The 88,097-nt window shown below is 71.5% G+C and carries 92 protein-coding genes and 1 tRNA gene; 36 read left to right on the forward strand and 57 right to left on the reverse strand.

Annotated features, from left to right (window positions below; genetic code table 11):
- Together dnaN and dnaA are read right to left on the reverse strand one after the other, a co-directional pair.
- On the reverse strand, positions 1–939 hold a 939-nt coding region (gene dnaN, locus ACY35P_RS03025), incomplete at its 3' end, for a DNA polymerase III subunit beta (protein ID WP_462114351.1).
- Positions 940–1,184: 245 nt separating this feature from the next.
- Positions 1,185–2,516 (reverse strand): chromosomal replication initiator protein DnaA, encoded by a 1,332-nt coding sequence (dnaA, locus tag ACY35P_RS03030; RefSeq protein WP_462114435.1) that lies wholly within the window; start codon positions 2,514–2,516, stop codon positions 1,185–1,187.
- A 242-nt stretch (positions 2,517–2,758) separates the two neighbouring features.
- Between dnaA and rpmH the strand changes: the two genes are divergently transcribed.
- The 5 genes from rpmH to ACY35P_RS03055 all read left to right on the forward strand — a co-directional run bounded on the left by rpmH (position 2,759) and on the right by ACY35P_RS03055 (position 7,721).
- A complete protein-coding gene (gene rpmH / locus ACY35P_RS03035) occupies positions 2,759–2,899 on the forward strand; it encodes a 50S ribosomal protein L34 (protein ID WP_027083663.1) in 141 nt (46 codons plus the stop codon).
- A gap of 79 nt (positions 2,900–2,978) precedes the next feature.
- Positions 2,979–3,401: a ribonuclease P protein component gene (gene rnpA / locus ACY35P_RS03040; protein WP_462114352.1), complete on the forward strand. Its 423-nt coding sequence runs from the start codon at positions 2,979–2,981 to the stop codon at positions 3,399–3,401.
- Between the two features lie 12 nt (positions 3,402–3,413).
- A complete protein-coding gene (gene yidC / locus ACY35P_RS03045) occupies positions 3,414–5,087 on the forward strand; it encodes a membrane protein insertase YidC (protein WP_462114353.1) in 1,674 nt (557 codons plus the stop codon).
- A gap of 57 nt (positions 5,088–5,144) precedes the next feature.
- Positions 5,145–6,476: a tRNA uridine-5-carboxymethylaminomethyl(34) synthesis GTPase MnmE gene (gene mnmE / locus ACY35P_RS03050; RefSeq protein WP_462114354.1), complete on the forward strand. Its 1,332-nt coding sequence runs from the start codon at positions 5,145–5,147 to the stop codon at positions 6,474–6,476.
- Positions 6,477–6,653: 177 nt separating this feature from the next.
- Positions 6,654–7,721, forward strand: coding sequence for an energy transducer TonB (locus ACY35P_RS03055; protein ID WP_462114355.1), 1,068 nt, complete (start codon positions 6,654–6,656; stop codon positions 7,719–7,721).
- 67 nt (positions 7,722–7,788) lie between these two features.
- On the opposite strand, the gene ACY35P_RS03060 is transcribed toward ACY35P_RS03055, so the two are convergent.
- The 8 genes from ACY35P_RS03060 to ACY35P_RS03095 form a co-directional block, all read right to left on the reverse strand.
- Complete coding sequence (locus ACY35P_RS03060) at positions 7,789–8,313, reverse strand: hemerythrin domain-containing protein (RefSeq protein WP_462114356.1); 525 nt, start codon at positions 8,311–8,313, stop codon at positions 7,789–7,791.
- A 124-nt stretch (positions 8,314–8,437) separates the two neighbouring features.
- Positions 8,438–9,622: an ABC transporter permease gene (locus ACY35P_RS03065; protein ID WP_462114357.1), complete on the reverse strand. Its 1,185-nt coding sequence runs from the start codon at positions 9,620–9,622 to the stop codon at positions 8,438–8,440.
- Positions 9,619–10,365 carry an ABC transporter ATP-binding protein gene (locus tag ACY35P_RS03070; RefSeq protein ID WP_462114358.1) on the reverse strand — a complete coding sequence of 249 codons (747 nt, stop codon included), beginning with the start codon at positions 10,363–10,365 and terminating at the stop codon, positions 9,619–9,621. The genes ACY35P_RS03065 and ACY35P_RS03070 overlap by 4 nt, the downstream gene beginning before the upstream one ends.
- Before the next feature lie 7 nt (positions 10,366–10,372).
- Complete coding sequence (locus ACY35P_RS03075) at positions 10,373–11,878, reverse strand: alpha/beta hydrolase (RefSeq protein WP_462114359.1); 1,506 nt, start codon at positions 11,876–11,878, stop codon at positions 10,373–10,375.
- 37 nt (positions 11,879–11,915) lie between these two features.
- Positions 11,916–12,095 carry a hypothetical protein gene (locus ACY35P_RS03080; protein ID WP_462114360.1) on the reverse strand — a complete coding sequence of 60 codons (180 nt, stop codon included), beginning with the start codon at positions 12,093–12,095 and terminating at the stop codon, positions 11,916–11,918.
- Positions 12,092–12,292 carry a helix-turn-helix transcriptional regulator gene (locus ACY35P_RS03085; RefSeq protein ID WP_462114361.1) on the reverse strand — a complete coding sequence of 67 codons (201 nt, stop codon included), beginning with the start codon at positions 12,290–12,292 and terminating at the stop codon, positions 12,092–12,094. The genes ACY35P_RS03080 and ACY35P_RS03085 overlap by 4 nt, the downstream gene beginning before the upstream one ends.
- 1 nt (position 12,293) lies before the next feature.
- Positions 12,294–12,878 carry a hypothetical protein gene (locus tag ACY35P_RS03090; RefSeq protein ID WP_462114362.1) on the reverse strand — a complete coding sequence of 195 codons (585 nt, stop codon included), beginning with the start codon at positions 12,876–12,878 and terminating at the stop codon, positions 12,294–12,296.
- 105 nt (positions 12,879–12,983) lie between these two features.
- Positions 12,984–13,709: a ferredoxin--NADP reductase gene (locus ACY35P_RS03095; RefSeq protein WP_462114436.1), complete on the reverse strand. Its 726-nt coding sequence runs from the start codon at positions 13,707–13,709 to the stop codon at positions 12,984–12,986.
- Between the two features lie 159 nt (positions 13,710–13,868).
- Between ACY35P_RS03095 and ACY35P_RS03100 the strand changes: the two genes are divergently transcribed.
- The 7 genes from ACY35P_RS03100 to ACY35P_RS03130 all read left to right on the forward strand — a co-directional run bounded on the left by ACY35P_RS03100 (position 13,869) and on the right by ACY35P_RS03130 (position 19,977).
- Positions 13,869–14,816 (forward strand): ABC transporter ATP-binding protein, encoded by a 948-nt coding sequence (locus ACY35P_RS03100; protein ID WP_462114363.1) that lies wholly within the window; start codon positions 13,869–13,871, stop codon positions 14,814–14,816.
- The gene (locus tag ACY35P_RS03105) at positions 14,813–15,643 is read left to right on the forward strand and encodes an ABC transporter permease (protein ID WP_462114437.1); all 831 of its coding nucleotides are present in this window, start codon (positions 14,813–14,815) and stop codon (positions 15,641–15,643) included. The genes ACY35P_RS03100 and ACY35P_RS03105 overlap by 4 nt, the downstream gene beginning before the upstream one ends.
- A 74-nt stretch (positions 15,644–15,717) precedes the next feature.
- Positions 15,718–16,395, forward strand: a complete 678-nt coding sequence (locus ACY35P_RS03110) for a YIP1 family protein (protein ID WP_462114364.1) — start codon at positions 15,718–15,720, stop codon at positions 16,393–16,395.
- 10 nt (positions 16,396–16,405) lie between these two features.
- Complete coding sequence (locus ACY35P_RS03115; RefSeq protein ID WP_462114365.1) at positions 16,406–17,656, forward strand: efflux RND transporter periplasmic adaptor subunit; 1,251 nt, start codon at positions 16,406–16,408, stop codon at positions 17,654–17,656.
- On the forward strand, positions 17,653–18,351 hold the full coding sequence (locus tag ACY35P_RS03120) for an ABC transporter ATP-binding protein (protein WP_462114366.1): 699 nt from the start codon (positions 17,653–17,655) through the stop codon (positions 18,349–18,351). The genes ACY35P_RS03115 and ACY35P_RS03120 overlap by 4 nt, the downstream gene beginning before the upstream one ends.
- On the forward strand, positions 18,351–19,571 hold the full coding sequence (locus tag ACY35P_RS03125) for an ABC transporter permease (protein ID WP_462114367.1): 1,221 nt from the start codon (positions 18,351–18,353) through the stop codon (positions 19,569–19,571). The genes ACY35P_RS03120 and ACY35P_RS03125 overlap by 1 nt, the downstream gene beginning before the upstream one ends.
- A 55-nt stretch (positions 19,572–19,626) precedes the next feature.
- The gene (locus tag ACY35P_RS03130; protein WP_462114368.1) at positions 19,627–19,977 is read left to right on the forward strand and encodes a hypothetical protein; all 351 of its coding nucleotides are present in this window, start codon (positions 19,627–19,629) and stop codon (positions 19,975–19,977) included.
- A gap of 16 nt (positions 19,978–19,993) precedes the next feature.
- On the opposite strand, the gene ACY35P_RS03135 is transcribed toward ACY35P_RS03130, so the two are convergent.
- From ACY35P_RS03135 to ACY35P_RS03150, 4 genes are all read right to left on the reverse strand, one after another.
- Positions 19,994–23,074, reverse strand: coding sequence for an efflux RND transporter permease subunit (locus ACY35P_RS03135; RefSeq protein WP_462114369.1), 3,081 nt, complete (start codon positions 23,072–23,074; stop codon positions 19,994–19,996).
- Positions 23,071–24,186, reverse strand: a complete 1,116-nt coding sequence (locus tag ACY35P_RS03140) for an efflux RND transporter periplasmic adaptor subunit (RefSeq protein ID WP_462114370.1) — start codon at positions 24,184–24,186, stop codon at positions 23,071–23,073. Before ACY35P_RS03140 ends, ACY35P_RS03135 begins: the two co-directional genes overlap by 4 nt.
- A gap of 82 nt (positions 24,187–24,268) precedes the next feature.
- The gene (locus tag ACY35P_RS03145; protein WP_462114371.1) at positions 24,269–24,673 is read right to left on the reverse strand and encodes a VOC family protein; all 405 of its coding nucleotides are present in this window, start codon (positions 24,671–24,673) and stop codon (positions 24,269–24,271) included.
- 3 nt (positions 24,674–24,676) lie between these two features.
- Positions 24,677–25,474 carry a TatD family hydrolase gene (locus ACY35P_RS03150; RefSeq protein ID WP_462114372.1) on the reverse strand — a complete coding sequence of 266 codons (798 nt, stop codon included), beginning with the start codon at positions 25,472–25,474 and terminating at the stop codon, positions 24,677–24,679.
- A 47-nt stretch (positions 25,475–25,521) separates the two neighbouring features.
- On the opposite strand from ACY35P_RS03150, the gene hrpB reads away from it, so the two are divergent.
- A complete protein-coding gene (hrpB, locus tag ACY35P_RS03155) occupies positions 25,522–28,026 on the forward strand; it encodes an ATP-dependent helicase HrpB (protein ID WP_462114373.1) in 2,505 nt (834 codons plus the stop codon).
- Positions 28,027–28,213: 187 nt separating this feature from the next.
- On the opposite strand, the gene ACY35P_RS03160 is transcribed toward hrpB, so the two are convergent.
- Entirely contained in the window at positions 28,214–28,885 is a 672-nt protein-coding gene (locus ACY35P_RS03160; protein ID WP_462114374.1) for a Fe2+-dependent dioxygenase, read from the reverse strand.
- A 120-nt stretch (positions 28,886–29,005) separates the two neighbouring features.
- Between ACY35P_RS03160 and ACY35P_RS03165 the strand changes: the two genes are divergently transcribed.
- On the forward strand, positions 29,006–29,422 hold the full coding sequence (locus ACY35P_RS03165; protein WP_462114375.1) for a hypothetical protein: 417 nt from the start codon (positions 29,006–29,008) through the stop codon (positions 29,420–29,422).
- Between the two features lie 85 nt (positions 29,423–29,507).
- On the opposite strand, the gene ACY35P_RS03170 is transcribed toward ACY35P_RS03165, so the two are convergent.
- From ACY35P_RS03170 to ACY35P_RS03185, 4 genes are all read right to left on the reverse strand, one after another.
- Complete coding sequence (locus ACY35P_RS03170) at positions 29,508–30,593, reverse strand: hybrid sensor histidine kinase/response regulator (RefSeq protein ID WP_462114376.1); 1,086 nt, start codon at positions 30,591–30,593, stop codon at positions 29,508–29,510.
- 105 nt (positions 30,594–30,698) lie between these two features.
- The gene (locus ACY35P_RS03175; protein WP_462114438.1) at positions 30,699–31,259 is read right to left on the reverse strand and encodes a pseudouridine synthase; all 561 of its coding nucleotides are present in this window, start codon (positions 31,257–31,259) and stop codon (positions 30,699–30,701) included.
- Entirely contained in the window at positions 31,253–31,834 is a 582-nt protein-coding gene (locus ACY35P_RS03180; protein ID WP_462114377.1) for a DUF7010 family protein, read from the reverse strand. The genes ACY35P_RS03175 and ACY35P_RS03180 overlap by 7 nt, the downstream gene beginning before the upstream one ends.
- A complete protein-coding gene (locus ACY35P_RS03185; protein ID WP_462114439.1) occupies positions 31,827–32,594 on the reverse strand; it encodes a class I SAM-dependent methyltransferase in 768 nt (255 codons plus the stop codon). The genes ACY35P_RS03180 and ACY35P_RS03185 overlap by 8 nt, the downstream gene beginning before the upstream one ends.
- 217 nt (positions 32,595–32,811) lie before the next feature.
- On the opposite strand from ACY35P_RS03185, the gene ACY35P_RS03190 reads away from it, so the two are divergent.
- Positions 32,812–32,991 (forward strand): hypothetical protein, encoded by a 180-nt coding sequence (locus tag ACY35P_RS03190; protein ID WP_462114378.1) that lies wholly within the window; start codon positions 32,812–32,814, stop codon positions 32,989–32,991.
- Positions 32,992–33,035: 44 nt separating this feature from the next.
- Here the strand turns inward: ACY35P_RS03190 and ACY35P_RS03195 are convergent, their stop codons facing one another.
- On the reverse strand, positions 33,036–35,264 hold the full coding sequence (locus tag ACY35P_RS03195) for an NADP-dependent isocitrate dehydrogenase (RefSeq protein WP_462114379.1): 2,229 nt from the start codon (positions 35,262–35,264) through the stop codon (positions 33,036–33,038).
- Positions 35,265–35,428: 164 nt separating this feature from the next.
- Positions 35,429–35,803, reverse strand: a complete 375-nt coding sequence (locus ACY35P_RS03200) for a YkgJ family cysteine cluster protein (protein ID WP_462114380.1) — start codon at positions 35,801–35,803, stop codon at positions 35,429–35,431.
- 130 nt (positions 35,804–35,933) lie between these two features.
- Between ACY35P_RS03200 and ACY35P_RS03205 the strand changes: the two genes are divergently transcribed.
- The 3 genes from ACY35P_RS03205 (at position 35,934) to ACY35P_RS03215 (ending at position 39,474) form a co-directional block, all read left to right on the forward strand.
- Entirely contained in the window at positions 35,934–36,992 is a 1,059-nt protein-coding gene (locus tag ACY35P_RS03205; protein ID WP_462114381.1) for an SPFH domain-containing protein, read from the forward strand.
- A 3-nt stretch (positions 36,993–36,995) separates the two neighbouring features.
- Complete coding sequence (locus tag ACY35P_RS03210) at positions 36,996–38,114, forward strand: hypothetical protein (protein ID WP_462114382.1); 1,119 nt, start codon at positions 36,996–36,998, stop codon at positions 38,112–38,114.
- Positions 38,115–38,241: 127 nt separating this feature from the next.
- Positions 38,242–39,474 (forward strand): NHL repeat-containing protein, encoded by a 1,233-nt coding sequence (locus ACY35P_RS03215; protein ID WP_462114383.1) that lies wholly within the window; start codon positions 38,242–38,244, stop codon positions 39,472–39,474.
- A 75-nt stretch (positions 39,475–39,549) separates the two neighbouring features.
- On the opposite strand, the gene ACY35P_RS03220 is transcribed toward ACY35P_RS03215, so the two are convergent.
- From ACY35P_RS03220 to ACY35P_RS03240, 5 genes are all read right to left on the reverse strand, one after another.
- The gene (locus ACY35P_RS03220; protein WP_462114384.1) at positions 39,550–39,816 is read right to left on the reverse strand and encodes a DUF5985 family protein; all 267 of its coding nucleotides are present in this window, start codon (positions 39,814–39,816) and stop codon (positions 39,550–39,552) included.
- Position 39,817: 1 nt separating this feature from the next.
- Positions 39,818–40,075 carry a DUF5985 family protein gene (locus ACY35P_RS03225; protein ID WP_462114385.1) on the reverse strand — a complete coding sequence of 86 codons (258 nt, stop codon included), beginning with the start codon at positions 40,073–40,075 and terminating at the stop codon, positions 39,818–39,820.
- Positions 40,072–40,449 (reverse strand): hypothetical protein, encoded by a 378-nt coding sequence (locus ACY35P_RS03230; RefSeq protein WP_462114386.1) that lies wholly within the window; start codon positions 40,447–40,449, stop codon positions 40,072–40,074. Before ACY35P_RS03230 ends, ACY35P_RS03225 begins: the two co-directional genes overlap by 4 nt.
- A 69-nt stretch (positions 40,450–40,518) precedes the next feature.
- Positions 40,519–40,941, reverse strand: a complete 423-nt coding sequence (locus ACY35P_RS03235) for a protein tyrosine phosphatase family protein (protein ID WP_462114387.1) — start codon at positions 40,939–40,941, stop codon at positions 40,519–40,521.
- Between the two features lie 11 nt (positions 40,942–40,952).
- Positions 40,953–41,255 (reverse strand): ArsR/SmtB family transcription factor, encoded by a 303-nt coding sequence (locus tag ACY35P_RS03240; RefSeq protein ID WP_462114388.1) that lies wholly within the window; start codon positions 41,253–41,255, stop codon positions 40,953–40,955.
- A gap of 88 nt (positions 41,256–41,343) precedes the next feature.
- On the opposite strand from ACY35P_RS03240, the gene ACY35P_RS03245 reads away from it, so the two are divergent.
- Genes ACY35P_RS03245 through ACY35P_RS03260 form a run of 4 tightly spaced genes read left to right on the forward strand, consistent with a single transcriptional unit; the run spans position 41,344 to position 43,566 of the window.
- Positions 41,344–42,213, forward strand: coding sequence for an MBL fold metallo-hydrolase (locus ACY35P_RS03245; protein WP_462114389.1), 870 nt, complete (start codon positions 41,344–41,346; stop codon positions 42,211–42,213).
- Positions 42,210–42,635: a YeeE/YedE family protein gene (locus tag ACY35P_RS03250; protein WP_462114390.1), complete on the forward strand. Its 426-nt coding sequence runs from the start codon at positions 42,210–42,212 to the stop codon at positions 42,633–42,635. The genes ACY35P_RS03245 and ACY35P_RS03250 overlap by 4 nt, the downstream gene beginning before the upstream one ends.
- Positions 42,632–43,078 (forward strand): DUF6691 family protein, encoded by a 447-nt coding sequence (locus ACY35P_RS03255; protein ID WP_462114391.1) that lies wholly within the window; start codon positions 42,632–42,634, stop codon positions 43,076–43,078. The genes ACY35P_RS03250 and ACY35P_RS03255 overlap by 4 nt, the downstream gene beginning before the upstream one ends.
- Positions 43,057–43,566 carry a protein tyrosine phosphatase family protein gene (locus ACY35P_RS03260; protein ID WP_462114392.1) on the forward strand — a complete coding sequence of 170 codons (510 nt, stop codon included), beginning with the start codon at positions 43,057–43,059 and terminating at the stop codon, positions 43,564–43,566. Before ACY35P_RS03255 ends, ACY35P_RS03260 begins: the two co-directional genes overlap by 22 nt.
- A 40-nt stretch (positions 43,567–43,606) precedes the next feature.
- On the opposite strand, the gene ACY35P_RS03265 is transcribed toward ACY35P_RS03260, so the two are convergent.
- Positions 43,607–45,406 (reverse strand): DUF885 domain-containing protein, encoded by a 1,800-nt coding sequence (locus tag ACY35P_RS03265; protein ID WP_462114393.1) that lies wholly within the window; start codon positions 45,404–45,406, stop codon positions 43,607–43,609.
- Between the two features lie 118 nt (positions 45,407–45,524).
- Here ACY35P_RS03265 and ACY35P_RS03270 point away from each other — a divergent pair, with 118 nt between their 5' ends.
- The 5 genes from ACY35P_RS03270 to ACY35P_RS03290 all read left to right on the forward strand — a co-directional run bounded on the left by ACY35P_RS03270 (position 45,525) and on the right by ACY35P_RS03290 (position 52,092).
- A complete protein-coding gene (locus ACY35P_RS03270; RefSeq protein WP_462114394.1) occupies positions 45,525–45,923 on the forward strand; it encodes a CopL family metal-binding regulatory protein in 399 nt (132 codons plus the stop codon).
- A 65-nt stretch (positions 45,924–45,988) separates the two neighbouring features.
- Positions 45,989–47,875, forward strand: coding sequence for a copper resistance system multicopper oxidase (locus ACY35P_RS03275; RefSeq protein WP_462114395.1), 1,887 nt, complete (start codon positions 45,989–45,991; stop codon positions 47,873–47,875).
- On the forward strand, positions 47,872–49,104 hold the full coding sequence (locus ACY35P_RS03280; RefSeq protein WP_462114396.1) for a copper resistance protein B: 1,233 nt from the start codon (positions 47,872–47,874) through the stop codon (positions 49,102–49,104). Before ACY35P_RS03275 ends, ACY35P_RS03280 begins: the two co-directional genes overlap by 4 nt.
- 79 nt (positions 49,105–49,183) lie before the next feature.
- Positions 49,184–49,591, forward strand: coding sequence for a heavy metal-responsive transcriptional regulator (locus ACY35P_RS03285; protein ID WP_462114397.1), 408 nt, complete (start codon positions 49,184–49,186; stop codon positions 49,589–49,591).
- On the forward strand, positions 49,588–52,092 hold the full coding sequence (locus ACY35P_RS03290) for a heavy metal translocating P-type ATPase (protein WP_462114398.1): 2,505 nt from the start codon (positions 49,588–49,590) through the stop codon (positions 52,090–52,092). The genes ACY35P_RS03285 and ACY35P_RS03290 overlap by 4 nt, the downstream gene beginning before the upstream one ends.
- 70 nt (positions 52,093–52,162) lie before the next feature.
- Here ACY35P_RS03290 and ACY35P_RS03295 read toward each other — a convergent pair whose 3' ends face one another.
- The 6 genes from ACY35P_RS03295 to ACY35P_RS03320 all read right to left on the reverse strand — a co-directional run bounded on the left by ACY35P_RS03295 (position 52,163) and on the right by ACY35P_RS03320 (position 57,077).
- Positions 52,163–52,948 carry a zinc metalloprotease gene (locus tag ACY35P_RS03295; protein WP_462114399.1) on the reverse strand — a complete coding sequence of 262 codons (786 nt, stop codon included), beginning with the start codon at positions 52,946–52,948 and terminating at the stop codon, positions 52,163–52,165.
- A 276-nt stretch (positions 52,949–53,224) separates the two neighbouring features.
- A complete protein-coding gene (locus ACY35P_RS03300) occupies positions 53,225–53,938 on the reverse strand; it encodes a UPF0149 family protein (protein ID WP_462114400.1) in 714 nt (237 codons plus the stop codon).
- A gap of 101 nt (positions 53,939–54,039) precedes the next feature.
- Positions 54,040–54,549, reverse strand: a complete 510-nt coding sequence (locus tag ACY35P_RS03305; RefSeq protein WP_462114401.1) for a hypothetical protein — start codon at positions 54,547–54,549, stop codon at positions 54,040–54,042.
- Positions 54,550–54,562: 13 nt separating this feature from the next.
- Positions 54,563–54,871, reverse strand: coding sequence for a LysM peptidoglycan-binding domain-containing protein (locus ACY35P_RS03310; protein ID WP_462114402.1), 309 nt, complete (start codon positions 54,869–54,871; stop codon positions 54,563–54,565).
- Between the two features lie 83 nt (positions 54,872–54,954).
- Positions 54,955–55,767, reverse strand: a complete 813-nt coding sequence (queF, locus tag ACY35P_RS03315; protein WP_462114403.1) for an NADPH-dependent 7-cyano-7-deazaguanine reductase QueF — start codon at positions 55,765–55,767, stop codon at positions 54,955–54,957.
- Positions 55,764–57,077: an amidohydrolase gene (locus tag ACY35P_RS03320; RefSeq protein WP_462114404.1), complete on the reverse strand. Its 1,314-nt coding sequence runs from the start codon at positions 57,075–57,077 to the stop codon at positions 55,764–55,766. The genes queF and ACY35P_RS03320 overlap by 4 nt, the downstream gene beginning before the upstream one ends.
- Positions 57,078–57,153: 76 nt before the next feature.
- Here ACY35P_RS03320 and ACY35P_RS03325 point away from each other — a divergent pair, with 76 nt between their 5' ends.
- Complete coding sequence (locus ACY35P_RS03325; protein ID WP_462114405.1) at positions 57,154–58,533, forward strand: APC family permease; 1,380 nt, start codon at positions 57,154–57,156, stop codon at positions 58,531–58,533.
- 46 nt (positions 58,534–58,579) lie between these two features.
- Here ACY35P_RS03325 and fghA read toward each other — a convergent pair whose 3' ends face one another.
- The 3 genes from fghA to ACY35P_RS03340 form a co-directional block, all read right to left on the reverse strand.
- Positions 58,580–59,410, reverse strand: coding sequence for an S-formylglutathione hydrolase (gene fghA / locus ACY35P_RS03330; protein ID WP_462114406.1), 831 nt, complete (start codon positions 59,408–59,410; stop codon positions 58,580–58,582).
- Positions 59,410–60,519: an S-(hydroxymethyl)glutathione dehydrogenase/class III alcohol dehydrogenase gene (locus ACY35P_RS03335; RefSeq protein ID WP_462114407.1), complete on the reverse strand. Its 1,110-nt coding sequence runs from the start codon at positions 60,517–60,519 to the stop codon at positions 59,410–59,412. Before ACY35P_RS03335 ends, fghA begins: the two co-directional genes overlap by 1 nt.
- A gap of 73 nt (positions 60,520–60,592) precedes the next feature.
- Entirely contained in the window at positions 60,593–62,692 is a 2,100-nt protein-coding gene (locus ACY35P_RS03340; RefSeq protein ID WP_462114408.1) for a TonB-dependent receptor family protein, read from the reverse strand.
- 171 nt (positions 62,693–62,863) lie between these two features.
- Here ACY35P_RS03340 and ACY35P_RS03345 point away from each other — a divergent pair, with 171 nt between their 5' ends.
- Positions 62,864–63,052: a hypothetical protein gene (locus tag ACY35P_RS03345; RefSeq protein WP_462114409.1), complete on the forward strand. Its 189-nt coding sequence runs from the start codon at positions 62,864–62,866 to the stop codon at positions 63,050–63,052.
- A gap of 34 nt (positions 63,053–63,086) precedes the next feature.
- On the opposite strand, the gene zapE is transcribed toward ACY35P_RS03345, so the two are convergent.
- The 4 genes from zapE to ACY35P_RS03365 form a co-directional block, all read right to left on the reverse strand.
- A complete protein-coding gene (zapE, locus tag ACY35P_RS03350; RefSeq protein ID WP_462114410.1) occupies positions 63,087–64,178 on the reverse strand; it encodes a cell division protein ZapE in 1,092 nt (363 codons plus the stop codon).
- Complete coding sequence (locus ACY35P_RS03355) at positions 64,175–64,879, reverse strand: alpha/beta hydrolase (RefSeq protein WP_462114411.1); 705 nt, start codon at positions 64,877–64,879, stop codon at positions 64,175–64,177. The genes zapE and ACY35P_RS03355 overlap by 4 nt, the downstream gene beginning before the upstream one ends.
- A 77-nt stretch (positions 64,880–64,956) precedes the next feature.
- Positions 64,957–65,472, reverse strand: a complete 516-nt coding sequence (locus ACY35P_RS03360; protein ID WP_462114412.1) for a c-type cytochrome — start codon at positions 65,470–65,472, stop codon at positions 64,957–64,959.
- Between the two features lie 136 nt (positions 65,473–65,608).
- Positions 65,609–66,502, reverse strand: a complete 894-nt coding sequence (locus ACY35P_RS03365; RefSeq protein ID WP_462114413.1) for a pirin family protein — start codon at positions 66,500–66,502, stop codon at positions 65,609–65,611.
- Between the two features lie 125 nt (positions 66,503–66,627).
- Between ACY35P_RS03365 and ACY35P_RS03370 the strand changes: the two genes are divergently transcribed.
- Positions 66,628–67,365: an ABC transporter ATP-binding protein gene (locus tag ACY35P_RS03370; RefSeq protein WP_462114414.1), complete on the forward strand. Its 738-nt coding sequence runs from the start codon at positions 66,628–66,630 to the stop codon at positions 67,363–67,365.
- Positions 67,362–69,104 (forward strand): putative ABC exporter domain-containing protein, encoded by a 1,743-nt coding sequence (locus ACY35P_RS03375; RefSeq protein ID WP_462114415.1) that lies wholly within the window; start codon positions 67,362–67,364, stop codon positions 69,102–69,104. Before ACY35P_RS03370 ends, ACY35P_RS03375 begins: the two co-directional genes overlap by 4 nt.
- A gap of 2 nt (positions 69,105–69,106) precedes the next feature.
- Here the strand turns inward: ACY35P_RS03375 and ACY35P_RS03380 are convergent, their stop codons facing one another.
- Genes ACY35P_RS03380 through ACY35P_RS03390 form a run of 3 tightly spaced genes read right to left on the reverse strand, consistent with a single transcriptional unit; the run spans position 69,107 to position 70,991 of the window.
- On the reverse strand, positions 69,107–69,988 hold the full coding sequence (locus tag ACY35P_RS03380; protein WP_462114416.1) for a carbon-nitrogen hydrolase family protein: 882 nt from the start codon (positions 69,986–69,988) through the stop codon (positions 69,107–69,109).
- Entirely contained in the window at positions 69,985–70,590 is a 606-nt protein-coding gene (locus tag ACY35P_RS03385) for a GNAT family N-acetyltransferase (protein ID WP_462114417.1), read from the reverse strand. Before ACY35P_RS03385 ends, ACY35P_RS03380 begins: the two co-directional genes overlap by 4 nt.
- Complete coding sequence (locus tag ACY35P_RS03390) at positions 70,587–70,991, reverse strand: ketosteroid isomerase-related protein (RefSeq protein ID WP_462114418.1); 405 nt, start codon at positions 70,989–70,991, stop codon at positions 70,587–70,589. Before ACY35P_RS03390 ends, ACY35P_RS03385 begins: the two co-directional genes overlap by 4 nt.
- Before the next feature lie 124 nt (positions 70,992–71,115).
- On the opposite strand from ACY35P_RS03390, the gene ACY35P_RS03395 reads away from it, so the two are divergent.
- Entirely contained in the window at positions 71,116–71,682 is a 567-nt protein-coding gene (locus tag ACY35P_RS03395; protein ID WP_462114419.1) for a DUF1003 domain-containing protein, read from the forward strand.
- Between the two features lie 3 nt (positions 71,683–71,685).
- On the opposite strand, the gene ACY35P_RS03400 is transcribed toward ACY35P_RS03395, so the two are convergent.
- The 4 genes from ACY35P_RS03400 to ACY35P_RS03415 all read right to left on the reverse strand — a co-directional run bounded on the left by ACY35P_RS03400 (position 71,686) and on the right by ACY35P_RS03415 (position 74,770).
- Positions 71,686–72,735 (reverse strand): PLP-dependent cysteine synthase family protein, encoded by a 1,050-nt coding sequence (locus ACY35P_RS03400; RefSeq protein ID WP_462114420.1) that lies wholly within the window; start codon positions 72,733–72,735, stop codon positions 71,686–71,688.
- Entirely contained in the window at positions 72,732–73,139 is a 408-nt protein-coding gene (locus ACY35P_RS03405; protein ID WP_462114421.1) for a group III truncated hemoglobin, read from the reverse strand. Before ACY35P_RS03405 ends, ACY35P_RS03400 begins: the two co-directional genes overlap by 4 nt.
- Before the next feature lie 79 nt (positions 73,140–73,218).
- Entirely contained in the window at positions 73,219–74,625 is a 1,407-nt protein-coding gene (cls, locus tag ACY35P_RS03410; protein WP_462114422.1) for a cardiolipin synthase, read from the reverse strand.
- Between the two features lie 68 nt (positions 74,626–74,693).
- Positions 74,694–74,770, reverse strand: a tRNA-Arg gene (locus tag ACY35P_RS03415).
- A 149-nt stretch (positions 74,771–74,919) separates the two neighbouring features.
- Between ACY35P_RS03415 and ubiA the strand changes: the two genes are divergently transcribed.
- Positions 74,920–75,801, forward strand: coding sequence for a 4-hydroxybenzoate octaprenyltransferase (gene ubiA / locus ACY35P_RS03420; RefSeq protein WP_462114423.1), 882 nt, complete (start codon positions 74,920–74,922; stop codon positions 75,799–75,801).
- Here the strand turns inward: ubiA and ACY35P_RS03425 are convergent, their stop codons facing one another.
- Both ACY35P_RS03425 and ACY35P_RS03430 read right to left on the reverse strand, forming a co-directional pair.
- Positions 75,802–76,521: a rhomboid family intramembrane serine protease gene (locus ACY35P_RS03425; RefSeq protein WP_462114424.1), complete on the reverse strand. Its 720-nt coding sequence runs from the start codon at positions 76,519–76,521 to the stop codon at positions 75,802–75,804. It lies immediately after the preceding gene.
- A gap of 53 nt (positions 76,522–76,574) precedes the next feature.
- Positions 76,575–77,534: a TerC family protein gene (locus ACY35P_RS03430; RefSeq protein WP_462114425.1), complete on the reverse strand. Its 960-nt coding sequence runs from the start codon at positions 77,532–77,534 to the stop codon at positions 76,575–76,577.
- A gap of 221 nt (positions 77,535–77,755) precedes the next feature.
- On the opposite strand from ACY35P_RS03430, the gene ACY35P_RS03435 reads away from it, so the two are divergent.
- Complete coding sequence (locus ACY35P_RS03435) at positions 77,756–78,922, forward strand: class I SAM-dependent rRNA methyltransferase (protein WP_462114426.1); 1,167 nt, start codon at positions 77,756–77,758, stop codon at positions 78,920–78,922.
- 10 nt (positions 78,923–78,932) lie between these two features.
- Here ACY35P_RS03435 and ACY35P_RS03440 read toward each other — a convergent pair whose 3' ends face one another.
- Together ACY35P_RS03440 and ACY35P_RS03445 are read right to left on the reverse strand one after the other, a co-directional pair.
- Positions 78,933–79,505 carry a BLUF domain-containing protein gene (locus ACY35P_RS03440; RefSeq protein WP_462114427.1) on the reverse strand — a complete coding sequence of 191 codons (573 nt, stop codon included), beginning with the start codon at positions 79,503–79,505 and terminating at the stop codon, positions 78,933–78,935.
- 94 nt (positions 79,506–79,599) lie between these two features.
- Positions 79,600–80,301: a glycosyltransferase gene (locus tag ACY35P_RS03445; protein ID WP_462114428.1), complete on the reverse strand. Its 702-nt coding sequence runs from the start codon at positions 80,299–80,301 to the stop codon at positions 79,600–79,602.
- Positions 80,302–80,447: 146 nt separating this feature from the next.
- Here ACY35P_RS03445 and ACY35P_RS03450 point away from each other — a divergent pair, with 146 nt between their 5' ends.
- Positions 80,448–82,016 (forward strand): DNA recombination protein RmuC, encoded by a 1,569-nt coding sequence (locus ACY35P_RS03450; protein ID WP_462114429.1) that lies wholly within the window; start codon positions 80,448–80,450, stop codon positions 82,014–82,016.
- A gap of 12 nt (positions 82,017–82,028) precedes the next feature.
- On the opposite strand, the gene ACY35P_RS03455 is transcribed toward ACY35P_RS03450, so the two are convergent.
- The 6 genes from ACY35P_RS03455 to ACY35P_RS03480 form a co-directional block, all read right to left on the reverse strand.
- Positions 82,029–83,033 (reverse strand): MlaA family lipoprotein, encoded by a 1,005-nt coding sequence (locus ACY35P_RS03455; RefSeq protein WP_462114430.1) that lies wholly within the window; start codon positions 83,031–83,033, stop codon positions 82,029–82,031.
- A gap of 38 nt (positions 83,034–83,071) precedes the next feature.
- Positions 83,072–83,347 (reverse strand): STAS domain-containing protein, encoded by a 276-nt coding sequence (locus tag ACY35P_RS03460; RefSeq protein WP_462114431.1) that lies wholly within the window; start codon positions 83,345–83,347, stop codon positions 83,072–83,074.
- Complete coding sequence (locus tag ACY35P_RS03465) at positions 83,344–83,991, reverse strand: MlaC/ttg2D family ABC transporter substrate-binding protein (RefSeq protein WP_462114432.1); 648 nt, start codon at positions 83,989–83,991, stop codon at positions 83,344–83,346. Before ACY35P_RS03465 ends, ACY35P_RS03460 begins: the two co-directional genes overlap by 4 nt.
- A gap of 5 nt (positions 83,992–83,996) precedes the next feature.
- Positions 83,997–84,506 carry an outer membrane lipid asymmetry maintenance protein MlaD gene (gene mlaD / locus ACY35P_RS03470; RefSeq protein ID WP_462114433.1) on the reverse strand — a complete coding sequence of 170 codons (510 nt, stop codon included), beginning with the start codon at positions 84,504–84,506 and terminating at the stop codon, positions 83,997–83,999.
- A gap of 105 nt (positions 84,507–84,611) precedes the next feature.
- A complete protein-coding gene (locus ACY35P_RS03475) occupies positions 84,612–85,361 on the reverse strand; it encodes an MlaE family lipid ABC transporter permease subunit (RefSeq protein ID WP_462114440.1) in 750 nt (249 codons plus the stop codon).
- Positions 85,358–86,149 (reverse strand): ABC transporter ATP-binding protein, encoded by a 792-nt coding sequence (locus ACY35P_RS03480; RefSeq protein WP_462114434.1) that lies wholly within the window; start codon positions 86,147–86,149, stop codon positions 85,358–85,360. Before ACY35P_RS03480 ends, ACY35P_RS03475 begins: the two co-directional genes overlap by 4 nt.
- 294 nt (positions 86,150–86,443) lie before the next feature.
- On the opposite strand from ACY35P_RS03480, the gene ACY35P_RS03485 reads away from it, so the two are divergent.
- Positions 86,444–88,097, forward strand: a 1,654-nt coding sequence (locus ACY35P_RS03485) for an exodeoxyribonuclease V subunit gamma (RefSeq protein ID WP_462114441.1), incomplete at its 3' end; no start/stop codon positions are given.

Here is an 88,097-nt window from a genome sequence, read left to right on the forward strand (position 1 = left end):
CACGCGCGTGTCGGCCTCGACCTCTTCCTGCGCTTCCTCCTGCTCGGGGTTGTGCGCCGAGATCTTCAGCTGGCCCGGCGAGACTTCCATGCGGACGCCGCGGTACTTCTCGTTCGACAGGATCGCCGCGCGCTGCAGGGCCGCACGCAGGACGTCGCGGTCGATGCGGACTTCCTTGTCGGCGCCGATCGGCACGACGGCCTCGTAGTCGGGGAAGCGACCGTCGATGAGCTTGCTGGTGAACGTGACGTCGTCGCGCTTCACGCGCAGGTGGCCGCGCCCCATCTCCAGCTCGAGGATGCGATCGCCGCCTTCCAGCAGGCGCTGCAGTTCGGTCACGCCCTTGCGGGGCACGATCAGCTGGCGCTTGGTCGCCGCGCCTGTGCCTTCCAGGCCCGACTCGCAGAGCGCGAGGCGGTGGCCGTCGGTGGCGACGCAGCGCAGCGAGCTCTCGCGCAGGTCGAACAGCAGGCCGTTGAGGTAATAGCGGACGTCCTGCTGGGCCATCGCGAAGGCGGTGCGCTCGATCAGCTCCTTCAGCGCCGCTTCCGGCACCTGCACCCGCTCGGTGGCGTCGACGTCGTCCAGCGACGGGAAGTCGGTCGACGGCAGGCTCGACAGGGTGAAGCGCGACCGCCCCGCCTGGACCGAGATCCGCTCGCCGCTCTGGCTGATCGTGATGCGGCTGCCGTCGGGCAGGGCACGGACGATCTCGAAGAGCTTGCGGGCCGGGATCGTGGTCTCGCCATCCTCGGCATCGTCGACCGCGACGCGGCTGACCATCTCGACTTCGAGGTCGGTGCCGGTGAGCGAGAGCAGTCCGCCCTGCACCTGCACGAGGAGATTCGCCAGGACCGGCAGCGTCTGGCGTCGCTCAACGACGTTGACGACCTGCGCGAGCGGCTTGAGGAAGACTTCGCGTTGGAGGCTAAAGCGCATCTGGACCCCGTTCCCCATACCGTTTCTAAGAAGTGGATTAAATCAAAAGCATGGTGGTGGTGGAGGGCGCCGAAATTCGGGAAAACTCCACCAACCCCTTGAAATCATTGGCATTTCAGGAATGCCAACCCCTGTTGGAAACCCCGCCGCGGCGGGTGGCCAACCTGTGGACAAGATCGACGCACCGAGCGCCGCCCCGAATTGTCCACAGCTTGCCCCCGGGCTGCACAGCCGCCATGCACACCTTACTCGCTCAGCTTGCGGATGAGCTTGTCCCAGTCCTCGCGCAGCTTGCCGTCCGTCTCCATGAGCGTGCGGATCTGGCGACAGGCATGGAGCACGGTGGTGTGGTCGCGGCCGGCGAACGCGTCACCGATCTCCGGCAGCGAGTGCTCGGTGAGCTCCTTCGTCAGCGCCATCGCCACCTGCCGGGGCCGCGCGAGCGAGCGCGTGCGGCGCTTGCTCAGCAGGTCCTTCATCTGCAGGCCGTAGTAGTCGGCAACGACCTTCTGGATGTTGGGGATGCCGACCGACTGCTGCTGGGCGCGCAGCAGGTCGCGCAGCGTCTCCTGCGCAAATTCGGTGGTGATCGCGCGGCCGGTGAAGTTGGCGCGCGCCGACAGCGTGTTGAGCGCGCCCTCGAGGTCGCGCACGTTGCTGCGCATCTTCTTCGCGAGCAGGAAGGCCACGTCCTCGGGGATCTCGACGCCGCGCTCGCGGGCCTTGCTCAGCACGATCTGCGCGCGTGTCTCGAAGTCGGGCGGCTCGATCGCCACCGACAGGCCCCAGGCCAGGCGCGACTTCAGCCGTGGCTCCAGGCCCTCGACCTCGCGCGGATAGCGGTCGCAGGTGAGGATGATCTGCTGGCGGCCGTCGAAGAGCTGGTTGAACGTGTGGAAGAACTCTTCCTGCGTGCGGTCCTTGCCGGCGAAGAACTGGATGTCGTCGATGAGCAGGGCATCGACCTGCTGGAACTGCCGCTTGAAGGCGTCCATGGTCTTGTCCTGCAGCGACTTCATCATCGCGCTGAAGAACTGCTCGCTGCGCAGGTACAGCACCCGGTAGCCGGGGTTGTTGGTGCGCATCATGTTGCCGGCGGCGAACATCAGGTGCGTCTTGCCGAGGCCGGTGCCGCCGTAGAGCAGCAGCGGGTTGTGCGCGCGGTCGCCGGGCTTGAGCGCGGCCTGCATTGCGGCGGCGCGGCCCAGCTGGTTGCTCCGGCCCTCGACGAAGTTCTCGAACGTGTAGTGGTTGTCCAGGTGGCCCTGGAAGGGGGCGGCCTGGGGCGCGGCCGGGGTGCTGGCGGCCGGCATCGCGGCGGCCGGCACCGGACCGCGCGCGCGGGGCAGCGCGCCGACCTCCAGGCTCACGTCCTCGGTGCCCGCGAAGTAGCTCAGCAGCTCGCGGATGCGGCCGAGGTACCGCTCGCGCACCTGGTCGACCACGAAGGCGTTCGGCGCGTAGAGGACGGTGCGGTCGTCCTGGACGTGGGCCTGCAGGGGGCGCAGCCAGGTGTGGACGTCCTCCGCCGGCAGTTCGGCTTCGAGGCGTTCGAGGCAGCGCGGCCAGGCATCCATCGAGAAGGTCAAGTCGGGTCCGGAAAAGCGGGGCGACGCGCGGCCCGCGCAGCGCCCCGGAAGGGCCGCGACGGTTCGCATCGGGGTCGCGCAGGCTACCATTTATCCACAGGCCCGGACCACGTCTATCCACAGGTGGCGGGCGCTCGTCCGGGTCGCCGCCGTCACGCCGGCTTGACCCGCGGGAGCCCGGACCGCTAGACTTCCGGGTTCACTATCGTTGTCATTACGCGAGCCGCCTCATGGCCACCAAGCGCACCTACCAGCCCAGCAACCTCAAGCGCAAGCGCGACCACGGCTTCCGTGCCCGCATGGCCACGGCCGACGGCCGCAAGATCCTCGCGCGTCGCCGCGCGAAGGGCCGCAAGCGCCTCACCGCCTGATCGCGGTCGCCCGGCTTTCGCGCCGGGCCGCTTCCGCGATGCACGCGATGTCCGTGGAAGCCTGCGTCCTCGACGCATCATGAACCAGCTACGCCATCCCCGGTCGGCGCGCGTGCGAACGCGCGCCGATTTCGATCGCGTGTTCAAGGACGGCCGCCGTACCGGCCTGCCGTTCCTCGCCCTGCACTGGCATGCCGATCCCGCAGGCCACGTCCGCCTGGGGCTCGCCGTCTCGCGCAAGGTCGACAAGACGGCCGTCGGCCGCAACCGCATCAAGCGCCAGCTCCGCGAGGCCTTCCGCCACGTGCGCGGACAGCTCCCGCCCGGTGACTACGTCCTCGTGGCCCGGCCCGGCGCCGCGCAGCGCGACGGCCTTGAATTGCGGGCCGGCTTCCTCGATCTCCTCCGGCGTGCACGCGCGTTGCCGCCCCCGGCCCCCGCCGGCACAATGCCGCCGCCGCCTTCCTCCCCATCCGCCGACGCCGATGCGCGCCCGGCCTGAGTCCGCCTGCCCATGAACCAGACCCGCGTCTTCCTCCTGTTCGCCTGGCTGATGGTGGCGACGCTGCTGTGGATGGAATGGACCAAGGAGCGCGCGGCGCCTCAGCTGCCGGCCGCCGTCGAGGCGGCGTCCGCCAGCGGTGCGGTGCCGAGTGCCGGTCGACCCGGTGCGGTGCCCGCGGTCGCCGGCCCCGCGATGGTGGCCGCCACGCCCGGCGCGCCCGCCGCGGTGACCGTGCGCACCGACGTGCTGCAGGCGACGCTCGACGGCGGCCAGATGCTGCAGGCCGACCTGCCCGGCATCGGCGAGCTGACCGACCCGACCCGACCGGTTCGCCTGCTGTCGAGCGATCCCCAGCATTACTTCGCCGCGCAGAGCGGCTGGGTGGCGGTCGGCGGTGCACCCGCGCCGAACCACCTCGGCGGCTTCCTCCCCGCCACCGCGCAGCGCAGCTTCGTGCTGCCCGCCGGCCAGGCCACGCTCGACGTGCCCTTCGTCTGGCAGGGCACGAACGGCGTCACCATCCGTCGCACCTACACCTTCACCCGCGGCAGCTATGCCGTCCGCGTGCGCGACGACGTCGCCAACACCGGCACCGCGCCGTGGACCGGCACGGTCTACCGCCAGCTCAGCCGCACCATGCCGCCGCCGCGCAAGGGCGGCTTCACCTCGGGGCAGGTCTTCGCCTTCGAGGGCGCGGCCTGGTACAGCCCGCAGGACAAGTATCAGAAGCGCGCCTTCACCGACTTCACCGACGACGGCCCGCTGTCGAAGAAGGTGCAGGGCGGCTGGATCTCGCTGCTGCAGCACCATTTCTTCACCGCGTGGATCCCGCAGCCCGGCGACGTCAGCACGTTCGAGACCGCGACGCCCGAAGGCGTCGGCGGCACCAACTACGTCGTGCGCGAACTGGGCCCGACGCTGCAGCTCGCACCGGGCCGGCAGGCCACGACGCAGGCGCGGCTGTGGGTGGGCCCGAAGAGCGTGGAGCACATCGCCGCGCAGAACGTGCCGGGCCTGGAGCGCGCGGTCGACTTCAGCAAGTTCGACACGATGGCGACGCTCGCCGGCTGGCTGTACGCCGTGCTCGCCTGGCTGCATTCGATCATCGGCAACTGGGGCTGGTCGATCATCGGCCTCGTCGTGCTGATCAAGCTCGTGCTGCTGCCGCTCGCGAACGCGCAGTACCGCTCGATGGCGAAGATGCGCCGCCTGCAGCCCAAGCTCGCGCAGCTCAAGGAACGCCACGGCGAGGATCGCCAGCAGTTCCAGATGGCGATGATGGAGCTGTACCGCAAGGAGAAGGTCAACCCGGTCGGCGGCTGCCTGCCGCTGCTGGTGCAGATGCCGATCTTCCTCGCGCTGTACTGGATGCTCTCGGAGTCCGTCGAGCTGCGCCACGCGCCGTGGATCGGCTGGATCCACGACCTCACCGCACGCGATCCGTTCTTCGTGCTGCCGCTGATCAACGTCGCGGTGATGTTCGTCACCCAGAAGCTGACGCCGACCGCGGGCATGGATCCGGCGCAGGCGAAGATGATGCAGTTCATGCCGCTCGTGTTCGGCGTGATGTTCGCCTTCTTCCCGTCCGGCCTGGTGCTGTACTGGGTCACCAACGGCCTGCTCACGCTCGCGCAGCAGTGGTACTTCCTGCGCAAGTACGGCGAGCCCGCCAAGAAGGCCTGACGCCCCGAGAAGCCCGCCGCGATGGCGGGCTTCTTCGTTGCGGGCCACACTGCGCGCATGCACGACCGCGACACCATCGCCGCCATCGCGACCGCCGCCGGCAGCGGCGGCGTCGGCATCGTGCGCCTGTCCGGTCCGCATGCGCGCGCCATCGGCGAGGCGCTCGCGCAACGACGCCTCCGCCCGCGCCATGCGCACCACGTGCGGCTCGTGCACGGCGGCGCGACGATCGACGACGGCGTGGCGCTCTACTTCGCCGCACCGGCGAGCTACACCGGGGAGGACGTCGTCGAACTGCAGGCGCACGGCAGCCCGGCGGTGCTCGCGCAGTTGGTCGACGCCTGCCACGCGCTCGGCGCGCGGCCCGCGCGGCCGGGCGAATTCACCGAACGCGCCTTCCTCGAAGGCCGCCTCGACCTCGCGCAGGCCGAGGCTGTCGCCGACCTGATCGCCGCGGCCGACGCGACCGCCGCACGCGCGGCGCGGCGCGCGCTCGACGGCGAGTTCTCGCAGCGGGTCGACGCGATCGCCGCGGCGCTGCTGCACGTGCGCGTGCACTGCGAGGCCGCGATCGACTTCGCCGACGAACCGCTGGAGACGCTCGGCGGCGCCGACCTGCATCGAAGGCTCGATGCGATCGACGTCGACCTCGATGCGCTGCTGGCTGCCGCCGAGCGCGGACGCCGCCTGCGCGACGGCCTGCACGCGGTGATCGTCGGGCCGCCGAACGCCGGCAAGAGTTCACTGCTCAATGCGCTCGCCGGCATCGACCGCGCGATCGTCACCGACGTCGCCGGCACCACCCGCGACGTGCTGCACGAGACGGTGCGCGTCGACGGCGTCGAACTCACGCTCGCCGACACCGCGGGCCTGCGCGAGAGCACCGATGCGATCGAACGCGAGGGCATGCGGCGCGCGCACGCCGAACTCGCGCAGGCCGACCTCGCGATCGTCGTGCTCGACGCGCGCGAGCCGGAGGCCGGGCGCGCGGCCGTCGCCGAGGCGATCGCCGGCGTGCCCCGCGTGCTGTGGCTCGCCAACAAGGCCGACCTCGTCGACGCCCCGCTCTCGGGATTCGACGGCGTGCCGGTCTCGGCGCGCTCCGGGCTCGGGCTCGACGACCTGCGCCACCGCCTGCGCGAGCTCGCGGTCGGTCCGGGCGGCGAGGCGCCGCCCGGAGCGTTCACCGCCCGCGCGCGCCACGTCCACGCGCTCGTCGAGGCACGCGACGAACTGCATCGCGCGCGCGCCGAGCTCGCGCACGGCCACCTCGACCTCGCCGCCGAGCAGTTGCGCCGCGCGCACGACGCGCTGGGCGCGATCACCGGGCGGGTCCGGGCGGACGACCTGCTGGGCCACGTCTTCGCCAGCTTCTGCATCGGCAAGTGACCGCCGACCCGGTGCCGATCCGCGTCGGTGTCTGACCCGTCGCGGCGGGGCTGGCCCGGGTCGGTCCGCCGCACCGTCCTGCGTCGCAAAAACGGGGCGTGGGTGCTTGACAAAGCCGCCCGTGCCGAGCGATCTAGGCGCGTGCGCGCGCCGCGTGCACCTCAGGGGAGTGAGACCATGATTTCCGATACCCGCGTCCGGCTGCAGCCGCGCGCCTCCGTCCTGCCGCGCGTCGCCCTGGTGCTCGCGTTCGGCGGGTTGCTCGCCGCCTGCGGCAAGGACGAGACCGCCGCCCCGGCGGCCGGTACCGCCGCGACCGCCACGCCGGCCGCGACGCCCGCGACCGTGATCGACAGCAAGGTCGCCGCCATGGCGCCGAACCAGCTGCGCGAAGCCGCGAGCAAGGCCTACAACGAGAACCGCCTGTACGCGCCGGCCGGCGACAACGCGATCGAGTACTACCTCGCGCTGCGCGACAAGGCACCGAACGACGTCGCCGCCTCGAGCGCGCTGACCGACCTGCTGCCGATGGCGGTCATCGCGACCGAACAGAGCGTCAGCCGCAACGACTTCGCCGAGGCGCAGCGCCTGACCGCGCTGCTCGAGAAGGCCGATCCCAAGCATCCCGCGCTGGCCCGCCTGAAGAGCTCGATCACCGAGCAGCAGCAGGTCGCGCAGCAGCAGGCCGTGCAGCAGCAGCTGAGCGCCGAGGAACAGGCGAAGAAGCAGGCCGACCTCGAGAAGCAGCGCCTGGAGGACCAGAAGAAGCAGCAGGAAGTGGCCGCCAAGCAGCTCGCCGACAAGCAGTCGTCCGACCGCGTGGCCAACGATCGCGCCGCCGCCGACAAGGCCGCCGCCGATCGCGCCGCCGCGGAAAAGGCCGCGGCCGACCGCGCCGCCGCCGAACGCGAGGCCGCCCAGCGGGCCGCCGCGGCGCAGACCGCCGCCGCCGCCCCGAGCCGCCCTGCGCCGGCCGCGTCCAGTGGCAACAGCGAGCTGCGTCCGCTGTCGACGCCGATGCCGGCGTTCCCGACCGAGGCCTTGCGCTCGGCGCAGTCCGGCGAGGTGCAGGTCGAGTTCACCGTCGCCCCGGACGGCTCGGTGTCGGCGGCCCGCGTGGTGCGCGCGACCCCGGCCCGGGTCTTCGACCGCGCCGCGGTCAACGCGGTGAAGCGCTGGCGCTTCCAGCCGGTCGACGCGCCCGTCACGATCCGCCGCACGATCTCGTTCAACGCCGGCACCTGAGCGGCGCAACGCGTAACGAAAAAGCCCGGCTCCGGCCGGGCTTTTTCTTTGTGGCGCCGCGCGCCGATCAGCCCGGGGAGCCCGGCACCCGGAAGATCGAGGCGAGCCCGGTCTTGAGCTTGGCGTGCAGCGTCACGCCTTCGGCCATGCCCGACGTCTTCCACTCCTCGTACTGCACGTCGAGGTCGGCGAGTTCCTGCGCGGTGAACAGCTCGCGCATCAGCGCGAACATCTCCTTCTCCTCCTCGCGCGCGTGGTGGTCGATCAGCTCGCCCATCACCTTCGCGCTGCCGGCGAATTCGCGGCTGGTCGGATCGCAGGCCTTGAGGTCGGGCAGCACGCTCTGCTCCACCGCGCGGTGCTCCTGCATCGCGGCCGCCCACAGCAGTTTCTGCTCATGGCTCGCGCGCGAGTGGAAGGCCGGATAGAACACCAGCTCCTCGAACTTCGCGTGGGGCACCAGCGCCGCCTCGATCTTCTCGAGCAGGTCCAGGCGCGTCTTCTCGGCGCGGTCGGTGGTGGCGTTGACCTGCTCGAACAGGGCGCGCAGCTGCGCGTGTTCGGACTTCAGCGTGGCGAGGATGCTGCGCATGACGGCTCTCCCGGGACAGGCGTCCATGGTCGAACCGCCACTGGCGCCGAGACGTGAAAGCGGCCGTGGGCGCAAAAAAAGACGGCAGCCGAAGCTGCCGTCTCCGTACCGACGCGCGCCCGGATCATCCCGCGATCGCGAGACGCTCCTGGTGGTAGCGACGCACCGCCGCGAACCACAGCAGCCCGGCGAGGCCGAAGCCGCCGGCGAGGTAGATCGCCCAGGCCTGCGGGTCGATCGGCTCGCCGCGCACGATCTTGAGCAGCAGCTGGTTCTGCGCGAGGAACGGCACCGCGAACTGCCAGAGCTGCGTCTTGATCGGATTCACCATGAGCATGATCGAGGGCAGCATCGGCAGCAGCATCAGCCACGTCATGTGGCTCTGCGCCTCCTTCATGCTCTTCGCGCCGGCCGCCAGGAACGTGAGCAGCGACGTGCCGATCAGCAGCATCGGCAGCAGCACGAACAGCATCTTGGCCATCGCGAGGAAGCTGACGTCGAGCATGCGCGCGGTGGTCGCGAGCTGCGCGCTGGTCTTGAACGAGAGCAGCGTGAGCAGCAGCGAGAGCAGGCCGAGCGTGCAGGCCGCCGCGATCTTGCCGGTGACCACCGCGCCGCGGCGTGCGGGCGTCGCCAGCAGCGGCTCCAGCGACTGGCGTTCGCGTTCGCCGGCGGTCGCATCGAGGATCAGGTAGGCGCCGCCGAGGAACGAGCTGAGGATCAGCAGGTAGGGCAGCATGATCGACAGCACGACGCCCTTCTTGGCCTGTTCGCTCGCCACGTCGCGGTTGCCGACGTTGATCGCACGCGTCACCGACGGATCGATGCCGCGCGCCAGCAGGCGCAGCGCTCCCATCTGGTCGCGATAGCCTTCCAGCGCGGTGCGCACCCGGGCCAGCGGGATCTCCGCATTGCGACGCGTGCTGTCGGCGACGATCTCGACCACCGCGGGCCTGCCGTCGCGCCAGTCCTGGCCGTACTCGGGCGCGACGCGCAGGCCGACGTCCTCGTCCTGGCGCGCGACCGCCGCATCGAGATCCTTCGGCGCTGCCTTGGCGACGATGCCCTGCGTGGCGAGGAACGCGACGAGGTTGGGCGCACGCTCCATGCCGTCCACCGGGATGGTGAGCGTGCGGTCGAGCTCCGTCTTCGCGCGCTTCTCCGCCATCGAGCCGGTGCCGATGATGATCAGCGGATAGAGCAGCGGGCCGAGCAGCAGCGCGATTGCCAGCGTGCGCCGGTCGCGGGAGATGTCGCGCAGTTCCTTGCGCATCACCGACCACACCGTGGCCATGAGTCCGGTCTTCATGCGTGCAGTCCTTCTTCCGAGCCGATCGCCTTGACGAAGGCGTCCTCGAGGTTGGTTTCACCGAAGCGTTCGCGCAGCTCGTCGGCGGTGCCGCTCGCGACGACCTGGCCCTTCGCGATGATCACGATGCGATCGCAGAGCGCGGCGACCTCCTGCATGATGTGGCTCGAGAAGATCACGCAGCGGCCTTCGGCCTTGAGTTGCTGCAGGAAGCCGCGCATCGCGCGCGTGGTCATCACGTCGAGCCCGTTGGTGGGCTCGTCGAGGATCACGTTCTTCGGGTCGTGCACCAGCGCGCGGGCGATGGCGGTCTTGGTGCGCTGGCCCTGGCTGAAGCCTTCGGTCTGGCGGTCGAGGATGTCGTCCATCTGCAGCGCCCGGGCGAGCACCTGGGTGCGCGCGGCGATGTCGGCCTGCGACATGCCGTGCAGCTCGCCGAAGTAGGCGATGTTCTCGCGTGCGGTCAGGCGCTTGTAGACGCCACGCGCGTCCGGCAGCACGCCGAGCGCGCGACGCACGGCGATCGGATTCTTCGCCGCGTCGATGCCGTCCACCATGACTTCGCCGGTGTCGGGCGTCATCAGCGTGTAGAGCATGCGTAGGGTGGTGGTCTTGCCGGCGCCGTTCGGGCCGAGCAGGCCGGTGATCTCGCCGTCGCGGGCTTCGAATTCGACGCCGTCGACCGCCTTCACCGTGCCGGTCTTGGTCTTGAAGGCTTTGTGCAGGTTGCGTGCGTTGATCATGGCCGGCTCACGGCTCCCATCCGTTGAAGCTGGTGAACGGGGGCACGGGGGCCACCGTCTCCAGGCATTTGGTGTCGAGCGCCTTGGCGTTCGCGGTTTCGATGAACTTGCCGATCAGCTTCGGCATGCAGCCGGTGCCCATCACGTTGTGGCCCTGGCCGCGCAGCACCACCGACTTCGCCTTCGGCAGCGACTTCGCGACGCGCTCGGCGTATTCGGGCGGCGTCACCGGGTCGAGCTCGCCGGACATCAGGAACACCGGCACGTCGCCCATCAGCGGCGTCGTGAAGTACGAGGGGCGCGTGCCCTTCGGCCAGGTGCGGCACGCCGCGAAGAACATGTCGGCCATGTCGGTGCCGAGCGCGGTGGTCGCATCCTTCGGGTCGACGACGTAACGGTCGGCGTCCTCGGCGCAGATCACCGACCACTGCATGCCGCGGTTCATGCTGCCGGCCATCGATTCGCCGCCCAGCGACGCGAGGGCCATCAGCGGGCCGTAGCGCTCGTGCACGGCCTCGTCGACGACCACCGGCAGCAGCGCGGCCGCCTGCGGCAGGTACGAGAACATCTGGGTGATGCCGACCACCGTCTGCGCCGTGAGCTTCTCGCGCTTGGCCTCGCCGGTGGCGGGATCGCGGTATTCGACGTCGACCGGCGCCGCGGCGAGGCGCTGCTTCAGCGTCGCGAGCTGCGCGCGCAGGTCCTGCGGATAGCGCTTCGCGCAGCTCGGATCCTTCGCGCAGGCCTGGCCGCGCAGGGTGAGCGTGCGCTCGAACATGCGGGCGAACTCGCCGCCGGCGACGACGTCGTTCGGCAGCACGCCGTCGAGCACGACGCTGCGCGTGGACTGCGGATGGCGCTTGGCGTACTGCTGCGCGACGCGCGTGCCGTAGGAGACGCCGACGAGGTTGATCTTCTGGACGCCGAGCGCCGTGCGCACCGCGTCGAGGTCCTCGACGGCGACGGTCGTCGTGAACAGGCGCGGGTCGTTCTTCTGCGCCGTGGCGCACTTGCCGGCGTACTCGCCGATCGAGGCGATGTCGTTGCGGTCCTTGTATTCGTCGCGCAGCGCGGTCGGACAGTCGAGCGGCGCCGACTTGCCGGTGCCGCGCTGGTCGATCAGGAACACGCTGCGGCTCTTGAGCACCTCGCGCAGCGCGGCCGCGACGGGCGCCGCGTATTCGCTCGCCGCCTGGCCGGGGCCGCCCGCGAGGAAGAACACCGGATCGGCCGCGGGCTCACCGCGGTCGCCGGGCTCCAGCCAGGCGATCCGCAGGTCGATCTTGCGACCGTTCGGCTTCGCCGGGTCTTCGGGCACTGCGAGCGTCCCGCACATGCCGTCGCGCGTCTGCGCGGCGAGCGCGCTCGAGAGCGCACAGGGTTCGAAGACGATGCGGCCGACCGTCCGTTTCGCGGACTCGGCCTCCGGCTGGGCGGCGGGGCCGGTCGTGCCGCCGGAACAACCGGCGAGCGCGAGGGCCAGGGCCGTCACGAGGAAACGCGTGCGAGGCATAGGGACATCCATGAGTGTGGAGCGGAAGGGAAACGGATCAGGCGGTGGCGGACGGCGCGGGGCAGCGCGACAGGCCGCCGAAGGCGATCCACAGCGCCGGGTACAGCGTCGTGGCGAAGACGGTGAGGTCGAAGACGATCGACAGCAGCAGGGTGGCGACGGTGGCGACCGCGAGCCAGGCCGTGCGGCGGGTGGGGCGGAAGGACTCGAGGTTCATGCGTCGGCTCCGGGCAGGAAGATCGCTTCGATCGGCTCGTGGAACAGCCGCGCGATGCGGAAGGCGAGCGGCAGGCTCGGGTCGTACTTGCCGGTCTCGATGGCGTTGATCGTCTGGCGCGAGACGGCGAGCCGGTCGGCGAGTTCGCCCTGCGACCAGCCCTGCGCTTCGCGGAGTTCGCGGACGCGGCTTTCCATGTCAGGCGTAGCGTCGCGAAATGAAGACCTTGGCGATGCCGTAGGCGAGGCAGACGAGCGGGAAGACCCAGATCATCGCGGCGCTCGACGGGATGTCGATCACCTTCGCCGCCTGCAGCAGCCCCGCGGCGAAGTAGGCGAGCGACACCAGCGCGGTGGCCAGGCTCACGGACTCGACCTCGATGCGTCGCTGCATCTCGTCGGTGTCGCGGATGTGGCGGATCATCGCGCGCATCGCGAGCGCCACGAACGGCACCGGTGCGAGCGCGACGAGCGCCCGGAGCGCCGGATCCTCGACCTGCTGCTTGAGCAGCCAGACCGAGCCGAGGATGGCGATCACGTAGCCGGCCATCGCCGGCACGAACTCCCGCATGTAGCGCCGGCGGAGTGCCGGGGTGCTCGCATCGGCGACGTCCGGCAGGTGGCGCCCGATGATCCCGGTCAGGACGAGCGCGACGCCCACGCCCGACAGCAGGCCGCTCCCGAAGTCCGGCAGCCGGCCCGGCGCGAGCACGCGCGCGGCGCCGACGGCGGCGATCTGGACGATGCCGAGGACGAGGCAGGCATTGGCTTTCGATCGGTTCACGGCAGTCGGTCAAGGAAACTTGACAGGCATGCTGGGCGCGACCGCGGCCGCTGTCAAGCGAGCTTTACACGCCCCGACGAACGGTCGGCATTGCCGGGCGGCGACTCACTTCGAGCTGACGTATTTCTCGCGGCGGATCTGCGGCACCGGCAGGCCATGGCCCTTCAGCGCCTCGAAGCAGGCGTCGACCATGTTCGGATTGCCGCAGAGGTAGGCGACGTCGCCGGCCGCGTCGGGCGCGAACTCGGGCAGGAACTGCTGCACGTAGCCGTGGCGCACGTCGGCATGCGCATGCGCGGAGCCCGCCTCGGGCAACTCGCGCGAGAAGCACGGCACGAAGCGGAAGTTGGACGGATGCCGATCCGCGAACGTGCGGAACTCGTCGCCGTACAGCAGCTCGGCTGGCGTGCGCGCGCCGAACAGCAGCACGACCTCGACGCCCCGCTCGCCGATCAGGCGCTGCAGCTCGGGCAGCATCGCGCGGTACGGCGTGACGCCCGTGCCCGTCGCGATGAGCAGGTAGCGACGGTTGGTGTCCTGCGGCATCAGGCAGAAGCGTCCGAACGGCCCGCTCGCCATCACCGTGCCGCCGATCTCCAAGCCTTCGAACAGCGCGGTGGCCGCGCCGCCGGGCACGTAGCTCACCGCGATCTCCACCGCCTCGCCCGCGCCCATCGCGTGGTCGTGAATGGTCGCAAGCGAATAGCTGCGCTTGGTCGGCACGCCGTCCGCGTACTCGAAATGCACCTGGATGAACTGGCCCGGGATGAAGTCGAGCGGCAGGCCGTCCTCGCGCACGAAGGCGTAGTGGCCGATGGCCGGCGCCAGCATGCGGCGCGAGACGAGCTTGAGCGGGAACTGGACGATGGCCACGATGCGATCCTGACGGGCAGCGCGCGCTTCATGCGGCGCGGCCGCTGGAACGCTGCAGCGCGCGGGCATGCGCGCGGGGCTGCCTATACTACCGGCAACGTCGTTCGAAGCCCTGTCATGCCCGCATCCGTGACGCCCGCGCTGTCCGTGCGCGACCTGCGCAAGACCTACGACAACCGCGTCGAGGCGCTCAAGGGCGTGTCGCTCGACGTGATGCCCGGGGATTTCTTCGCGCTGCTCGGCCCCAACGGCGCCGGCAAGTCGACCCTGATCGGCATCGTGAGCTCGCTGGTGAACCTCACCGACGGCCACGTCGAGGTGCACGGCATCGACCTCGTGCGCGACCGCGCCGCGGCGATGCGGCAAATCGGCCTGGTGCCCCAGGAGATCAACTTCAACATGTTCGAGAAGCCCGTCGACATCCTGGTGAACTACGCCGGGTTCTACGGGGTGCCGCGCGCCGAGGCGCTCGAGCGCGCGGAAGTCGAGTTGCGCCGTGCGCAACTGTGGGAGAAGGCGAACGTGATGAGCCGCACGCTGTCGGGCGGCATGAAGCGCCGCCTGATGATCGCCCGCGCCATGATGACGCGCCCGCGCCTGCTGATCCTCGACGAGCCCACTGCGGGCGTGGACATCGAGATCCGACGTGGCATGTGGAAGACGCTGAAGGAGATCAACGCGTCCGGTACCACGATCATCCTCACCACGCACTACCTCGAGGAAGCCGAGAGCCTCTGCCGCAACGTCGCGATCATCGACCGCGGCCGCATCGTCGAGCAGGGTCCCATGCGCGCGCTGCTCGCCAAGCTCGACGTCGAGGGCTTCCTGCTCGACATCGACGGCGGCATCCCGGCCTCGCTGCCGCAGATCGAGAACACCACGATCATCGTCGCCGACGACCACACGCTCGACGTCGAGATGCCGCGTGCGATGGACCTCAACCGCGTCTTCGCCGCGCTCGACACGCACGGCATTCGCGTGCGCTCGATGCGCACCAAGTCCAACCGCCTCGAAGAGCTCTTCGTGCGCCTGACCGGCGAGAACGCCGGTACCGCCGCGGTCTGAGCCCGTCCCACCGAACCGAGAAGCCGATGTCCAGCCTGCCCGACACCGTCCAGACCCCGCCTTCGGGCCACCTCGTCGCGCTCGGCACCATCGTGCGACGCGAGGTGCACCGCATCCTCCGCATCTGGGGTCAGACGCTGGTGCCGCCGGCGATCACGATGACGCTCTACTTCCTGATCTTCGGCGGCCTGATCGGCTCGCGCGTCGGGCAGATGGACGGCATCCGCTACATGGACTTCATCGTGCCGGGCCTGGTCATGATGAGCGTGATCCAGAACAGCTACGGCAACATCTCGTCGAGCTTCTTCGGTGCGAAGTTCGGCCGGCACGTGGAAGAGCTGCTGGTGTCGCCGATGCCCAACTGGGTGATCCTCACCGGCTACGTCGCAGGCGCGGTGCTGCGCGGGCTCATGGTGGGCGCGATCGTGCTGCTCATCGCGATGCTGTTCACCGACGTGCGCGTGCCGCATCCGTTCGTGACGTTCACCACCGTGCTGCTGGGCGCCACGATCTTCGCGCTCGCCGGCTTCGTCAACGCGGTGTACGCGAAGAAGTTCGACGACATCGCGATCGTGCCGACCTTCATCCTGACCCCGCTGACGTACCTGGGCGGTGTCTTCTATTCGGTCAAGCTGCTGCCGGCGTGGGCCGAGGCGGCGACGCACCTCAATCCGATCTTCTACATGGTCAATGCGTTCCGCTACGGCCTGCTCGGCCGCAGCGACGTGCCGCTCGCCGTCGCCTACGGACTGATGCTCGCGTTCGTGGCGGCGCTCGGCGGACTCGGCCTGTGGCTGCTGCGGCGGGGCGTGGGCCTGCGCAGCTAGGGTGACCTCCGGCCCATGCGGCGGCGACGGCGCAGGTCCAGAGTCGCCGCCACTACGTCCGGGGAGGGACAGGGATGACCAAGCTCGTCGATATTTTCCTGCAGCCGTCGAAGGTGTTCGCCGCCGAGCGCGAGCGCCCGACCTACCTGCTTCCGTGGATGGTGCTCGTCGCGTTCACCGTCGCCTTCACCCTCGCCTACTTCCTGCGCGTGGATCCGGGCTGGTACGCCGACCACATGTTCGACGCGTCGGGCGCGCAGATGACCGCGAAGGAAGCCGCGCAGGCCAGGGCGATGATGCCCGGCGCGCGTTCGATGGCCCTGTTCGGCACGGCCGGCACCGTCGTCAGCCTCGCGATCATGTTCGCGATCACCGGCCTGTACTTCTGGCTGGCGTCCAAGCTGACCGGTCGCGGCCTCACCTACCGCCACGGCCTGTCGCTGGCGACCTGGGGCGCGATGCCCGCCGCGCTCGGCGCGATCATCGCGCTGGTCGGCGCGCTCACCATGTCGCCGCAGACAGGCATGGAGTCGCTGATGCTGACCCACGTCGATCCGCTCATCGTGCAGCTGCCGAACGACGCGCGCTGGAACAAGCTCGCGCAGAACGCCGACCTGCTCTCGCTGTGGACCATCTTCCTCGGCGCGCTGGGCTGGCGCACGTTCACCCGCAGCGGCTGGGGCCAGGCGATCCTCGTCTCGGTGCTGCCGCTCGCGATCATCTACGGCGTGATGGCGCTGATCGCGCGCTGAGTCCGAGCCCATGACCCCGAATACGAAGAAGTGGCTGGCCGGTGGGCTGGTCGTGGCGGTGCTCGTGCTGCCGTTCGCGCTGCGCGGACTGCATGGCGAAGGCGGCACCGACGTGCAGGTGCAGCCGGCCGCCGCGCGCGCGGTGCGCCCGACCATCCTCGCCTCCGGCACGCTCGCCTACGGCACCGAGGTCAACCTGACCGCGGAAGTTGTCGCGAAGGTCGCGCGCATCCTGGTCGCCGAGGGCGACACGGTGCAGCAGGGCCAGCTGCTGATGACGCTCGATCCGAAGAGCTACCGCAATGCGATCGACCGCGAGTCCGCCGGCCGCCGCCAGGGACAGATCTCGATCGAGCGCCAGCGCGCGACGCTGCGGCTGCGCGAGGCGCAGTACGCGCGCAGCCAGAAGCTCGCGGCGCAGCAGATGATCGATCGCAACCGGTTGGAAGAGGACCGCCTCGCGCTCGAACAGGCGCGCGCCGAGCTCGCCACCAGCACCGAGTCCCTGCGCCGCGCGCAGGCCGTGCTCGGCGACGCCTACGAGCAGCTCGGCAAGACCGAGATCCGTGCGCCGATCGCCGGCCGCATCGTCGACCTGCCGATCAAGGTCGGCGAGACCGCGATTCCGTCCACCAACGCGCTGGCCGGCGCGAAACTGATGAAGATCGCCGACGTCTCGGGCCTCATCGCCGAGCTCAAGGTCGACGAGGCCGACATCGGCCAGGTCTCGATCGGCCAGGCCGTCGACGTCTATCCCGCCTCGTATCCGGACACCGCGCTGCACGGCCGCGTCGGCAAGATCGCGCTCGCGCCGACCATCGAGGGCCAGGCCCGCGCCTACAAGGTGACGGTGACGCTCGACGCGCCGGGCGACCTCAACCTGCGCTCGGGCATGAGCGCGCGCGCCGACGTCTACCTCGGCGACGGCCGGCCGCAGCTCGCGGTGCCGGTCGAGGCCGTGGTCGAGGACACCGACGAGGCCGCGCTTGCCGACGACGACGACGCGCCCAAGCGCGAAGCCGCGAAGGCGACCGAAGCGAAGCTGCACGTCTGGGTGGAGCGCGACGGACGCGCGCGCAAGGTGGCGGTCAAGACCGGCGTCTCCGACGACCGCTGGCAGGCCATCACGGGTGGGCTCAAGGCCGGCGACCGCGTGATCGTCGGGCCGGCCAAGACGCTGCGCCGCCTGCACGAAGGCGACAAGGTCGCGGTCAAGACCGCGAAGGAACTCGAGGCGGCGAAGGACGAGGACGCGAAGTGATCGAGCTCGCGGGCATCGTGAAGCGCTACACGATGGGCGAGGAGGTGGTGCAGGCGCTTCGCGGCGTCGACCTGTCCATCGGCCGCAACGAGTACGTCGCGCTGACCGGGCCTTCGGGCTCCGGCAAGTCGACGCTGATGAACCTGATCGGCTGCCTCGATTCGCCGACCGAAGGCCGCTACGTGCTCAACGGGCGCGACGTCGCCGGCATGGACGACGACGAGCTCGCGCACGTGCGCAATCGCGAGATCGGCTTCGTGTTCCAGAGCTTCCACCTGCTGCCTCGGCAGACCGTGCTCAACAACGTGATGCAGCCGCTGGTCTACCGCGGCCTGGCGCGCGCCGAGCGCGTGCGTCGCGCCACCGAGGCGCTGGAGAAGGTGGGCCTGGGCAATCGCCTCGACCACCGTCCCAACCAGCTCTCCGGCGGCCAGCGCCAACGCGTCGCGGTGGCGCGTGCGCTGGTGGGCGAGCCGTCGTTGCTGCTCGCCGACGAGCCGACCGGCAACCTCGACTCGCAGACCTCCGCCGAGATCATGGCGCTGTTCGACGCGCTGCATGCGCAGGGGCAAACGGTCGTCGTCGTTACCCATGAGCCCGACATCGCCGCGCACTGCCACCGCGTGCTGCGCGTTTTCGACGGCCGCATCGTCGAGGACGTGCGCCAGTCGCCCAAGACCCGGGCGGTGCACTGATGCAGGCCTTCCTCGAAGCGCTGCGCGCCGCGCTGTCCAGCCTGTCCGCCCACCGGCTGCGCAGCTTCCTGACCACGCTCGGCATCCTGATCGGCACGGCAAGCGTGATCGCGGTGGTTTCGCTCATCCAGGGCTTCTCCGACTCGATCCGCGCGCAGTTCGCCGACATCGGCGGCAGCACGCTGAGCGTCGAGGCAGATAACGACCGAGACGACTTCGCGGCCGGGAAACTCAACACGCTCACCGCGCAGGACGTCGAGGCGCTGCGGCGCCGGGTCGCCGGCATCGGTGAAGTCGCGCCCACGCTCGGCGTGCCCGCCGGGCAGGCCAGCTGGCGCGGTCGCAGCAGCCAGCCGCAGGTGGTCGGCACCACGAGCGAGTTCCAGCAGGTGCGCGCGCGCTTCCCGCAGGTGGGTCGCTTCTTGGTCCCCGCCGACGACGCCGGGCGACGCCACGTCGCGGTGATCGGCAGCAAGGTGCGCGACGAGCTGCACCTGCCGAACAATCCCGTCGGGCAGTACATCAAGCTCGGCGGGAACTGGTTCAAGGTCGTGGGCATGATGGAGCCCAAGGGCGAGGTCTTCGGCTTCAGCCAGGACAACTACATCGTGATTCCGTTCGACGTCGCGCGCGCGATGAGCGGGAATTCCAACCAGCCGATGATCGGCGTCTCGTTCACCGTCCAGCGCATCGACGAGGTCGACACCGTGCGCGAGCGCGCGCGCCGTGCATTGCGCGCCAGCCGCGGGCTCAAGCCCGGGACCGAGGACGACTTCAAGATCGAGGCGGCCAGTTCGATCAAGGACCAGCTCGAGAAGATCACCGGCATGGCGACCGCCGTGCTCGGCGGGATCGTCGGCATCTCGCTGCTGGTCGGCGGCATTGGCATCATGAACATCATGCTGGTGTCGGTGACTGAGCGGACGCGCGAGATCGGCATCCTCAAGGCGCTCGGCGCGACGCGTCGCGACATCCTCGTCCAGTTCCTGCTCGAAGCCGCGCTGCTCGCGCTGCTGGGCGGCGTCGTCGGCATCGTGCTCGGCTACGGCGCGGGCGCGGGCATCGCGATGCTCATCCCCAACTTCCCGCCGGCCAGCGTGCCGCTGTGGGTGGTGCTGGTCGCCGCCGGGTTCTCGGCGATGGTGGGCGTGATCTTCGGCCTGATGCCGGCGTCGAAGGCGGCGGGCCTGGATCCGATCGAGGCGTTGCGCTACGAGTGATGGCCGCTCACGGGTCGCCGGCTAGACTCCGGCGCCCGCGTGCCGGATGTCCCTCATGCCCCGACTGCCCGTCGTCCTCGTCCTGCTCGCCGTCGCCGCGCTCGCGTCCGCGGCACCCCGACCGTCACCGCCCGCACTCGGCGCGCCGCAGGTGATCGCGGCCAGCGCCTCCGGCGCAGTAGTGGTCGCGACCTGCGGACGCGGCAGCGCGGAGCTGCATCGGCGCAACGCACAAACCGCCGCGCGGCAGATGCTGCAGGCGCGGCGCATGCTGCCGAAGGATTTCGACGCCCGCTTCGCCGCCGCCTATGCCCGCGATGCGCGGCAGGCGAAGGCGATGTCGCCGGCGCAGCGCAAGGCGATGTGCGCGCGGCTCGAAGCGCAGGGCATGCGCTTCCAGCGCTGACGCGGCATCGCGGCCCTTAGGCCGCCGGCGCCCGGGCGTCGCCAGGCTTCGACCGCCGCAGCCTGCGGCGCAGCCAGCCGCCGAGGTCGTCGACCACCGTGTACGCCGCGGGGATCACGACCAGGCTCAACGCCGTCGACGTGATCAGCCCGCCGATCACCGCCACCGCCATCGGACGACGAAAGCTCGAATCGCCCGACAGGCCGAGCGCGATCGGCAGCATGCCGGCGCCCATCGCGAGCGTGGTCATGATCACCGGGCGCGCGCGCTTGCGGCAGGCGTCGACCAGCGCATCGTGCTGGCTCATGCCCTGCCCGTCCTCCGCCATCACCGCGTAGTCGACCAGCAGGATCGAGTTCTTGGTCGCGATGCCGATCAGCATCAGCAGGCCGATCAGCGCCGGCAGCGAAAGCATGTTGTTCGTGATCAGCAGCGCGCCGAACGCACCGCCCGCGCACAGCGGCACCGCGGTGAGGATGGTCACCGGCTGCAGCGCATGGTTGAACAGCAGCAGCAGCACCATGTAGATGCAGACGATGCCGGCCAGCATCGCCACGACGAAGCCGGTGAACAGCTCGACGAAGACCTCGGCGTCGCCGGTGTTGATGAAGCTCAGGCCCGGCGGCGGCTTCTTCACCGTCGGCAGCTGCTGCACTTCCTTCATGACGTCGCCGAGCGGCCGGCCGTTGAGCTCGGCGGTGAACGTGACGTTGCGCTGGCGCTCGTAGCGCGAGATCACCGACGGTCCGCTGCCGAGCGCGATGTCGGCGACCGCGGCGAGCGGCACCGGCCCGGCCTTGCCGGGCACGCGCAGCTGGCCGATCAGCGCGGGATCGCGCAGCGCGCTCTGGGCGAAGCCCACGCGGATCGGGATCTGCCGGTCGGGCAGGTTGAGCTTGGCCAGGCGCTGGGTGTAGTCGCCGCTGGTCGCGATGCGCGCGGCATCCGCGATGTCGGCGGTGGAGACGCCGAGGTCGGCGGCGCGCTGCGGATCCGGGCGGATCTGGATCTCCGGGCGCAGCAGCGAGGCCGACGAGCTGATGCTGCCGAGCCCACGGATGCCGTGCAGTTCGCGTTCGAGCGCCACGGCGCTGTCCTGAAGCAGCTGCGCATCGTCGCCGGCGAGCACCAGCATCAGGTTCTCGCCCGGCTCGTTGGAGATGTACGACAGGCGCACGCCCGGCAGGTCGGCGAGCTTCGCGCGCACTTCGCGCTCGAGCGTCTTCTGGTCGCGGTAGCGCGAGCGCGCCTCGCCCCAGTCGAGCACCAGCGTCGCCTTGCGCGGCTCGCCCACGCCGGTCTTGCCCGGATCGCCGACGTCGAGCACCGAGCCCACCGTCGCGTAGACCTGCTTGAGCTCGGGGATCGAGCGCAGCTTCGCGCGCGCCTGCTCGGCCAGGCGCACGGTCTCCTCGAGCCGCGTGCCGGGCGGCAGCTCCAGGCTGAGGTTGCTGCGGCCGACGTCGGTGAACGGGATGAAGGTGGTCGGGATCAGCGGCACCAGCGCGAGCGAGCCGACGAAGAACAGCGTGGCGGCGCCGAGGGTGATCCACCGATGTCGCAGCGCCGAGTCCACGAAGCCGAGATAGCGCCGCATGATCGGCCCTTCCTTCTCCTCCGGATGGTTCCCGCGCAGCTGGTAGGCCGCGATCATCGGTGTCAGCAGGCGTGCGACCAGCAGCGAGAACAGCACCGCGGTCGCCGCCGTCCAGCCGAACTCGCGGAAGAACTTGCCGGCGATGCCCGGCATGAACGCCACCGGCACGAAGACGGCGGCGAGCGTCATCGAGGTGGCGATCACCGCGATGCCGATCTCGTCGGCGGCTTCGCGAGCGGCCTCCAGCGGCGCCTTGCCCATGCGCAGGTGGCGCACGATGTTCTCGATCTCGACGATCGCGTCGTCGACCAGGATGCCGACGACCACGCTCAGCGCGAGCAGCGTGATCATGTTCAGCGAAAAGCCGAACCAGTGCATGACCGCGAAGGTCGGGATGATCGACAGCGGCAGCGCGACCGCGGAGATCCAGGTCGCGCGCCAGTCGCGCAGGAACAGCCAGACGACCGCGAGCGCGAGCAGCGCGCCTTCGACGAGCATCTCCATCGACGAGTGGTACGACCGTTCGGTCTCGCCGACCGTCGACGTCACCTGCTTGAAGCGCATGCCGGGGTTCTGCTTCTGCAGCGTGGCGAGCGCGGCCTCCACGCCGTCGGCGACCTCGAGTTCGCTCGACCCGCGCGTGCGCGAGATCGAGAACGCGACGACCGGCTTGCCGTCCAGCAGCGCCACCTGCGTCGGATCGGCGCTCGCATCGGTGATGCGCGCGAGCGTGGCGAGCCGCACGCCGCGGCCGTCGGGCAGGGCGATCGCGAAGTCCTCGAGCTGGCGCGCGTCCGACACCGTCGCGATCGTGCGCAGCACCTGCTGGCCGGTGCCCTGCTCCGCACGGCCGCTCGGCCGCTCCACCTGCGTGCGCAGCAGCTGCTGGTTCACCGCACCGGCGGTGATGCCGTAGGCCTGCAGCGCATCGGGATCGAGGTCGATGCGCACCATGCGCTCGACGCCGCCCTGCCGCGACACCTGCGCCACGCCGGGCACGCCGAACAGCGTGCGCGTCACGTCGCGGTCGACGAACCAGCTCAGTTCGTCCACGCCCATGCGATCCGACGCGACGGCGTACGTCATCAGCGCACCGCCGATGGTGACCTTGGTGACCAGCGGTTCCTGGATGTCCTGCGGCAGGTCGGCGCGGATGCGGCTCACCGCGGCGCGCGTATCGTCGAGCGCACCGGACAGGTCGGCCTCGAGCTTGAATTCGATCGCGGTGGTGCTCACGCCCTCGGTGACGGTGGAGGTGACCCGCTTGACGCCGTCGAGCGTGGCGACCTGGTCCTCGACCTTGCGCGTGACTTCGGTCTCCAGCTGGCTCGGCGAAGCGCCGGGCTGGCTGATCGTCACCACCACCATCGGGAAGCTGATGTCGGGAAAGCGCGCGACGGGCAGCTTCCAGAAGCCCCACAGGCCGGCGACGCACAGCACGAAGAAGATCATCAGCGCCGGCAACGGCCGGCGGATGGCCCAGGCCGAGACGTTGATCATGGGGCGGTGCCCGCGGCGGCGGCCTCGCCGGCGACGATGCGCACGCGGTCGCCGTCGCCCAGGAAGCCGGCGCCGCGGTCGACCACCCGCGCACCCGGCGCCAGGCCGTCGAGGATCTCGACGCGGCCGCCGGTCTCGGTGCCGGTGCGCACCCGCACGCGGTGCGCGATGCCCTTGTCGTCGACGTTGAAGACGTAGGGATTGCCGTCGCGCTGCACCACCGCGGTGGCCGGCACCACGAGTGCGCGGGCTTCGCCGACGAGGATGCGGCCGGGGAGATAAGCGCCCGTACGAAGGCCGTCGGGCTCGGGCAGGTCGGCATACACCGTGCCGGTGCGCGTGGACGCATCCACGCCCGGGGCCACCGCGCGCACCTCGCCTTCCGCATCGCGCCCGTCCGGGGCGCGCACCACGACGGGGTCGCCGACGTTCACCGCCGCCAACTCGGCGTCGGCGAGCTCGGCCCGCCATTCCAGCCGGCCGTCGCGGATCAGGCGGATGAGTTCGGTGCCGCCGGCCACGATCTGCCCCGGCTGCACGCTGCGCTTGCTGACGATGCCGTCGTCCGGCGCGCGCAGCTCGGCATAGCTGCGGCGCAGGCGCGCGGCATCGAGCGAGGCGCGGGCGGTGGCGACGCGCGCGTTCGCCTGGTCGCGCGCGGCCCGAAGTTCGTCGACCTGCCCGGCCGAGATGTACTTCTCGCGCAGCAGCGGCTCGGCGCGACGCAGGTTGGCCGACGCGAGGTTCGCCGCGGCCTGTGCCTCGCGATGCGCGGCTTCCGCCTGCTGCAGTTCGCTCTGCAGCGTGCGCGCGTCGAGCTCCAGCAGCACCTGCCCGCGGCGCACGAAGTCGCCGACGTCGACGTACAGTCCGGTGACGCGCTGGCCGGTGAGCTCGACGCCGAGCTGCATTTCCTCGCGTGCGGCCACCGGCCCGGAGACGCGGATCTCGCGCGGGATGTCCTGCACCCGCGCCTCGACGACGGTCACCGCCATCGCCGCGCTCGCCTCGGCCGCGGGTCCGGCGGCCGGCGCGTCCTCGGTCTTCCTGCCGCAGGCGGCGAGGGTGAGCAGCAGCAGTGCGATCCCGGTGGAGCGTCGGAGCATCGTCATCGGTCGAACCGTCAGGGGCGTGGGTCGCCCGGTAGCCGACAAGGATACGGGCCGGTATGTCGACGCCCCAGTGCCGCGCGAGTCAGGCCGCGGGCACCGTGTATTCGATGAGGTCCCACAGGTTGCCGTAGAGGTCGCGGAATACCGCGACGGTGCCGTAGGGCTGGCGCACCGGCGGCCGCACGAACTCGACGCCTGCGTCGACGTAGCGCCGGTAGTCGCGATCGAAATCGTCGGTCTGCAGGAAGAACGCGACGCGCCCGCCCGCCTGGTCGCCGACGAATGACGCCTGTCCGGGCGTCGACGCCCGCGCGAGCAGCAGCGACGCGCCGTTCGAGCCGGGCGGCGCGACCACCACCCAGCGCTTGTCCTGCTCCGGCCGGACGGTGTCCTCGACCAGCGTGAAGCCCAGCCGGCCGACATAGAAGGCGATCGCATCGTCGTAGTCGTGCACGAGCAGCGTCACGTGGGCGATCGACTGCCGCATCGCTCAGCCCGCGCCCGGCAGGCGGAAGAATGCGCGCGCCGTCGCGGTCGTCGCCGCGGCCACCGCCTCCACCGTTTCGCCGCGATCGCGCGCGAGCTCCGCGACGATGTGCGGCAGGAAGGCCGGCTCGTTGCGGCGGTCCTTCGGCATCGGCTTGAGCGTGCGCGGCAGCAGGTAGGGCGCGTCCGTCTCGACCATCAGCCGGTTGGGCGGCAGGTGCGGCACGATCTCGCGCAGGTGCTGGCCGCGGCGCTCGTCGCAGAGCCAGCCGGTGATGCCGATGTGCCAGTCGCGGTCGAGGTAGGCGAAGGCTTCTTCGCGCGTGCCGGTGAAGCAGTGCACCACCGCGGCGCCGATCCGGCCCTCGAAGTTCTTCATGATCGCGACGAAGTCGTCGTGCGCGTCGCGCTGGTGCAGGAACAGCGGCTTGCCGGTGTCCACGGCCACCTGCAGCTGCATCTCGAAGGCGCGCCGCTGCGCCGGGCGCGGCGAGAAGTCGCGGAAGTAGTCGAGCCCGCATTCGCCGACGGCGACGACCTCGTCGTGCGCGAGCAGCGCGCGCATCTCCGCATCGCATTCCGCGGTGTATTCCACGGCGTGGTGGGGATGCACGCCCGCCGTCGAGAACAGCACGCCCGGATGCGCCTGCGCGAGTTGAAGCGCCTTGGGCGAATGCTCGCGGCTCGCGCCGGTGACCACCATCTGCGTCACGCCCGCTGCGCGTGCGCGCTGCAGCACGTCGTCGCGATCGCGGTCGAAGGTGTCGTGGGTGAGGTTGGCGCCGATGTCGATGAGATCCATGCCCTCATTTTAGCGGGGCACGCAGAACGCGCCGGTAGAATCGGCCGGTGACGACGTTTCCCATCGATCCGCTGCTGCCCCGCATCCGCGCGTCGCTCGCCGCGCATCCGCGCCTCGTGCTCGAAGCGCCACCGGGCGCGGGCAAGACCACGCGTGTGCCGCCCGCGCTGCTCGATGCGCCGTGGCTCGAAGGCCGAAGGATCCTGATGCTGGAGCCGCGCCGGGTGGCCGCGCGCGCGGCCGCCACGTTCATGGCGCGCGAGCGCGGCGAGGACGTCGGCCGGACGGTCGGCTACCGCATCCGCTTCGAGAACCGCGTTTCGGCGGAAACGCGCATCGAGGTGGTCACCGAAGGCATCCTCACGCGGATGATCCAGGACGATCCGATGCTCGACGGCATCGGCGCGATCGTCTTCGACGAGTTCCACGAGCGGCACATGGCCGCCGACCTCGGCCTCGCGCTCGCGCTCGACGTGCAGGCGCAGCTGCGCGAGGACCTGCGCCTCGTCGTGATGTCAGCGACGCTCGACGGCGAACGGCTCGCGACCTTCCTCGACGCGCCGCGGCTGTCGAGCGAAGGCCGGGCGTATCCGGTGGATGTCGCGCATTTCCCCGCGCGTCGCGACGAGAAGGGCGAGCACCAGGTGCGTCGCGCGATCGAGCACGCGCTCGCCGCGCATCCCGGCGACGTGCTCGTCTTCCTGCCCGGACAGCGCGAGATCGCGCGCGTGCAGCAGATCGTCGAGCACGTCGATGCCGACGTACTCGCGCTGCATGGCGAGCTGCCGGTCGAACAGCAGTCGCGCGTGCTGCAGCCGTCCGTCGACGGCCGCCGCCGCGTCGTGCTCGCGACCAACGTGGCGGAATCGAGCGTCACCCTCCCCGGCGTGCGCGTGGTCGTCGATACCGGCCTCGCGCGCGAGCCCCGCTTCGATCCGGTGAGCGGCTTCTCGCGGCTCGACGTCGTGCCGATCGCACAGGCGTCCGCGGACCAGCGCGCCGGCCGCGCCGGCCGCGTCGCTGAAGGCTGGGCCTATCGCCTGTGGCCGCAGTCGCAGCGGCTCGAGCCGCAGCGAAGGCCGGAGATCGCGCAGGTCGACCTGTCGTCGCTCGCGCTCGAACTCGCGCTGTGGGGCGGCAGCGACCTGCGCTTTCCCGATGCGCCACCCACCGGTGCACTCAACGCGGCGCGCGACCTGCTGCAGCGCCTCGGCGCGCTCGACGGCACCGCGGTCACGCCGTTGGGCCGGCGCATGCTCGCGCTCGGCACGCATCCGCGTTTGGCGGCGATGCTGCTCGCGCCGGCTGATCCGCGCGAACAGGCGCTGGCCTGCGACCTCGCCGCGCTCGTGGAGGCGCGCGATCCGCTGCGCGCCGCGCCCGGCCGACCGCGCAGCGATGCGCTCGCCGATCGCTGGCAGGCGCTCGCCGCGTTCCGCAGCGGCCGCGTCGGGGCGGACGCGTCGCGCAGTGCGTTGGCGCAGGTCGACCAGGCCGCGAAGCAATGGCGACGCCGCCTGCACCTCGATGCCGCGCCACCCGCGCACGCATCGCCGCATGCGCTCGGCGACGTGCTGCTGCACGCGTTTCCGGATCGCATCGCGCGACGGCACCCCACCGACATGCTGCGCTACCAGCTCGCCACCGGCCGCACCGTGCGCCTGTTCGACGAGTCGCTGCTGCGCGGCGAACCGTGGCTGGTCGTCAACGAGCTCCGCGACGAGATGCGCGATGCCCGCATCCTGCAGGCCGCACCGCTCGACGAGTCGCGGCTGGAACGCGAATTCCCGGCGCGCTTCAGCACCGAGGATCGGGTGGTCTGGGACGCGGACGCACGCGCGATCGCCGCGGTGCGCGAGCGCCGCTTCGACCGCATCGTGCTGGAGACGCGGCCGCTGCCGCGCCCCGATCCGTCGCGCTATGCCGACGCGCTCGTCGACGCCGTACGCCAGCTCGGCCTCGAAGCGCTGCCGTGGACCGAATCGCTGCGCCAGTGGCGCGAACGCGTGCGCGGGCTGCGCCACTGGATGCCGGAGTTCGCCGACACGCTGCCCGATCTGTCGGACGACGCCTTGCTCGCCACGCTGGACACCTGGCTCAAGCCGGCGCTGTCGGGCAAGACGCGGCTGGATGCGCTGGACGAGCCGGCGCTGGGCGAGGCGATGAAGTCGGGCGTCGACTGGTCGACGCGGCAACGCATCGACGCGCTCGCCCCGGTGCGCATCGCCGTGCCGTCCGGGCTCGAGCGTGCCATCGCCTACGCCACCGACAGCGACGGCAAGCCGCAGCCGCCCGTGCTCGCGGTGAAACTGCAGGAACTGTTCGGCCTCGCCGACACGCCGCGCATCGCCGACGGCCGCGTGCCACTCACGCTGCACCTGCTCTCGCCCGCAGGCCGACCGTTGCAGGTCACGCAGGACCTTCGCGGCTTCTGGGAACGCACGTACCCGGAAGTGAAGAAGGAGATGAAGGGGCGGTATCCGAAGCATCCTTGGCCCGACGATCCGTGGACCGCAAAGGCGACGCACCGGGCAAAGCCCCGCGGCACGTAGTCACGGGCCCGCGGCGGCGGTGGGAAACCTATCGCTGGCCGCTGTTGTACGCGGCGCGGCCGGACGATCCGTGGACCGCAAAGCGACGCACCGGGCGAGGCCTCGCGACACGTTAGTCATCGGCCTGCGGCGGCGGTGGCAAACCTATCGCCTGGCGCTGTTGTGCGCGGCGCGGTGTGACGCGACCTCAGGTGTCGGCCCACATCCGGAACAGGTTCGTCCGCACCGCGGCCAGCAGCACGTCGATGCGCGCGGCGTCGGCGGGGTCGTTGCGCGCGATGAGCGCGCGCGCGTCCTCGACCTGCACCAGAACTTCGCGACGCGCGGCATCGGCCACCCAGCTCTGCAGCCAGGTGATCGCCGCCACGCGCACGCCGCGCGTGACCGGTGCGACCTGGTGGATGGTCGTCGACGGGTAGACCAGCGCGCTGCCGGCCGGCAGCTTGTAGGCGAGTTCCTGCGCGCCGAGCTGCATGGTCAGCTCGCCGCCGTCGTAGTCGACCGGGTCGCTGAGGAAGACGGTGCAGGAGATGTCGCTGCGCATCGGCGGCGTCGAGGGGAACAGCGCCTCGTCGACGTGCCAGCCGTACGTCATGCCGGGCTCGTAGCGCACGACCGTGGTGCGCGCCATCTGCTTGGGCAGCATCCAGCGGCGTGCATCGGGATGCCGCGCGAGCGCGTCGCGCACGAGCTGCGCGATGCGTTCGTTCGCCGCGTCGCCCTGCGGTGCCTGCAGGTTGCGCTTCACGCCCGACTCCGGATTCGTCATGCGCCCGTCCGCGAGGCCCACCTGCGGCAGCCACTGGCGCACCCGTGCGAGCTCGTCGCCGGACAGCACGTGGTCGAGGATGTGGATCATGCGGACGGCTCCGGAGTGGCCCGCCATCTTCGGCATTCAGCCGGCAGCGGGCAATCGCTCACGTCGCTTCGACCATTCACCGCCAACACTGGCTGCCGTATCCGCCGCAGGACCACGTCCATGAACACGCTCGATTCCCTGTCCGAACGCGCGCTCGACCTCGCCGGCCGTGCCGGTGACACGCTCAGCGGCCTCAAGCCGCGTGCATCGAGCCTGCTCGACACCGGCCTGAAGCTCGGCGCCGCGCGCGCCGGCGCCCGCGCCGGCCTGATGGTCGTCCGCCGCAATCCGGTGATCGCCGTCGCCACGCTGGCCGGTGCCGGCCTGCTCTGGTACGCCGCCCGCCGTCGCGCGCGCCGCGCCGAGGACGGCAATGGCCAGACCATCGAAGGCAGCGCCCGCCGCATCGCCGCGCGCAATGGCGACGAGACCGGCACCAAGCGCGCCCGGGGCGGCCGCAAGACGACCGGCACCAAGCGCGCCGGCGGCGCCCGCAAGCGCAGCACGTCGGCCAGCGAGAGCCGCACGGAACACTGAGTCAACGAGGCGGTCGGCCCGGGCCGACCCGTGGATGCCGCCGCATTGCCGGCGGCATCTTCGTTTCCGGGGTGCGGAAACCGCCTCAGGCGGTCTGCGGCAGCTCGATCACGAAGCGCGCGCCGCCGCTCTTGCGGTCCTCGTACCAGAGCTGGCCGCCGGCCTTCTGCACGATCTGCTTGGCGAGCGAAAGGCCCAGGCCCGACGAGATGCCGTCGTCGCCCTCGTGCAGGCGCACGAAGGGCTTGAACAGCTCGCGCTGCTTCGCCGCGGGGATGCCCGGGCCGCGGTCGGCCACCACGAGCTGCCAGTAGCCGGGCGCGCCGGGACGGCCGGCGATGGTCAGCGCGCTGTTGGGCGCGTACTTCATGACGTTGGTGATCAGGTTCTCGCTGACCTGCCGCAGCACGCGCTCGTCGATCCGCACGTGCACGTCCTGCGCCGGGCGCTGCACCTGCACCTGGATGCCGCGCGCCTCGAGCTGGTACTCGTAACGCTGCACGAGCCAGTCGATGGTGTCGGAGAGCGAGGCGCGCGTCGCGTTCGACAGGTCCTCGCCGCGGCCGTGGCTCTCGAGGTACTGGCGGATGTAGCCCAGCGCGTCGGTCGCGCTCTCGTGGATCATCGACATGTAGCGCGGCACGCGCTCGGGCTTGGTCGCGCCGGTGATCAGCATCTCGCTGGCGAACAGCACCGACGAGAGCGGGTTCTTGAGGTCGTGCGCGACGAGGTTGACCAGCTCCTCGCGCTCGCGGGCGACGCGCTCGAGGCGGTCGCGGGTCAGCTTGAGGCCGACGTGCGCGGACACGCGCGCCAGCAGTTCCTCGGGAAGGAACGGCTTGGTGACGTAGTCGACCGCGCCGGCATCGAAGGCGCGGAGCAGCAGGTCGCGATCCTGCGCGGCGGTCACGAAGACGACCGGCACGCTCGGCGGCGCCGCGCCCGCACGCATCTCCTCGATCACCTGGAAGCCGTCCATGCCGGGCATCATCATGTCGAGCAGCACGAGGTCCGGCGGCTCGGTCTCGCAGATCTCGAGCGCCTTGGGCCCGCAGTCCGCGGTCACGACCTGGTAGCCCTGGCGCGACAGCAGCATGCCGACAACCCGCAGGTTCGCGGGCTGGTCGTCGACGACGAGGATCTTCGCTGCGGTACCGATGGAACTGACCATTCGCCCTCGCGACGCGGCGTCATCCATGACGCGTTCAGGAACCGACGACCTTAGCAGACGGCTCCCGCGTTATGCCGCGGCGCCTATTCATTTTCGGTGAACGGTTCACCCCCGCAGCGCGCGGTCGTCGCCGTCGAGGTGGCGCCACTCGCCGGGTGCCAGGCCGTCGAGCCGATGCGGGCCGATCGCCACGCGCACCAGTCGCAGCGTCGGCAGGCCCACCGCCGCGGTCATCCGTCGCACCTGGCGGTTGCGGCCTTCGGTGATGACGATCTCGAGCCAAGCATCGGGCACCGACTTGCGGAACCGCACCGGCGGATCGCGCCGCCACAGGGCCGGCGCGTCGAGACGACGCACGGTCGCCGGCCGCGTGGGGCCGTCGTTGAGGCGCACGCCGGCACGCAAGGCATCGAGCTGCGCGTCCTGCGGATCGCCCTCCACCTGCACCCAGTAGGTCTTGGGCTGCTTGTGGCGCGGATCGGTGAGCCGGTGCGCGAGCGCGCCGTCGTCGGTGAGCAGCAGCAGGCCTTCGCTGTCGTGGTCCAGCCGTCCGGCCGGGTACACGTCCGGTGGCAGGCCGAAGGCGGCCAGCGTGGGCCGCGGCGGCGTGCTGCGGTCGGTGAACTGCGTCAGCACGCCGAACGGCTTGTTGAGCGCGATCAGCACGCGCCTTCGCGCCGGTTGCGTCGCCACGTCGCCGCGCCGCACAGCGCGTAGAGCACGGCCATCGACGCGGGGATGGTGACGTTCGCCTGCGACGGTGCCAGTGCCTGCAGCGCCGCACCGATCGCTGCGCCCGCGATGCCGAGCACGTAGTACGCGGGCGCCCGGTACAGCCAGCCGTAGGGCAGGAAATGCGCGCCGATCGTCGCGGCGAGCGCGAAGGCGACCAGGCGTACCTCCATCACCAGCAGCGCGACGATCAACGGCCCGCCCAGCAGTTGCCCGACCGTGATCGCGCCGACCACGCCGCGGAAGTCGCTGCCGCGCGCGATGAGATCGCCCCCGAGCGCGCGGTTGAGCAGGTAACCGCCCGGGTACACGAGCGCGGCGCCGATCGCCGAGAACAGGCCGAGCCGCGCGGGATCCAGCCCCGCGAAGCGCGCGACGCCCGCCCTCGCGGCCCAGAACACCGCCGCCGCGAGCGTCATGCCGACGCCGCGACGGGTGATGCACGCCAGCCGCCAGCGCGCCGCGCCGAGCGGCGCGACGTCGACCCAGGCCGGTGGGCGGTCAGGCACGCGGCTTCACGAAGCGCAGCGTCATGCGATCGCTCTCGCCGATCGCCTTGTACTTCGCGTCGTCGGCCGCGTCGTGCTGGTTGCTGGGCGGCAGCATCCACACGCCGTTCGGGTGGTCCTTCGTGTCGCGGGGGTTGGCGTTGATCTCGCTCTGCCCGTCGAGCACGAAGCCCGCGGCCTTCGCCATCGCGATCACCTGCGCCTGGCCGACGTAGCCCGACTTGTCGGTGGCCGGCACGTCGGCCTTGGCGCGGTGCTCCACCACGCCGAGCACGCCGCCGGGCTTCAGCACGTCGAAGAAGCCCTTGAACATCGATTCCGCGGTGCCGGCCATGCGCCAGTTGTGCACGTTGCGGAAGGTGAGCACGACGTCGGCCGAACCGGCCGGGCCGAACGACGGGTTCTTCGGATCGAAGCCGACGATGCGCGCGCGCCCGAACTGCGCGGGGGCGGCGTCGAACTTCTGCTGCAGGCCGTCGCGACCCTTTGCGTAGTACTCGCGCGCCTTGTCGCTCGTCTGCGAGGCCGGGTCGATCACGGCGGCGACGTACTGCCCGCTGTCCTTGAGGTACGGCGCAAGGATCTCGCTGTACCAGCCCGGCGCGGGCGTGATCTCGATGACCGTCTGGTCGCCGCGCACGCCGAAGAAACCCAGCGTCTCCTTCGGATGACGCCAGGTGTCACGCGCGCGGTTCTCGGGGCTGCGCCAGGCGCCGCCGATCGCGCCGTCGAGCGCGGCGCCCATGCCATTGGTGACCATCGGGCGGCCTTCGCCGGTCGGGGTGCTGGCGCAGGCGGTGAGCAGGAGGGTGGACGTCAGGGCGGCGAGCAGGATCGTGCGCATGGAGCACTCCGGCGGATGGGGGAAGCCCCGCAGCTTACCGGTGCCACGGCCGCCGTCGAACTGCAACGCGCCCGGCATGGGGCTGTCATCGACACACGGCAGGCTGGCTGCACCGATCCCCCGGAGCCTGCCGATGGATGTCCTCGCCGCCCTCCAAGCTCGCCCGCATGCCGCGCCCGCCGGCGTCCTGCAGGCGCTGCAGATGCAGCGCCGCCACGCCTGCGACGACTGCTGCGCCTTCGGCCCGGACGCCGACGACGAGGCGCCCGCGACCCCGGTCGACCAGGAGTTCGAGGAATTCTTCTTCGAGTGAGGGAGGCCGCGCGGGGACAGGGACGTCCCCGCGCGGCCGGGCCGTCAGCCGCGCAGGCCGTCGATCACCGCGTTGAGCGTCGCGCTCGGGCGCATCGCGGCGGCGAGCTTGCCGAGGTCGGGCTGGTAGTAGCCGCCGATCTCGACGGGGCGGCCCTGCACCTCGACCAGCTCGCGCAGGATCTGCGCCTCGTTCTCGGTCAGCGCCTTGGCGACCGGCGCGAAACGTGCCGCGAGCTCGGCGTCGGCCGTCTGCGCGGCGAGCGCCTGCGCCCAGTACTGCGCGAGGTAGAAGTGGCTGCCGCGGTTGTCGAGCTCGCCCACCTTGCGCGCCGGCGAACGGTTCTCGTCGAGGATGCGCGCGTTCGCGGCGTCGAGCGCATCGGCCAGCACCTGCGCGCGCGCATTGCCGGTGCGGTTCGCGGTGTGCTCGAACGAGGCGGCGAGCGCGAGGAATTCGCCGAGCGAATCCCAGCGCAGGTAGTTCTCCTCGACGAACTGCTGCACGTGCTTCGGCGCCGAGCCGCCGGCGCCCGTCTCGAACAGGCCGCCGCCGGCCATCAGCGGCACGATGGACAGCATCTTCGCCGACGTGCCGAGCTCCATGATCGGGAACAGGTCGGTGAGGTAGTCGCGCAGCACGTTGCCGGTGACCGAGATCGTGTCCTGCCCGCGACGGATGCGCTCGAGCGAGAACTTCATCGCCTCGACGGGCGAGAGGATGCGGAGGTCGAGCCCGGCCGTGTCGTGGTCCTTCAGGTAGCGCTCGACCTTCGCGATCACTTCGCGGTCGTGCGCACGGTTCGAATCGAGCCAGAACACGGCCGGCGTGTTCGACAGGCGCGCACGGTTCACGGCGAGCTGCACCCAGTCGCGGATCGGCGCGTCGCGGGTCTCGCACATGCGGAAGATGTCGCCGGCCTCGACCGCCTGCTCGAGCAGCACGTTGCCCGACGCGTCGACGACGCGCACGGTGCCCGCGGCCGGCAGCTGGAACGTCTTGTCGTGCGAGCCGTATTCCTCGGCCTTCTGCGCCATCAGGCCGACGTTCGGCACCGAGCCCATCGTAGCCGGGTCGAACGCGCCGTTCGCCTTGCAGTCGTCGATCACGACCTGGTAGATGCCCGCGTACGAACGGTCCGGGATCACCGCCTTCGCGTCCTGCAGCTTCCCCTCGGCGTTCCACATGCCGCCGCTGTCGCGGATCATCGCGGGCATCGAGGCGTCGACGATGACGTCGCTCGGCACGTGCAGGTTGGTGATGCCCTTGTCCGAGTTCACCATCGCGAGCGCCGGACGGTTCGCGTAGACCGCGGCGAGGTCGGCCTCGACCTGCGCGCGCACGCCGGCGTCGAGCTGGGGCAGGCGCGCGTAGAGGTCGCCGATGCCGTTGTTCGCGTCGAAGCCCACCGAGGCCAGCGCATCGGCGTGCTTCGTCACCACGTCGGAATAGAAACGGTTGACCGCGACGCCGAACATGATCGGGTCGCTCACCTTCATCATCGTGGCCTTCAGGTGGAGCGAGAACAGCACGCCCTGCGCCTTCGCATCGGCGATCTGCGCGTCGATGAACGCGGCGAGCTTCGACGTGCTCATCACCGCGGCGTCGATCACTTCGCCGGCGGCCAGCGACGTCTTCGCCTTCAGCACCTGCGAGCCGCCGTGCGCGCCGACGAATTCGATGCGCACGTCGGTGGGCGCATCGACCGTGACCGAGCGCTCGCTGCCGTAGAAGTCGCCCTCGTCCATGTGCGCGACATGCGCCTTCGACTCGCCGGACCACTTGCCCATGCGATGCGGGTGCTTGCGCGCGAACGCCTTCACCGACGCGGGCGCGCGGCGGTCGGAATTGCCCTCGCGCAGCACCGGGTTCACCGCCGAGCCCATGACGCGGCCGTAGCGGGCGCGGGCGTCGCGCTCGGGATCGGTGCGCGGCTCTTCCGGGTAGTCCGGCAGGGGATAGCCCTTGCCCTGCAGCTCGCGGATCGCCGCCTTGAGCTGCGGCACCGAGGCCGAGATGTTCGGCAGCTTGATGATGTTGGCTTCAGGCGTCTTCGCCAGCTCGCCGAGTTCGGCGAGGTCGTCGTGCACCGCGCGGTCGCCGAGCAGTTCCGGGAACTGCGCGAGGATGCGGCCGGCGAGCGAGATGTCGCGCGTCTCCACGGCGATGCCCGCGGCGCGGGCGAAGCCTTCCACGATCGGCAGCAGCGAGGCCGTGGCGAGGAAGGGGGCTTCGTCGGTCAGCGTGTAGAGGATGCGGGGGGTATTCGACATGGACGGCACTCGCTGAAGCGGGGCGACGACGCGGGGGCGCCGTGCGGAGGCGATGCGGGATCGCGGGACCGCGCATTGTCGCGTCTGCCGCGGGTGCGGGCAAAACGCCGCGGGTCATGGCCTGATGACGGCCGGTTGGCGACGCGGCGACCGTGCGCGGTCGCTCAGGCCGGCGCGAGCGGTGCCTCGACGCCCGCCCAGTCCGACGGGCCGAGCGGCGCGAGGCCGTGCGCGGCGCGGGCGCGGTCGCACTGCGGGCTCGGCACGCCGCCCTCGCCGCTCGCCTGCAGTTCGCGGCACGGCGAAGGCCGGAGCGCGTAGATCGAGCAGGCCGTGGCGCCGCCGACCTCGCCGCGCAGGGCCACGCAGCGCATCGCGCCGCCGCCGAAGGTGCCGCGCATCACCACGCGATGCGGATCCAGGGGTTCGGTGAGTTCGGCCGGCGTGGCGCCGCCGGTGGCGGCGTCGGCCTCCGACCAGTGGAAGGCGACGCGGAGCGCGGCGCAGCAGGCACCGCAGGCGAGGCAGGGATGGGACATGGCGGCGATGCGTCGGGACACGTGCAGCCTAGCGCGGCGCCGTCTCGCCGCGGCCGGCGCCTGCGCGCGGCGGCCGCCGCATGCCTAGAATCGGTGCGACGGGCGCAGTCGCGCCAACGCAGGAGCAGACATGGGCGTTCTGGATTTCATCAAGGGCCAGGCGATCGAGATCCTCGAATGGACCGACGACTCGCGCGACACGCTGAGCTGGCGCTTCCCGGACGAGGACAAGGAGATCAAGAACGGCGCGCAGCTGATCGTGCGCGAGAGCCAGGCGGTGCAGTTCGTCGCCGCGGGCCAGTTCGCCGACCTGTTCCCGCCGAGCCCCGGCAAGCCGTACACGCTGTCGACCCAGAACATCCCGATCCTCTCGCGGATCCTGGGCTGGAAGTACGGCTTCGAGTCGCCGTTCAAGTGCGACGTCTACTTCCTCAACACCCGGCTGTTCACCGGCAACAAGTGGGGCACCGCGAACCCGGTGATGATGCGCGACGCCGACTTCGGCCTCGTGCGCCTGCGCGCGTTCGGCACCTACGACTTCCGCATCGTCGACGCGCAGCGCTTCCTGCGCGAGGTGGCCGGCACCGACCAGAACTTCCGCCTCGACGAATTCGCCGAGACGATGCGTTCGCGCATCGTCAGCGTGTTCACCGAGGCGCTCGCCACGGCGAAAGTGCCCGCGCTCGACATCGCCACGCGCTACAGCGAGCTCGGCGAGGCACTGCTGCCGGTCGTCAATCCGATCATGCAGGGCAAGTACGGCATCGAGATCACCGGCTTCGTGGTCGAGAACGTCTCCGTGCCGCCGGAAGTCGAGCAGGCGATCGACAAACGCTCGGGCATGGCCGCGGTCGGCAACCTCAACGACTACGTGAAGTTCCAGATGGGCTCGACGATGGGCCAGGGCGGCGGCAGCGTGGCCGCGGCGCCCGCCGAGATGGCGATGGGCTTCGCGATGGCGCAGCAGATGATGCAGGGCATGCAGGCGGGCGCCGGCGGTCCGCCGCCGTTGCCGTCCGCGGCACCCGCGCTTGACGTCCTGACGCCCGAGCAGGCGGCGCAGGCGCTCGGCGTCTCGGTCGAGGACGTGGTCGCGACGCTCGAGAAGGGCGAGCTGAAGGGTCGCAGGATCGGCAACGCCTGGCGCATCGCGCGGGCGTCGCTCGACGAGTACCTGCGCGGCGCCTGAGGCATGGCCACGGCTGCGGTGCCCGCGCCGGATGCGGCGCTCGACAAGCGCGCCTGCCCGGAGTGCGGCGGCGACCTGCAATGGAACGCCGCGAAGAAGGGGCTCGTCTGCCCGTACTGCGGGACGGTCGCGCCGTGGGCGCCCGACGAGGGCACGCCGGGCGCGATCGCCGAGATCGACCTCGCGAACGCCCTGGCGAAGGCCGACGACGGCGGGCGCGGCTACGGCGACGGCCGTCGCCAGGTGCAGTGCACGAGCTGCAAGGCGATCTCGGTGTTCGAGCCCGAGCGCGTCGCCGACCGCTGCGCGTTCTGCGGTTCGCCCGCCGTGGTGCCGTACGAAGCGCTGAAGGACGCGATCACGCCGCAGAGCCTGCTGCCGTTCTGCATTCCCGAACCGCAGGTGCGCGAGTCGATCCGGCGCTGGTACGGCACGCGCTGGTTCGCGCCGAACCGCCTCAAGAAGGCGGCGCTCGCCGACACGCTGCGCGGCCTGTACCTGCCGTACTGGACGTTCGACGCGCACGTGCATGCCGCGTGGACCGCCGAGGCCGGGCATTACTACTACACGACCGAGCGCGTGCTGCGGAACGGCCGCTACGAGACGCAGCAGGTGCGGCACATCCGCTGGGAACCCGCCGCCGGCGAGCTCGACCATTTCTTCGACGACGACCTCGTGCCCGGCAGTTCGGGCGCGCATGCCGCGTTGCTCGACAAGATCGAGCCGTTCCCGACCACCACCGACCTCAAGGCCTATGCACCCGAGTTCGTGCGCGGCTGGACGGTCGAGCGCTACCAGGTCGACCTGCGCCTCGCCGCCGAGCTCAACATGGCGCAGATGGAGCGCGCCGTGCACGACCTCTGCGCGCAGGCGGTGCCCGGCGACACCCATCGCAACCTGCAGGTGCAGTCGAGCTATCGCGGCCGCACGTTCAAGCACGTGCTGATGCCGGTCTGGCTGGTGAGCTACACCTACGGGCGCCGCGCGTTCCAGCTGCTGGTCAACGGCTACACCGGCGCGATCGCGGGCGAACGCCCCTGGAGCTGGATCAAGATCACGTTCGCGGTCCTGGCTGCGCTCGTCGTGGTCCTCGGTTACCTCGCGCTCGACGGTTCCAGGTAGCCGGCGGTACCCCCGCGGGAGGCTCCAACCCGGACGCCCTCCGTGATCGGCGTCACAAAAAAGTTGCGGCGCAGCGCACGCTGCGTCACCCTTCGGGCGGGCTCGGTGCCCACATCAGGGGAAACGAATGAATATTTTCCGCAGCGGCCTTCGCCGGGCCGCATTCGCAGTCGCGTTGGTGCCGGCGGCGCTCGTCGCGCCCGCCCAGGCGCAGACGGTGTCGACCACGGCCGGTAACGGGACCGTGGGTTACAGCGGCGATGGCGGTCCCGCCACGTCCGCGAGCCTCAGCGCTCCCATCGGGGTCGACGCGGACGCGGCCGGCAACCGCTATATCGCGGACTACACCGGCTTCCGCGTCCGCAAGGTCGACCCCGCCGGGACGATCTCGACGGTCGTGGGCACTGGCGCGCGCGGTTTCTCCGGCGATGGCGGCCCCGCGAGCGCTGCGGCCATCGGCTATGTGTACGACATCGCCGCGGACCGCGTCGGGAATCTCTATCTCGCCGACTACGAAAACCAGAGGATCCGGCGCATCGCGGCGGACGGGACGATCAGCACGATCGCCGGCACCGGCGTACAGGGATCCGGCGGCGACGGCGGCCCGGCGGTGAACGCCCAGCTGGACTACCCGGTCGGCGTGGCGGTCGATGCCGGCGGGGCGGTGTACTTCACCGAGTACGGCGGCTGCCGGATCCGCAAGATCGGCGTGGACGGCACCATCAGCCTCGTGGCCGGCACCACCTGCGGTTACAGCGGCGACAACGGCCCGGCGACCGCCGCGCAGATCAGCAACCCCGTGAACCTCACCGTCGATTCGGCGGGCAACGTCCTGTTGTCCGAGTACATCAGCAATCGCATCCGCCGCATCGATACGTCCGGCGTGATCACGACGATCGCCGGCACCGGGGCCCCGGGGTCGACGGGCGACGGCGGTCCGGCGACGGTCGCGACGTTTACCGCACCGTGGGGCCTGGCCACCGACGGGGCGGGCAACCTCTACGTGTCCGAATTGACGGGCGCGCGCATCCGTCGCATCGCACCGAACGGGATCGTCACCACGTTCGCAGGGACGGGTGTGCCCGGTTACAACGGCGACGGGCAGGCGGCATCCGTTACGCAGTTCACCACCCCTGCCGGACTGGCGATCGCGAACGGCGCGCTCTATGTCGCCGAGTACCAGCCGGCCCGCCTCCGCCGCATCGCGTTGTTCACCACCTGCGCGGCGCAGGGCTACACAGGTTCGAAGCTGACGATGTGCAAGCAGGTCTGCGAAGGCTCCGCGACGGGCAGCACGCTCAATGCGCTGATCAAGATGTACGTCACGCTGTACAAGGAACAGCCGGCCTGCTCCCGCTGAGCCCGTTCGTTCGATACGGGACGCCCTCCGCGGAGGGCGTCTTTTGGCGGCCGGCGGCGTCGCCCGCCGGCAGGTTCAGTCGCGGCGACCTGCGCTGACGTTCTTGTCGACGATCCCGCCCAGGATCAGCGCGAAGAAGACGAGGCGCGCGACGAGGTAGGGCGTCGTCGCCTCGTCGCCGGCGCCCTGCCAGGCGAACACCGCACGGTTCACCGCTTCCAGCAGGAAGGCGGCCGCGAACCACAGGAACAGGCGGTCGCGGCCGGTGCGCCAGAAGCGCAGGAACAGCAGCGCGGCTACCGCCGAGCCCATCGAGATCATGCCGAGCAGGAACAGCTGCACGTCAGCGTTCCTCCATGATCAGGCCGTAGACCAGGCTGCCGACCGCGAGCAGCGACAGGCCCTGACGCAGCGGCCACAGCGCGAGCCCCGGGAAGACGACGAAGTCGAGCACCAGCACGACGTTGGCGGCGGCGAGCAGCGCGAAGCAGATCGCGCTCCAGACCAGCATGCGCGAGCCCACGCGGCGTGCGCCGAGCCCGAGCATGACCGCGCAGGCGAGCGCGGCGAGCGCGCAGAGGGTGTAGATCAGCGTGTTCAATCGCCCCTCCGCAGCCGGAAGGCATCGGCGAAGTCGCGGGCCTGGCGCTCGAGCCCGGAGTGGATGAGCTCGGTCACGGCGACGACGTGCCGGCTGTAGATCGCGGCGAGCTGGTCGACCATCGCATCGAGCTGGCCCGACGCCGGCGCGTAGCGCACGGTTTCGCCGTCGACGCGGGCGAGGCCTTCGTCGCAGAGCTCCCCGACCAGCGCCTGCACGCGCGCGTCGGGCAGGTATAGCCGCACCGCCAGCTCGTGCACGGACCAGGCCTCGACACGCGAGCGCACCAGCAGCAGCGCTTCGAGCATCGGGACGGAATGGATCTTGGCGACCACGAACCGGCGGAGGTCCGGAGTGAGTGCGGCGACGGCCATGCGCGCATGCTCGCGGCCCGGCGCAGGCGACGCAAGCCCTTGATCTTCAAGGCGTGACGTGCAGACGGCTCAGCCGAGCATCGCCGCGACCGTGGGTTCGAGGCCGGCCAGGCCGGCGGAGCGGCCCCGCGCCAGCGCCGCCTCGGGGGAATCGCCGTGGCTCCAGGCCCGATCCAGGGCGACCAGCGCGCCGACCCGGTTCGCGGTGCCGCAATGCACCAGTGCCGGGCCGCGCGCCCGGGCCTCGGCGATCGATGCCGCGAAGCGGGCGACCGTCGCCGGCACCAGGTCGGCGGGGCCGGCCACGGGGAGTGCCACGTAATGCAGGCCGAGCGCCGCGGCGACCGCCGGTTCGTCGTAGCCGCGGTCCTCGTCGGGGGCGCGCAGGTCGATCACGGTCCGGAAGCGGCGCGCCGCGAGCTGGCGCAGGTCCTCCGCGTCGGGCTGGCCGCTCGCGTGGAGGCCGCCGTCGATGGGCTTGAGGTCGAGCACGGGGCCTCCGGTCAGGCGTTCGGGACGGACGCGGCGGGCGCGCAGTACGCCGCATGCAGCGCTTCGAGCACGCCGAGCGCCGGGCTCGGCTCGAGCGCGTAGTAGATGGCCTGCGCCTCGCGGCGGGTGCGCACGAGCCCGGCCGCCCGCAGCACGGCGAGATGCTGGGACAGTGCCGACATCGACCACGTGCCCAGCGCCTGCAGCTCGGAGACCGCGGCCTCGCCTTCCACCAGCCGGCACAACACCAGCAGGCGCGCCGGGTGGGCGAGCGACTTCAGCAGCGCGGCGGCCGCGGCGGCGTGCGCGGCCATCGAGGGATCGGGTGCAGGCGGCTGCATCGGCTTGACGGATAATTTAGACGATCCTAATTTAGGGACGGCTCAACCAGGAGGCAAGCCCGTGTCCCCATCCGCCCAGGTCGAGCCGTTCTACGACCGCGACACCAGCACCTTCACCTACGTGGTCTACGACCGCGACGGAGGCCGCGCGGCGATCGTCGACCCCGTGCTCGACTACGACGCCGTGGCCGCCCGCACGGCGACGCGCTCGGCCGAGGCCCTTCTCGCCTTCGTCCACGCCCAGGCGCTGACGGTGGACTGGATCCTCGAGACCCATGCGCATGCCGATCACCTGACCGCCGCCGCCTGGCTGCGCGACCGGCTGGGCGCGAAGGTCGCGATCGGTGCGGGCATCGTCGACGTGCAGCGCCGTTTCGCGCCGCTGTTCGGCGCCGGGTCCGGCCTCGAGCCCGACGGCCGCCAGTTCGATCGGCTGTTCGTCGACGGCGACACCTTCGACGTCGGCACGCTCCAGGCCCGCGTGCTGGCGACGCCCGGCCACACCGACGATTCGCTCACCTACGTGATCGGCGATGCCGCCTTCGTCGGCGACACCCTGTTCGCTCCCGAGACCGGCACCGCCCGCTGCGACTTTCCCGGCGGCGACGCGGCGCGCCTGCATGCCTCGATCCGGCGCATCCACGACCTGCCGGAGCACACCCGCCTGTTCCTGTGCCATGACTATCCGAACGGCCGCGAGCCGCGCGCGGCATGGTCGCTCGACGAATCGCGCGGGAACGTGCACCTCACGGACCTCGACGCCGAGGCCTACGTCGCGTTGCGGCGCGCCCGCGACGCCACGCTGCCGCCGCCGCGGCTGATCCTGCCGGCGCTGCAGGTGAACCTGCGCGCGGGCCGGCTGCCGGAGCCGGACGCCGACGGCATCCGTTACCTGCGGCTGCCGCTCAACCAGCTCGGCGCCCGCACGTGAGCGACTGGCTGCCCGCGCTGGGCGGTGGCGTGCTCATCGGCCTCGCCGCGGTGCTGCTGCTCGTGCTCACGGGCCGCCTCGCCGGCATCAGCGGCATCGCCGGGGGCCTGCTGCCGCCGGCGCGGGGCGACGCGGCGTGGCGCCTGGCCTTCATCGCGGGGCTGTTCGCCGCGGCCGGGTTGTACATCGCGCTGGTGCCCGGCGCGCCGCAACCGCGCAGCGGCTACCCGGGCGGGCTGCTCGTCGCCGCCGGCCTGCTGGTGGGCTTCGGTACCCGGCTCGGCAACGGTTGCACGAGCGGCCACGGGGTCTGCGGGCTCGGGCGCTTCTCGCTGCGCTCGCTCGCGGCCGTCGCCACGTTCATGGCGACCGGCATCGCGACCACCGCGCTGCTGCGCCACGTCGCGGGGAGCGCCGGATGAAGCCGACGATCCCGGCCGCGCTCGCCTCCGGCGCGCTGTTCGGCCTCGGCCTCGCGATGTCCGGCATGGCCGACCCGCGCCGGGTGATGGCCTTCCTCGACGTGTTCGGCGCCTTCGACCCGCGGCTGCTCGCCGTGCTGGGCGGCGCGGTCGCGACCACCGCGCTGCTGTTCCCGCGCATCCTGCGCCGGCCGCGCCCGGTGTTCGCGCCGCGGTTCGCGCTGCCGTCGACCGCGCGCATCGACCGCCGCCTGCTCCTCGGTGCCGCGCTGTTCGGCATCGGCTGGGGGCTCGCCGGCTACTGCCCGGGGCCCGCGCTGGCCGGGCTCGCTGTCGGCAATCGCGACGCGTGGATCTTCGTCGCGGCGATGGCCGCCGGCATGCTGCTGCACCGCCCCTTCGAACCCGTGGAGACGCCCGGATGCGACTGCGCTTCCTCCTGACCGCCGCGCTCGCGCTCGCCGGATGCGCCACGACACCGCCGGCGACCCGGCCGGACGTCGCCTTCGCCGAACCGTCGCCCGGCGTGTACGCGGCCGGTCGGCTCGCGCCGACGGACGTCGACGCCCTCGCGCGGGCCGGGGTCCGCGGCGTCATCGACCTCAGCCTCGACACGGAGACGCCGGACTTCGATGAAGCCGCCGCCGTGCGCGGGGCCGGCCTGCGTTACGACGCGCTGCCGGTGAAGGGTGCCGACGGACTCACGCGCGAGCGCGTGGTCGCGTTCGACCGCCTGCTGCGCGATGCGCGCAGGCCGGTGCTGGTGCACTGCGCGAGCGGCAACCGCGTCGGCGCGATGGCCGCGCTGCGGGCGGGCTGGCTGCAGGGCCGCGACCTCGAGGCCGCGCTCGCCGAGGGTCGGCGCTGGGGCCTCAAGGGCCTCGAACCCGAGGTGCGGCGGCGGCTCGAGGCCGGGTCCGCCGCGCCCTGAAGCGGACGACCGCCGCGGTGCGCGGCGGTCGCGTCCACGGTCAGCGGATCGGCTCGTCGAGCATCAGCTGCCGCGCGAAGCGCACCGGCGGCGCGCCGTAGCTCAGCACCTTGTCGTGGTAGGCCTTGAGCTCGAACGCCGGGCCCAGCTTCGCTTCCACCGCCTTGCGCGTGTCGAACTGTTCCTGCACCCCGACGAAGTAGGTCGGCAGCTGCGCGCTGGAGAGCTGCGCGCGCACCCACTTGCCCGCCGCCTCGCGCTCCTGCTGGAAGGCGTCGTGCATCATCAGGTGCATCGCCTGCTCGCGGCTCCAGCCGTCGACGTGCACGCCCTGGTCGAGGATCGCGTTGGAGATGGTGCGCAGGTAGAACTTGAGCTGCACGAGGCGGAACAGCGGGTCCGAATCCATGTAGCCGGCGTCGGCCATCATGTCCTCGGTGTAGACCGCCCAGCCTTCGGCGAACAGGCCCGAGCGCAGCACGCCCCGCAGCGGCGACGGATAACGTGCGGAGTACGCACCCTCGAGGTAATGCCCCGGCATCGCCTCGTGAATGGTGAGCAGGTGGATCATCCGCGAGTTGTATTCACGCAGGAACGATTCGGCCTGCGCGGACGTCCACTCGTCGGGGATCGGCGAGATCGCGAAATACGTGTCGAGGCCCTTGTCGAGCGGGCCCGGGGAATCGGCGTAGGCGACCGCGACGCCGCGCTGGAATTCCGGCATCAGGATGATCTTGACCGGATCGTTCGGCACGGTGACGAGGTTCTTCTCGCGCGCGAACTGCGTGGCCTGCGCGAGCGCGGCCTTCGCCGCGTCGACGACGCCGGCACGGGTGGGATGCTCGCGATACGCCAGTTCCAGTGCGGCCTCGATCGCCTTCTGCCGCTGCGCATCGGTGGGGTTCGCCGGCAGCGCGGGCGCGCCCTTCTTGCCCTTCAGCACGGTCTGCGCGATGCCGTACATGTCGCCGCGGACGCGGCTGATCTCGGCCTTCGCGCGGTTGCCGATCTCCTCGCGCGAGAGCGAGGACATCAGCGCGAACTTGAGCTTCTGGTCGTACATCTCGCGGCCGATGCGGAAGTCGCCCTTCGCGTTCGGCAGCAGCGTGGTGTCGAGCCACGCCTGCTGCTCGGCGACGGCCTTGCGCAGGGTCGCGACCGCCGCATCCAGCCGGCTGCGGTCCTCGCCCGTGAGCTGTCCGGCATTGGGCACGATGAAGCCGTCGATGAGCTGCAGCAGGCCGCCGTTCTGCTTCGCCACGGTCTCGGCATGGATCTTCGGCACGCGCGCCGGATCGAGGTTGGCGCGCATCTGCGCGAGCAGCGCGGGGAGCTGCTCCATGCGCGCGGTGGCCGACTTCAGGCGCTGCGGCATCGGCGCGAACTCGCGCGCCATGAGGTTGTAGATCGCGCCGCCGGCGAGGCCGCTGTAGAGCTGCGGATCCCACGCCCAGCTCTGGAAGGTCTCCATGTTCCAGATGTCGGACTGCAGCTGGTTGCGCAGGATCAGCGCGTCGACCTGGCTCTCGCGCGAAAGCTGGGACGCATCGATCGCGTCCAGGCGCGCGAGCATCGTGCGGCTGAAGTCGACGAGCTTCTGCCGCCCCGCCGCGGACACGTCCTCGACGCAGTCGTCGAAGCGGTGGTCGCCCAGCTGCGTGGCCGACACCGGGTTGAGCCGCATCCAGCCGTCGAGCCAGTCGTCGGTGACCGCCTTGAAGCGCGCGTCGGCGGTCGTCGCGGCGGCGACGGGCGGCGGCACGTCGGGTCGCGCGGTCGGCGCCGACTGGCAGCCGGCGAGGGCGAGGGTCAGGGCGGCGGCGAGGAGCGTGGCGCGCATGGCGGTACCGGTGGAGACGGGAGGCTCCGATCATAGCGGCGGCACCGGGCGCGTCGGCGCCGCCCGGCGTTCATGCCCGGTGAGCGCACCGCGCAGCGCGCGGGACTACACTGGCGGCGTGCGCCTGCTCCCGCTGCTGATGCGTCTGCTGCTCTGCCTCGCCCTCGTCGCCAATGGCATCGCGGGCGCGCAGGCCAGCGTGCGCATGGCCTATGCGCACGCGACGCCGGCACGCATGATCGCCGCGGTCGACGACACGTCCGACGTCCCGCCCTGCCATCGCCACCATGAGACGGCGCCGGTGGCGGCCGCGCACGACGAGGCCCCGATGCCGGGCCACGGCGACTGCTGCAAGGACGGGCGCTGCGACTGCCCGTGCGCGCCCTCGCTGCTGCAGGCCGCGCTCGCGATGCGGCTGCCCGTGCGCCCCGGCACGGCCAGCGTCCAGATCTCGCCGCCGACGAGTGCGCATCGCGCGCCGCGCCTGCCGCACCTGATCCGACCTCCCATCGGCTAACGACTTCAGCGCCCCCCGGGCGCATCCGGCGTGCGCGCCGTCCGTCGTCAGTCCCTGGAGTCGATATGCCGTTCCCGTTCCCCGATGCCCGCGAGGGCGTCCTCCTGCCGTCGCGTCGCCGCTTCGTGCAGGGCCTCGCCGCCGGTGGCGCGTTCCTCGCGCTCGGCGGCCATCGCGCCGCCTACGCCGCCGTGCCTGCGCGCATGCCCGAATTGCGCGGCACCGAATTCGACCTGTCGATCGGCGAGACGCCCGTCGACTACACCGGGCGCGTGCGGCCGGCGGTCACCGTCAACGGCGCGTTGCCGGCGCCGACGCTGCGCTTCCGCGAAGGCGACACCGTCACCCTGCGGGTGCGCAATGCGCTGCCGCCGGGCTCGATCCACGGCCACGAGACGTCGCTGCACTGGCACGGCCTGCTGCTGCCCGCGAACATGGACGGCGTTCCGGGTATCTCCTTCGACGGCATCCACCGCGGCGAGGCCTACGTCTACCGCTTCGACGTGCGCCAGTCCGGCACGTACTGGTATCACGCGCACTCGGCGATGCAGGAGCAGGCGGGCCTGTACGGCGCGCTCATCATCGATCCGCGCGAGCCCGAGCCGTTCGACTACCAGCGCGAGCACGTGGTGCTGCTCTCGGATTGGACCGACCTGTCGCCGGCGCAGCTGCTCGCGCGGCTCAAGAAGATGTCGAGCCACGACAACCTGTACCAGCGCACCGTGGCGGACTTCGCGCGCGACGCGAAGCGCGACGGCCTGCGCGCCACGCTCGCCGACCGCGGCATGTGGGGCCGCATGCGGATGACGCCGACGGACCTGTCGGACGTCAACGGCAACACCTACACCTACCTCATGAACGGCATCACCGGCCCGGGCAACTGGACCGGCCTGTTCGCACCGGGAGAGAAGGTGCGCCTGCGTTTCATCAACGGCTCGGCGATGACGTACTTCGACGTGCGCATTCCCGGCCTCGCGATGACGGTGGTGGCGGTCGACGGGCAGAACGTGCATCCGGTGACCGTCGACGAATTCCGCATGGGCGTGGCGGAGACGGTCGACGTGATCGTCGAGCCGCGCGGGCAGGACGCGTTCACCGTCTTCGCGCAGGACAGCGCGCGCACCGGCTACGTCTCGGGCACGCTCGCCGTGCGCGAGGGCCTGCGTGCGCCGGTGCCCGCGCTCGATCCGCGCCCGATCCTCACCATGGCGGACATGGGCCACGGCGGGCACTCGATGGCGGGCATGGACGCGCCCGCACCGGCGACCGGTCACGAAGGTCATTCGATGACCGGCATGGACCACGCCGGCATGGATCATTCGATGCACGGCGCGGCGCCCGCGGCGTCGGCGACCGGCCACGCGGGCCATGCGATGCCGGCCGCGTCGGGCGCAACGGCGCATGCGGGCCATGGCACCGGCGATACGATGCAGGCGCATCCCGCGAGCGAATACGCGAGCCCGCTGGTCGACATGCATTCGATGTCGCCGGCGCCGCGCCTCGACGATCCGGGCCCCGGGCTGCGCGACAACGGCCGGCGCGTGCTGACCTACTCGATGCTGCGCAGCCTCTCGGGCGATCCCGACGGACGCGAGCCGGGCCGCGACGTCGAACTGCACCTCACCGGCCACATGGAGCGCTTTGCCTGGTCGTTCGACGGCCTGAAGTTCGCCGACAGCGCGCCGCTGGTGTTCGAGTACGGCGAGCGCCTGCGGATCACGCTGGTGAACGACACGATGATGTCGCACCCGATCCACCTGCATGGCATGTGGAGCGACCTTGAGGACGCCGACGGCGAGTTCATGGTGCGCAAGCACACCGTCGACATGCCGCCCGGCACCAAGCGCAGCTATCGCGTGCGCGCCGACGCGCTCGGCCGCTGGGCGTATCACTGCCACATGCTCTACCACATGGAAACCGGAATGATGCGGACCGTGGAGGTGCGCGAATGAAGACATTCGCGACGCTCGCCCTGCCCGTCGCGCTGGCCCTCACCGGTACCGCGCAGGCGCAGCACGAGGGCCACACGATGCCCGGCATGACGCATTCGATGCCCGGCATGGACCATCCGATGCCGGCTCCCGTGAAGAAGACGGTCGCGAAGAAGCCCACCGCGAAGAAGCCCACCGCGAAGAAGCCGGCCGCGAAGAAGCCGGCTGCGACCCGGCCTGCGGCGAAGAAGCCAACGGCCCGAACGTCCGGGCCCGCCCGGAAGCCGGTCGCTCCGCACGCGGCGCATGCGGGCCACGCGCCCGCCACCGCGCCCGATCCGCATGCCGGCCACGACACGGATGGGCAGAAGACCGACGCCTATGCAGGCCATGACATGGGTGCGATGGAGGGCATGTCCCACGCCGGACACGACATGGGCGCGATGGACGCCGCGACGCACGCCGCCCACGGTACGGATGCGAAGCAGGCCGATGCCCACGCGGGCCATGACATGGGCGCGATGCACGGCAGCGCCTCGACCGCACCGCGCACCCCGCTCCCCGCGATCACGGACGCCGATCGCGTGGCCGCGTTTCCGGTGCTCGCCAGTGGCCATGCCGCGCATGACCGCACGCCCCACGGCTATGCCCTTCTCGACCGCCTCGAGGTGAACGACGGCGGCGGCGGCGCCTGGGAAGCACGCGCCTGGTACGGTGGCGACGTCGACCGCGCCTGGCTGCGCAGCGGCGGCCATGTCGACGGCGGCCGCGTCGAGGACGCGAGCGTCGAACTGCTCTACGGGCATCTCGTGAGCCCGTGGTGGGACGTGGTCGGCGGCGTGCGGCAGGACTTCGGCGACGGTCCGTCGCGGACGTGGGCGGCGGTCGGCGTACAGGGGCTCGCACCGTACAAGTTCGAGGTGGAGGCCACCGCCTACATCGGCGACGGCGGGCGCACCGCCGCACGGCTGGAAGCGGAGTACGACACGCTGCTCTCCAACCGCCTGATCCTGCAATGGCGCGGCGAAGCCGACCTGTACGGGCGCGACGACGCACGTCGCGGCATCGGTCGCGGCCTGTCCACCGTCGAAGCCGGCGCGCGGTTGCGCTACGAGGTCACCCGCCGCTTCGCGCCCTACGTCGGCGTCGAGGTCGAACGTGCGTTCGGCCGCACCGCGGACCTGCGGCGCGACGACGGCGACGCCGCACGCGATACGCGTGTCGTCGCGGGACTGCGGCTGTGGTTCTGACGGCGACGCGCGGCACGGGGCTTGACCCTGGACCGTGGTCCGGGGTGCACCGTGCGCGTCCCGCCCCCGAGATGCAGCCATGAAAATCGGCGAACTCGCGCGACGCGTCGGCGTGCCCATCGACACCGTGCGCTACTACGAACGCAACGGCCTGCTGCCGCCGCCCCCGCGGCGCGCCTCGGGCTACCGCGACTTCGAGGACGCCGACGTCGCGCGCCTACAGTTCGTGCTCCGCGCCAAGATGCTCGGCTTCACGCTCGCCGAGATCCGCGAGCTCGCCGAACTCGCGCAGGCCCATGGCGGCGATGCGCGGCATATCCGCGCCATCGCCGCGGACCGCCTCGCCCAGATCGAGGAGCGCATCGGGCAGCTCGCACGCGTGCGTGACGCGCTGCGGGCCGTGATCGCCAAATGCCCGGGCGACGGGCCCGTCGACGGCTGCCCGATCCGCGCCGCCATCCTCCACGACGCGAGGCCCCAGCCATGAACGCCGACGACCGCGTCCTCGATCCCGTCTGCGGCATGCGCGTCGCGCCCGATTCGCCGCATCGTGCGATGCACGACGGCGTCGACCATCGCTTCTGCTCCGCCGGTTGCCGCGCGAAGTTCGTCGAGGCACCGGAGAAATACGTCGCGCATCGGGATGCCGCGCGCGCAAAGGTGACGGACCCCGTCTGCGGCATGCGCGTCGCGCCCGATTCGCCGCATCGTGCGATGCACGACGGCGTCGACCATCGCTTCTGCTCCGCCGGTTGCCGTGCGAAGTTCGTCGCCTCGCCCTCGACGTACCTGGAGGCCGACGCCCGCTCGGGTGCCGGTCCCGCCTGCCACGCGCATGCCGTGCCGCCGCCTGAGTCCTCGGGCCCCGCGGCGCCGGGCACGATCTATACCTGCCCGATGCATCCGGAGATCCGTCAGGACCATCCCGGCAGTTGCCCGATTTGCGGCATGGCCCTCGAGCCGCTGCTTCCGACGGCGGACGACGGTCCCTCGCCCGAACTCGCCGACTTCACCCGCCGCTTCGCATGGACGCTTCCGTTGACGATCGCGGTCGTCGCGCTCGCCATGCTCGGGCATCGCCTGCCGTGGGCGGCGTCGACGCGCACGTGGATCGAGTTCGCGCTCGCCACGCCCGTCGTGCTCTGGGCCGGCGCGCCGTTCTTCGCGCGCTGGGCCGGGTCGATCCGGAATCGTGCGCCGAACATGTGGACGCTGATCGGCACCGGCGTGGGCGCGGCCTACGGCTACAGCGTCGTTGCGACGCTCGCGCCCGGCCTGTTCCCGCCCGAGTTCCGGATGCACGGCCGCGTCGGCGTGTATTACGAGGCGGCCGCGGCGATCGTCTCGCTGACGTTGCTCGGCCAGGTGATGGAGCTGCGCGCGCGCTCGAAGACGTCGGGTGCGATCCGTGCGCTGCTCGGCCTCGCGCCGACCACCGCGCGTCGCATCGCCGCCGACGGCAGCGAGCACGACGTGCCGCTCGGCGATGTCGTGCCCGGCGACGTGCTGCGCGTGCGCCCGGGCGAGAAGGTGCCGGTGGATGGCGTGGTGATCGACGGCGAATCGAGCGTCGACGAGTCGATGCTCACCGGTGAGCCCATGCCGGTCGGCAAGCGCGCCGGCGCGAAGGTGATCGGCGCGACGCTCAACACGACAGGGGCACTACGCATCCGCGCCGAGGCGGTGGGCGAGGCAAGCGTGCTCGCGCGCATCGTGCAGCTGGTCGGGCAGGCGCAGCGCTCGCGCGCGCCGATGCAGCGCATGGCCGATCGCGTCGCCGGCGGCTTCGTGCTCGCGGTGCTCGCCGCCGCCGTGCTCACGTTCGTGGGCTGGGGGGTCCTCGCCGGCCAGTGGACGCATGCGGTGCTCAATGCCGTGGCGGTGCTGATCATCGCCTGCCCCTGCGCGCTCGGGCTCGCCACGCCGATGTCGGTGATGGTGGCGACCGGTCGCGCCGCGCAGGGCGGCGTGCTGTTCCGCGACGCCGAGGCGCTGGAGCGGCTGCGCGAGGTCGACACGCTGATCGTCGACAAAACCGGCACGCTCACCGAAGGCCGGCCGGCGTTCCACAGCGTGCAGGCGCTCGACGGCGACGACGCCGACGCGATGCTTCGGCTCGCGGCCTCGCTCGACCGCGGCAGCGAACACCCGCTGGCGACCGCGATCGTCGCCGAGGCGCAGCGTCGCGGCCTCGCGCTCGCCGATGCGGAAGGCTTCGATTCGGAGACCGGCTCGGGCGTGCGCGGCCGGGTCGACGGCCATGCACTGCTGCTCGGCAACACCGCGCTGATGCGCGCGAACGGGGTCGACGTCACCCGGCACGTCGACGCCGCCGAGGCGTTGCGCATGCAGGGCGCGAGCGCGATGTTCCTCGCGGTCGACGGCCGGCCGGCCGCGCTCGTCGCGGTGGCCGATCCCATCAAGTCGACCGCGGCGGCCGCGCTGCGCGAACTGCGCGACGCCGGATTGCACGTGGTGATGGCCACCGGCGATGGCGCGACGACGGCCCGGGCGGTCGCGCGCACGCTCGGCATCGACGAGGTGCACGGCGAGGTGCGCCCGGAGGACAAGGCCGCGCTGGTCGCGCAGCTGAAAGCGAACGGCCGCCGCGTGGCGATGGCGGGCGACGGCATCAACGACGCGCCCGCGCTCGCCGCGGCCGACGTCGGCATCGCGATGGGCACCGGCACCGACGTCGCGATGTCGACCGCGCAGGTGACGCTGGTGAAGGGCGACCTGCGCGGCATCGCCCGCGCCCGTGCCCTGTCGCAGGCGACGGTGGCGAACATGCGCCAGAACCTGCTGTTCGCGCTGGCCTACAACGCGCTGGGCGTGCCGGTCGCGGCCGGCGTCCTGTACCCGTTCACCGGCTGGCTGCTGAGCCCGATGCTCGCCGCGCTGGCGATGAGCCTGAGCTCGGTGTCGGTGGTGGCGAACGCGCTCCGGCTCGACCGGCAGGCGCTGCGCACGGCCACCCCGTCGCGCTGACCTCGCGCCGCGCAAAAAAAAGGACGCCGCATGCGCGGCGTCCTTCCTCGTCCATGATCGCGGGGCGCGATCAGTCGCCCAGCAGCTCCATGTGCTCGAAGCCCGGCGCCAGCGTGACGTGGTGGATCCACGTGCCGCCCTTGCCGTCCGGTGCGGCCCAGACCTCGTCGAAGAAGCCCTTGCGCACGCGCACGCCCATCGGGTTCTGGCCAGCCATCGACTGCTGCGACGGCGACAGCGCGGCCGCCGTGGTCGAGTAGCTGTTGTAGCTGTCGAGGTGCTGGTAGATGGACGCGAGCTGCGCGTAGTCGTGCGAGTTCGGCGCGGTGCTGGTCGGCGACTGCGAGTAGTCCATGCAGGTGTTCTGCGTCGAGCCGTCTTCGCTGGTGTGGCCGAGGCCGAAGGTGTGGCCGAGCTCCTGGCACATCACGTGGCGACGCTCGTCCTGGCTCGCGAACGACGACGAGTACGAGTCGTTCATCTTCGACGTGCCCTGCGAGATGTGGCCGTTGCTGTCGAGGTTGATCGACGCGAGGCCCAGCCAGCCGTTGTTGCCGTAGGCCGCATTACACGAGCGCACCTTGCCGGTGACGGCCGGGCAGCGCTTGCGGGTGCGGCTGGTGTCGTCACCGGGGACGACGCGCAGGTCGAGCGGCTGCGCCTGCGACCACTGGCTCGCGGCGAGGTTCAGCTCGTCGTCCCAGTCGCTGGTGTTGCTGTCGATGACCTGCAGCGTGAACGAGGCGGTGTTGCGCGCCCAGTGGTAGTTGTTCCACGAATGGTTGGCGGTGGCGACGGTGGCGCAGAAGACGGCAGCCGTGCCGGCGGCGACGGCGGCGAGTCGGGCGAACTTCATGGGGTCGGTCCTTGAGGTCGGGGGGTGCCGCGCCCGCGCGGGGCGCGGGATCAACCTAGACCTCGTCCGCGCCCACCACGGAAATTCCCGGCCACTCAGGCCATGCAGCTTCTTGAATTCGTGAAATGCATCACGAAAAACCGTGGACCCTCGATCCAGGGTCGCGGCGAACCATGACGCGGTGCGTCATGTACGTTGCGCGAATATTCAGGTTTTCAGGACGCCTGCCGCAGTTTGCGGTGACGTATTGCGTCACATGGCCTTAACGACCCGGGTTCAGGACGCAGCCGCGCCGCAGCACTTCTTGTACTTCTTCCCGCTGCCGCACGGGCACGGCTCGTTGCGCTCGGGCGTCGCCTCGCGGCGGATCGGCTCGCGCGGCATCAGCGCCTCGATCCGGTGGTGGTGCAGGTCGTTGAGCATCCCCGGCAGGCTGCCGATGATCTCCAGCCGATCCTTGTAGCCGATCGGCTCGCCGGGCTGGGTCGGGTCCTCGCCGACGACTTCGCCGCTCGCGAGGCGGTCGAGCAGGTCGAAGATCTCCTCGATCCAGTCGTTCTCGTCGAGCCACGCTTCCCATGCTACCTCGCGCAGCTCGACGGCGGCGAAGAAGCCCATGGCCCAGTCGCGGCCCACGTCCAGCTCGTCGTCCTCGTGTTCGTCGAGGTTCTCGGGCAACCAGAGCAGCGGTGCCAGCGCATCCGGCAGGTCGTCGTCGCCGAAGCGCACGCGCTGCTCGGCGGTCGCGGCATGCGTGGCGAGCAAGGCGCGGATCTCCCGCGCCTCGTCCTCGTTTTCCCAACGCGGCGGGGTACCCCAGACGGCCGGTTCCCATTCCTCGAACGGCACGACCTCGGGCGAGAGCGCGAGCGCGGTGACGTAGCCGTCGAGCGCCTCGAGGTTGAAGCCCTTGAAGGGCACGGCGCGGGCGTCGAGCAGGTTCGACAGCTGTTCGATCTGGTCGTCGGTGAGGGGCGGCGCGACTTTCATGGGCGACTCGGGCGGGGCGACGGGCGCGCCATGGTAGTGCGCGCGCGGCCGCGGGGCGAAAAAAAGCGCGGCCGAAGCCGCGCCGGAGAGAGTCGTTGCGGTCAGCGCACGTCGAAGTCGCGCGACTGCACCACGGTGCCGTCGTGGGTGATCTCGACGCGGTACTTGCCCGTCGGCCAGCCGTCGGGCTTCGACACATGGAATTCGTGCGTCGCCGCGCCACCGCCGAGATCCTTGGTCTGCGTATCGACCGGCGTGGGTGCGGCATTGCCGTCCGCCCCGAGGTAGGACCAGCGGGCGCCGAGCTTTCCGGTCGCGTTCGCGGCGGTGGTCACCGAGGCGTAGAGCGTGTCCTTCGCGCCGAAGGCGGTCATCGGGCTGGCGACGCGGTTGTCGGTGCCGACGGACGTGCCGAGCTGCACGTCGCTGACGACGTCGCCGGCCATCGGCGTGGACGGCATCGGCGGGGGCGCCGAGAGGCCCGGGTCGGCAGTGGAGGTCGTCGTCGGCGCGCTGGGCGCGACCGGGCCGTCGTCCTTCTTCTTGCAGGCGACCAGTGCCGTCGAGGCGAGCAGCGCGACGGCGAGGATGCGGGCAGTCGGATGGGCCATCGGAAGTCTCCAGTCAGTCGTTGTGGGAAGGAATGACGAGCACCTGGCCCGGCCGGATCCGGTCCGGATCCTCGAGCTGGTCGCGGTTGGCGTCGAAGATGGCGTGCCAGGCGCTCGCCTTGCCGTAGAAATGCCGGGCGATGTGGGAGAGCGTGTCGCCCTTCTGTACGGTGTAGTGGCGCACGTCCGCGGCACCGCCGGTGCCGCCGCTGCCGGACACCGCACTGGTGCCGCTCTGGACGTTGGAGAAGTCGGGCGCCGACGCGGGCACCGACGAGGTGCCGCTGCGCACGTTGGAGAAATCGGGAGTCTGCGGGCTCATGGCGATCCACCTCTCAGGGATGTCGCCACCGTCGCACCGGGCCCGTTAAGGCGGCGCTAGCCCGCCGTGAACCGCCGCTTCCGTCATTGCCGCTCGTCGCGGGCGGCGGGCGGCGCCGCGGTGCCCGGCGTTGCGCGCCAGGGATTGATGTCGAGGCCGCCGCGCCGCGTGTAGCGCGCCTCGACCGACAGCATCGTCGGCGCGGCCAGCGCCATGAGGTCGACGAAGACGCGCTCCACGCACTGCTCGTGGAATTCGCAGTGGTCGCGGAACGAGACGATGTACCGCAGCAGCGCGGCATGGTCGATCGCCGGACCGCGATAGGCCACGGTCAGCCGGGCCCAGTCGGGCTGGCCGGTGACCGGGCAGTTCGACTTGAGCAGTTCGCTGGTGAGCGTCTCCTCGACGATGCCGCGCGTGGCATCCACCCCGAGCAGGCGTGCATTGGGCGGGCCGTAGCAGGTGATGTCGGTTTCGAGCGTGTCGAGCAGCGTCGCCGGGCGGCGGCGATCCACCGGCGGTAGGCCGAACGTCACCGTCACCTCGCCGCCCGCGGCCTGCGACAGGTCGCGCGCGATGCGCGAGCGCACCTCGTCGTAGCCGTTGAAGACGGTGCCGTTGAGCGAGTTCAGGTAGAGCTTCAGCGACTTCGATTCGACCAGGTGCGGCGTGTCCGCCGGCACGCAGATCGTCGCGGTGGCCACGTGCGGCTTGCCGCGCGCGTCGAGCCACGACAGCTCGTAGGCATGCCAGCGATCGTGCCCGGCGAACGGCAGCGGCATCGCGACGCCGATCGCCTCGCGGCCCTGCGCGCGTGCGATCGGGAACAGCAGCGAGGCATCGTAGGTCGACGGATAGTCGACGTGGCGGCCGAGCGGAATCGTCGTCTCGCTCATGCCCCGGGCGCCTCGAGGTAGTCGAGCGTGGCCTGCAGCATGGCGCGCAGGCCGACGTCGAGCGACTGCTCGTCCAGCCTGAACTCCGGCGAGTGGTTGCCCGGCGCGGTGGCGGGATCGATGCCCTCGCTGGTGGCGCCGACGAAGAAGAACAGGCCCGGCACTTCCTTCGCGAAGTACGAGAAATCCTCGGCGCCCATCTGCAGCGGCGGCTCGAAGACGTTCGCATCGCCCGCCACCGCCTTGAGGCTCGGCAGCATGCGCGCGGTCAGCGCCGGGTCGTTGTAGGTGACCGGATTGCCCTTCGTGTCCGGCACGTTCGCCTCGACCGTCGCGCCGTGCGCGGCGGCGACGTGCGCGGCGACGTTCTTGAGGTCGGCGAACGCCTTCTGCCGCATGCCTTCGTCGAAGGTGCGGATGGTGCCGATCATCGACACCTCGTCGGGAATGATGTTGTAGCGGATGCCGCCGTGGATCGCGCCGAAGCTCACCACCACGGGCAGGTTCGCGATGTCGGTGCGCCGCGCGACGATCGACTGCGCGCTGGTGACGATCTCGCCCGCGGTCACGATCGGGTCGATGCCGCCCCATGGCCGCGAGCCGTGCGTCTGCCGGCCCTTCACGGTGATGGCGAAACGGTCGGACGCCGCCATTTCCGGGCCCGGGCGCACGCCGATCTTCCCGACCTGGATCGAGGAGAAGACGTGCAGGCCGAAGACCGCGTCGGGCCTGAAGTCGCGGAACAGGCCTTCCTCCAGCATCAGCGAGGCGCCGCCGTTCTCGTTGCCCGGCGCGCCCTCCTCGCTCGGCTGGAAGACCAGCATCACCTGCCCGGGCAGGTCCTTGCGCATCTTCATCAGCGACTGCGCGATGCCCAGCAGGATCGCGGTGTGCGCATCGTGGCCGCAGGCGTGCATCACGCCGGTGGTCTGCCCGTTGAACTGCGTGGTGACCTTCGAGGCGAACGGCACGTCCACGCGCTCGGCGACGGGCAGCGCGTCCATGTCGGCGCGCAGGGCGAGCTTCGGGCCCGGCCGACCGCCTTCGATGACCGCGACCACGCCGTGGTTCGCGATGCCGGTGCGCGGCTTCAGCCCCATCGCGCGCAGCGCCTCGGCGACCTTCGCCGACGTGCGCACCTCGCGATTCGAGAGTTCGGGGTTCTGGTGGAAGTCGCGACGCCAGGCGACGACCTGCGACTGCACCGCGCGTGCGGCGGCGTCGACCTCCGGACGCGCGGCCGCCCGTGCCGGCGACGCGGAAACGGCGAGCGCCGCGAGGAGGGCGGCGGTCAGGACGGCGACGCGCATGGAGGCATCCGGCAAAAGAGGGCCATCGATGCTACTCCAGCTTTCCGGCCCGACGGCTGCACAGGGCCGCCCCGTCATGCGACGCTGCGCGCAGATTCCATTCATCGGCCTGACCGTGCCCACGACGCCTTCCTCCCCGCGCCCGCTGCAGGGCGACGCCGCACTCGTCCGCGCGATCGGCACGCTCGTGCTCGCCGCCGCGATCGTCAATTCGACCATCGGCGGCGGCATCTTCCGCATGCCGGGCGCGCTCGCCGCAGATGTCGGCATCGCCGCGCCGCTGTCGCTGATCGTCGGCGCGTTCGCGATCATCCCGATCGCACTGTGCTTCGCCGCCGCGGGCAGCCGCACGCATGCGACCGGCGGGCCGTACACCTACCTCTCCGTCGCATTCGGCCCGTTCGTGGGCTTCGTGGTCGGCGCGCTGATGTGGATCAGCCACGTCGCGTCGAGCGCGGCCGTGGCGGCCTCGTTCTCGCAGCAGGTCGCCAACCTCGCGCCCGCGATGGGCGAGCCGGTCGCGCGCAAGGCGCTCATCTTCGGCACCTACGGCCTGCTGTTCGTGCTCAATGCCTTCGGCGTCAAGCTCGGTTCGCGCGCGGTGGCGACGCTCGCGGGCGTCAAGCTCGCGCCGCTGGTGCTGCTGGTGCTGCTCGGGCTGCCCTTCGTGGACTGGAGCCAGATCAGCTTCAACCCCGGCGACGTGCCCTCGCTCGCCGCGCTCGGCGGCTCGCTGGTGCTGGTGATGTTCGCCTACTCCGGGCTCGAAACGGCGCTGGTGCCGTCGGGCGAATTCGACGATCCGGCGAAGACGGTGCCGCGCGCGACGATCGTCGCGATCCTGCTGGTGGTGGCGATCTACCTCGGCCTGCAGATCGTCGGCCAGGGCGTGCTCGGCAGCGCGCTCGCGACCAGTGAGGTCCCGATCGCCGACACGGCCGGCAAGCTCTTCTCCGCGGGGCGCACGCTGCTGCTGGCCACCGCCTGCGTCTCGATGGCCGGTTTCCTGCTCGGCAACCTGCTCGGCTCCTCGCGCCTGCTGTTCGCGCTCGGCCGCGACGGTTACCTCCCGGCGGTGTTCGGCCGCGCCAGCCCCACTTACCGCGTTCCGCTGCTCGGCCTGCTGACGCATGCGGGCATCGCCTGCCTGCTCGCGGTCGGCGGTACGTTCGACGCCTTGGCCGCGGTCTCCGGCGGCGCCATCTGCATCGTCTACGCGGCGGTCGCGCTGGGTGCGTGGAAACTGCAGCGACAGGGCGTGGCCGAACGCGGCGCACCGTTCCGCATGCCCGGCGGGGCGCTGATGCCGGTCGTCGGCTTCGCGATCATGGCGGCGATCTGCACCACGCTGAAGCCCGAGGAGTGGCGCGCGATCGCCATCTCGCTCGGCGTGCTGGTGCTGATCTACGGCGTGCTGCGGCTCATGCGCCGCGGCGTGCACGTGCCGTCGCCCTGAGGCGACGGTTCCGCGCGGCCGGCGAGGTCCGCGTTGCACGGCACGGTCAGCTGCGAAGCATTTCGGCGTGGTGCGCGAGGTGTTCGCCGATGAAGCTCGCGATGAAGTAGTAGCTGTGGTCGAAGCCGGGCTGCAGGCGCAGGTCGAGTGGATGGCTGGCCGCTTCGCACGCGGCGCGCAGCAGGTCCGGTTTCAGCTGCGTTTCGAGGAATTCGTCGGCCAGGCCCTGGTCGACGAGCAACGGCAGGCGTTCGGTCGCGCTCGCGACCAGCGTGCAGGCATCCCACTCGCGCCAGGCCGCGCGGTCGCCGCCGAGGTAGGCGCCGAACGCCTTCTCGCCCCACGGCACCGTCGACGGCGCCACGATGGGCGAGAACGCGGACACGCTGCGGTAGCGCCCCGGATTGCGCAGTGCGCACACCAGCGCGCCATGGCCGCCCATCGAATGCCCGCTGATGCCGCGCGCATCGCTCGCCGGGAAGTTGGCCTCCACCCACGCCGGCAACTCGCGCACCACGTAGTCGTGCATGCGGTAGTGCGAGGCCCACGGCGCCTGCGTCGCATCCACGTAGAAGCCGGCGCCGATGCCGAGGTCGTAACCGTCCGCATCCGCGACGCCTTCGCCGCGCGGGGACGTATCGGGCGCGACGAGGATCAGCCCGTGTTCGGCCGCATGCTGCTGCGCCCCGGCCTTGGTGATGAAGTTCTGCTCGCTGCAGGTCAGGCCGGACAGCCAGTACACGACCGGACACGGCCCGGCGATCGCCTGCGGCGGCAGGTAGACGCCGACGCGCGTGCGCGTGCCGAGCGTCGACGACTCGATCTCGTAGACGTCCTGCCAGCCGCCGAACGAGGCGTGGCGTTCGATGCGCTGCATCAGAAGTGCACCACGCTGCGGATCGATTCGCCCGCGTGCATCAGGTCGAAGGCGCGATTGATGTCGTCGAGCGGCATCGTGTGCGTCACGAAGGGCGCCAGCTCGATGTCGCCGCGCATCGCGTCCTCGACCATGCCGGGCAGCTGGCTGCGACCCTTCACGCCGCCGAAGGCCGTGCCCATCCATTTGCGACCGGTCACCAGCTGGAACGGCCGCGTGCTGATTTCCTGCCCGGCGCCTGCGACGCCGATGATCACGCTCTGGCCCCAGCCGCGGTGCGCGCATTCGAGCGCCGCGCGCATCACCTGCACGTTGCCGATGCATTCGAACGAATGGTCGACGCCCCAGCCGGTCATCTCGACGATCACCTGCTGCACGGGCTTGTCGAGGTCCTTCGGGTTGACGAAGTCGGTCGCGCCGAATTGCTTCGCCATGTCGAACTTCGAGGGATTGGTGTCGACCGCGATGATGCGCCCCGCTTTCGCCTGCCGCGCGCCCTGGATCACGGCGAGGCCGATGCCGCCCAGGCCGAACACCGCGACCGAATCGCCTTCCTGCACCTTCGCCGTGTTGTGCACCGCGCCGATGCCCGTGGTGACCCCGCAGCCGAGCAGGCAGACGTGCTCCGGGTTCGCGTCCGGGTTCACCTTCGCGAGCGAAACCTCCGCGACGACGGTGTACTCGCTGAAGGTGCTGCAGCCCATGTAGTGGTACAGCGGCTGGCCTTCGTAGCTGAAGCGCGAGGTGCCGTCGGGCATCACGCCCTTGCCCTGCGTCGCGCGCACGGCGACGCAGAGGTTGGTCTTGTTCGACTTGCAGAACAGGCATTCGCCGCATTCGGCGGTGTAGAGCGGGATGACGTGGTCGCCGGGTTTCACCGAGGTGACCCCCTCGCCGACCTCGACGACGATGCCCGCGCCCTCGTGGCCGAGCACGACGGGGAACAGGCCTTCGGGATCCTCACCCGACAGCGTGAACGCATCAGTGTGGCAGACGCCGGTGTGGGTGATGCGCACCAGAACTTCGCCCGCGCGCGGCGGGGCGACGTCGATCTCGACGATGCGGAGCGGTTCGCCCGCGGCGAAGGCGACGGCGGCACGGGATTTCATCGGCGAAGGCTCCGGAGGGGATGCCGGAATCGTAGCCGCCCGCGACCGCCGCGGTGTTCCACGTGCGTGAGGCTCAGTCGCCCCAGTTCCACTCGACGCCGAGCGTGAACGCGCGTCCGGCGCCCGGCTCGAAGTAGCGGCCGTTGGCGTCGTTGACGATCACCGAGCCGATGTGTCGACGGTCGAACAGGTTCGACACGCCGGCGAACAGGCGACCGTGCTCGTGCGCGCGACGCACGCGCCAGCCGAGGCTCGCGCCGACCAGCGTGTAGGCCGCGGTGCGCACGTCGCCCGCGGTGGTCGCGCCGACGCCCCCGACGTGCTGGACGTCCAGCTGCGCCTGCGCGCCGGTGTCGCCGCCGTAGCGCAGCGCGGCGAAGGCCTGCGCACGCGGCACGCCGGGCAGTGGCGTGCCGGCGGGCACGGTCGCCGGTGTGCGGCAGGCGGTGCCGACGCAACTGGCGAACGCCGAGCGGAATTCCGCGTCGAGCCACGTGCCGCTCGCATCGAGGCGCCAGCGCTCGCCGAGCGGCAAGCGCAGCGCCGCCTCGACTCCGCGGCGCCGCGCCGGGCCGGCATTGCGGAACGAGGTGCGACCGCCGCTGCTGGTGTTCACCACCAGCTCGTCGCGGGTGTCCGATTCGAACAGCGCGAGCTCGCCGCGCACGCCGCCGCGCTCGATCCGCGCGCCGAGTTCGGCATTGCGCGAGCGCATCGGCTGCAGCACGAAGTTCGGCCCGCTGCCGCCGTCGCTGCGATAGCCGAGCTCGTTGAACGTCGGCGTCTCGAAGCCGCGGCCCGCCGACGCGTACAGCGACACGCCGGGCATCGCCCGCCACGTCGCGCCCAGGACCGGCGAGACCGCGGCGTAGCGCACGCGGCCGCTGTCGTCGGGATTGGTCGCGGTGACGTAGCGATCCTGCGAGCGGAACGTCACCCGGCTCGCGCGCACGCCGCCGCTCACGCTCCACGCGGGCGAGACGTCCCACGTGGCCTGCAGGTAGGGATCGACCGACTGCACGCGATCGTCCTGGCGCTGCCGGAGCGCGCCGCGCACGCCCATCGTGGTGCCGACGAAGTTCTCGTAGCCCGTGCGCGCCTGGCGCTGCGACTGCACGTCGAGCCCGAGCACGAGATCGAACGGCCGGCCGGCGAGACCGGTGCGCATCGAATACCGCGCGTCGAGGCCCATGAAGGGCGAATCGAGGTCGACCCAGCCGCCGGGGCTGAGCGGGCTGCGTTGCGCCTCGGGCGGCGTGGACAGCACCTGCCCGACGCGGCGGCGGCCGCCGTAGGCGAGCAGCCGCAGGCCGCCGTCGTGCTCGAAGACCGCACCGACCTGCACCTGCCGCGCCGACTTGCGCGCATCGAAGCGCAGCGCGCCGGCACTCGCCTGGCGCGGATCGGCCTCGACCTGCTCGCGCGTGAGGCCCTGCGGGTCCTGCACGTCCGGGGAATCGAAGACGTTTCCGAGCAGCGTCAGCCGGCCGCCGGCCACCGGCAGCGCGAGCTTCGCGTTGACGCCGGTGCGCGTCGCGCGGCTGTGCGCGCGGAAGCCGCCGGTCGAAAAGCGCGAGGCTCCGATCGCGTAGTCGACGTCGCCTACCGCACCGCGCGCGTTTGCGCCGATGCGCCACGTGTCGAAGCTGCCGACGGACGCCTGGACGCCGAGGCGATCGGGTGCCCCGCCGTCCTCGGTGTAGACCTGGACGACGCCGCCTGCGCCGTTGCCGTAGAGCGCGGCGAACGGCCCGCGCAGCACTTCGATGCGCGCGGCGTCGCCGAGCGGGAAATGCGAGACCTGGCCCTGTCCGTCGGGCATCGTCGCCGGGATGCCGTCCACGTAGAGGCGCACGCTGCGGATGCCGAAGCTCGCGCGCGTGCCGAAGCCGCGGATCGAGATCTGCTCGTCCTGCGCCCAGTTCTGCCGGGTGCGTGCGAGCACGCCGGGAACGCCGGCGAGCTTTTCGGACAGCGTCGCCCCGTTGCCCGTGGTGTCGAGCGCGTCGCCCTGAAGCACCGAGACGGCGGCGGGCGTGCGATCGATCGCACGCGGCGCGCGCGTGGCGATGACCTGCACGCGGTCGAGCGTGGCGGGGTCGGGTGCGGACGGCGGGGTGGCCTGGGCGGCGCCGGCGAGCGCGAGCAGGCAGAGCGGGGCGGGTCGGATCACCGGCGCAGGTTAAACGAGCCCCACAAGCGGCCGTGTGTGCGCCGCTGCCCTGACGCGACCGCGTGCGTTCGCTGAACGGCGACGCAGCGCCGGAACGCATCGGCGGGTTTCTTCACCTGCGTTTGAAAAGCGCCTGCCTAGCGTCGCGTCACCACGACGGGGAATGCACCGATGGAACCGATGCCGATCACCACTTCCGCTCTCGCCTCCGCGACGCCGCGCTTCGATGCCGCCGGCGGTTTCGCGCAGGACGACGACCTGCTGCGCGACCACTTCGCCGACGGCTGGGACAGCGACGACGCGATGCTCGGCTGGGTCGACGAGACCGTGCTGCGCAGCCGTCGCCCGCGCCTGCACTGATCGGCGCGTCGGCATCATCGCGCACCGTCGGCGCTCAGCCGCGGTGCTCGAGCGCCAGGTATTCGGCCGACTGCATCTCGATCAGCCGCGAGGCGGTGCGCTCGAACGCGCCGCCGAGGCGGTCGCCGCGGTAGAGCCGCGTCGGGTCGGCATCGGCGGTGCAGACGAGGTTGACGTGGCGATCGTAGAACTCGTCGACGAGGTGCACGAAGCGCCGCGCCGCGTCGCCGCGCGTGTCGTCCAGCGCCGGAATGCCGCCGACCAGCACGGTGTGGTGCTCGGTCGCGATCTCGATGTAGTCGCTCGCCGCGCGCGGGCCCTCGCAGAGCGCCGTGAAGTCGAACCAGGCATGGCCTTCGATGCGCGCGCGCACCGGGATGTCGCGGCCTTCGATGTGCAGCGGCGCATGCGGCACCGGCGCCTGGCAGGCAAGTTCCTGCCAGCGCTGCGCGAGCCATGCGTCGGACTGCGCGTCGAGCGGCGCGCGGTACACCGGTGAGCGGGTGAGCGCGCGGAGCCGGTAGTCGGTCGCGCTGTCGAGGAGGAGCACGGTGGTGTTCGCCTCGAGCAGGCGGATCGCCGGCAGGAAGCGCTCGCGCTGCAGGCCGTCCTTGTAGAGGTTCGGCGGCGCGGTGTTGGAGCTGGTCACCAGCGCGACGCCTTCGGCGAAAAGCCGTTCGAGCAGGCGGCCGAGCAGCATCGCGTCGCCGATGTCGTTGACGAAGAACTCGTCGAGCACGAGAACGCGGAGGGTCCCGCGCCACTCCTTCGCGATGATCGAAAGCGGGTCGCTCGCGCCGGCGTGGCGACGCAGCGCCTCGTGCACGTCGCGCATGAAGCGGTGGAAGTGCGTGCGCTGCTTTTGCGCGAACGGCAGCGACTCGAAGAAGAGGTCGATGAGGAACGTCTTGCCGCGGCCGACGCCGCCCCACAGGTAGAGGCCGCGCGGCGCGGGCGGGCGCTTGCCCTGCAGGCGATCGAACAGGCCCGGCTTCGGCGGATCGAGCAGCGCGGCCTGCAGGCGGTCGAGTTCGGCGAGCGCGGGCTGCTGGGCGGGGTCGAACTGCCAGTCGCCGCGCGCCACGCCGTCGGCATAGCGCTGCGAGGGGCTGCGCGCCTCGCTCATGCGCCGGCGCCCGCGGCGAACGCCGGCAGTTCGGCCTGCACGCCGTCCTTCATCGCCTGGCGCAGGTCCATCAGCCGGCCGTGGAAGAAGTGGCTCGCGCCGGGCAGGCGGATCAGCGTCGGCGGCTGGCGCAGGTCGCCGAGGCGCTGCAGCCAGTCGTAGACGTGCACGGGCGCGACGATCTCGTCGGCCTCGCCCTGGATCACGAACCACGGGCCGGTGTAGAGGCCGAGGTGGTCGAAATCCCAGCTGCGGCCCGCGGGGGGCGCGATCGAGAACAGCAGCGCGGGCTGCAGCGCGTCGGCCATGCGCAGCGAGACGAACGCGCCGAAGCTGAAGCCGCCCAGCCACAGCGCGGCCCCGGGCTTTTCGCGGCGCACCCAGTCGACCACCGCGCGCAGGTCGTCGGATTCGCCGACGCCGTCGTCGAAGCGGCCGGCCGAGCGGCCGACGCTGCGGAAGTTGAAGCGCACCGTGGTGGCGCCGAGCTCGCGCAGCGCGCGGCCCGCCATCGTCACCACCTTGTTGGTCAGGCTTCCGCCCTCGGTGGAGAGCGGATGGCAGACGATCGCGACCACGTCGCGCGGCGCGACGCCGGCCTCGGGCGTGTCGACGGCGACCTCGAGCGGGCCGGCGGGGCCGTCGAGCATCAGCGTGGCGACGCCACCGGGCGGAAGGGCGGGAAAGGCGGGAGTCGGCATCGGCGCAGCCTACGCGGCGGGGTGTGGAAACGACGACGCCGCCCGGAGGCGGCGTCGAAGCGGTGCGCGCGGTGCGCTTACTTCAGGTTGGCGAGCATCCAGTCCACCGTGGCGATGACCTGCTCGTCGGTGAGCGACGGGTTGCCGCCCTTCGCCGGCATCACGCCCGCCGAGCCCTGGTAGCCCTCGATCGCGTGCTTGTGCAGCGTGTCCTTGCCCTGCGCGATGCGCGCATCCCAGTGCGCGTGGTCGAGCGTCGGCGCGCCGCCGGCGCCCGAGCCGTGGCAGCCCGAGCAGAGCTGGCCGAAGATCACCGAGCCGTCCTTCGTGCCGCCGTAGGCGACCTGCGAGGCGGCGGCCGCGGCGGCTGCGGCCGAGGCCGCGGCCTGCTGCGCGGCGCCGGTCTGGCCCGCGTAGACCGCGCCGACCGGCGCGATGCGGTCCTCGACCACGCGGTTCATCGCCGGGTCGCGCTCGTGCGGCAGCGCGCCGTTGACGTACAGCGCCGCCAGGATGAGGGCGATCATGATGACGACCAGGAAGCCGATCAGCATCGAGAATTTCTTGAGGAACACGAGGTCGTAATTGCGCACGATCCACCTTGGGCGCGCCGGGGCGCGCGGGGCCGGGTTGGGGTCGGAACGAGGCGCGCCGCATCGCGACGGCCCCGGGCAGCGCAGTTTATCACCGGGCCCGGCGCGCACGGCGCGCCGGTGCGCCCGATGCGGCTCAGGACATCGGGTTCGGCGGCGGCGGCGGGTCGTCGGGCAGCGGAATGAACTCGTCGTGGTCGAGGTCGGGCAGCTTCATCCGCCCCGCGCGCCAGTCGGCCTTGGCCTGCTCGATACGCGCCTTGCGCGAGGACACGAAGTTCCATTCGATGAAACGCGGGCCCAGCGGCTCGCCGCCGAGCGCGATCACCGTTGCCGCCCCGCGCGCGGCGAGCGTGGCCGCCCGGCCCGGGGCGAGCACCAGCATCTGGCCGACGCCGAACACCTGCCCGTCGACCTCCACCCAGCCGCGCGCGACGTAGAGCGCGCGGTCGGGATGATCGGGTGGCAACGCGAACCGCGCGCCGTCGGCGAGCTCGAGGTGCAGGTAGAACAGCGGCGAATGCACCGGCACCGGCGCCACCAGACCCAGCGCGTGGCCGGCGACGAGCCGCCCCTGCACGCCGGCCTCGCCGAAGGCCGGCAGGTCGCCCGCGTCGAAGTGGGCGAAGCCCGGATCGGTCTCCTCGTCCGCCTCCGGCAGTGCGACCCAGGCCTGCAGGCCGTCCAGCCGGTCGCCCTCGCGGCGGCCCTTCTCGAATCGCTCGGAATGCGTGATGCCGCGGCCGGCGGTCATCCAGTTCACCTCGCCCGGGCGGATCGGCTGCGCCGAGCCGACGCTGTCGCGATGCATGATCTCGCCGTCGAGCAGGTAGGTGAGCGTCGACAGGCCGATGTGCGGATGCGGCCGCACGTCGACCTCGCGCGGGAGGCCGGGCGCGAAATCGGCCGGGCCCATGTGGTCGAAGAAGACGAAGGGGCCGACCATCCGCCTGCGCGCGGACGGCAGCACGCGGCCGACCTCGAAGCCGCCGAGATCCTTGCGGCGGGCGGGGATGACGAGTTCGATCATGGCGGGCTCCGGGCGGTGGGCCAGCCTAGCGCCGCGCCCGCCCGGGGCCGGTCGACGGATGCAACGGGCCGTTGCAGGCGGCGCGCCCGGGTCCACAATGGCCGCGCCTCCCTGCGTGAACGGCCATGATCGAAGTCGAACGACTCACCAAGCGCTACGGCGACTTCACCGCCGTCGACAGCCTGTCCTTCAGCGTCCGCCCGGGCGAGGTGATGGGGCTGGTCGGCCCCAACGGCGCCGGCAAGACCAGCACCCTGCGCTGCGTCGCCGGCATCATCCCGGCCACGCAGGGCACGATCCGCCTGGGCGGCATCGACCTCGGCGCGGATCCGGTCGGCGCCAAGCGCACGATGGCCTTCATCGCCGACGAGCCGCGGCTGTTCGACTACCTCACCGTCGCCCAGCACCTCGCCTTCGTCGCCCGCCTGTACGGCGTGGCCGACTACAAGGCGCGCGGCGAGTCGCTGCTGGCCGACCTCGAGATGGCCGACAAGCAGGACCTGCTGCCGGGCGAGCTCTCGCGCGGCATGAAGCAGAAGCTCGCGATCGCCTGCGGCCTGCTGCACGGCCCGAAGGCGGTGATCTTCGACGAGCCGCTGACCGGCCTCGACCCGCGCGGCATGCGCCGGATGAAGGACGTGATGCGCAGCCTCGCGGCACAGGGCGCGGCGATCATCCTCAGCTCGCACCTGCTCGACCTGGTCGAGGAGGTCTGCACGCACCTGCTCATCCTCAAGGACGGCCGCTCGATGGCCGACGGCGCCGTGTCGGAGATCCGCGCGCGGTTCGCCGGCGACGGCGCGACGCTCGAGGACGTGTTCTTCCTCGCGACCGAGGACACGCCGGACGCGACCCGCGCATGAGCGTCGTCCGCGCGCTCGTCTACCTGCAGGCCACGACGGTCCTCGGCCTGGTGCGCCAGCGCCTGCGCCGGCTGAAGCAGCCGAAATACCTCGTCGGTGCGCTCGCGGGCGCGGCCTACCTGTACTTCTTCATGCTGCGCCCGATGCTGTCGGGCGCGCGCGGCACGCCGCGGCTGATGCACCTGCCGCCGGAGTTCGCGCAGGTGGCGGTGCCGCTGGGCGCGCTCGGACTGCTCGTGGTGGCGTTCTCCGCGTGGATCTTCCCGAGCGACCGCGCGGCGTTGCGCTTCTCCGAAGCCGAGACCTCGTTCCTGTTCCCGGCGCCGATCACGCGCACCGGGCTCATCCACTTCAGCGTGCTGCGCGCGCAGCTCGTGCTGTTCGTCTCGGTGTTCCTGATCTCGCTGCTGCTGCGCCGCGGCCGCGCGATGGGCATCAACCCGCTGCAGTACGCCACCGCGCTGTGGCTGATGGCGGCGACGCTGCGCCTGCATTTCCTCGGCGCCTCGTTCACCCGCGAGCGCCTGCTCGACCTCGGCGTGCGCCCCGCCTGGCGCCGCGCCGGCGCACTCGCGCTCGCCGTGCTGCTCGCCGCGGCCTGCATCGCATGGGCGTGCGCGCATGCGCCGCCGCCCGACCTCGTCGACCTGCGCGGGCTCGCGACCTATGTCGGCAGCGCGCTCGGCTCCGGCCCGGCGTACTGGGTGCTCGCCCCGTTCCGGGCACTGGTCGCACCGATCTTCGCCACGTCCTCGACCGTCTTCCTGAAGGCCGCGCCCGTGGCGGCGGCACTGCTGTTGCTGCACTACGCCTGGGTGGTGGCCGCGCAGGTCTCCTTCGAGGAGGCCTCGATCGCACAGGCGAAGCGGCGCACCGAAACGGTGCGCGCGATGCGCGAGGGCCGCATGCGCATCGGCAACGGCCCGAAGCGCGCGCGCAAGGCGCCGTTCGTGCTCGCGCCGCAGGGCTTCGCGCCGATCGCCTTCCTGTGGAAGGACCTGCTCGCCGCGGGTCCGCTGTGGCGCCTGCGCAGCGCGGTGATCGCCGCCGTCGTGATCGTCGCCGGCACGCAGTGGATCGCACGGCTGCCGGCCGCGCCGGTGCTGCTGCAGGTGGTGGGCGTCGGCGCACTCGCCATCGCCGGCTGGAGCGGCTTCGTCGGCCCGATGATCGCGCAAGGCCGCCTGCGGCGCTCGCTCGACCATCTCGACGTGCTCCGCGCCACGCCGCTGCGCGGCTGGCAGATCGCGCTCGGGCAACTGCTCGCGCCGGTCGCGATGCTCGTCGGCGTGCAGGCGCTGCTGCTGCTCGCGGCCGCCTGCGCGTATGTGCGCGTGCCCGACGTCGCGTGGCTGACGCCGGGCGTGATGGTGGCCGGCGGCGTCGCCGTCCTGCTCGTCGCGCCGCTGGTCTGCGCGCTGATGCTGTGCGTGCCCTTCGCGGGGATGCTGGTGTTTCCGGGCTGGTCCGGCAGCGGCCGCGGCGGCGGCATCGACGTCATGGGCCAGCGCCTGATCTTCGGCGGCGCCTACCTGCTCGCGCTGGTGATCGCCCTGCTGCCGGCGGCCGCGGTGTCGGGCCTCGTCGTCTTCCTGCTGCGCCTGTTCGCCGGTTGGCCGGTGGCCGGCACGATCGCGGCGGTCGTCGGCGCGGCGGTGCTGGCGGTCGAAGTGGGCCTGATGCTGCGCTGGCTCGGCGGCCGCATCGAGCGCTTCGACGTCTCGACCGAAATGCGCTGAGTTCAGCGCCCGGCGTCGAGCCGCGCGCGCACGATGGCCGGGGCCTGCTGCGCGGGCCAGTCGCGATCGTTCGCCACCTGGGCATGCGCCCGGCTCGCGTCCAGCGCCTCGACGTCGAGTTCCGCGATCGCCCAGGCTTGGTCGCCGCGCGTGCGCGCGACGATGCCGTCGTCGGGAAAGCCGCGATCCATCGGCGCGTACAGCGTCGCTTCGCCGGTGTTGACGTCGAGCGCGGGACTCCACGGCGCTTCGCCGGCGGTGACGGCCTGCGCCACGAACATGCGGTTTTCCAGCGCACGCGCCAGGCAGCCGACCTCGACGCGCCGCGCGCCGGCCGCGGTGTCGGTGCAGCTCGGCACCAGCAGCAGGCGCGCCCCGGCCTCGGCCTGCGCGCGCACCGGCAGCGGGAATTCGCTGTCGTAGCAGACCGCGATCCCGGCGCGTACGCCGATAGCGATCACCGACAGCGCGTCACCCGGCGCGATCACGCCAGTCGATTTCTCGAAGGCGGTGAGCTGCAGCTTGTCCTGCGCGCCGCGGCGACCGTCCGGCGCGAACCAGTCGGCGCGATTGCGGTAGCGACCGTCGCCCGCGTCGAGCAGGAACGTGCCGGCCTGCACGACGAGGTCGAGCTCGCGCGCGAGGTCCGCGTACAGCGCGAGCCAGGGCCCGCGGTAGCGCTGGATCGCGCCGAGCGAGCGATGCAGGTCCGATGCGATCCCGGCATCGAACGTCGCGGCGAGCTCGAGCGCGAGGTATTCCGGCAGCACCGCGATGCGCGCACCGGCGCGTGCGGCCTCGGCGAGCAGCGCGCGCTGCCGCGCGGCGAAGTCGTCGAACGAGGCGGGACGACCGATCGCGTATTTCGCGGCCGCCACCTTCATGCGTGGGGTTCCAGCGGGCGCAGCCAGAACGTCAGCGACTTGTCGGTCTCGACCGGCGCGTCGATTTCCTTCCAGGCGAGCCGCATCGACAGCGCGGGCTGGCGAACGTAGCCGCGCCCGGACCAGAACGCCGCGTTGTCGTGCGCGTCCACCGGGCGGCGCGGATCGGCCCCGTCGCGATCGACGGCCGCGAAGGCCGTGCAGTCGAAGCGGCCCAGTGCGCGGGCCTGCGCCTCGCGCGCGTCGAAGAAGGCATGGCCGAGGCCGCGACCGCGGTACGCGGGCAGCAGCACCGACTCGCCGCAGTAGAAGACGCGTGCCAGGTCGATCCCCGCCGCTTCGAACGGCGCGCGGAATGCCGGGTCCTCGTCGGCGAGTGGCAGCCCGGTCGACGCACCCACCACGCGGTCGCCGTCGAGCGCGACTACGGCGATCGCGTCGGCGCTGCGCAGGTAGGCGGCGAGGTACTGCGCCTCGTAGTCGGCATCGCCGTCGTAGAGGTAGGGCCAGTCCCGGAACACCTCGATGCGCAGGCGCGCCAGGTCGTCGAGACGCGCGCCGATCGCCGCACCGTGCAGCGTCTCGAGGCGCAACGCGCTCATGCGCGCTCGACCTGCGCGATCCAGTCGCCGAGGTTGTAGTAGTTGGTGACGCGCGCGATGAGACCGTCGCGGAGCTCGAAGAACGCGCCGCCCGGCAGCACGTAGGCTTGCCCCGTCGCTTTCGGCAGGCCGGCGTCGTCGGCGAGGTACGTGCCGTGGACGACGTACTCCGCCGCCGCGCGCGTGCCGCCGGCGTCCACCATCACCACGATGTCCGTCAGCCGCTCGCGGTAGCTCGCGTCCATGCGGGCGAGGAAGCTGCGAAACGCCTCGACCCCGGTCTCGCGCGGCCCCTGGTTGAGGTCGTGCGCGACGTCGTCGGCGAGCAGCGCGAGCATCGCGTCGCGGTCGCCCCGGTTGAAGGCGTCGTAGTAGGCGTGGACGAGCTCGGCGGCGTTCATCGAAGGCTCCTGCGGGCCCGGGAAGTCTAGCGACGCCGCCGGGCGACGGGCGCTGCGCGCGGCGACGCAGCGTCGCGGCCATGCCACGGCGCTAGAGTGCGCGCATCGCCCCGGAGCCCACGCCATGACGTCTTCCCATCACGACAACGCCGCCCGTCGCTGGTTCGGTCGCGGCTTCGACGAACTGCGGCGCGGCGAGCAGCGCGTGCTCGAGCACGCCGAGAGCCGCCGCGTACTGAGCCAGGACACGAATGCCGCGTTCGCCGGCGACCTGACCTTCGGCCAGCGCCTCGCCGACCGCGTCGCGCAGTTCGGCGGCTCGTGGACCTTCATCCTGCTGTTCGCCGGCGCGCTCGTGACGTGGGCCTTGCTCAACACGAAGGTGCTCGGGCATCCGTTCGACCCGTATCCCTTCATCTTCCTCAACCTGCTGCTGTCGATGCTCGCCGCGGTGCAGGCGCCGGTGATCATGATGAGCCAGAACCGGCAGGCGGCGAAGGATCGCCTCGACGCGGCGCACGACTACGAGGTCAACCTCAAGGCGGAGATGGAGATCATGGCGCTGCACGAGAAGCTCGACGCGGTGCGCGATGCGCAACTCGCGGTGCTCATGCAGCAGCAGGAGGAGCAGCTCAGGCTGCTCACCGACATGGTGCGCGAGCTGCAGCGCCGCGACGGCTCCGGGGCCTGAACCTCAGCCCGCGACCATCGCGTCGACCCGTGCCAGCGCGCCGTCGCGGTCGATGCCGCGCCGCGCGAGCCACTCCATGTCGAACAGCGTGCGCGCATACCGCTCGCCACGATCGCCGAGCAGGCTGACGATGCTGCCGGCCTCGCCCGCATCGCGCATGCGCCGCGCGAGCCGCAGGCAGGCCGCGAGATGCGTGCCCGACGAACCGCCGTAGCGACCGCCGAGCAGGGTCGGCAGCCGCCACATCGCGCCGACGGAATCGACGTCGTCGATCTCCATCACCTCGTCGACGATGTCGTAGAGGAAGCCCGGCTCGGCCTGCGGCCGGCCGATCCCTTCGATCAGGGTCGGTCGCGTCGCACGGGCGCCGGCATCGCGTGTCTGCCAGCCCACCGCGAACGCACCGCCGGTGGGCTCGGCCACGCACAGCCGCGTGGCCAGGCCGCGGTAGCGCAGGTAGCGGCCGATCGTCGCCGACGTGCCGCCCGTGCCTGCGCCGCAGACGATCCAGGCCGGCTGGGGATGCGGCTCGCGCGCGAGCTGGGCGAGGATCGACTCGGCGATGTTGTTGTTGCCGCGCCAGTCCGTCGCGCGTTCGGCCAGGCCGAACTGGTCGAGGTGGCAGGCGCCGCGTTCGGCGTGCTCGAAGGCGCGTTCGCGCACGCGGGTGGGATCGTCGACGAGTTCCACCGCCGCGCCCAGCGCACGCACCGCGTCGATCTTGTCGGGCGCGGTGCAGGAAGGCATCAGCGCGGTGAAGCGCAGGCCGAGCAGGCGAGCGAACCAGGCCTCGGAGATCGCGGTGCTGCCGGACGAGGCGTCGACGACGTCCTGGCCTTCGCGCAGCCGCCCGTTGCACAGCGCGTAGAGGTACAGCGACCGCGCGAGCCGGTGCTTGAGGCTGCCCGAGGGATGCGAGGCCTCGTCCTTGAAGTAGAAGTCGATGCCCGGATACGCCGGCAGGCGCAGGTGCAGCAGGTGGGTGTCCGCCGAGCGCGCCGCCTCGCGCGCGAGCGCGGCCACGGCGCCGGCGAGCCACGCACGTTCGCTCATCGCCCGTCCCCGGCGAACGGCAGGCCGAGCGGGCGCCGCGTGCCGTCGAGCCCGAGGCCGTACATCAGCGAGCGTGCGATCCGCCGCGCATGGTCGATGAACCGCTCGGCCTGCGCGGCGGTCAGCACCTCGTTCGCGGTCGCCTCCCACAGCGCGAGCCAGTCGGCGAAATGCGCGGCCTCGATCGGATGGGGCCGGTGCATCGCCATCGGCTGCCCGCGGTAGCGCCCGGTCTTCAGTTCGATCGACGACCAGAAGTCGACCAGCGTGGCCTTGTGCGCCGGCCAGTCGTGCACCGCCGGGTTGAACACCGGGCCGAGCGTGGGATGCGCCTGCACGCGTTCGTAGAAGCGATCCACGAGGCGGGCGATGTCGGCTTCGGTCGGGGGCGGGGTGTCAGTCATCGGCATCGGCACGCGGGAACGGGGGCCAGTCTGCGACCCCGGGCCCGAACCCGCCTTGACCCGGATCAGTCGGCGCGGCTCAGAGCAGCGGGCTGACCATCCGCGCTGCGTTCTCGGCCACCCGTGGCAGGCGCGGCCGCGCGCGCCAGGCGGCAAGGTCCAGCACGTCGCTGGCGTCCATCCAGCGCTGCTGGATCGCGCGCAGCTGCGCCGCGCAGTCGGCATCGTGCAGCAGCAGCGAGATCTCCTCGTTGAGCTGGAACGAGCGGATGTCGACGTTGCTCGAGCCCAGCAGCCCGAAGCGGCCGTCGATGGTTGCGTTCTTCGCATGCAGCAGGCCGCCGCGGAAGCGGTGGATGCGAACGCCGCAGGCGAGGAGGTCGTCGTAGTACGACCGCTGCGCGAGGTTCACCAGCCACTGGTCGACCACGCCCGACAGCACGAGGTGCACGTCGACGCCGCGCAGCGCGGCCGTGCGGAGCGCACCGGACAGCGATTCGTCGGGCACGAGGTAGGGCGTGACGATCACCACTTCGCGCGTCGCGGCGTGGATGCGCCAGGCCAGCAGGGTGAGGAAGCCCTGCATCGCGTAATCGGCGCCGCTCGGAAGCGCCTGCAGCACGGCGCTGCCGGTCGCCTCCGGCACCGCGGCGAGCGGCAGCAGCCGGCGCGTCTCCAGCGCCCAGTCGAGCGCGAACACCGCTTCCAGCGCGGCGACGGTCGGCCCGGTGATGCGCGCGACAAGCTCGTGGTTCACCACGCCCTCGCGGAAGTCGCGGTCGACGAGGTTCTGCGAGCCCGCCCACGCCACCGCGCCGTCGACGAGGAAGAGCTTGCGGTGGTTGCGCATGTCGCGCCGCGTGCGTCCGCGCACCAGCCGGAACGGCAGCGCCGCGCGCGCGTCGACGCCGGCCTCGCGCAGGCGCCGCCGGACACTGCGGGCCCACGGCCGCGAGCCCACCGGGTCGAACAGCACGTGGCAGGCCACGCCGCGACGCACCGCGCGGGCGAGCGCGTGGATCACACGCTGCCCGCTGTCGTCGTCGGCGAAGATGTAGGCGAGCAGGCGCACGTGCGTGCGCGCCGCGTCGATGTCGGCGACGAGTCGGTCGATCACCGCGTCGTAGTCGTCCACGAGGTCCACCACGTGGCCGCCGACCGCGGGAAACCCGCCGATGCGCTCGACCAGCGCGGCGGTGGCCGCATCACCGGCTTCGCCGCGCGCACGCAGGGCCTCGGCCACGCGCGCGATGCGTGGCGACAGACGACGGAAACGCCGGCGCCGCCAGCGCGGGAAGCTCGGCCGGCCGATCAGCAGGAACAGTGCGAGCCCGAGCAGCGGCAGGAAGAAGGCGAGCAGCAGCCAGCTGCGCGCGGCGGCCGGCGTGCGCCGCAGCGGCACGATCGCGAGCATCGCCAGCCGGATGAGCCATTCGAGCGCGTAGTAGGCGCTCATCCACGGCGAGGGGTCGGGGGGCGGGGTCATGCGCGGAGCATGCCTGCCCGGGCGGACCGGGACCTACACGCCGCGCGGCACGGTGGACGACAGGAAGATGGCGCGCCCGGAGGGATTCGAACCCCCGACCAATGGCTTCGGAAGCCACTACTCTATCCGGCTGAGCTACGGGCGCATTGCGTGGAAACCGCACGCGGCAGGCCGCGCGGGACGGGCATTCTAGCCGCATTCGCCGGCCTCCGGGCCGTGCCGGCGTGAAGGACGGGCTCCGCTGCGCCGCCGGTATCCTGTCGCGCCGCGGCACCGCCGCAGTCGTCCGGCCCCATGCGCATTCCGTCCCCCGTCGACCTCCGCCACCGGCTGCGCCTGTACTGGGCGCTGGTCCGCGGCGACCGCCCGATCGGCTGGCTGCTGCTGCTGTGGCCGACGTGGTGGGGCCTGTGGCTGGCGGCGCGTGGCATCCCGCCGCTGTGGACCCTCGTGGTCTTCTCGCTCGGTGTCTGGCTCACGCGCTCGGCCGGCTGCGTGATCAACGACTACGCCGACCGCTGGCTCGATCCGCATGTCGAGCGCACGAAGCACCGCCCGCTCGCCACCGGCGCGGTGCGCGGCCGCGAGGCGCTCGCCGTGTTCGCGGTGCTGATGCTGGTCGCGTTCGGGCTCGTGCTGACGATGAACCGGCTCACGGTGCTGATGAGCGTCGTCGGCATCGTGCTCGCGGCGAGCTATCCCTACCTCAAGCGCCATACCTATTTCCCGCAGGTGTATCTCGGGATGGCGTTCGGCTGGGGCATTCCGATGGCGTTCGCGGCGATCCGCGGCGACGTACCGGCGATCGCCTGGGCGCTGTACGCGGCGAACATCGTCTGGTCGACCGCGTACGACACCTGGTACGCGATGGTCGACCGGGAGGACGACCTGCGGATGGGCAGCAAGTCGACCGCGATCCTGTTCGGGCGCCACGACCTTCTCGCGCAATCGGTGCTGTACGCGCTGTTCTTCGTGCTGCTCGCCGCGGTCGGGCTGATGGGCTCGCTCGGCCTCGCCTACCTGTCCGGGCTCGCCGTGGCGGTGGCGCTCGTCGTCTGGGAATTCCGCATCGCGCGGCATCGCGGGCGCGACGCGTGCTTCCGCGCGTTCCTGCACAACCACTGGGTCGGGCTCGCGCTGTTCACGGGCCTCGCGCTGGACCTCGCGACGCGCTGATCAGCCCCAGCTGACGCGCGCGGCGTCGCGCGCCGCCGGTGGCGGCTCGACGAGCGCGAAGGCATCCGGTGCGTCGACCTCCTCCTCGTCCTCCCAGCTGTAGCGCACGCGCGGCGGCATCGGGTCCGCATGGCGGCCCCAGAGCCCGCCGAGCACGCCGCCGATCGCACCGCCGAGGTGCGACTGCCACGAGATGCCCGCCTCGTGCGGCAGCACCGACAGCAGCATCCCGCCGAACATCGAGAGGCCCAGCATCGCCGCGGCGATGGCCGGGCGGTCGCGACGGACGAGGCCGAGCGTGAGCAGCATGAACAGCAGCCCGTTCACCACGCCGCTCGCACCGAGGTGCTGCGAGCCCGCGCTGCCGAGCCACCACGCTGCGAGCCCGGATCCGAGCCACGCGAGCGGGACGGTGCGCACCAGCGCGCGCGGAAACTGCGCGACGGTGAGCGTGCCGAGCGCCAGCAGGCCGAGCGCGTTGCTGCCCACGTGCGCGGCCGAGCCGTGCAGCAAGGGCGCGGTGGCGATGCCGCGCAGGCCGTCGACGGCATGCGGGCGCACGGTCCATGCGCCGACGTCGAACGTGGATTGCGCGGCATAGATCGCGACCAGTGCGAGCACGGACGCCAGCGACAGGTTGAACGCCCGTCGCCAGCGGCGGGCGTCCAGCCGGCGTTGCAGGAGGGGATCGGTCGGCGGCGCGGGCGTGGGCAGGTGCATTCACGGGACGTTGCGCCGCCGGCCCGCGAATGCAAGGCCGGCGGCGCGCCGGGTCAGGCCGCGTGGGTGGAACGCTGTGGCCGCAGCAGCGACAGCACGACCGTCGCCGCGATGATCGCCGCGACCACGCCCAGCGAGACCAGCACCGGGATCTTCACCAGGTCGATCGCCAGCATCTTGCCGCCGATGAACATCAGCACGATCGCGAGGCCGTAGGGCAGCAGGTGGAAGCGGTCGGCCATGCCCGCCAGCAGGAAGAACATCGCGCGCAGGCCGAGCACCGCGAAGACGTTCGACGTCAGCACCACGAACGGATCCTTGGTGATCGCGAAGATCGCCGGGATCGAGTCGACCGCGAAGATCACGTCGGTGATGCCGATCAGCACCATCACCACGAACAGCGGCGTGTAGCGGCGCAGGCCGCCTTCGCGCACCACGAAGGCGTCGCCGCGGTAGCCGTCGGTGAGTGCGAGGTGCCCGCGCATCCACTTCAGCACCGGATTGGCCTCGAGGTCGGGCTCCTTGCCCGCGGCGAGCAGCATCTTGACGCCGGTGAGCAGCAGGAAGATGCCGAAGACGTAGAGGATCCAGTGGAACTTCGCGAGCAGCAGGCTGCCGGCGAAGATCATCACGCCGCGCAGCATGATCGCGCCGAGCACGCCCAGCACCAGCACCTTCTGTCGCTGCTGCTCGGGCACCGCGAAGTAGGTGAACAGCATCAGGAAGACGAAGATGTTGTCGACCGCGAGCGACTTCTCGATCAGGTAGCCGGTCAGGTATTCCAGGCCGATGCGCTGGCCCTCGGCGGGGCCGGACGTCTGCGTGACGTACCACCACAGCCAGCCGCCGAAGGCGAGCGCGACGGCGACCCAGCCGATGCTCCAGCCGAGGGCTTCCTTGACGGTGACGCGATGGGCACCGCCGTGGCGCATCAGCACCAGGTCGGCGAGCAGGGCGAGGATGACGAGGCCGCCGAAGGCGGCCCACATCAGGGGCGAGGCGATGGTGTCCATCGGATGAGGCTCCGCGAGGTCATGGAAACCCGGGACTGAGCGCTCGGAAAGGACGCACCTTCGCCCCGGACGGGCGAAGGTCTCGCTCACAGCCGCTTGGGCTGCCGTCGGACCGGAGCCGTGAGGCTCGTAATGACGATCCGGACGCTGGGAGCTACTCCCCTTCAGCGGCGGATGGTAACCGCTCAGGATGACCGGCGCATGACACCTACAATGGGCGGATGAACGCCCTGCCCCTCGTACGCCTCAAGAACGCGTGGAACTCCACGCATCCGTGGATCTTCCAGCGCCTCGTCGAGAAGCCCGAGCAGCGCCCCAAGCCGGGCACGATCGTCGACGTGGTCGGCGTGGATGGGCTGTGGATCGGCCGGGGCTTCTACAACGGCCACTCGCGCATCGCGGTGCGGATCCTCGAGACCGATCCCGACGTCGCCGTGGACGCCGACTGGTTCCGCCACAAGATCGCCGCCGCGGTCTCGCTGCGTCGCGACCTGCTCAAGCTCGACGAGGTCAGCGATGCCTGGCGCGTGGTGCACAGCGAGGGCGACGGCCTCTCCGGCCTCGTCGTCGACCGCTATGCCGACCTGATCGTCGTCGAGTTCTTCTCGGCCGGCATGTTCCGCCATCGCGAGTGGATCTACGCCGCGCTCTCCGAGCAGTTCCCGGGCTGCCGGTTCTTCAGCTTCGCCGACGAGCACGTGCAGAAGCAGGAGAGCTTCGACTACCGCGTGCAGTCCAGGGTCGAGCCGTCGATCATCACCGAGAACGGCATCCGCTTCCGCGCCGATCCCTCGGGCGCGCACAAGACCGGTTTCTTCGCCGACCAGCGCGAGAACCGCGAGTGGCTGAGCCGGCTCGTGCCGGGCAAGACCGTGCTGGACCTGTGCTGCAACACCGGCGGCTTCGGCGTCTATGCCGCGGTGCGCGGCGCGAGCGAGGTCACCGGCATCGACATCGACGACGACGTGCTGTCGATCGCCAAGGCCAACGCCAAGCTCAACGACCAGCGCATCCGCTTCATCCAGGCCGACATCTTCCCGTGGCTGCGCGATGCGGCGAACCGCGGCGAGCAGTACGACGTGGTGATCCTCGACCCCGCGAAGATGACGCGCGACCGCGAGCAGGTGATCCCGGCCCTGAAGAAGTACCTCGACATGAACAAGCTCGCGCTCGGCGTCGTGAAGCCCGGTGGGCTGCTGGCGACGTTCTCGTGCACGGGGCTCGTCAGCGAGGAGCAGTTCCAGGACATGCTCCGTCGCGCCGCCTACTACGCCGGTCGTACGGTGCAGGTGCTGCGCACCTCGGGCGCCGGCGCGGACCATCCGGTCCTGGCGAGCGTGCCGGAATCGCGTTACTTGAAGGCCGTGTTCTGCCGCGTGCTCGACTGACGCGGGTCGATCAGCCCGCGGCCGCCGCATAGGCGGCGACCAGCAGCGCCAGAGCGCCGGACGCCAGGGCCCATCGCGCGGTGCGCAGGGCCTGCCGTGCGATCGCGTCCTCCGCCGGGCGGCCCCCGATCGGCGTCAGGCTTTCGGGGGTGACGTCGCCGCCTTCGCGCAGCAGTCGCAGCACCGCGGCCACCGCGCCCTCGTCGAAGCGATACGGATCGAACGTGTCCAGGCCGCGCTCGCGCAGCAGCGCCTTCATCGGCGCGTCGAGCGGCACGTACTTCATCGACCACGTCGCGAAGCCGGTGCGTTCGATCGGTTGGCGCGACAGCACGCGCAGGTCGGTGTGGCGCGGATCGTCGAGCAGCGTCGCGTAGAGGCGATCGACCTCGTCGGCGCGTCCCTCCAGGCACTGGAAGAAACAGCCGTCGCCGAAATACAGCGCGCCCACGAGGCCGCGGCTCGCATTGTTGCGGCGCGACTGGATCAGGATGCGGCCGACGTTCGGCTCGATGCCGCGCTCGGGGGGCAGCGGCCGGAACGTGGAGCGGCTGACGTAGACGATCCGGATCACGTCGGACACGGCGGAATTCCCCGGTGGAGTGGTCGGGCAGGTCGTCGGCCTTACGCGGGTACTGTCGCTTCGGATGCAGGCCGCGGGGCCGCGACTGCGTGCGTCAGCGCTTTTCGCGACGCTCGTACCAGAGTGCGAGGTGCTCGCGCGAGCGCAGCACGCGGCGGCCGCGCAGCGCGACGCGGAGCATCAGGGCGAGGTGCTCGGCCGGGCTGAAGGTGTCGAGCTTGCGCGCCGACGTGAGCACGTGCTCGCGCAGCAGCACGAAACGGCCGGCCTTCGCCAGCGCGCGGCTCATCGCGACGTCCTCGCCGGCATACCAGCGCTCGTCGAAACCCCCGGTCGCGTCGAACGCCCCGCGCGTGCAGAACACGAAGCAGCCGGGCGCAATGCGGGCGATGCGCACGAGCCCCAGGCCGAGCGCCACGGCCGGGCGGTCGCGCCAGCGCAGCCGGCCCTCGAAGCGCACGCGCGCCCCACCGCCCGCCGCCCCGTCGCGCAGGGCCGCGAGCGCGGCGGCGAGCGTCGCCGCGGGCACGCGCGTATCCGCATCGACGAAGACCAGCACGTCGCCCACCGCCGACCGCGCCCCGGCGTTGCGGGTCGCCGCGATGTGGCGATGCTCGACCCGTACCACGCGCGCACGCAGCGCCGCGGCGACGTCGCCGGTGCCGTCGGTGGAGGCGTCGTCCACCACCACGACCTCGTAGTCGACACCGCAGGCGCGCGCCGCCTTGTGCAGCGTGGCCACCGTGGCCGGCAGGCGCGGCGCCTCGTCGTGCGCGGGGATGACGAAGGAGAGCATCCGCGCATGCTGTCAGAATCGGGGCGACGGCGTCCTCGCCACGGCCGCTCGGTGCGGTGCGTCGCAGACCCGCGTGAACCGTGGTCTCAGCCGATGAGACCCGAACCGATCTACTGTGGCGCCGCAGCCGGCCGCCGGAGCCCGACATGACCCCGCTCGCCCTCGCCGTCATTGCCCTCGCCGCGCTCGCGCTCGGCTTCGTCGGCTTCGCCCTGATGCGGCTGCAGGGCCGCATGGCCGATCCGCGCCTGGCGGCCCTGCAGGTCGAGCGCGACCGGCTCGCCGCCGACCTCGCCGCGCTGCAGGCGCGCGGCCGCGACGACGCCGAGGCGCTGGGCGCGCTGCGTGCCGACGCCGAGGCGCACGTGCGCCTGCAGGACGAATGCGCGCGGCTTCGCGCATCGTTCGAGGCCGTCCGCGGCGCGCTCGAGGAAGAACGCGTGGCGCGCTCGGCTGCGGTCGCCGAGCTCGAGGACCGCAATCGCCAGCTGGACGCGGTCCGCGCGCGAAGCGTGGCGCTCGAGGCGGACGTCGCGCGCTGGCGCGAGGAGCATGCGCAGGCGACCGCGCATCTCGAGCATGCGGGCCGCCAGCATGCGGAGATGCGCACGTTCGTCGACGAGGCGCAGGCGAAGCTCTCCGACGCCTTCGCGCAGATGGCGGGCAAGGTCTTCGCCGAGCGCGGCGAGCAGTTCGAGAAGAACGTGCGCACCGCGACCGTGCAGTCAAAGGCCGACATCGAAACGCTGCTCAAGCCGTTCGCCGAACAGCTGCACCAGTTCCGCCAGCGCGTGGACACGGTCTACAGCGACGAGGCGCGCGAGCGGGCGACGCTGGTCGGCGCGGTGAACGAACTGCGCACGCTCAACCAGGACATGGCCGCGCAGGCCGCGGCGCTCACCAAGGCGCTGCGCGGCAACGCCAAGGTGCGCGGCGACTGGGGCGAGCTGATGCTCGAGAACGTGCTGCGCGGCTCCGGGCTCGAGGAAGGCACGCATTACGACCGCCAGAAGCAGGGCAGCGACGACGAGGGGCGCGTGCTGCGGCCGGACGTCGTGGTGCGCCTGCCGCGCGATCGCTGCGTGGTGGTCGACAGCAAGGTCAACCTGGTGGCGTGGGAGGAGGCGATGAACGCCGACACCCCCGAGCAGCAGACCGATGCGATGCGTCGCCATGCGGTCGGCCTGCGCCAGCACGTGCGCGACCTTGCCGACCGCAACTACCCGAAGCTGATGGGCGAGAGCGCGCTCGAGGTCACCATCGCCTTCGTGCCGATCGAAGGCGCCCTGTCGGCGGCACTCGGTTTCGACGGCGCGATCCAGACCGAAGCGTTCGAGAAGGGCGTCGTGTTCGCCTCACCGAACACGCTGATGGCGGTGCTGCGCGTGGTCGAGCGGCTGTGGACGCGCGACCGGATCCAGAAGCAGGCGCGCGAGATCGGCGAGGCCGGCGGTCTGCTGCTCGATGCGCTGACGAGTTTCCTCGGCGAATTCGACAAGGTCGGCAACAAGCTCGAGGACGCGAGCAAGGCCTACCTCGACGCGCGCAACCGGCTCAGCGAATCGCGGCAGGCGGTGATCCCGCGTGCGCGCCGCCTCGTCGCGCTGGGCGCGCGCGGCAAGCGCAAGGTGTCGGAGGAGCTGCTGCCGGAGCTCGAGGAGATCGCGGTGATCGTCGACGGCGAGACGCTGCAGCTGGTGCCGGGCGACGGTTGATCCGTCGCGGCGTCAGTGGTCGCCGGACACCGGCATCGCGTCGACGGGCACCATCGCCGGATCGTCCTTGAGGTAATCCGGAATACCGTCGTCGGCCGTGCGGTCGCCGTCGATCTGGTAGGCGCGGCGCTGCATCCAGGCATCGCGGACGAGGCGGTAATCGTCGTCCGCGCCCTCGCGCAGCGCGTCGGTGGACATCAGCGTGGCGCGCAGGTCGACCAGCTGCAGGCCCTGCAGCGGCGCGCGGACGCGGTCGGACTGCACCTGCCGCAGCGGCGAGAGCGGCGCGTCGCCGGCGATGCCCACCACATCGCGCAGCGTGCGGGGGCCGAACAGCGGCAGCTCGACGTAGCGCGAGCGCTTCCAGCCCCAGACGCCGAGCGTCTGCCCGAAGTCCTCGTTGCGGTTGTCGAGCTTCGCGTCGGTGGCCGGATCGAAGATGCCGCCGATGCCGAGCGTCGCATTGACCACGAAGCGCCCGAGCGAGTGCGCGGCCTGCTTCGGCCGGCCCTGCAGCAGTGCGTTCACCGCCGAGGCGGGCTGGCCGAGGTTGCTGAAGAAGTTGCCGACGCCGCTGCGCACCGGGCGCGGCACCACCTTCACGTAGACGGTGGCCAGCGGCTTGGCGACGCGCCGGTCCACCGCATTGTTGAAGCGGTGCATGCGGCGGTTGTAGGGCTCCCACGGATCGTAGGCGCCGACCGGCGCGGCAGCCGGGCCGTCGGTGCCCGCGGGCGTGCCGTACAGGGTGTCGAAATCGGACTCGGCCGCGGTGGCGTCGGTCGTGGACGCGGGGTCGGTCGGCGCGGGCTCGTTTTCCGGAGGCGTCGCATCCTGCGGCGGGCTCGCCGGCGCATCCGTCGGCGGCGTCGCGGCCGGCTGGCCTGCCCGCGCGGAGACCGCGGTCGGGGGTGCTTCAGCCCACGCCGGCACGGCGGCGGTCAGGGCGAGCGCGAGGAGCGGGCGGGCCGCGGAGCGGGCCACCCGGGCGCCTTCAATGGCGACACGACGGATCATGGCGGGCAGTGTACCCGGGGCGCCGCGGCGCCCCGCGGTCAGCGGGCGAAACCCAGTGATGCATCGAGGCGATACGCCCCGCGCAACGCGTCGAAACCGGCCGGGCGGCCGTCGATGCGCAGACCGCCGTCAGCGAGTTCGGCAAGCAGCGCGAGGCCGGCGCTGTCGACCGCGTCCACGCCGGTCAGGTCGACCGCGCCGAGCCCTGCGCGCAGCGGCTGCAGCGCGCGCCAGAGCGGGGCGACGGCCGCGCGATCGAGGCGGCCCTCGATGCGCAGCACGTCGCCGTCGAGGCGGACGCGCGCGGCGCTCATCGCTGGGCCTGCGCCTGCAGCTTGCCGGCCTTGAGGTCGGTGGCCACCTGGGCGATCGAGCCGCGCGACAGCGGGCCGTCGAACTGGCTGCGGAAGGTCTGCACGAAGCTCACGCCCTCGACCATCACGTCGAAGACCTTCCACTGGCCGCCCACCTGGTGCATCAGGTAGTCGACCGGGATCGGCTCGCCGCCCTGGCGCAGCATCTGCGTGGACACCTTGGTGAACTTGCCGTTGCCCACCGCCGTCTCGGACTTCACCTTCACCGTCAGGCGGGTGTTGAAGTCGAGCAGCGACGAGCCGTAGCGCTGCATCAGGTTCTCGCTCAGCGCGTCGGCGAACTTGGCGACGTCCGCGTTGGACGCGCCACGGCCGTGCGCGCCCAGCACCAGCCGCGCCGCGTAGTCGCGGTCGAACATCTGGTTGAATTCGCCGGAGACGAACTGCTTGAGCGCGGTGCGGTTCTTGCTGAACTCGGCGCGGCGCGACTCGAGCGTGGCGAGCACGCGGGTGCTGTTGTCCAGCACGAGGCGGCCCGGCGTGCCGAGCTGCTGCGACGCGCCGGGGGCGGCGGCGGGCGCGGCGAGGGCGAGCGGCGCGACGAACGCGGCGGACAGGGCGAGGGCGAGGGCGATGCGCTTCATTCGGGTCACTCCTTGGGGGCGGCGGTGTCGGTCGCGCCGGTGCCGGCGTCGTCCGCGGGCTTGCCCGCGCCACTGAACATGTATTTGCCGACGAGCTGGATCAGGTCGACAGACGGTTGCGTGAGGTAGAGCTCGTCGCCGGGCTTGAGCGGTGTCGGATCCCCGCCCGGGGTCAGGCCGACGTAGCTCTCGCCGAGCAGGCCGTTGGTGAGGATGGCGGCGCCGGTGTCGGACGGGAGGTCCTTGAACTTCCCCTGGATCGCGAGCGTCACGACGGAATCGTATTTAACGGGGTCGAGCTGAATGTCCGCCACCTCGCCCACCAGCACGCCGCCGATCTTCACCGGTGCGTTCGGCCGCAGCGCGCCGATGTTGGAGAAGCGTGCCTTGATCGGATAGCTGTCGCCATGGCCGCCCCAGCGGCCGTTGGTGGAGGCGAAGGCGAGCACCAGCAGCGTCGCCAGCGCGAGCAGCAGGAAGGCACCGACGGCGAATTCGATTCGTGGACTGCGCATCGTTGGGATTCCAGGACCGTTACGTGGCGCGAATCGCGCCGGATTCAAGGGCTTTCTCGTGAAGCATCCGCACATGGACGTGCGGGCGCCACGCAGGGACGGGCATCAACGGAACAGCAGCGCCGACAGCACGAAATTGAACATCAGCACCAGCAGCGAGGCATTGACCACCGCGCGCGTCGTCGCGAGCGAGGTGCCCTCGATGGTCGGCTCGGCGTGGTAGCCGACGAACGCCGCGACCCACGCCGACAGCGCGCCGAACACCACCGACTTCTCCAGCGCGACGAGGAAATCGCCGTGGAAGTCGACCGCATCGCGCATCACCTGCCAGAACGGACCGGGCTCCAGCCCGATCACGTGCACCGCTTCGAACCAGCTGGCGACGATGCCGGCCGCGCAGAAGAAGCCGGTCAGCAGCGGCACGCTGAGCACCGCGGCCCAGAAGCGCGGCGCGACCGCTTTGCCGACCGGGTCGATGCCCATCAGGCCCAGCGCGGTGATCTGGTCGGTCGCGCGCATCAGGCCGAGCTCCGCGGCGATCGAACTGCCGGCGCGGCCGACGAACAGCAGTGCGGTCAGCACCGGCGCGAGCTCGCGGTACATGCCCAGGCCGAGCAGCGCACTCACCTGGTTGGCCGCGCCGTAGGTCGCCAGCGCCTTGTAGCCGAGCAGCGTCAGCGACAGGCCGACGAAGGCGCCGCCGACGAGGATGATCGGCAGCGAGCGCGCGCCGATCTTGTAGACCTCGCGCACCAGTTCGCGCAGGAAGTCGGCGGTCGGCCGGCTCGCGCGAAGCACCGACAACGAGAACAGCCCGGCCTGGCCGAGCGTGCGGATCGTGGAGGCGAACATCAGGCGGCCGGTCCCGCCGCGCGCGGCGCGGCATCGAAGGCGATCGGGCCGTCGGGCGCGCCGCGCAGGAACTGCTGCACGAAGGCGTCCTCCGAGCGTTCCAGTTCCGCCGGCGTTCCCGCGAACACGATGCGGCCGTCGGCAATGACCAGCGCGCGGTCGGCGACCGGCAGCGTCTCGTGCACGTGGTGGCTGACCACGATCGACGTCAGGCCCAGCGTGTCGTTGAGGCGGCGCACGAGCGACATGACGACGCCCGAGGCGATCGGGTCGAGGCCGGTCAGCGGCTCGTCGTAGATCATCAGCGGCGGATCGAGCGCGAGCGCGCGCGCCAGCGCGACGCGGCGCGCCATGCCGCCCGACAGCTCGCGCGGCATGGCATCGGCCGCCGCGCGCAGGCCGACGGCATGCAGCTTCATGTCCACCAGCCGGCGGATCAGGACGTCGGGCAGGTCGGTGTGCGTGCGCAGCGGCAGTGCGACGTTCTCGGCGACGCTGAGGTCGGTGAGCAGGCCATTGCCCTGCAGCATCACCCCGATCCCGCGGCGCAGTTCGAGCAGGGCGCGCCCACCGGACGGCATCGGACGCCCGAGCACCTCGATCGTGCCCGCCGCCGGCGGCAGTTCGCCGGTCAACGCGGCGAGCAGCGTCGACTTGCCGCAGCCCGACGGACCGAGCACGGCGACGACCTCGCCCGGCCGCACGACGAGGTCGACGTCGTGCAGGATCGTGCGCTGGCCGCGCGCGAGGCGCAGCCCGTGCAGGGCGACGATGGGCGAAGGCTCGGTCATGGGGCTCGATGGCGCGCAGGCGCGCGACGGGGCGGCGCGAAGAGTGCGGGCGCGCGGCTGAACAGGGGCAGGCGCGCATTCTCGCAGGCGCACGGGGCGCGAGCCAGCGACGGGTGGAACGCATTCGTGCGATCCGCGGACCGCGTCGCGGTGCCGCAGCGGTTTGCTGAACCATCTCGCGACCCCGGGAGATCGCGCGCGATCGCGGCGTTCCCGCGTGGAAGACGACCGATCTCCGCAGTGCATGAGCCGCACGTCGCACCGGCTGCGACGTCCTGCGGCAAGATGGCGCGCATGGCCGCGGCCCCCGATTTCCGCCTGTACCACTCGAATTCGCTGGAAATCCTCGCCGGGCTCATGGCCGAGGAGCTCCGGACGCCCGCGGCTGGGCAGGGGCTTCTCGAGCCCGACGTCGTGATCATCCCGCAGCCGTCGATGCGCCGCTGGCTGCAGGCCACCCTCGCGCAGGCGCACGGCATCGCCGCCAACATCGTCTTCCTGACCCCCGGCGAGTTCGTCGCGCAGGCGCTCGACGCCAACATCGACGGCCGCGCCGACGACCTCGACGTCGAGGCGATGCGCTGGCGCCTGCTCGCCGTGCTGAACGACGAGCGCGCGATGCGCGAGCCGGTGCTGCGCCCGCTGCGCGGCTACCTGGCCGCCGGTACCGACGAGGTCGATGCGCGCAAGGCCTGGTCGCTGGCCGGCGAGCTGGCAGGCACCTTCGAGAAGTACCAGGCCTGGCGCCGCGACTGGATGCTCGCCTGGGATGCCGGGCGGTCCCCGCGCGATCCGCAGGCGGCGCTGTGGCGCCGGCTCGGCAGCGACCGCCCGCACCGCGCGCGCCGCATCCAGCATTACCTCGACCGCTTCGGCGTCGACGGTGCCGGGACGCCGGCGGGCCTGCCCCCGCGGCTGTTCGTCTTCGCCGCGCTGAACGTCTCGCCGGACGTGCTGCGCGTGCTGGCCACCGCCGCGCGCGCCGGTACGCTGCATTTCTACCTCCCCTCGCCGGTCGCGGCGTACTGGGGCGACGTGCGCACGCTGCCGCACCGGCTCGCGCTCGGCGAGGCCGAGGCCTTCGGCGACGGGCTCGACGTCGAGGACAATCCGCTGCTGCAGGCCTGGGGCGCCTCCGGCCGCGATTTCATGGCGGTGCTCGGCGGCTACGAGATCGTGCATCCCGCGTTCGACCTGCCGGCCTACGACGATCCGGAGGAACGCGGCGCGGCGGACACCACGCTGCTGCGTCGCCTCAAGCGCGACCTGCTGCATCGCCGCGCGCCGCCGGCCGCGCCGTGGCGCGAGTCGCTCGACCGGCTCGATCCGAGCCTGCAGGTGCATGCCTGCCCGACGCGCCTGCGCGAGGTGCAGGTGCTGCACGACCAGCTGCGCGCGCTGCTCGAGGACGATCGCTTCGACCCGCCGCTGCAGCCGCGCGAGATCGCGGTGCTCGCCCCGGACATCGATCCGTACGTGCCCTACGTCGAGGCCGTGTTCGGCGGCCTGCACGGCCGCGCCGGCTTCATTCCCTACACGCTCGCCGACACCAGCCCGCTCGCCAGCGAGCCGCTGGCCGAGGTGTTCTCGCGCCTGCTCGCGCTGCCGGTGTCGCGGCTCGGCCTCAACGAGGTGCTCGACCTGCTCGCCACGCCGGCGATCGCGCAGCACGCCGGGCTCGACACGGTGTCCTTCGATCGCCTGCGCGACTGGCTCGCGGCGGCAGGCGCCTGCTGGGGCCTCGACGGCGGCCACCGCGCGCGCCACGGCGCGCCGGACGACGGGCTCTACACCTGGCAGTTCGCGCTCGATCGGCTGCTCATCGGCCATGCGACCGGCGGCGACGCGATGGTCGGCGACGTCGCCGGCTGGCCCGACCTCGAAGGCGGCGACCTCGCCGCGCTCGACACGCTGATCGGCCTGGTGCGTGTGCTCACCCGCTACGAGC

The sequence above is a fragment of the Lysobacter xanthus genome, from assembly GCF_047159895.1.

Coding starts and splice junctions, on each gene's coding strand:
- ACY35P_RS03265 (WP_462114393.1), bottom strand. CDS start 45,406: ATGCGCGCCACGCTCCTCGCCGCCGCCCTGACCCTCGCCCTCGCCGGC.
- ACY35P_RS03445 (WP_462114428.1), bottom strand. CDS start 80,301: ATGCTCTCCTTCGTCATCCCCGCGCACGACGAGGCGCCGCGCCTGCCG.
- ACY35P_RS03355 (WP_462114411.1), bottom strand. CDS start 64,879: ATGCCGACTCCCGCCTTTCCCGCCCTTCCGCCCGGTGGCGTCGCCACG.
- ACY35P_RS03110 (WP_462114364.1), top strand. CDS start 15,718: ATGACCAAGCTCGTCGATATTTTCCTGCAGCCGTCGAAGGTGTTCGCC.
- fghA (WP_462114406.1), bottom strand. CDS start 59,410: ATGCAGCGCATCGAACGCCACGCCTCGTTCGGCGGCTGGCAGGACGTC.
- ACY35P_RS03070 (WP_462114358.1), bottom strand. CDS start 10,365: ATGATCAACGCACGCAACCTGCACAAAGCCTTCAAGACCAAGACCGGC.
- mlaD (WP_462114433.1), bottom strand. CDS start 84,506: ATGCGCAGTCCACGAATCGAATTCGCCGTCGGTGCCTTCCTGCTGCTC.
- ACY35P_RS03310 (WP_462114402.1), bottom strand. CDS start 54,871: ATGAGCCCGCAGACTCCCGATTTCTCCAACGTGCGCAGCGGCACCTCG.
- ACY35P_RS03130 (WP_462114368.1), top strand. CDS start 19,627: ATGCCCCGACTGCCCGTCGTCCTCGTCCTGCTCGCCGTCGCCGCGCTC.
- ACY35P_RS03455 (WP_462114430.1), bottom strand. CDS start 83,033: ATGATCCGTCGTGTCGCCATTGAAGGCGCCCGGGTGGCCCGCTCCGCG.
- ACY35P_RS03300 (WP_462114400.1), bottom strand. CDS start 53,938: ATGAAAGTCGCGCCGCCCCTCACCGACGACCAGATCGAACAGCTGTCG.
- ACY35P_RS03290 (WP_462114398.1), top strand. CDS start 49,588: ATGAACGCCGACGACCGCGTCCTCGATCCCGTCTGCGGCATGCGCGTC.
- ACY35P_RS03255 (WP_462114391.1), top strand. CDS start 42,632: ATGAAGCCGACGATCCCGGCCGCGCTCGCCTCCGGCGCGCTGTTCGGC.
- ACY35P_RS03215 (WP_462114383.1), top strand. CDS start 38,242: ATGAATATTTTCCGCAGCGGCCTTCGCCGGGCCGCATTCGCAGTCGCG.
- ACY35P_RS03405 (WP_462114421.1), bottom strand. CDS start 73,139: ATGACTGACACCCCGCCCCCGACCGAAGCCGACATCGCCCGCCTCGTG.
- ACY35P_RS03210 (WP_462114382.1), top strand. CDS start 36,996: ATGGCCACGGCTGCGGTGCCCGCGCCGGATGCGGCGCTCGACAAGCGC.
- ACY35P_RS03160 (WP_462114374.1), bottom strand. CDS start 28,885: ATGATCCACATCCTCGACCACGTGCTGTCCGGCGACGAGCTCGCACGG.
- ACY35P_RS03390 (WP_462114418.1), bottom strand. CDS start 70,991: ATGAACGCCGCCGAGCTCGTCCACGCCTACTACGACGCCTTCAACCGG.
- ACY35P_RS03280 (WP_462114396.1), top strand. CDS start 47,872: ATGAAGACATTCGCGACGCTCGCCCTGCCCGTCGCGCTGGCCCTCACC.
- ubiA (WP_462114423.1), top strand. CDS start 74,920: ATGCGCATTCCGTCCCCCGTCGACCTCCGCCACCGGCTGCGCCTGTAC.
- ACY35P_RS03375 (WP_462114415.1), top strand. CDS start 67,362: ATGAGCGTCGTCCGCGCGCTCGTCTACCTGCAGGCCACGACGGTCCTC.
- ACY35P_RS03230 (WP_462114386.1), bottom strand. CDS start 40,449: ATGGCCGTCGCCGCACTCACTCCGGACCTCCGCCGGTTCGTGGTCGCC.
- ACY35P_RS03305 (WP_462114401.1), bottom strand. CDS start 54,549: ATGGCCCATCCGACTGCCCGCATCCTCGCCGTCGCGCTGCTCGCCTCG.
- ACY35P_RS03395 (WP_462114419.1), top strand. CDS start 71,116: ATGACGTCTTCCCATCACGACAACGCCGCCCGTCGCTGGTTCGGTCGC.
- ACY35P_RS03430 (WP_462114425.1), bottom strand. CDS start 77,534: ATGGACACCATCGCCTCGCCCCTGATGTGGGCCGCCTTCGGCGGCCTC.
- ACY35P_RS03080 (WP_462114360.1), bottom strand. CDS start 12,095: ATGAACCTCGAGTCCTTCCGCCCCACCCGCCGCACGGCCTGGCTCGCG.
- ACY35P_RS03205 (WP_462114381.1), top strand. CDS start 35,934: ATGGGCGTTCTGGATTTCATCAAGGGCCAGGCGATCGAGATCCTCGAA.
- ACY35P_RS03190 (WP_462114378.1), top strand. CDS start 32,812: ATGGATGTCCTCGCCGCCCTCCAAGCTCGCCCGCATGCCGCGCCCGCC.
- ACY35P_RS03435 (WP_462114426.1), top strand. CDS start 77,756: ATGAACGCCCTGCCCCTCGTACGCCTCAAGAACGCGTGGAACTCCACG.
- ACY35P_RS03200 (WP_462114380.1), bottom strand. CDS start 35,803: ATGTCCCATCCCTGCCTCGCCTGCGGTGCCTGCTGCGCCGCGCTCCGC.
- cls (WP_462114422.1), bottom strand. CDS start 74,625: ATGACCCCGCCCCCCGACCCCTCGCCGTGGATGAGCGCCTACTACGCG.
- rpmH (WP_027083663.1), top strand. CDS start 2,759: ATGGCCACCAAGCGCACCTACCAGCCCAGCAACCTCAAGCGCAAGCGC.
- ACY35P_RS03345 (WP_462114409.1), top strand. CDS start 62,864: ATGGAACCGATGCCGATCACCACTTCCGCTCTCGCCTCCGCGACGCCG.
- dnaA (WP_462114435.1), bottom strand. CDS start 2,516: ATGGATGCCTGGCCGCGCTGCCTCGAACGCCTCGAAGCCGAACTGCCG.
- yidC (WP_462114353.1), top strand. CDS start 3,414: ATGAACCAGACCCGCGTCTTCCTCCTGTTCGCCTGGCTGATGGTGGCG.
- ACY35P_RS03185 (WP_462114439.1), bottom strand. CDS start 32,594: ATGGTCACCAATGGCATGGGCGCCGCGCTCGACGGCGCGATCGGCGGC.
- ACY35P_RS03465 (WP_462114432.1), bottom strand. CDS start 83,991: ATGAAGCGCATCGCCCTCGCCCTCGCCCTGTCCGCCGCGTTCGTCGCG.
- ACY35P_RS03095 (WP_462114436.1), bottom strand. CDS start 13,709: ATGCTGGCGCCGGCCATCGGCCACTACGCCTTCGTGCGCGAGGACGGC.
- mnmE (WP_462114354.1), top strand. CDS start 5,145: ATGCACGACCGCGACACCATCGCCGCCATCGCGACCGCCGCCGGCAGC.
- ACY35P_RS03060 (WP_462114356.1), bottom strand. CDS start 8,313: ATGCGCAGCATCCTCGCCACGCTGAAGTCCGAACACGCGCAGCTGCGC.
- zapE (WP_462114410.1), bottom strand. CDS start 64,178: ATGAGCGAGGCGCGCAGCCCCTCGCAGCGCTATGCCGACGGCGTGGCG.
- ACY35P_RS03320 (WP_462114404.1), bottom strand. CDS start 57,077: ATGCGCGTCGCCGTCCTGACCGCCGCCCTCCTCGCGGCGCTCGCCGTT.
- ACY35P_RS03295 (WP_462114399.1), bottom strand. CDS start 52,948: ATGAAGTTCGCCCGACTCGCCGCCGTCGCCGCCGGCACGGCTGCCGTC.
- ACY35P_RS03380 (WP_462114416.1), bottom strand. CDS start 69,988: ATGAAGGTGGCGGCCGCGAAATACGCGATCGGTCGTCCCGCCTCGTTC.
- ACY35P_RS03385 (WP_462114417.1), bottom strand. CDS start 70,590: ATGAGCGCGTTGCGCCTCGAGACGCTGCACGGTGCGGCGATCGGCGCG.
- queF (WP_462114403.1), bottom strand. CDS start 55,767: ATGAGCGAGACGACGATTCCGCTCGGCCGCCACGTCGACTATCCGTCG.
- ACY35P_RS03480 (WP_462114434.1), bottom strand. CDS start 86,149: ATGACCGAGCCTTCGCCCATCGTCGCCCTGCACGGGCTGCGCCTCGCG.
- ACY35P_RS03325 (WP_462114405.1), top strand. CDS start 57,154: ATGCGACGCTGCGCGCAGATTCCATTCATCGGCCTGACCGTGCCCACG.
- ACY35P_RS03450 (WP_462114429.1), top strand. CDS start 80,448: ATGACCCCGCTCGCCCTCGCCGTCATTGCCCTCGCCGCGCTCGCGCTC.
- ACY35P_RS03165 (WP_462114375.1), top strand. CDS start 29,006: ATGAACACGCTCGATTCCCTGTCCGAACGCGCGCTCGACCTCGCCGGC.
- ACY35P_RS03140 (WP_462114370.1), bottom strand. CDS start 24,186: ATGACGATGCTCCGACGCTCCACCGGGATCGCACTGCTGCTGCTCACC.
- ACY35P_RS03400 (WP_462114420.1), bottom strand. CDS start 72,735: ATGAGCGAACGTGCGTGGCTCGCCGGCGCCGTGGCCGCGCTCGCGCGC.
- ACY35P_RS03195 (WP_462114379.1), bottom strand. CDS start 35,264: ATGTCGAATACCCCCCGCATCCTCTACACGCTGACCGACGAAGCCCCC.
- ACY35P_RS03335 (WP_462114407.1), bottom strand. CDS start 60,519: ATGAAATCCCGTGCCGCCGTCGCCTTCGCCGCGGGCGAACCGCTCCGC.
- ACY35P_RS03125 (WP_462114367.1), top strand. CDS start 18,351: ATGCAGGCCTTCCTCGAAGCGCTGCGCGCCGCGCTGTCCAGCCTGTCC.
- ACY35P_RS03055 (WP_462114355.1), top strand. CDS start 6,654: ATGATTTCCGATACCCGCGTCCGGCTGCAGCCGCGCGCCTCCGTCCTG.
- ACY35P_RS03150 (WP_462114372.1), bottom strand. CDS start 25,474: ATGGATCTCATCGACATCGGCGCCAACCTCACCCACGACACCTTCGAC.
- ACY35P_RS03285 (WP_462114397.1), top strand. CDS start 49,184: ATGAAAATCGGCGAACTCGCGCGACGCGTCGGCGTGCCCATCGACACC.
- ACY35P_RS03075 (WP_462114359.1), bottom strand. CDS start 11,878: ATGCCTCGCACGCGTTTCCTCGTGACGGCCCTGGCCCTCGCGCTCGCC.
- ACY35P_RS03365 (WP_462114413.1), bottom strand. CDS start 66,502: ATGATCGAACTCGTCATCCCCGCCCGCCGCAAGGATCTCGGCGGCTTC.
- ACY35P_RS03460 (WP_462114431.1), bottom strand. CDS start 83,347: ATGAGCGCCGCGCGCGTCCGCCTCGACGGCGACGTGCTGCGCATCGAG.
- ACY35P_RS03275 (WP_462114395.1), top strand. CDS start 45,989: ATGCCGTTCCCGTTCCCCGATGCCCGCGAGGGCGTCCTCCTGCCGTCG.
- ACY35P_RS03370 (WP_462114414.1), top strand. CDS start 66,628: ATGATCGAAGTCGAACGACTCACCAAGCGCTACGGCGACTTCACCGCC.
- ACY35P_RS03240 (WP_462114388.1), bottom strand. CDS start 41,255: ATGGCCGCGCACGCCGCCGCGGCCGCCGCGCTGCTGAAGTCGCTCGCC.
- ACY35P_RS03145 (WP_462114371.1), bottom strand. CDS start 24,673: ATGCGGCAGTCGATCGCCCACGTGACGCTGCTCGTGCACGACTACGAC.
- rnpA (WP_462114352.1), top strand. CDS start 2,979: ATGAACCAGCTACGCCATCCCCGGTCGGCGCGCGTGCGAACGCGCGCC.
- ACY35P_RS03170 (WP_462114376.1), bottom strand. CDS start 30,593: ATGGTCAGTTCCATCGGTACCGCAGCGAAGATCCTCGTCGTCGACGAC.
- ACY35P_RS03065 (WP_462114357.1), bottom strand. CDS start 9,622: ATGAAGACCGGACTCATGGCCACGGTGTGGTCGGTGATGCGCAAGGAA.
- ACY35P_RS03115 (WP_462114365.1), top strand. CDS start 16,406: ATGACCCCGAATACGAAGAAGTGGCTGGCCGGTGGGCTGGTCGTGGCG.
- ACY35P_RS03260 (WP_462114392.1), top strand. CDS start 43,057: ATGCGACTGCGCTTCCTCCTGACCGCCGCGCTCGCGCTCGCCGGATGC.
- ACY35P_RS03100 (WP_462114363.1), top strand. CDS start 13,869: ATGCCCGCATCCGTGACGCCCGCGCTGTCCGTGCGCGACCTGCGCAAG.
- ACY35P_RS03425 (WP_462114424.1), bottom strand. CDS start 76,521: ATGCACCTGCCCACGCCCGCGCCGCCGACCGATCCCCTCCTGCAACGC.
- ACY35P_RS03085 (WP_462114361.1), bottom strand. CDS start 12,292: ATGGAAAGCCGCGTCCGCGAACTCCGCGAAGCGCAGGGCTGGTCGCAG.
- ACY35P_RS03135 (WP_462114369.1), bottom strand. CDS start 23,074: ATGATCAACGTCTCGGCCTGGGCCATCCGCCGGCCGTTGCCGGCGCTG.